This window comes from Paenibacillus radicibacter (assembly GCF_024721995.1).
In the GTDB taxonomy this organism is placed as follows: Bacteria; Bacillota; Bacilli; order Paenibacillales; family NBRC-103111; genus Paenibacillus_AM; species Paenibacillus_AM radicibacter.
Window position 1 is genome coordinate 1 of sequence record NZ_JANQBC010000014.1, and the last position, 115343, is coordinate 115343.

Annotated in this window: 112 protein-coding genes and 7 pseudogenes (1 of these 119 running past the window's edge); 23 read left to right on the plus strand and 96 right to left on the minus strand. The window is 41.4% G+C overall.

Annotated features, from left to right (window positions below):
- Window positions 1-340: 340 nt before the first annotated feature.
- Window positions 341-1813, minus strand: a complete 1473-nt coding sequence (locus NV379_RS22220; RefSeq protein WP_258209533.1) for a serine hydrolase domain-containing protein — start codon at window positions 1811-1813, stop codon at window positions 341-343.
- Between the two features lie 463 nt (window positions 1814-2276).
- Here NV379_RS22220 and NV379_RS22225 point away from each other — a divergent pair, with 463 nt between their 5' ends.
- From NV379_RS22225 to NV379_RS22235, 3 genes are all read left to right on the plus strand, one after another.
- Window positions 2277-2600: a 2Fe-2S iron-sulfur cluster-binding protein gene (locus NV379_RS22225; RefSeq protein WP_258209534.1), complete on the plus strand. Its 324-nt coding sequence runs from the start codon at window positions 2277-2279 to the stop codon at window positions 2598-2600.
- Window positions 2601-2700: 100 nt separating this feature from the next.
- Window positions 2701-2862, plus strand: a complete 162-nt coding sequence (locus NV379_RS22230) for a hypothetical protein (protein WP_258209535.1) — start codon at window positions 2701-2703, stop codon at window positions 2860-2862.
- Window positions 2863-2978: 116 nt separating this feature from the next.
- Window positions 2979-3230, plus strand: a complete 252-nt coding sequence (locus NV379_RS22235; RefSeq protein WP_258209536.1) for a hypothetical protein — start codon at window positions 2979-2981, stop codon at window positions 3228-3230.
- A 113-nt stretch (window positions 3231-3343) separates the two neighbouring features.
- Here NV379_RS22235 and NV379_RS22240 read toward each other — a convergent pair.
- The 10 genes and pseudogenes from NV379_RS22240 to NV379_RS22285 all read right to left on the minus strand — a co-directional run bounded on the left by NV379_RS22240 (window position 3344) and on the right by NV379_RS22285 (window position 11689).
- Window positions 3344-4338, minus strand: a pseudogene (locus tag NV379_RS22240) (tyrosine-type recombinase/integrase).
- Window positions 4339-4692: 354 nt separating this feature from the next.
- Window positions 4693-5430, minus strand: a complete 738-nt coding sequence (locus NV379_RS22245; RefSeq protein ID WP_258209537.1) for a PLD nuclease N-terminal domain-containing protein — start codon at window positions 5428-5430, stop codon at window positions 4693-4695.
- A complete protein-coding gene (locus NV379_RS22250) occupies window positions 5418-5756 on the minus strand; it encodes a hypothetical protein (RefSeq protein WP_258209538.1) in 339 nt (112 codons plus the stop codon). Before NV379_RS22250 ends, NV379_RS22245 begins: the two co-directional genes overlap by 13 nt.
- Window positions 5753-6277: an RNA polymerase sigma factor gene (locus tag NV379_RS22255; protein WP_258209539.1), complete on the minus strand. Its 525-nt coding sequence runs from the start codon at window positions 6275-6277 to the stop codon at window positions 5753-5755. Before NV379_RS22255 ends, NV379_RS22250 begins: the two co-directional genes overlap by 4 nt.
- Window positions 6278-6516: 239 nt before the next feature.
- A pseudogene (locus NV379_RS26230) lies at window positions 6517-6672 on the minus strand (transposase domain-containing protein); the annotation flags it as partial.
- A 323-nt stretch (window positions 6673-6995) separates the two neighbouring features.
- Window positions 6996-7244: a hypothetical protein gene (locus tag NV379_RS22265; RefSeq protein WP_258209540.1), complete on the minus strand. Its 249-nt coding sequence runs from the start codon at window positions 7242-7244 to the stop codon at window positions 6996-6998.
- A 292-nt stretch (window positions 7245-7536) separates the two neighbouring features.
- The gene (locus NV379_RS22270) at window positions 7537-7647 is read right to left on the minus strand and encodes a YjcZ family sporulation protein (protein ID WP_258209541.1); all 111 of its coding nucleotides are present in this window, start codon (window positions 7645-7647) and stop codon (window positions 7537-7539) included.
- Window positions 7648-8144: 497 nt separating this feature from the next.
- A pseudogene (locus tag NV379_RS22275) lies at window positions 8145-8255 on the minus strand (tyrosine recombinase XerS); the annotation flags it as partial.
- A gap of 214 nt (window positions 8256-8469) precedes the next feature.
- Window positions 8470-9732 carry a GTPase HflX gene (gene hflX / locus NV379_RS22280; RefSeq protein ID WP_258209542.1) on the minus strand — a complete coding sequence of 421 codons (1263 nt, stop codon included), beginning with the start codon at window positions 9730-9732 and terminating at the stop codon, window positions 8470-8472.
- A gap of 1069 nt (window positions 9733-10801) precedes the next feature.
- Window positions 10802-11689 carry a LysR family transcriptional regulator gene (locus tag NV379_RS22285; protein ID WP_258209543.1) on the minus strand — a complete coding sequence of 296 codons (888 nt, stop codon included), beginning with the start codon at window positions 11687-11689 and terminating at the stop codon, window positions 10802-10804.
- Window positions 11690-11803: 114 nt separating this feature from the next.
- On the opposite strand from NV379_RS22285, the gene NV379_RS22290 reads away from it, so the two are divergent.
- Window positions 11804-13189, plus strand: coding sequence for an MFS transporter (locus NV379_RS22290; protein WP_258209544.1), 1386 nt, complete (start codon window positions 11804-11806; stop codon window positions 13187-13189).
- 336 nt (window positions 13190-13525) lie between these two features.
- Here the strand turns inward: NV379_RS22290 and NV379_RS22295 are convergent.
- From NV379_RS22295 to hflX (NV379_RS22335), 9 genes and pseudogenes are all read right to left on the minus strand, one after another.
- Window positions 13526-13727: pseudogene (locus NV379_RS22295) on the minus strand (spore photoproduct lyase family protein); the annotation flags it as partial.
- A gap of 904 nt (window positions 13728-14631) precedes the next feature.
- A complete protein-coding gene (locus tag NV379_RS22300) occupies window positions 14632-15678 on the minus strand; it encodes a DUF418 domain-containing protein (protein ID WP_258209545.1) in 1047 nt (348 codons plus the stop codon).
- Between the two features lie 176 nt (window positions 15679-15854).
- Complete coding sequence (locus NV379_RS22305) at window positions 15855-17093, minus strand: HAMP domain-containing sensor histidine kinase (RefSeq protein ID WP_258209546.1); 1239 nt, start codon at window positions 17091-17093, stop codon at window positions 15855-15857.
- 1 nt (window position 17094) lies between these two features.
- Window positions 17095-17790 carry a response regulator transcription factor gene (locus NV379_RS22310; protein WP_258209547.1) on the minus strand — a complete coding sequence of 232 codons (696 nt, stop codon included), beginning with the start codon at window positions 17788-17790 and terminating at the stop codon, window positions 17095-17097.
- Window positions 17791-17878: 88 nt separating this feature from the next.
- Window positions 17879-19861 (minus strand): ABC transporter permease, encoded by a 1983-nt coding sequence (locus tag NV379_RS22315; RefSeq protein ID WP_258209548.1) that lies wholly within the window; start codon window positions 19859-19861, stop codon window positions 17879-17881.
- A gap of 17 nt (window positions 19862-19878) precedes the next feature.
- Complete coding sequence (locus NV379_RS22320) at window positions 19879-20571, minus strand: ABC transporter ATP-binding protein (protein WP_258209549.1); 693 nt, start codon at window positions 20569-20571, stop codon at window positions 19879-19881.
- 40 nt (window positions 20572-20611) lie between these two features.
- Window positions 20612-21331: a lipoprotein BA_5634 family protein gene (locus NV379_RS22325; protein ID WP_258209550.1), complete on the minus strand. Its 720-nt coding sequence runs from the start codon at window positions 21329-21331 to the stop codon at window positions 20612-20614.
- A 279-nt stretch (window positions 21332-21610) separates the two neighbouring features.
- Window positions 21611-22579: a quinone oxidoreductase family protein gene (locus NV379_RS22330; protein WP_258209551.1), complete on the minus strand. Its 969-nt coding sequence runs from the start codon at window positions 22577-22579 to the stop codon at window positions 21611-21613.
- A 36-nt stretch (window positions 22580-22615) separates the two neighbouring features.
- The gene (hflX, locus tag NV379_RS22335; protein ID WP_258209552.1) at window positions 22616-23878 is read right to left on the minus strand and encodes a GTPase HflX; all 1263 of its coding nucleotides are present in this window, start codon (window positions 23876-23878) and stop codon (window positions 22616-22618) included.
- A gap of 731 nt (window positions 23879-24609) precedes the next feature.
- Between hflX (NV379_RS22335) and NV379_RS22340 the strand changes: the two genes are divergently transcribed.
- On the plus strand, window positions 24610-25131 hold the full coding sequence (locus NV379_RS22340) for a CcdC protein domain-containing protein (RefSeq protein ID WP_258209553.1): 522 nt from the start codon (window positions 24610-24612) through the stop codon (window positions 25129-25131).
- A 231-nt stretch (window positions 25132-25362) separates the two neighbouring features.
- Window positions 25363-26577 carry an MFS transporter gene (locus NV379_RS22345; protein ID WP_258209554.1) on the plus strand — a complete coding sequence of 405 codons (1215 nt, stop codon included), beginning with the start codon at window positions 25363-25365 and terminating at the stop codon, window positions 26575-26577.
- Between the two features lie 298 nt (window positions 26578-26875).
- On the opposite strand, the gene NV379_RS22350 is transcribed toward NV379_RS22345, so the two are convergent.
- Window positions 26876-27979: a DNA alkylation repair protein gene (locus NV379_RS22350; RefSeq protein WP_258209555.1), complete on the minus strand. Its 1104-nt coding sequence runs from the start codon at window positions 27977-27979 to the stop codon at window positions 26876-26878.
- A 178-nt stretch (window positions 27980-28157) separates the two neighbouring features.
- Here NV379_RS22350 and NV379_RS22355 point away from each other — a divergent pair, with 178 nt between their 5' ends.
- Window positions 28158-29396 (plus strand): NAD(P)/FAD-dependent oxidoreductase, encoded by a 1239-nt coding sequence (locus NV379_RS22355; protein WP_258209556.1) that lies wholly within the window; start codon window positions 28158-28160, stop codon window positions 29394-29396.
- Window positions 29397-29566: 170 nt separating this feature from the next.
- Here NV379_RS22355 and NV379_RS22360 read toward each other — a convergent pair whose 3' ends face one another.
- The 11 genes from NV379_RS22360 to NV379_RS22410 form a co-directional block, all read right to left on the minus strand.
- Window positions 29567-30157, minus strand: a complete 591-nt coding sequence (locus tag NV379_RS22360) for a hypothetical protein (protein ID WP_258209557.1) — start codon at window positions 30155-30157, stop codon at window positions 29567-29569.
- Window positions 30154-31503: an alpha/beta hydrolase gene (locus NV379_RS22365; RefSeq protein WP_258209558.1), complete on the minus strand. Its 1350-nt coding sequence runs from the start codon at window positions 31501-31503 to the stop codon at window positions 30154-30156. Before NV379_RS22365 ends, NV379_RS22360 begins: the two co-directional genes overlap by 4 nt.
- Before the next feature lie 7 nt (window positions 31504-31510).
- The gene (locus NV379_RS22370) at window positions 31511-32845 is read right to left on the minus strand and encodes an alpha/beta hydrolase (RefSeq protein WP_258209559.1); all 1335 of its coding nucleotides are present in this window, start codon (window positions 32843-32845) and stop codon (window positions 31511-31513) included.
- Between the two features lie 26 nt (window positions 32846-32871).
- A complete protein-coding gene (locus NV379_RS22375; protein WP_258209560.1) occupies window positions 32872-33789 on the minus strand; it encodes a LacI family DNA-binding transcriptional regulator in 918 nt (305 codons plus the stop codon).
- 50 nt (window positions 33790-33839) lie between these two features.
- A complete protein-coding gene (locus NV379_RS22380) occupies window positions 33840-35597 on the minus strand; it encodes a glycoside hydrolase family 13 protein (protein ID WP_258209561.1) in 1758 nt (585 codons plus the stop codon).
- A gap of 36 nt (window positions 35598-35633) precedes the next feature.
- Window positions 35634-36467, minus strand: a complete 834-nt coding sequence (locus NV379_RS22385) for a sugar ABC transporter permease (RefSeq protein WP_258209562.1) — start codon at window positions 36465-36467, stop codon at window positions 35634-35636.
- Window positions 36468-37778 carry a sugar ABC transporter permease gene (locus NV379_RS22390; protein ID WP_373426150.1) on the minus strand — a complete coding sequence of 437 codons (1311 nt, stop codon included), beginning with the start codon at window positions 37776-37778 and terminating at the stop codon, window positions 36468-36470. It abuts the gene before it with no gap.
- 45 nt (window positions 37779-37823) lie between these two features.
- The gene (locus NV379_RS22395) at window positions 37824-39116 is read right to left on the minus strand and encodes a sugar ABC transporter substrate-binding protein (protein WP_258209564.1); all 1293 of its coding nucleotides are present in this window, start codon (window positions 39114-39116) and stop codon (window positions 37824-37826) included.
- Between the two features lie 188 nt (window positions 39117-39304).
- Window positions 39305-40588, minus strand: coding sequence for an iron uptake transporter deferrochelatase/peroxidase subunit (gene efeB / locus NV379_RS22400; protein WP_258209565.1), 1284 nt, complete (start codon window positions 40586-40588; stop codon window positions 39305-39307).
- A gap of 12 nt (window positions 40589-40600) precedes the next feature.
- Window positions 40601-41836, minus strand: a complete 1236-nt coding sequence (locus NV379_RS22405; RefSeq protein WP_258209566.1) for an EfeM/EfeO family lipoprotein — start codon at window positions 41834-41836, stop codon at window positions 40601-40603.
- Window positions 41837-41854: 18 nt separating this feature from the next.
- Window positions 41855-43336 (minus strand): FTR1 family iron permease, encoded by a 1482-nt coding sequence (locus tag NV379_RS22410; protein WP_258209567.1) that lies wholly within the window; start codon window positions 43334-43336, stop codon window positions 41855-41857.
- A 202-nt stretch (window positions 43337-43538) separates the two neighbouring features.
- Here NV379_RS22410 and NV379_RS26235 point away from each other — a divergent pair, with 202 nt between their 5' ends.
- On the plus strand, window positions 43539-44405 hold the full coding sequence (locus tag NV379_RS26235) for an EamA family transporter (protein ID WP_258209568.1): 867 nt from the start codon (window positions 43539-43541) through the stop codon (window positions 44403-44405).
- 129 nt (window positions 44406-44534) lie between these two features.
- Here the strand turns inward: NV379_RS26235 and NV379_RS22420 are convergent, their stop codons facing one another.
- Both NV379_RS22420 and NV379_RS22425 read right to left on the minus strand, forming a co-directional pair.
- The gene (locus NV379_RS22420) at window positions 44535-45083 is read right to left on the minus strand and encodes a DapH/DapD/GlmU-related protein (RefSeq protein ID WP_258209569.1); all 549 of its coding nucleotides are present in this window, start codon (window positions 45081-45083) and stop codon (window positions 44535-44537) included.
- A 200-nt stretch (window positions 45084-45283) separates the two neighbouring features.
- Complete coding sequence (locus NV379_RS22425; protein ID WP_373426151.1) at window positions 45284-47515, minus strand: MMPL family transporter; 2232 nt, start codon at window positions 47513-47515, stop codon at window positions 45284-45286.
- 111 nt (window positions 47516-47626) lie between these two features.
- Between NV379_RS22425 and NV379_RS22430 the strand changes: the two genes are divergently transcribed.
- A complete protein-coding gene (locus tag NV379_RS22430) occupies window positions 47627-48259 on the plus strand; it encodes a TetR/AcrR family transcriptional regulator (RefSeq protein ID WP_258209571.1) in 633 nt (210 codons plus the stop codon).
- 222 nt (window positions 48260-48481) lie between these two features.
- Here NV379_RS22430 and NV379_RS22435 read toward each other — a convergent pair whose 3' ends face one another.
- The 3 genes from NV379_RS22435 to NV379_RS22445 all read right to left on the minus strand — a co-directional run bounded on the left by NV379_RS22435 (window position 48482) and on the right by NV379_RS22445 (window position 50119).
- Complete coding sequence (locus NV379_RS22435) at window positions 48482-48736, minus strand: hypothetical protein (protein WP_258209572.1); 255 nt, start codon at window positions 48734-48736, stop codon at window positions 48482-48484.
- Window positions 48737-48896: 160 nt separating this feature from the next.
- Window positions 48897-49121: a hypothetical protein gene (locus NV379_RS22440; RefSeq protein WP_258209573.1), complete on the minus strand. Its 225-nt coding sequence runs from the start codon at window positions 49119-49121 to the stop codon at window positions 48897-48899.
- A 56-nt stretch (window positions 49122-49177) separates the two neighbouring features.
- Window positions 49178-50119: a site-specific integrase gene (locus NV379_RS22445; protein ID WP_258209574.1), complete on the minus strand. Its 942-nt coding sequence runs from the start codon at window positions 50117-50119 to the stop codon at window positions 49178-49180.
- 356 nt (window positions 50120-50475) lie between these two features.
- On the opposite strand from NV379_RS22445, the gene NV379_RS22450 reads away from it, so the two are divergent.
- A complete protein-coding gene (locus NV379_RS22450) occupies window positions 50476-51321 on the plus strand; it encodes a hypothetical protein (protein WP_258209575.1) in 846 nt (281 codons plus the stop codon).
- 329 nt (window positions 51322-51650) lie between these two features.
- Here the strand turns inward: NV379_RS22450 and NV379_RS22455 are convergent, their stop codons facing one another.
- From NV379_RS22455 to NV379_RS22485, 7 genes are read right to left on the minus strand one after another with little or no spacing between them, the layout of a single operon-like run.
- Window positions 51651-52049 (minus strand): Na+/H+ antiporter subunit G, encoded by a 399-nt coding sequence (locus NV379_RS22455; protein ID WP_258209576.1) that lies wholly within the window; start codon window positions 52047-52049, stop codon window positions 51651-51653.
- The gene (locus NV379_RS22460; protein WP_258209577.1) at window positions 52033-52314 is read right to left on the minus strand and encodes a Na(+)/H(+) antiporter subunit F1; all 282 of its coding nucleotides are present in this window, start codon (window positions 52312-52314) and stop codon (window positions 52033-52035) included. Before NV379_RS22460 ends, NV379_RS22455 begins: the two co-directional genes overlap by 17 nt.
- Window positions 52314-52790: a Na+/H+ antiporter subunit E gene (locus tag NV379_RS22465; RefSeq protein ID WP_258209578.1), complete on the minus strand. Its 477-nt coding sequence runs from the start codon at window positions 52788-52790 to the stop codon at window positions 52314-52316. Before NV379_RS22465 ends, NV379_RS22460 begins: the two co-directional genes overlap by 1 nt.
- Before the next feature lie 14 nt (window positions 52791-52804).
- On the minus strand, window positions 52805-54280 hold the full coding sequence (locus NV379_RS22470) for a Na+/H+ antiporter subunit D (RefSeq protein WP_258209579.1): 1476 nt from the start codon (window positions 54278-54280) through the stop codon (window positions 52805-52807).
- Window positions 54273-54611, minus strand: coding sequence for a Na(+)/H(+) antiporter subunit C (locus NV379_RS22475; protein WP_258209580.1), 339 nt, complete (start codon window positions 54609-54611; stop codon window positions 54273-54275). The genes NV379_RS22470 and NV379_RS22475 overlap by 8 nt, the downstream gene beginning before the upstream one ends.
- Window position 54612: 1 nt before the next feature.
- Complete coding sequence (locus NV379_RS22480) at window positions 54613-55035, minus strand: Na(+)/H(+) antiporter subunit B (RefSeq protein ID WP_258209581.1); 423 nt, start codon at window positions 55033-55035, stop codon at window positions 54613-54615.
- A complete protein-coding gene (locus tag NV379_RS22485) occupies window positions 55022-57427 on the minus strand; it encodes a Na+/H+ antiporter subunit A (RefSeq protein WP_258209689.1) in 2406 nt (801 codons plus the stop codon). The genes NV379_RS22480 and NV379_RS22485 overlap by 14 nt, the downstream gene beginning before the upstream one ends.
- Window positions 57428-57553: 126 nt before the next feature.
- Here NV379_RS22485 and NV379_RS22490 point away from each other — a divergent pair, with 126 nt between their 5' ends.
- The 4 genes from NV379_RS22490 to NV379_RS22505 all read left to right on the plus strand — a co-directional run bounded on the left by NV379_RS22490 (window position 57554) and on the right by NV379_RS22505 (window position 60386).
- Window positions 57554-58255: a universal stress protein gene (locus NV379_RS22490; protein WP_258209582.1), complete on the plus strand. Its 702-nt coding sequence runs from the start codon at window positions 57554-57556 to the stop codon at window positions 58253-58255.
- Window positions 58256-58311: 56 nt separating this feature from the next.
- Window positions 58312-58842 carry a MarR family winged helix-turn-helix transcriptional regulator gene (locus tag NV379_RS22495; protein WP_258209583.1) on the plus strand — a complete coding sequence of 177 codons (531 nt, stop codon included), beginning with the start codon at window positions 58312-58314 and terminating at the stop codon, window positions 58840-58842.
- Between the two features lie 151 nt (window positions 58843-58993).
- A complete protein-coding gene (locus NV379_RS22500) occupies window positions 58994-59473 on the plus strand; it encodes a hypothetical protein (RefSeq protein WP_258209584.1) in 480 nt (159 codons plus the stop codon).
- A 37-nt stretch (window positions 59474-59510) separates the two neighbouring features.
- Window positions 59511-60386: an SDR family oxidoreductase gene (locus tag NV379_RS22505; protein ID WP_258209585.1), complete on the plus strand. Its 876-nt coding sequence runs from the start codon at window positions 59511-59513 to the stop codon at window positions 60384-60386.
- 106 nt (window positions 60387-60492) lie between these two features.
- On the opposite strand, the gene NV379_RS22510 is transcribed toward NV379_RS22505, so the two are convergent.
- The 13 genes from NV379_RS22510 to NV379_RS22570 all read right to left on the minus strand — a co-directional run bounded on the left by NV379_RS22510 (window position 60493) and on the right by NV379_RS22570 (window position 72921).
- On the minus strand, window positions 60493-60981 hold the full coding sequence (locus NV379_RS22510; protein WP_258209586.1) for a pyridoxamine 5'-phosphate oxidase family protein: 489 nt from the start codon (window positions 60979-60981) through the stop codon (window positions 60493-60495).
- A 40-nt stretch (window positions 60982-61021) separates the two neighbouring features.
- Window positions 61022-62050, minus strand: coding sequence for a spore photoproduct lyase (splB, locus tag NV379_RS22515; protein ID WP_258209587.1), 1029 nt, complete (start codon window positions 62048-62050; stop codon window positions 61022-61024).
- A complete protein-coding gene (locus NV379_RS22520) occupies window positions 62047-62301 on the minus strand; it encodes a transcriptional regulator SplA domain-containing protein (protein ID WP_258209588.1) in 255 nt (84 codons plus the stop codon). Before NV379_RS22520 ends, splB begins: the two co-directional genes overlap by 4 nt.
- 109 nt (window positions 62302-62410) lie before the next feature.
- The gene (locus tag NV379_RS22525) at window positions 62411-64747 is read right to left on the minus strand and encodes an HAD-IC family P-type ATPase (protein ID WP_258209589.1); all 2337 of its coding nucleotides are present in this window, start codon (window positions 64745-64747) and stop codon (window positions 62411-62413) included.
- Window positions 64748-64938: 191 nt separating this feature from the next.
- Window positions 64939-65592: a CatB-related O-acetyltransferase gene (locus NV379_RS22530; RefSeq protein ID WP_258209590.1), complete on the minus strand. Its 654-nt coding sequence runs from the start codon at window positions 65590-65592 to the stop codon at window positions 64939-64941.
- Window positions 65593-65902: 310 nt separating this feature from the next.
- Window positions 65903-66973 carry a LolA family protein gene (locus NV379_RS22535; protein WP_258209591.1) on the minus strand — a complete coding sequence of 357 codons (1071 nt, stop codon included), beginning with the start codon at window positions 66971-66973 and terminating at the stop codon, window positions 65903-65905.
- Window positions 66974-66980: 7 nt separating this feature from the next.
- Window positions 66981-68468, minus strand: a complete 1488-nt coding sequence (locus NV379_RS22540) for a sensor histidine kinase (RefSeq protein ID WP_258209592.1) — start codon at window positions 68466-68468, stop codon at window positions 66981-66983.
- On the minus strand, window positions 68465-69178 hold the full coding sequence (locus NV379_RS22545; protein ID WP_258209593.1) for a response regulator transcription factor: 714 nt from the start codon (window positions 69176-69178) through the stop codon (window positions 68465-68467). The genes NV379_RS22540 and NV379_RS22545 overlap by 4 nt, the downstream gene beginning before the upstream one ends.
- Window positions 69179-69339: 161 nt before the next feature.
- A complete protein-coding gene (locus tag NV379_RS22550; protein ID WP_258209594.1) occupies window positions 69340-69756 on the minus strand; it encodes a DUF5360 family protein in 417 nt (138 codons plus the stop codon).
- 5 nt (window positions 69757-69761) lie between these two features.
- Window positions 69762-70145: a DMT family transporter gene (locus tag NV379_RS22555; protein WP_258209595.1), complete on the minus strand. Its 384-nt coding sequence runs from the start codon at window positions 70143-70145 to the stop codon at window positions 69762-69764.
- A gap of 4 nt (window positions 70146-70149) precedes the next feature.
- On the minus strand, window positions 70150-70704 hold the full coding sequence (locus NV379_RS22560; RefSeq protein ID WP_258209596.1) for a TetR/AcrR family transcriptional regulator: 555 nt from the start codon (window positions 70702-70704) through the stop codon (window positions 70150-70152).
- A 207-nt stretch (window positions 70705-70911) separates the two neighbouring features.
- Window positions 70912-71523: a DedA family protein gene (locus tag NV379_RS22565; RefSeq protein ID WP_258209597.1), complete on the minus strand. Its 612-nt coding sequence runs from the start codon at window positions 71521-71523 to the stop codon at window positions 70912-70914.
- A 189-nt stretch (window positions 71524-71712) separates the two neighbouring features.
- Entirely contained in the window at window positions 71713-72921 is a 1209-nt protein-coding gene (locus tag NV379_RS22570; protein ID WP_258209598.1) for an MFS transporter, read from the minus strand.
- A gap of 283 nt (window positions 72922-73204) precedes the next feature.
- Here NV379_RS22570 and NV379_RS22575 point away from each other — a divergent pair, with 283 nt between their 5' ends.
- Window positions 73205-73786 (plus strand): TetR/AcrR family transcriptional regulator, encoded by a 582-nt coding sequence (locus NV379_RS22575; RefSeq protein WP_258209599.1) that lies wholly within the window; start codon window positions 73205-73207, stop codon window positions 73784-73786.
- A gap of 72 nt (window positions 73787-73858) precedes the next feature.
- Here NV379_RS22575 and NV379_RS22580 read toward each other — a convergent pair whose 3' ends face one another.
- From NV379_RS22580 to NV379_RS22605, 6 genes are all read right to left on the minus strand, one after another.
- Window positions 73859-74593, minus strand: coding sequence for a hypothetical protein (locus NV379_RS22580; RefSeq protein ID WP_258209600.1), 735 nt, complete (start codon window positions 74591-74593; stop codon window positions 73859-73861).
- 119 nt (window positions 74594-74712) lie between these two features.
- Entirely contained in the window at window positions 74713-75621 is a 909-nt protein-coding gene (locus NV379_RS22585; protein WP_258209601.1) for a polysaccharide deacetylase family protein, read from the minus strand.
- Window positions 75622-75724: 103 nt separating this feature from the next.
- The gene (locus NV379_RS22590; protein ID WP_258209602.1) at window positions 75725-76936 is read right to left on the minus strand and encodes a sensor histidine kinase; all 1212 of its coding nucleotides are present in this window, start codon (window positions 76934-76936) and stop codon (window positions 75725-75727) included.
- A 17-nt stretch (window positions 76937-76953) separates the two neighbouring features.
- Window positions 76954-77652: a response regulator transcription factor gene (locus tag NV379_RS22595; RefSeq protein ID WP_258209603.1), complete on the minus strand. Its 699-nt coding sequence runs from the start codon at window positions 77650-77652 to the stop codon at window positions 76954-76956.
- A 118-nt stretch (window positions 77653-77770) separates the two neighbouring features.
- Window positions 77771-78934, minus strand: coding sequence for an N-acetylglucosamine-6-phosphate deacetylase (gene nagA, locus NV379_RS22600; protein WP_258209604.1), 1164 nt, complete (start codon window positions 78932-78934; stop codon window positions 77771-77773).
- A 2-nt stretch (window positions 78935-78936) separates the two neighbouring features.
- The gene (locus NV379_RS22605; RefSeq protein ID WP_258209605.1) at window positions 78937-79719 is read right to left on the minus strand and encodes a DeoR/GlpR family DNA-binding transcription regulator; all 783 of its coding nucleotides are present in this window, start codon (window positions 79717-79719) and stop codon (window positions 78937-78939) included.
- A 172-nt stretch (window positions 79720-79891) separates the two neighbouring features.
- On the opposite strand from NV379_RS22605, the gene NV379_RS22610 reads away from it, so the two are divergent.
- Complete coding sequence (locus NV379_RS22610) at window positions 79892-80335, plus strand: DUF6376 family protein (RefSeq protein WP_258209606.1); 444 nt, start codon at window positions 79892-79894, stop codon at window positions 80333-80335.
- Between the two features lie 86 nt (window positions 80336-80421).
- On the opposite strand, the gene NV379_RS22615 is transcribed toward NV379_RS22610, so the two are convergent.
- On the minus strand, window positions 80422-80841 hold the full coding sequence (locus NV379_RS22615; protein WP_258209607.1) for an ester cyclase: 420 nt from the start codon (window positions 80839-80841) through the stop codon (window positions 80422-80424).
- A gap of 162 nt (window positions 80842-81003) precedes the next feature.
- On the opposite strand from NV379_RS22615, the gene NV379_RS22620 reads away from it, so the two are divergent.
- Window positions 81004-81432, plus strand: coding sequence for an SgcJ/EcaC family oxidoreductase (locus NV379_RS22620; protein WP_258209608.1), 429 nt, complete (start codon window positions 81004-81006; stop codon window positions 81430-81432).
- Window positions 81433-81501: 69 nt separating this feature from the next.
- Here the strand turns inward: NV379_RS22620 and NV379_RS22625 are convergent, their stop codons facing one another.
- Complete coding sequence (locus tag NV379_RS22625) at window positions 81502-82416, minus strand: LysR family transcriptional regulator (protein WP_258209690.1); 915 nt, start codon at window positions 82414-82416, stop codon at window positions 81502-81504.
- A 170-nt stretch (window positions 82417-82586) separates the two neighbouring features.
- Here NV379_RS22625 and NV379_RS22630 point away from each other — a divergent pair, with 170 nt between their 5' ends.
- Window positions 82587-83048: a DinB family protein gene (locus tag NV379_RS22630; protein WP_258209609.1), complete on the plus strand. Its 462-nt coding sequence runs from the start codon at window positions 82587-82589 to the stop codon at window positions 83046-83048.
- Window positions 83049-83115: 67 nt separating this feature from the next.
- Here the strand turns inward: NV379_RS22630 and NV379_RS22635 are convergent, their stop codons facing one another.
- From NV379_RS22635 to NV379_RS22675, 8 genes and pseudogenes are all read right to left on the minus strand, one after another.
- On the minus strand, window positions 83116-83667 hold the full coding sequence (locus NV379_RS22635) for a dihydrofolate reductase family protein (RefSeq protein WP_258209610.1): 552 nt from the start codon (window positions 83665-83667) through the stop codon (window positions 83116-83118).
- Window positions 83668-83738: 71 nt separating this feature from the next.
- Window positions 83739-86068, minus strand: a pseudogene (gshAB, locus tag NV379_RS26190) (bifunctional glutamate--cysteine ligase GshA/glutathione synthetase GshB).
- 73 nt (window positions 86069-86141) lie between these two features.
- The gene (locus NV379_RS22650) at window positions 86142-86582 is read right to left on the minus strand and encodes a MarR family winged helix-turn-helix transcriptional regulator (RefSeq protein ID WP_258209692.1); all 441 of its coding nucleotides are present in this window, start codon (window positions 86580-86582) and stop codon (window positions 86142-86144) included.
- A 165-nt stretch (window positions 86583-86747) separates the two neighbouring features.
- Window positions 86748-87572 (minus strand): annotated as a pseudogene (locus NV379_RS22655) (DUF4822 domain-containing protein); the annotation flags it as partial.
- Between the two features lie 9 nt (window positions 87573-87581).
- Window positions 87582-89051, minus strand: a pseudogene (locus NV379_RS22660) (S-layer homology domain-containing protein); the annotation flags it as partial.
- Window positions 89052-89257: 206 nt separating this feature from the next.
- Window positions 89258-90106: an AraC family transcriptional regulator gene (locus NV379_RS22665; RefSeq protein WP_258209612.1), complete on the minus strand. Its 849-nt coding sequence runs from the start codon at window positions 90104-90106 to the stop codon at window positions 89258-89260.
- Window positions 90107-90199: 93 nt separating this feature from the next.
- The gene (locus NV379_RS22670; RefSeq protein ID WP_258209613.1) at window positions 90200-91285 is read right to left on the minus strand and encodes a polysaccharide deacetylase family protein; all 1086 of its coding nucleotides are present in this window, start codon (window positions 91283-91285) and stop codon (window positions 90200-90202) included.
- 30 nt (window positions 91286-91315) lie between these two features.
- Window positions 91316-92554, minus strand: coding sequence for a YbfB/YjiJ family MFS transporter (locus NV379_RS22675; protein ID WP_258209614.1), 1239 nt, complete (start codon window positions 92552-92554; stop codon window positions 91316-91318).
- Between the two features lie 115 nt (window positions 92555-92669).
- On the opposite strand from NV379_RS22675, the gene NV379_RS22680 reads away from it, so the two are divergent.
- Window positions 92670-93575 (plus strand): LysR family transcriptional regulator, encoded by a 906-nt coding sequence (locus NV379_RS22680; RefSeq protein WP_258209615.1) that lies wholly within the window; start codon window positions 92670-92672, stop codon window positions 93573-93575.
- A 72-nt stretch (window positions 93576-93647) separates the two neighbouring features.
- On the opposite strand, the gene NV379_RS22685 is transcribed toward NV379_RS22680, so the two are convergent.
- Window positions 93648-94397: a hypothetical protein gene (locus NV379_RS22685; protein WP_258209616.1), complete on the minus strand. Its 750-nt coding sequence runs from the start codon at window positions 94395-94397 to the stop codon at window positions 93648-93650.
- 211 nt (window positions 94398-94608) lie between these two features.
- The gene (locus NV379_RS22690) at window positions 94609-95082 is read right to left on the minus strand and encodes a hypothetical protein (RefSeq protein ID WP_258209617.1); all 474 of its coding nucleotides are present in this window, start codon (window positions 95080-95082) and stop codon (window positions 94609-94611) included.
- A gap of 200 nt (window positions 95083-95282) precedes the next feature.
- On the opposite strand from NV379_RS22690, the gene NV379_RS22695 reads away from it, so the two are divergent.
- The gene (locus NV379_RS22695; protein ID WP_258209618.1) at window positions 95283-95906 is read left to right on the plus strand and encodes a CGNR zinc finger domain-containing protein; all 624 of its coding nucleotides are present in this window, start codon (window positions 95283-95285) and stop codon (window positions 95904-95906) included.
- A 17-nt stretch (window positions 95907-95923) separates the two neighbouring features.
- Window positions 95924-96529, plus strand: a complete 606-nt coding sequence (locus NV379_RS22700) for a DJ-1/PfpI family protein (protein ID WP_258209693.1) — start codon at window positions 95924-95926, stop codon at window positions 96527-96529.
- A 40-nt stretch (window positions 96530-96569) separates the two neighbouring features.
- On the opposite strand, the gene NV379_RS22705 is transcribed toward NV379_RS22700, so the two are convergent.
- The 10 genes from NV379_RS22705 to NV379_RS22750 all read right to left on the minus strand — a co-directional run bounded on the left by NV379_RS22705 (window position 96570) and on the right by NV379_RS22750 (window position 104664).
- Window positions 96570-97160 (minus strand): undecaprenyl-diphosphatase, encoded by a 591-nt coding sequence (locus NV379_RS22705; RefSeq protein ID WP_258209619.1) that lies wholly within the window; start codon window positions 97158-97160, stop codon window positions 96570-96572.
- 31 nt (window positions 97161-97191) lie between these two features.
- Entirely contained in the window at window positions 97192-97926 is a 735-nt protein-coding gene (locus NV379_RS22710) for an ABC transporter permease (protein ID WP_258209620.1), read from the minus strand.
- Window positions 97919-98839 carry an ABC transporter ATP-binding protein gene (locus NV379_RS22715; protein WP_258209621.1) on the minus strand — a complete coding sequence of 307 codons (921 nt, stop codon included), beginning with the start codon at window positions 98837-98839 and terminating at the stop codon, window positions 97919-97921. Before NV379_RS22715 ends, NV379_RS22710 begins: the two co-directional genes overlap by 8 nt.
- Window positions 98840-98932: 93 nt before the next feature.
- Window positions 98933-99949, minus strand: a complete 1017-nt coding sequence (locus NV379_RS22720; RefSeq protein ID WP_258209622.1) for a sensor histidine kinase — start codon at window positions 99947-99949, stop codon at window positions 98933-98935.
- Complete coding sequence (locus NV379_RS22725; RefSeq protein ID WP_258209623.1) at window positions 99939-100661, minus strand: response regulator transcription factor; 723 nt, start codon at window positions 100659-100661, stop codon at window positions 99939-99941. The genes NV379_RS22720 and NV379_RS22725 overlap by 11 nt, the downstream gene beginning before the upstream one ends.
- A gap of 180 nt (window positions 100662-100841) precedes the next feature.
- Window positions 100842-101609: an ABC transporter permease gene (locus NV379_RS22730; RefSeq protein ID WP_258209624.1), complete on the minus strand. Its 768-nt coding sequence runs from the start codon at window positions 101607-101609 to the stop codon at window positions 100842-100844.
- The gene (locus NV379_RS22735; protein ID WP_308860322.1) at window positions 101610-102380 is read right to left on the minus strand and encodes an ABC transporter ATP-binding protein; all 771 of its coding nucleotides are present in this window, start codon (window positions 102378-102380) and stop codon (window positions 101610-101612) included.
- A 20-nt stretch (window positions 102381-102400) separates the two neighbouring features.
- A complete protein-coding gene (locus tag NV379_RS22740) occupies window positions 102401-103270 on the minus strand; it encodes a pentapeptide repeat-containing protein (RefSeq protein ID WP_258209625.1) in 870 nt (289 codons plus the stop codon).
- Between the two features lie 14 nt (window positions 103271-103284).
- On the minus strand, window positions 103285-103614 hold the full coding sequence (locus tag NV379_RS22745) for a PadR family transcriptional regulator (protein ID WP_258209626.1): 330 nt from the start codon (window positions 103612-103614) through the stop codon (window positions 103285-103287).
- Between the two features lie 195 nt (window positions 103615-103809).
- Window positions 103810-104664, minus strand: coding sequence for an SDR family NAD(P)-dependent oxidoreductase (locus tag NV379_RS22750; RefSeq protein WP_258209627.1), 855 nt, complete (start codon window positions 104662-104664; stop codon window positions 103810-103812).
- An 87-nt stretch (window positions 104665-104751) separates the two neighbouring features.
- On the opposite strand from NV379_RS22750, the gene NV379_RS22755 reads away from it, so the two are divergent.
- Window positions 104752-105129, plus strand: coding sequence for a MerR family transcriptional regulator (locus NV379_RS22755; protein ID WP_258209628.1), 378 nt, complete (start codon window positions 104752-104754; stop codon window positions 105127-105129).
- A gap of 50 nt (window positions 105130-105179) precedes the next feature.
- Here NV379_RS22755 and NV379_RS22760 read toward each other — a convergent pair whose 3' ends face one another.
- The 3 genes from NV379_RS22760 to NV379_RS22770 form a co-directional block, all read right to left on the minus strand.
- Complete coding sequence (locus tag NV379_RS22760) at window positions 105180-105788, minus strand: stage II sporulation protein M (protein WP_258209629.1); 609 nt, start codon at window positions 105786-105788, stop codon at window positions 105180-105182.
- 149 nt (window positions 105789-105937) lie between these two features.
- Window positions 105938-106927, minus strand: a complete 990-nt coding sequence (locus NV379_RS22765) for a serine hydrolase domain-containing protein (RefSeq protein WP_258209630.1) — start codon at window positions 106925-106927, stop codon at window positions 105938-105940.
- Entirely contained in the window at window positions 106924-109329 is a 2406-nt protein-coding gene (locus tag NV379_RS22770; protein WP_258209631.1) for an ATP-binding cassette domain-containing protein, read from the minus strand. Before NV379_RS22770 ends, NV379_RS22765 begins: the two co-directional genes overlap by 4 nt.
- 191 nt (window positions 109330-109520) lie before the next feature.
- Here NV379_RS22770 and NV379_RS22775 point away from each other — a divergent pair, with 191 nt between their 5' ends.
- On the plus strand, window positions 109521-110198 hold the full coding sequence (locus NV379_RS22775; RefSeq protein WP_258209632.1) for a DUF4386 domain-containing protein: 678 nt from the start codon (window positions 109521-109523) through the stop codon (window positions 110196-110198).
- A 53-nt stretch (window positions 110199-110251) separates the two neighbouring features.
- On the opposite strand, the gene NV379_RS22780 is transcribed toward NV379_RS22775, so the two are convergent.
- The 8 genes from NV379_RS22780 to NV379_RS22815 all read right to left on the minus strand — a co-directional run.
- Entirely contained in the window at window positions 110252-110620 is a 369-nt protein-coding gene (locus tag NV379_RS22780; RefSeq protein WP_258209633.1) for a VOC family protein, read from the minus strand.
- A gap of 64 nt (window positions 110621-110684) precedes the next feature.
- Window positions 110685-110966, minus strand: coding sequence for a sigma-70 family RNA polymerase sigma factor family protein (locus NV379_RS22785; RefSeq protein ID WP_258209634.1), 282 nt, complete (start codon window positions 110964-110966; stop codon window positions 110685-110687).
- Window positions 110967-111109: 143 nt separating this feature from the next.
- Window positions 111110-111391, minus strand: a complete 282-nt coding sequence (locus tag NV379_RS22790) for a sigma factor-like helix-turn-helix DNA-binding protein (protein WP_258209635.1) — start codon at window positions 111389-111391, stop codon at window positions 111110-111112.
- Between the two features lie 114 nt (window positions 111392-111505).
- On the minus strand, window positions 111506-111667 hold the full coding sequence (locus NV379_RS22795) for a sigma factor (RefSeq protein ID WP_258209636.1): 162 nt from the start codon (window positions 111665-111667) through the stop codon (window positions 111506-111508).
- 22 nt (window positions 111668-111689) lie between these two features.
- Window positions 111690-112292 carry a class I SAM-dependent methyltransferase gene (locus tag NV379_RS22800; RefSeq protein WP_258209637.1) on the minus strand — a complete coding sequence of 201 codons (603 nt, stop codon included), beginning with the start codon at window positions 112290-112292 and terminating at the stop codon, window positions 111690-111692.
- A gap of 120 nt (window positions 112293-112412) precedes the next feature.
- Window positions 112413-113486, minus strand: coding sequence for a phosphotransferase enzyme family protein (locus NV379_RS22805; RefSeq protein ID WP_258209638.1), 1074 nt, complete (start codon window positions 113484-113486; stop codon window positions 112413-112415).
- Window positions 113487-113945: 459 nt separating this feature from the next.
- Window positions 113946-114572, minus strand: a complete 627-nt coding sequence (locus NV379_RS22810) for an ABC-2 transporter permease (RefSeq protein WP_258209639.1) — start codon at window positions 114570-114572, stop codon at window positions 113946-113948.
- Window positions 114565-115343: the 3' portion of an ABC transporter ATP-binding protein gene (locus NV379_RS22815; protein ID WP_258209640.1), read on the minus strand. The gene runs 88 nt beyond the window's last position; only the last 779 of its 867 coding nucleotides appear in the window; the start codon falls outside the window, past its right edge; it ends in the stop codon at window positions 114565-114567. Before NV379_RS22815 ends, NV379_RS22810 begins: the two co-directional genes overlap by 8 nt.

Below are 115343 nucleotides of genomic sequence, written 5' to 3' on the forward strand. Positions count from 1 at the left end.
GGAACCGATAGCCAATAATATCCTAAAAAATTGTTCTGAAAAGTGGGGTAAACCAAACCTCTCGGCTATGCCAAATTCATTTGCTTCTGCATTAAAGAATATTGCTGTGACAATCATTAAAGCTGCACCAAAAATGTAAAAATAACTAATTAAAGTCACTCCTAAAGGTCTTTTCACTCCTCCACCTCCTGTACTCAGATATTATTTCATTTAATCCTTTATTCCGCAATCCTGTCCGTTAACTGAGAAGGTAGCCGATCCATTGCTGTCGGCTACCTTCTCCTGATGATTTTTGAGCTAAAGTGTTCTCCGTTAGCTTAGTAACTAAAGCGTCCGCCCATTAATTAATCTCAGCAGTTAATTTTACAGCATCGATTCGATTTCCTGCTGGATCGAAATGTATGAATCGCAAATGTCCATCGGGGTCCGTGTGAAATTCAAGTTGTTCCTCAATGTGCGCGGTAACGCATTTTAGTGTATTCGTTTGTTGAGAAACCGGAATTAGCTCGTATTTAAACCATGCCCCTTTATTTTTTTGCATGAACAGATTGAGTCTGTTATCCTCAAAGGTCACGACTACTGTGGAGCTGGGGTCAATTCCGAAATGGTAGAATGTGTCGTAAAACAACCCGACTGCAAACCGTGGCGTATCGATAATAGTCAGTTGATCTAAAGCCTCGGTCAAACGATCTGCTTGCAATGGATCTATATTTCCTTCCGCAGTACTGTATATTCCCGCATACTTTTCAAGTTTATTTGGGGCTATATCTAACGGCTGTATAGCTCCGGGCTTGGCGACTTCTTCTCCCATCACGATCTTGGCTAAACATTGGCTTATTATGTCTATGGGCGTGAGGTTGATATTGCTCAGCACGATAATAGCGATTTCCTCATCGATATAACGATTGAACTCCACATAAAACCCATTCATCGTTCCGTTATGCCAGACACGCTTTCTTGGCTTATTATTAATGGATTGCTCCGTTACAACCCAGCCATAACTCCCGACAGCTGAGGTCATGCTTCCGAATAATTGATCACGCACATGATTTCCAATCAAATCATCCCTATATAACGCCCGATCCCACAGGTAAAGATCATCGATCGTTGAGTACATCACACCTGCTCCCACATGTAGGCACATGTCGACATACTCGGTTGGAATGATTCCTTTGCATATGGAGTACCCTGACGCAAATTGTTTCAGGAGTGTTCTTCCGTCTTCACACCCTGTATTCACTAAATTTAATGGTTTGCAGATGTGTTCAGATATATATCGTTCGTAAGATATCCCCGATGTCTTCTCAATAATGAAACCAAGCAAAATATAAGGCGAACTGGTGTAACTGAATCCTTCTCCTGGGAGAAACTGCAGTTGTTTATCCTTAAACGAACCAATGGTTTGTTCTATAGTAGCATACAGCCTCATCGTTTCTTTCCAATAATTTGGGAAGCTTGGGTAATCAGGTATTCCTGAAGTGTTCGTCAATAAATGGTGGATCGTAATGATGTCGCCATTCGGATAATCTGGTATGTAAATTTTGATAGGATCATCAATACGAAGCTTTCCCTGCTCTTGCAACTGCAACACAGCCATAGCGGTAAACCCTTTTGTAAGAGAGCCGATACGAAACTTGGTTTGTGGGCTGTTGGGTACGTCGTGCTCAAAATTCGCCATACCATATCCCTTTCGCAGCAATATCTTATTCCCTTCAGCTACCAAGACTACCCCGTTGAAATACCCCCGGTTCGCTAGCGCGTCCATGTAATCGTTTAATTTTGCTACTGTGCGTGAGGCATTACTGGTTCTCATTTACTCTCCCCTTTGCTCTCGTGTATAATCTGCAACTGCAGTTGCAGCTTGGCAATTCCCATGCCTTGTTATGTGCGTACGAGCGAAGCAGCGCACGGCCAATTTTAAGCATAGTTTCACAATATCACAGATATAGAAGTACATTTAGGGAGAAAATATTTATAATCAAATTTACCCCTTCCTGATAAAAGAAATCTGCCCGTTAGTATAATGAAAAAAGCAACCTATCGATAATCGGCTGCCTTCTTGTTGCTATTGAATTACCTCGATTTAATCCGATGCCGCTATTGTACGCAACCGTGATGAAGTAGCAAAGCTTGATCTCCTCTTTCATGCCAAAGGTTAACTAGTGACGCGTTCGATTGTTTACAGAGAGCGGTTTTGGATAGTATGATTAGTGATATTGCGCATGACAAGCCATTGATTGCGCAGCTACCAAATTAGGAATGGGGAGAAGTCCAAGATGCCGACGATTCAAATTGAAGGAAGAGACTCCTATGAAGTTGCAGAAGGTACTAAACTTGTGCTTGCCCTGGAGGATAACGGGGTAGACATATTGCACCGCTGCGGCGGCAACACCAAATGCACGACGTGCCGGGTCGAAGTGGTGGATGGAGACGCCGGTCCGGTTGGAGAAGCGGAAGCCTCTCTTCTACAGGCAAAAGGCATTCTGGAATCGAACATCCGCTTATCGTGCCAAATTCGAGTACATAACGATCTTACTGTAAAACCGGTGATGACGGTATCGTCATCCGGCCTGGAGCCAGGCAATCGGCCACAAGACTAACCGATCGCGAACCGGTTTCCGGGCTCGTAACCACGCTGAGGTGCTCAGCGTGGTTTTTTATTGGATGGCCTTGGCCTGTTAACCGAACCAGCCTAGCTTTATGCGAACATGTCGCGGACCTCGTCGTGCAGCGAACGCAGCGGTCGCCCGGCTAGTAGCTCAAAATCCGGCGATACGCTTCCCATATCGGATAAAGACAGCAATCGATACATATCGCTTGACTTCGCCGGAACGGTATAACGTCTGTCATCGCGCCTGTTAAATCTTGTTCTGCTTCTTATGAAAGGTTTTAATCTATTTAACTAGCGTGTCCCGTTAGCGTAATAACGATGGTTAAGTCCCTGCATAGACATGGTCAATACGTAGTTGCTAAGTCTAATGGCATCATTACGAAAGAGTGTAATCATCATATATCTCTTTAAGCTTTTCAGGACTTCGGATGCCACTTACCTGAAGGATGTGCCGACCGGCGGCAACAACGGCTGGCTTCTTGCAGCATCTATCCTGTTCGGTGCTCTGATTGGCCTCGCCAGTGTCGAACGTGATGACAAAGGTAAAACGTATGTAACAACCGGTATTGCTAGCGTTGCCAGTGGCAAAGGAAAACGCCTAGTCAAACTTCGTTATTGAAATCCAGAATAACGGTAATCGGTACACATTCTTGGCTCTTTTCGGCAATCGGTATATATTGTTGAGATTTAATTTTGCAAACAATATATACCGATAAAATAAAAAACCGCCATTTACGCGGATATCAATCGGACCATATTGTTGACACTCGACACCTTATTGTACGCTGAATCTAAACCGGTTGCATAACTACTTCTTTTATTATCAGTGATTAAAGAATTGCAATCTATTTTATTTACTGCTTTCTTCAATTCATCATTAAATATATGAGTATAAATCATTGTAGTTTGGATCGACGAATGTCCCAATTGATCTCTCAATTTTGGAACATCGTTATTCTCTTGATGGTACCTGGTTGCAAATGAATGTCTGAGTGTATACGGATAAAGATGGTTTACCAAATGCATTTACGTATTTCTTTACCATTTTCTCTAGAGATCTTGGAGTGTACCTTCTCTATTTCCCCTTTGGACCAACTTGAGCTGCAATGAATAAAGACTTTTCAGATTTATCGATCTTATACCGGCTTTCACGATTTTTAAATAATCTGTAAGATCGCGCTTCGCTTGTTCGCTAAAGTAGACATATTGTTCTTTATTACCTTTTCGTATAGCACGAATGCAGCACCATATTAATTCACTATGCCGTAATCAGAAGCAATAAACATCCTTAATTGTTCAAACTCATCTTCTCCGCGCAGAATCTTGCTTCTGATTCGATGCGCGATAACTTCCTGGTCTTCTTTAATCTAATTCAATTCAATTTTAGCCAGTACATTACGTTGAATATATGGTAGTAACTCTGACGGTTCAGCTTTGTTCTGCAAATAATTGAACAAGGACTTTAGTGCTGATAATTTTCGTTTAAATGTGAATTTGGAATTGTTCAATCTAACTTCAAGATGTAATAAAAAGTTCTCGATTTGCTGCTTTTTTATTTTTTCTAGTATGTTTAGCGGGACATCCACTCGGTTCCCTATATGGATACCTTCTGCTACTATCCAATCAAAGAAGATTATGTAGTCGTGGCAATAATTGATTAAGGTGGATGACGCAAGTTTTCTGCGTTGAACGTTAGGTGCTGTAGACGTGCAATAGCAGCTTGTCAGGACCTAAACTACTACATATTTTTATAAAGTATCCTGCCGTGGCCAAAGTAATGTAGCGTGATACCTTGGTATGGATATAAGTAGGTTTGCGGATATAACAGTACCTGAAGATGCCAGAAATAAATTTTATGGACGCAGCCCGACGGCTCTGGGTCGTGAATGAAAAGCAAATCGGATAAACCAAGAATTACGAACGCTCCCGGGTATTGGATGCAAGAGGTTGACAGCTTAATGCGGATCATTGTGAAATAGACAATTAGCCCTGAATAATCCCAATTCGTCCAAAAAGCCCTTTATTGGGGAGAAAATAAAGGGCTGCTGACACTTTTTCCACATCTGATACTTTAACTCTAACTAATCATTCCAATTCATGTTCACTTTTCCTTTAGCTGCATCCCCATATAGATGTAGTATAACTCTGCTGTTTTCTGAATAATTACTCAAATCCCAAACATAGTTTGAATCTATATTATTGAGCGAAATGCGTTTTTCTTCTTTGCCATCCACGCTAATGCCCATTTCCAATGTACCCTTTTCAACTTTGGCACTGACGTTCAGAGCGCTTGGAGTTCCATTTTTCATGACTATAGCCCGACTTTTCTCCCCATTAAAGTACCAGAAGGACAACTTCCAAACACCTGGAATCCTCGTTTCAGTCTGAACAATAGAAATATTTTTTGATGAAAACATTCCTGGCTGTACGTAAACACTAGCAACTAAAGTGAAAATCATTAAAATGAATGTCAATACGACACATGTACACGCAAAAATCAATGGCTTTCTGCTATTGTTTTTTGATGTAGTCAATGATCCCCCACCTTGTGCCATGGCAGCACCACAACTTGAGCAATAGGGTTTTCCTTGCTGTGTCTTAGATCCACATGAAGGACATAATGTTTGTTGCTGCTGGCGTCCAATAAGAAAATACAGCAACAGTCCAATAAAGCTGGGGACCAGCACCACAATTAAAGTCCACATCCCTGCTTCAAGCCCGCGTGATTTTGCATCCCGATACGTCCAGATTCCTAAACCGACCATTGCCATTACAACGAGCAGCAAAGCTACTCCAGCCAATCCAATTATGTTCCACATGAATAATCAACATCCTTTCTCGTCCATGCCTTTCGAACGAATCCTGACAGCACGCTAGCGCAAAGGATCAAACCACCTCCAAAAATGATGGCCAAATACGAAATCAATGAGCCGGGCAGAAGAAAACAAATAATTGCAACAAAAGCCAATGTTTGCATACCACTAATCACAGCAAGCAACCACCATGGTATGTTAATACTTGATTCTTGGCTGCGTATCTTATGAATAAGCGCAGCCTGTATAGCCGGATGAGGTGTTTCTTCCGTTAATAACGAACTCCGTATAAGATCGTCCACCTCATCTTCCAAAAAAAGTTTATCCGTCATACTGGATCCCTCTCCAATTCTTTTTTTAGTTTCTGGCGCGCTTGATGTAATCGGCTTTTTACCGTACCTTCTGGAATTAGAAGAGCTTTTGCAATCTCATGTACTGGCAAATCACTCATGTAGTACAATAAAATGGGTATACGCAGTTTTTCCGGCAAATCCTGAACAGCCTTTCTCACTTCCGTATTGCGCTGCTTTTCTTCGAATTCGTGATCCGTAAATATTGAACTGGATATATTGTTTAACTCACCAGAACCATCATCTTGGATGGGAGCAATTCTTTGTCTTCGGACATATTTTTTACGTTCATCATGCCAGATCCTCGCTGCCACTGCCATTAAGAATCCGGCCGGATTATTCGCTTGATCAATTTGTAGAGACAAATTGAGTACACGGAGAAAGGTCTGCTGATACAAATCGTCTGCGTCCGCTTGGCTCCATGTCAACTTTCGGCAGAGAGTGTAAACACGACTACCATACGCATATACCAATCGCTCTACCTCCTGCGGATCAACTGCCATATTCCTCCCCCCCTTCACTTATATATCTGCATAACTAAAGGAACGGTTCGAAAAAAAAGAAAGAAACCTCCAAATTAGTGTTACCCTCTCCGAATTTCCCCCATGAAAAATCCCCTACAAGTAAACTGTTGTGCGTTTTCTTAACACTTGTCTACTCAAAGGGGACAATATCAAATTTATAGGTAAGCGTCAATTAGCCTCCACCTTGTCATTAAGATGAGGGCTAGATAAGCTATGAATTAGGACTTGAACACGCGACAAGTCAGCGGAATCGAGGATGACCAGAGAAGTAACTTGTCCAACGCATCGGAATCTTTCGGATCCGGAAGCTGTGGAAGCTGTTCGAACAGGTACGTCAGGTATTAAAATGAATGTAGCCCATTCTCCTTGGCTGTTCCTCGGGACCGTCAAGCCGAGTTTGACCCAGAGAGCTATTACGCATATCTACTTCAGTGATTAAACGACAGTGTACCTCCCTATAACGACAATCGGATCATATTCTTGGCTCTTATCGATAATCGGTACGTATTGTTGTCACAGAATTTTGACAAAAATTTGTACTGATAAAATAAATAAACCGCGATTTACGCTGATATTAATCGGACCATATTGTTGACTTTCGACAGTTAAGTTAATGTTAATAAATGCTGTCTAGCGCCACAAATGTTCCTACATTAATGACACAATTTTACCGGGTTCACGAACGTGGGACCCCTAGTCATTCACAAGCCCGTGAGATATTTAATTCACCTCGAAAAGACTCTAAACAAGCTACTACAAGTTCTGATTCCACCCACTTTTCTAACTCCTTGTACTTTTTTAGCACGTCCAGCTGCTGTTTAAGATAACGATTTTCTAGTGTAAGCATCTCTATCTCCGAAGTGACCTCAGTACCTTTGCCATAGCAATATTGTTTGCCAACAGGCTGCTCCAACCTATGCCACTCACCATTTTTACACCATCTCATCCAAGTTTCTTTCGTATATGGATTTGCTCCATAACTTCTTTAACGGGAACAACAGCCAATCTCATTCCAATAGCTTTCATCTTTATTTTTTTGGATAACTTACTCTTGTTGCCATGACAAAAACACCTCCAAGATTGTCCCTATATCTCACGACATAATGGATTTCACTTAAAGGTGTTTTGATTTGTCTCACGCTAAGGGTTCAGACCCCTTATAGTACTTACTATTATGGTTTATCTTTTCAACCAAATTGTGCAACCAATAATTACCAAAAGAATAAAAAGAAGTAGTATTACCATCTACATATTGAGCAACTAATAATTACCAAAAGAATAAAAAGAACTAGTATTGAACTTGTGGAATTCCCAAATCCAAATCCTCCCAATCCTCCAACTTCACCCATATAAGACCCCTCCTTCCATCTTTCGAGATATTATATGTCCCAATAAATATTATGATTAGACGAAAGTACTTGGTTATTTGTTTATTTTGTTTAGGCGGAAAAAAGCACCGGTTAGGTGCTTGTCCAACTTGTTTAATTGCCGCGAGATTATCTTGATGTACCCCTAAGCTTAGTTGCTCCACCCTTTAGACTTTGCCTTATTATAGAATAGTACCTAGCCCCTTTTTTCTATTCGTTATTATAAGGCGTTTCCGCGATATTGTGGGTTACATTGAGTCATTTGATGACAATGTAGGAAGTATTGTGCTTTTTTTTGATGACAACAAATTACCTACATAAAAATTAAAAACCCTGATTTGACAGGCTTCTTGAATAGATGTTATGTTGGATCATTTTTGTCGCTGGACAAATGCGTATATATCACTGTCGTTTGGATCGATGAATGCCCTAATTCATTCTTTAATCTTGAGACATTATTTTTTCTAATTGATATCGTTATTTATGTCAAGATCTTCTAAGTTAATACCTGTTTTTTCAGAAAGTCTTAGCCCTGAACCAAGAATTAACGATATAATAGCAGTGACTCACTCTCGATTTAATGTATGATATTTATTAATCTTCTTGATATGTATAACTATTACAATTCCATATTTTTGTGTTGACCGTTTAGTTGCTCCTACTCTTTAATCAAAAACACGACCCTTAGAGTTTAATATCTAGGATCGTGTTTTCATGCCTTCAACTAAAAACTTCTCGACTTTTACCCCGAACTACTCTAAATTGTACCATGATCGGATATTGGCTACGCTGTCCTGATCGATCTTATCGAATGATGTATTCATAGTAACGCTCGTAATCTGTCGCACGGCACTCCAGCACAAGCTTCGTTCCTTCGTTCTCATAGCTGGTATCGCGAATATTCGCATGTTCATTGAAGTAAGATACGAGATTACCTTTGTCATAAGGGATTATCATTTCGCATTCCACATAGTCTTTGAAAATATGCTTCCGTATCACACCGACCAGCTCATCGATGCCAATCCGTGGTCTAGCTGCCAAATAGATACAGTCTTCCTGAACACTCGGGATCGCAAGTTCAATCCGGTCTGATTTGTTATAGGCATAGATCGTCGTTATACCTTGGACGCCGATATCTTTGAGTGTATTGTTCGTAATGTCGATATGCTGCTCATGGTTCGGGTTCGAGTTATCGACAACATGAATGAGCAGATCAGCCTCAGCGACCTCTTCGAGTGTCGAGCGGAACGCCTTCACCAGATGATGGGGCAGCTTACTTACGAATCCAACCGTATCTGTCAGCAGGAACGACTTGTTGTCTGGCAGCGGAATGCTCCGAATCGATGTCTCCAGCGTCGCGAATAGCATATCCTTCTCGAACACTTGCTTCGCAGCCGTTGGATTGAACTTCTCGACGAGTGCATTCATAATGGTGGATTTCCCGGCATTCGTATATCCGACGAGTGAGACGACAGGCACCGCATTCTTCTTCCGTTGCTGACGCTGCGTCTGACGATGCGCCACAAGTGCTTCAAGCTCTTTATTAAGGATATTAATCTTCTCTTCAATCCGGCGGCGATCGAGCTCAAGTTTCGTTTCTCCGACACCTTTATTCTTCGTACCAACACCACCGCCCTGACGGCCAAGTGATTCACGTAGACCAATCAGGCGTGGCAGCATGTATTGGAGTTGTGCCACTTCAACTTGAAGTTGCGCTTCCTTCGTCTTCGCCCGCTGTGCAAAGATATCCAAAATCAGAATCGTACGGTCTATGACCTTACATTGCAGATCTGCTTCCAGGTTCCGAATTTGTGACGGCGACAGCTCATCATTGAAGATGACGATATTCGCCTCGTATGCCTCAAGCGCCGCGATAACCTCTTGAATTTTACCAGTACCGATATAATGCGAAGAAGTAACTTTCTGTAGATTCTGCGTCACGATGCCTGCGACCTCGACCGCACAAGCTTCAGCCAAGTTGCCGAGCTCTTCCATCGAATAGTCAAAATCCGCCTGGTGATTCTGATTGACGCCGACCAATATAGCACGTTGTATAAGTTGTTTCATCTATTAATTCCTCCATTAGTTCACAAATAAAATAAAAAACACAGACTCATCGGCTGTGTTCATCGCTTACGGGAGAGGTTCAACAAAAGAAACCAGTCATATCTCCTGGAATGCGCAAAAAAAGCACACCCCTGGTTCATGACCAGTGCATTTGCTCCTCGGGTAAGGAATATTGTTTTGTCTTACTACCACTTGATTCCCTGTGACAAGGCAGACCAATCCCGTTCGCTCTGCACACAAGCAGAGTCTTTGAGCACTATTCAGTTAGCGACACAAAGCATTGAAACGTAATCTGACTGCGTAAAAATTATTCACAGGAAACCCTCCGTTCATGATTTGGCAGATGACCGAGCGATTTAAGTTCGGTTCTGCGCGTTATCACCGATTGTAGCATAAGCCGAAGTCAGACACAAATTATTTTCTAATAAGCTTGTCCACGAAAAGTTCACATATATCATGTTCTGTATGCATTGTTGACACTCACCCGTTTTAGTCTTGCAAAAGTAAGTTGGGTAATTCCTCTCTATTTTAATGTATGATATTTATAAATCCTTTGTTAGCTTTGTACTTATCACCAAAGTCATTCGCTAAAAACTATCTAAATAATTAAAATTCACTTTCTCTTAGTATTTTACCCTCAATGCGATTAGCTAATGTTTCTTGACTTTCTTTTATTGCATTCAATAAATAATCAACGAGTGTTAGAAAGGAATTAAAAATATGATAACCTTTGAATCGATGATCGATACTGCAAAATCAGTTCTTGCTGAAGTATTGTCTTCACAAACCGCAGAGATGCCACCACAGGCGACAGTACTATTAACAGACCATGGCAATGTACATCTAGCTATCTGACGTGACGTGTTCAGTTCCGACTGTGGTTATGTAAACTTAATAAATACGCTTAAAAACAAAGGAGAAACTAGGATTATTTTGGGTATACTCTTTTCTTAGAAAACGCCGAAAAATCCTTCAGTATCTGCTGAAGAATTGGATCTTATACCGATCCATGTACTGGTTACGCCTGTTTGGGTCCGTCAATAGAATCAGTATTAGTTGTACAGTATGATTAAATTGTCTGTTTGGATATCGCTCCAAAATATTCTACAACTACCTCTCGGAATTCCATAGCAGCGCGCGAAATGTACCGACTCTTGTGCCATAATAAAGCGATTTCCCTTACCAATTCGTGATCCTCTACTTGGAGATAAAGGATATGTTCCTGTGAATTCATTGCCGTGCTTGGTATGAAGGCTATGCCAATTCCGGCTTCAACAAGAGCACTTAGCCTGGCAGGCTCATTTCCCTCATACACATATTGGGGTACAAATCCAACTGATTTACATACAGAGTCCACTAAATCTCGCGTACCGTAGCCTCTCTTTACACCGACAAATGATTCATTTCTTAGTTCTATCAAGGGTATACTTTTTCGGTTTGCTAGGTGATGCCCCTTCGGAACAGCGACAAGGATCGGTTCTATGCACACGATTTGACAATCGATGTCATCCCCTTCTATAGGAGGTGAGGACAAGCAGAAATCGACCTCTCCTCGATGAAGAAGCGCAACCATTTCCTGCGTGGTCAGCATTTGCACATGATATTGGATATTTGGCATCTTTTTCCGAAACTCTCGAAGGATATTAGGCAACGTGCTTGCGGTGGTCACCGCCAATTCAAGTGTGCTATGTTCCAGGTTAGATAGATCCTTCATTTCCTGCTTCCCCTGTTCCAATTCAAACAAAGCCCTTTCCGCACGACGAAGGAATCTGCTCCCGTATTCATTCAATCGCAGCTTCCTCCCTGTTCGATCGAATAGAGGAAACCCTAGATCCTCCTCCAGACGCCCAATCGTTTTGCTTAGCGACGATTGGGTAACGTGCAGACTTCGTGCAGCTTCGGTCACATGTTCCAATCGAGCTACTGCGATAAAATATTGCAATTGAAGAAGTTCCATTTGCTACCCTCCATTCATTCCCTCTAGTCAATGAAATCATAACATGAAATGCGTTGGAGTAAATAACTTAATTCAAGTACGATATCATTAAAACACTTTGGGGGGAACTCAAAAATGAATGCCCGTAGTTGGTGGTTAATGATTTCAGTTGGACTGGGGATACTATTGAACCCATTAAATTCATCGATGGTTTCTGTTGCTATTCCAAGTCTGCAAAATGTGTTCAAACTTGACTTTACAGGTGTTTCCTGGATTATTTTTTCTTTCTACATTGCAAGTAGCGTCGCTCAACCTGTCATGGGAAAGGCTAGCGATTTATTCGGTCGTAGGAAGATATTTCTTACCGGGCTTGTTGTAGTCTTCATTGCATCATTATTAGCTCCATTATCACCAAACTTCGGGTGGCTCATCGTGTTCCGCATTGTGCAATCCATCGGAACAAGCATGATGGTTGGGGTTGGAATGGCCATTGTTCGAATTCATATTACGGAGAAACAAGTGACTGCACTGTCTGTTTTGTCCATTTTTCTATCGGGAGCGGCAGCAATTGGCCCCTTTATTGGCGGGGTTTTGATTCATTGGTGGGATTGGCCTGCTATCTTTTTCGTCAATATTCCGTTTGTGGTGGCTTGCTTTCTATTAGCTTGGAGGACTATTCCTAAGGACGAACCGCCAACATCCGTTGCACGGGGCATGTCCTTTCGTAAATGGTATGATTTGATTGATGCGTCAGGGATCCTGCTCTTCACAGTGGGTCTGGTTGCACTGCTCGTTGGATTACTCTCTGCAAAATCATCTGGGCATATCTCATTAGGAAATGTCATTATCGGGTTGATAGGCCTCGCTCTGCTGGGGGCATTCGTACGACATGAGTTAAAAGCGACGTCACCATTTATTCCTTTACGCATATTCGCCAAATATCCTGCGATGACTTGGGTTAATGTGGAATTCATGCTCGTTAACGTACTTTATTACTCGCTCTTTTTCGGACTTCCGTCCTACTTGCAAATGGTACGTCATGTCAGCGAGTTCCAAACAGGGATTCTCATGCTAAGCTTAGGATTGTGCTCGCTAGTTACTTCTCCAATAGCAGGGCGATGGATCGATAAATCAGGACCCAGACCAGCATTGCTGGTGTCTGCAATTCTGATGACTTTTGGGTCGGTGTGGCTCGTGACATTGAATCAAACTTCACCGGTTATCAGCGTGTGTTTGGCTTTGGCTGCATTCGGTATTAGCAACGGGTTGAACAATGTAGGTATGCAAGCAGCCTTGTTCCAAAGTTCTCCAAAAGTAATAATCGGTGTAGCATCTGGATTATTTAATACATCAAGATACCTGGGAACCATTCTCTCTTCATTGTTGATAGGTATCGTAATGGGAGGTAAGTTCAGCTTCGAGGGATTTCAAGTGCTTGGGATTATCCTCACGGTAATTGCATTGTCATTGGTATTCATGAGTCGGCGGCGCCGGGAGTCAGGGCAATTACAGGAGTCGTAAGTTCACCAAGTTCAAATCTACAAGCCATTGCGTGGTACGAATCATCGTGCATCAAATGTCATTTGTTTGGCGTAAGAAAGATGTTTCCCCTATAGTAGAAGGCTTTATGAAAGTAGTTCGACAGCTTGACACATCAAGATTTCGTTGTCCATAGCTGCCGTTGTTTTATTACTGGGGTCAGTCTAATACTTACTTTACTAAGTCTGACGGTTTGATATTCAAAAAGTCGCGTGAGATCAATGCATCCAGTCTAATACTTTATTTTCTTCAAACAGTAGCTTTTTATAATTATTGAAAAAAATTATCCAATGACTAAGCTGGAATTGGATGAGGATAGAAGAAGATATAATAACCTTGCTCCCAACCTTCATGCAAGAGAACGGCGCTACGATAAATCCAAGTGGATACCCGACCCTTACTACTTTTCCAGCGAATTCATTCTTTTGTTCAACGGCGATGTCCCGGGCTCGAAATTTTTAATTTAATAATCGGCATTTACACTGAATCGAAACCTTGTTTTTCCTTTATGCTTGGCATCAGGATTAAGTTGGAAAAATGCAGTATCCTCACGCACTTGGATTGGCTCTGTGAGCGCCATCGTTATCTTCGCTTTCTGTTTTGAAACCTCGAGTAGTACAAAAGAAGAAAAAACTTGAAGGCTAGATAAATAAAAGCATGCGAATCACAAAGTTGATCCGCATGCTTTTATTTATCTAGCAAGTCTTCATGCATCCCCTTTAGACAACACATTGGAGCCTTGCCTAACGTAAACAAATTAACCTTTTTAACTTCTATTCCACTCGTAAATACTTTAGCATCAGTTACCTCATTATTCTGCCCGATATTCAAGTAAAAGCAACTGCTTTTTATGACTACAACAAACAATAAAACGACAATTGGATCATATTCTTGGCTCTTATCGACAATCGGTACATCGGGCTATATTGTTGACTCTCGACAATTTTGAAGTAAATGTCGGATGTCAACAATGTGTACCGATTTTCATTCCTCTCCTATATTTAAAAATTGTGTTATGGACTTATTGCCTTAACCCATTTAAAGGACCGATAATTTCAATACATCCGTGGTGTCGCCGAAATTAATATGGATGCAGTATTGTATTTGTCCATCCAGGTATCCTGTGTACGGGGATCCCGCTCCTGGTGTTCATAAGAAAATTCTCATTATTAATCATCTGGTTACATCCCCCCTCTCATTTTGCAGTCAAACACCAGATCCGATTGGAAAATAACTGATATTCTCACTTCATTTTACATTGGAAGCTAATGTAATTCTATTGTTTCCACTTCGATGTCGGAGTCAAAAGCGACTATTGGATTTTCTCATCCGCTACTCTCCCCGCCGCCTCCACCGGTTCGGAACCTTAGAGCGATCGCCATTTTATCAGAGGGCTCAGGCTGATAATAATTCAAGCCATCTAGTCAGTTACTAGAAAACCCTTCACTGACTTCCGCTCTCGTATTGTTTAACTTCTTCTTAATTGGCACCATACTCCAGTAAGTGAAGTATCGTAATATCATTTCAACCGGCCCCATATTATAAAACCTCAACCATACTATGCTAAAAATAATTAAAACAGCATGGATTATGATGCATATCACTAATGAATGAATAGGCCCAACACTTATGATAGAGCTAAAGACGATTAGTAACGCACTCTGTGCTAGATAATTCGTTAAAGACATTTGTCCATATAATTTAATTGGGCTTAGTATTATTTTCGCTTTATCCCAATGCAAAGTAAGAATAATAATACTAACTATCATCGAGGAAACTAGGTAATCTGTTAGAATTTCAACGCCTGAATTGGAAATTTCAATTAAGGCTCTTACATAAAATAGAATGACGTAAGTACAAATAACTGCCATTAAAAAATATGAAATATACTTTAATTTACCATAGATATTATCAAAAAATTTAAATTGACCCATCGTATAACCTAACATCATCAGAGAAACCCATCTACATATATCTGTAACAATTTCTAGCCATAATATTTTGTCACCATAATAGGGTTGGAAAAGAGCTGTGATTATAGATAAAATGATGAGCAAAATCGTTACAATTAAGTTAATCCATTTATTCACTTTAAAAAACATAGCTATAAACAGGCCGAGTACAGCATAAAACATTAGCACATCGTGAATCCCTGGTGGTGCATAATATGTATGGATAAGTCCTAGTACAAACAAAAAAACTAATCTACGCAAGTATGGAAGGTATCTTTTGTTTACTTCTTGTTTGGATGATCGATTCATAAAAAAATAGCATCCAAGTCCAAATAAGAAATATAGGATAGGATAAAATTTCCTGTTGAAAATATTATATAGTTCATGTTGCAATCCACTATAGTTATTCAAATAACCCATAACCTGAAAACTATTCACAAGAAGGATCCCAAGTAAGCAAAATCCTCGTAAGTAATCCATGGTATCAATTCTTTTATACGAAATATTTAATGTATTCATCTTGTCAGCCCCTCTGTTCTTCTTTTTATTACCTTAAAGATATACATTATCTTTGGATTAATGAATGACTCCCCACTTACGGTTTGATATCTAATCTTACTAAATAGTAGGGAAAACATAATAAAAAGCAGTACTGGAAATATCATTCCAGAACTGCTGTTCTTTTTCTTCTGCACTTAAAATTTTATAAAGGTAACCGTAAATTTGGTGTAGGTATACCTCTTACTTTCAACTTTAATCAAAGCTTGATGTGCTTCAATAATAGATTTAGCTAGCGCCAAGCCAATTCCTACCGAATCATGCTTCTTAGAGCCTCTTGCTTTGTAAAATCGCTCAAATATATGAGGCAATTCCTCAGCATCAATTCCTTCTCCAAAGTCTTGAATCATCAGTTCCGTATAAATGGGTGTATCTTCGATTGTAATCTTAATCTTCTCACCTTGTGTGGAGTGTTCAATTGCATTCTTAAGCAAGTTCAATATAGCTTCTTGCATCCATAGTTTATCGTGAGCAACGACCACTTCCTTCGGGGCATTCCAGTCAATCGATATATGATGATCCGTAATCATGTTGTCCAAGCGATCTAAAGCATCCTCAATCGTCTCCACCAAATTGGCTGGTTCTTTCTCAAATGAAATGGCTCTTGCATCGATTTTCGCTACCTTCAATAAGTTTTGAATCAAAAGATGCATTCTAGAGATTTGCACATCGTTATTTTGCAACAGTCGAACTTGTTGCTCGCGCGGCAAGCCTTCATTCAACATCATTTCATTGTAAATCGAAATCGTTGAAAGCGGCGTTTTTAATTGATGGGATATATCCTGCAGCATTTGTACCAAAAATTTCTTCTCTTCACGCAAGTCATGCATACTCTTTCGAATAATATCTTTCATGGAACGAAAAGCAATCGCCAATTTGGCTAAATCCCCTTCTTTATTTTCATTGATGACAACCGAGTAATCCCCATCTATTATTTTTTTGGCAGCCAAAGTAAGCTGTTTAATCTTATTGAAGATCATCTTGTGTTGCATGTAGCTAACCAGAAGCAGCATACATCCGAAAAAAGCCAATCCCCAATAAATGAATTGATTATGACTAGAGATATGATTATTTAAAAGGGGAAACAGTTTTAACTCCAGATTTTCAGTTAATCCATACTGCTTTAAGATGTTTCTACCCTTTTCCTGATACTGCATTGAATCAGTAGATTGGCTTGTTAAGACCTTCATAATTCCCGCTTCATTCTCAGGGTTTTGTTCAACCAATCTCGCGGTGATTTCCCCCCAAGTTGTAATGGAATCGCTTTTCAATTGATTGTAGAACAGTTGTTGTGTAACCAATTGATACACTGTAAATAGCGCTAACAGAACGGTTAAGATCGCTATGTAACGTTTTAACTCTGTATTTTTAATCATCTTACTCTCTACTCACATCCTTGCTCCAACGATAACCTAACCCTCTTTCTGTGACGATAAACTGCGGGTTTTTGGGATCATCCTCAACTTTGTCTCGTAGACGCCTAATGTATACAGATAACGTATTTTCATCAAAGAAAACTTCATCTCCTTCCGTAATATGTAGCAGGAGTTCATCTCTTCTCAATGCTTTGTTGGCGTTCATCATGAACATTAGAAGAAGCTTATATTCTAAATTCGTTAATGGAATGCTTTCCTGATTTTTATATACTTTGACTAGGTTCATATCGATTTTTATATGCTCAGATGTTAAGATTCCCGAAGAAGTTTCCAGACGAGCTTGCTTTCTCAATTGCACTTTCACCCTGGACATGAGTTCTTTCACTCGAAAGGGCTTCGTAATATAATCATCCCCCCCGATATCAAGTCCCATGACCACATTAGCTTCTTCATCAAGAGCGGTTAAGAAAATCACGGATGTATGGCTATGTGCTTTGAAATATAGACATAAATCATAGCCATTTCCATCTGGTAGGCCGATATCTAGAATAATTAAATCAAAAGTATGATGATCAAACTGGTGCTTGGCTTCTTTAACACTAGAGGCTTTAACTACCTCAAACCCCTCATTTTTCAATGAAAATTCGATGGCTAGACCTAGAGATCCATCATCTTCAACAAGTAATATGTTACTCAACGTGTGGCCCTCCTTCTCTTCTTTCAATTTCTGTTATTGGTCAACAAATCAGAATGACCTGACTATATACATAGCCAGGCCTACGGTATTATGCTTCCCTGATCACATCAATGATATTATCCTTATGGATTTTGCGTAGTGGGATCAGAACAGATAAATAACTGATGAATAACGCGGCAACAAATGTGATGATACAAGCCGCATAAGGGATCGTCCATTCAACCTTGATGATATTAGAAGCAGCCAAATATATGGTATAAGAAAGTATACAGCCGAAAAAGATCCCTTGTAAACTCCCAGAAAAACCGTAAATCATCGCTTCATAGATAATCATTTTTTTCAAATCTCTTTGTGACATGCCTATGGATTTTAATGCAGCAAGTTCTTTTCGTCTAATTATAATGCTGATCGTAATGGTATTGATGATATTAACACTACCTATCAAAGAAACAACCGCGATAAAACTATATACAAGTACTTTGAAAACAAGCTCTGATTCCTTCTCTTTTTTATTCTTGTCTAAGTGGTTATCGATTGTTATGGAGTGCTTTGTTCCAACGGTTTGCTTGATGTCTGCAACTGTCGTGCTAGATTGATTCACATCTTTCAATTTGATTCGAAAACTATTCTCCAGTTCGGATACCTCGGATACATTTCCAAGTGTCTTCAATTGCTCCATAATCGCTTGATTATCTATGGAAGAAACATGTTGATTTTGTTGTAGATAAATGGTTAGATCCGATTTCGCGGACTCATTGTTCACATATTTGGATGCAAATGCGATATTCATTATGGATGAGAAAGTTATAAACAATACACTGCTTATAATGATCGATAGGATGGTAATGGTATATCGATTTTTGTTTCTTTTTACATTTTTCAAAGCCAAACTCAATGGAAAAGATAAAGGCTTTTTCAGCACGGAGTTCTTTTGTTTTTTGATCGCATCTTTTTTGATGGATAACCTGCTGCTAATTGCTAGCAAAGGAGATATTCTGCCTGCCGAAAAAGCCGGATAATAACTGGATGCTAATACAGCCATTAGAGTAATAAGCGAACTGATTAATATTATCTGCCAATCAATGTGAAAGAACGAGACACTTGCACCATCTTCTAATAATATGAAAAAAATGAACTGAAGAGCTGCCAGAGCTAATATACTGCATACAATTCCAATCGGGATGGCGATAACAGCAAGCACAGCAGCTTCTCTCATCACGATTTGTCGAATTTGCTTGCGTGTAGCGCCGATGCTTCTGAGCAACCCGAACTGCTTCATACGCTCTACGACACTAATTTGGAACGCGTTGTATATGACTAGTGCAGTCGCGACGACAACAATACTGACGACGATGATGAGTATGGCCATAATCGATGAATTCGTCTGTGGCTTCAACACACTGATCAATTCTTCATTGATAACAATATTATCATGATCAGTAAGTGATTTTACTTCATCTATAACCTCACTAAAATTTGCTTTCTGGTTAATTTGGAATAATATCCGGCCTTCTCCAATAGTAAACTCCTGTTTATAAGTTAATAATCGTCCTACTTTACTTTTCAATGTGAATGTAGCATTATCCAGTAAACCAGTCAGTTGATATGTTTTTCCGTCCAATTCAAAAAAGTCGCCGACCTTCAGATCCTTATTTATATAAGGAAGCGTCCATGAATCAATAACTGCCTCACGCTCATTAACAGGTAATTTGCTATCAGATAGACTGTAGGTTAAAAACTCCATAGCTTGGTGATCAGCGAAATTCATTTGTACCGAAACATCTTTAAGTGGAATGGTTTTGCCCTGAGACATCAATCCATACGATTTGATTTGGGGATTGTATCTAATTTTATTCAGTATCGCTTCATTGTAATTGGAAATCCCGACATGAAACGAAACTCCATTATGCTTTATGATGTTTTCTATTTGGGTGCGTTGCGATCCGTTCATAAACAAGCCGATCGTGGAAATTAACGCTACAGAGAGTACAATTCCGACCAAGGTTAAGATGGTTCGCTTGATATTGCCTTTTAAATACCGACTGCTTAGTTGTTTGTAACTGCTGATCAACTTTAATCTCCTCCAGTCTATGACTTAGTCGCAGCTAGCCGTTGATCCGAAATAATGCTACCATCTTCTATCGTGATGATCCGGTCTGATGCCGATGCAATAGCCAGATCATGAGTAATCAATACAATAGTCTGGTTGTATTTTTTGGCTGTTAATCTTAATAAATCCATGACTTCTTTCGTATTTTTCGTATCTAGGTTACCTGTAGGCTCATCGGCAAGTATCAAATGTGGGCGATTAATAAGTGCCCTGCCAATGGAGACCCGTTGCTGTTGGCCGCCAGATAATTCGGAAGGCAAATGTGTCTTCCGTTCATGAAGTCCAAGGGTTCCAATAATCTCATCGAGATACGTCATATCGATCTGTTCATCATCTAATAACGTGGGCAATGCAATATTTTCCTGAACACTCAATACGGGAATCAAATTAAAGAACTGAAAAATAAAACCGACTTTTCTTCTTCTGAATATCGAAAGCTCATCATCCGAATAATCATAAATACTATTTTCCCCGATGAAAACTTGTCCTGATGTTGGTCGATCCAATCCTCCTAATATATGTAGCAGTGTGCTTTTCCCGGAGCCGGAAACACCTACAATGGAGACAAACTCTCCTTTCTGAATCGAAAGGTTAATTCCTTTTAACGCATCTACCTTGTTATTGCCCTCACCATAACTTTTTACTACATTTTCCATTCGTACAACTTCCATACTATCACCCACTTATCAAGTAAAATTCGACCTCTTGCACTTAATCTTGTACATCTACAAAGTTAACTTTGTATTCGCTATCTGGATAGACGCTTCTGATTTTATCTAAAAGCTTGTTTACCTTTTCTTTATTTTTATAATCGAAGCTATCCTTTTGGAAATGAATCAATGCGATATTTGATTCTGCTTCCTTTATTGTGTTGTAAGTTTCGTCGTCAACAATAACAAGGTCCATAGCTGGTCTATACCCAATCCATGCCTGATGTTTCACATACTCTACGGGTACCTTCAGTCCATTCAAATCAATTTGACCATCCTTCATCTGGTAATCACTAAAAGAGTAGAACAGATTATGACCATTAGATAATTCTTTTATACGGGTAACAGGGTCTGTAAGAATAAACGAACTGCCAGCGTCTTTTCGGGCCCTTATAATCCCCTTCTTGACGAATTTCTCAGCTGTAGAACGAGTAATAACGGAATACCTGATATCACGGGTCTCTACTTCTTTACCTAATTCTTTCTGAGCTTCCTCTGACAGTTTCGTTGTTAGTGTTGTTGTAACCAATTTCATTTTGTAGTCAATTGTTTGTTTGGTATCATCTTTATACAACTGCTTAACTGCATTCACATCTTTTTCATTGCCGATCACAACAATTCCATTGGCCGGCTGTGATGGACCTTCTACAAATCGTTTTACCCCAAATCCTATTCCTGCAAAAATAGCGATGACCAACACCAAACCTATAATTTTTCTCATCATAGCTGCTCCTTTAATAAAAATCATTTGATGTTTGGATTATATACAACTTTTCTTTGCAAGTTAATGACTCTTGTCTAACCTTTTGAGCTTTTGGCTTACATTTTAGTAAGAAAGGATGTTCCTAAAAAGAAAGTATCGGGGCTGATATCTAACTTCCTTGTTCTTACAACCTTATACTTCGCTTTCTATCGATGGAAAACTCCACAACCACAACAAACCGCCCAGGCAAATTTCCCCGAACGGCATTGTTGATTTGCTATATCTATTTTCAACTTATTATGGGATAAGCAGAATCTTACCCGTACTCTTGCGGCTCTCGAGTAGTCGATGGGCCTCGATCCCATCCGCGAGTGCGAATGTCTTTGGCTCTTCAAGACGGAGCGCACCGCTGCGAATCGCTGCGAAGAGCGCTTCTGCTCTATGCATGCGATCGGCACGTGACGTCACATGGTTCCACAGATCACCACCAGTGATCGTCTTCGACGTATCCATCAGCATCCGTGGATCTATAAGTGCCGGGTCCCCCCCAGCCATGCCGTAGAAGACGACGTGACCTTTGGTTTGAACCGCAGCGAAGCTATCCATCAGCGTCGATCCGACTGAGTCATAAGCGACGCGAACGCCTGCGACGCCTTGGGACCAGTGTATCGCACTTTGCACCCAGTCGCTATCATACAGCAATACTTCATCCGCACCTGCAGATCGTGCAACCTCACGCTTGGCAGGTGAAGATGTGAGGCCAAGGACGCGAGCACCCTTGCTAACACCGAGCTGCACAAGCAATTGCCCCACACCACCAGCCGCGGCATGAACGAGCATCTCATCGCCATGCTGAACGGCATAGCTGTCATTCACAAGATAGTGCGCTGTCATTCCTTGCAGCAGTACAGAGGCCGCTTGCTCAGCGGTAATATCCGATGGCAGCGGAATCGCTCGCTCAACCGGAACTTGCACAAGCTCAGCATTTGCATAAGGCACATCCGCGAACGCGACGCGATCCCCCGGTTGTAGCGCTGTTACATCCGTTGCGACTCGTTCGACAATGCCCGCCCCTTCGTAACCGAGAATATATGGTGGCTGCCCAGTAAGATGATAATTCCCGCGTCTGCGATAGATATCTGCGAAATTAAGACCAATCGCTTGCATGCGTACGATGACCGTTCCTAGCTCCAAGCGCGGTTCAGCGATCTCTGCATAACGTAGTACCTCAGGACCACCGAACACTTCGAATATTAATGCCCTCATGATGATTTACCTCCTGTTTTACTGACCTATTTAATCTTATCGAATGATGTATTCCTGGTAACGCTCGTAATCTGTCGCACGGCACTCCAGCACAAGCTTCGTTCCATCGTTCTCATAACTAGTATCGCGAATATTCGCATGTTCATTGAAGTAAGATACGAGATTACCTTTGTCATAGGGGATCATCATTTCGCATTCCACATAGTCTGTGAAAATATGCTTCCGAATCACACCGACCAGCTCATCGATCCCAATCCGTGGTTTAGCTGCTAAATAGATGCAATCTCCCTGCACACTCGGGATCGCAAGTTCGATCCGGTCTGATTTGTTATATGCATAGATCGTCGTAATTCCTTGGACGCCGATATCTTTGAGTGTATTGTTCGTAATGTCAATATGCTGCTCATGGTTCGGGTTCGAGTTATCGACAACATGAATGAGCAGATCGGCCTCAGCGACCTCTTCGAGTGTCGAGCGGAACGCATTCACCAGATGATGGGGCAGCTTACTTACGAATCCAACCGTATCTGTCAGCAGAAACGACTTGTTGTCTGGCAGCGGAATGCTCCGAATCGATGTCTCCAGTGTCGCGAATAGCATATCCTTCTCGAACACTTGTTTCGCAGCCGTTGGATTGAACTTCTCGACGAGTGCATTCATAATGGTGGATTTCCCGGCATTCGTATATCCGACGAGTGAGACGACTGGCACCGCATTCTTCTTCCGTTGCTTACGCTGCGTCTGACGATGCGCCACAAGTGCTTCAAGCTCTTTATTAAGGATATTAATCTTCTCTTCAATCCGGCGGCGATCGAGCTCAAGTTTCGTTTCTCCCACACCTTTATTCTTCGTACCAACACCACCGCCCTGACGGCCAAGTGATTCACGTAGACCAATCAGGCGTGGCAGCATGTATTGGAGTTGTGCCACTTCAACTTGAAGTTGCGCTTCCTTTGTCTTCGCCCGCTGTGCAAAGATATCTAAGATCAGAATCGTACGGTCTATGACCTTACATTGGAGATCTGCTTCCAGGTTCCGAATTTGTGACGGCGACAGCTCATCATTGAAGATGACGATATTAGCCTCGTGCGCCTCAAGCGCCGCGATGACCTCTTGAATTTTACCAGTACCGATATAATGCGAAGAAGTAACTTTCTGTAGATTCTGCGTCACCATGCCTGCGACCTCGACCGCACAAGCTTCAGCCAAGTTGCCGAGCTCTTCCATCGAATAGTCAAAATCCGCCTGGTGATTCTGATTGACGCCGACCAATATAGCACGTTGTATAAGTTGTTTCATCTATTAATTCCTCCATTAGTTCACAAATAAAATAAAAAACACAGACTCATCGGCTGTGTTCATCGCTTACGGGTGAGGTTCAACAAAAGAAACCCGTCATATCTCCTGGAATGCGCAAAAAAAAGCACACCCCTGGTTCATGACCAGTGCATTTGCTCCTCGGGTAAGGAATATTGTTTTGTCTTACTACCACTGATTCCCTGTGACAAGGCAGACCAATCCCGTTCGCTCTGCACACAAGCAGAGTCTTTGAGCACTATTCAGTTAGCGACACAAAGCATTGAAACGTAATCTGACTGCGTAAAAATTATTCACAGGAAACCCTCCGTTCATGATTTGGCAGATGACCAAGCGATTTAAGTTCGGTTCTGCGCGTTATCACCGTTTGTAGCATAAGCCGAAGTCAGACACAAATTATTTTCTAATAAGTTTGTCCACGAAAGGTTCACATATATCATGTTCTGTATGCATTGTTGACACTCACCAGTTTTAGTCTTGCAAAAGTAAGTATGAAATGAACAAGGAAAATCTTGAGACCGAAGTCATGATAAATGCCGGTTCTTTTTTTATGGATACAGGACTATTGAAAACAATCATTCACTCGTCTATCCACCTGCAGATTGATTCGCGCGGACAGCAGAATCAATCTGCAGGTGGACGTGGTGCCTCCTTAAGTCCGGTAAGATGAAGACATCCCAAAACGAAACAACAACCAAGGAGGAACTCAATAAATGACAACTAGTACCTGGATTTCCATCATCGCCACTTTTGCAGTAATCGTACTCAGCACTTTCGGACGTAAATCCTTTAACAGCATTCGTCTTCTAATCCCTATCGGCATCCTCGGATACTTCGGCGCCACTTACCTGAAGGATGTGCCGACCGGCGGCAACAATGGCTGGCTTCTTGCAGCATCTATCCTGTTCGGCGCTCTGATCGGCGCCGTGCTGATTGGCCTCGTCAGTGTCGAACGTGATGACAAAGGTAAAACGTATGTGACAACCGGTATTGTTAGCGTTGCCGTAATGGCAATTGTTTTCATTCTGCGTATTTTACTGGTCGAATGGGTAACACATCATCTGGAGAAGGCTTATCTTTATTCTGTTGAGCATCATTTTGACCTGAATTTAATTGGACCGGCATTCGTCCTGATGGCTATAGCCATGGTAGTGGTTCGAATCGGCGGTGTAGTTGTTAAAGTAAAGCGAGTAAAAAATCGGAGCGGGCTCCAGGATCAGCGCGTGTTAAGCTGAGGAATGAAATCCGTTAGTGTATCAGTTAGTTCCGGCACCATGTATGTATCTGTGTACGCTATATCACCATCACTATAGTGGCAAAGCAAAACGCCTAGTTAAACTCCGTTTTCCAAATTTTATATAGTTATGCTTCTCTTCATGTGATAATATTGTTCATTATCTAATCGCTTTCATGACACCTATGTGCGTTGAATGCGCTTACTAACATCTAGAGAAGAGAGTGTGTTCATGGCTACACTATTGTTGTTAATTATTTATTTGGCTTTTATAAGCCTCGGACTGCCTGACTCCCTGTTAGGGGCAGGTTGGCCGGTCATGCAGAAAGATCTTGGCCAATCCCTCGATTCAGCTGGTCTCTTGTACATGATTATTGCAGGAGGAACGATCGTCTCTAGCCTAGCGAATGGTTGGTTGAATAAGTGGCTAGATGCAGGAAAGATCACATTAATAAGTGTATTAATGACGGCTGCTGCTCTGTGGGGTTACTCTATCGCTCCGTCTATGGCGTGGCTTATCGTATGCTCCATCCCACTTGGACTTGGTGCTGGTGCAGTAGATGCAACATTGAATAATGTTGTCGCTAATCATTATAAGGCTCATCATATGAGTTGGCTGCACTGCTTCTGGGGTGTCGGTGCAATGTCAAGCCCTATCATTATGTCCTACTTTATCCTTCAACAAGGTTCATGGAGAGATGGATACTTGAGTGTTGCGATCATCCAATTTGGTCTTACTGCTGTACTTCTGATCTCATTGCCTCTTTGGTCGAAGCTACGACCTACTACGCATGCAGAAGAGAAAGAGAATCATTCAAGCTCACACACTGTAGACTTAGAGAATAGTGTTCCAACGAAGCCACTACAAGTTAAAGGGGTGAAAGTCGGACTACTCTCTTTCTTGTTCTATTGTGGAGTAGAATCAATGATGGGTCTATGGGGCAGTAGTTATCTCGTTAACTCTAAGGGATTATCGGTAGCAACTGCAGCACAATGGGTATCACTCTTCTATGGCGGCCTCACGTTAGGACGATTCCTAAGTGGATTCATAACACTCAAAGTTAGCAATACGATGCTCATTCGCGCAGGTCAATTAACGGCATTGTTTGGAACAATAATACTTGTACTCCCGCTTCCAACACTGTTCTCTTGCCTCGGGTATGTATTAATCGGACTAGGATTAGCTCCTATCTATCCATGCTTACTGCATGAGACACCAGCTCGATATGGGAAGAAGCATTCTCAGTCCATAATGGGTTATCAGATGGCTGTCGCATATACGGGGAGTACATTTCTTCCTCCGTTATTTGGAGTTGTTGCAACACAGTTCTCCACAGGGATCTTCCCGTATGTTGCGCTCTTGTTCGCAGGTGTGATGCTCTTAAGTTCTGAGATGCTAAACAGGATGCTATATAATCATAAGCAAACGATGACGAAACTTAGATGAGGATTAATGCAGTCCAAATCAATGTGAATTGTGGCGTATATACTGCATGATCACCTAATCTTATATTAAAATTATTGAAGAAGCCTGCATTTCAACCGCAGGCTTCTCTTTATGCATCCATATGTTATCTCGTTCACTATGACCTCGTGGATGCGGTCAATTCGTTCAGTTACCCCGCGGTATCCCGGCATCCAAATGATCGTGAAAAGCATGGGAACTAGCAACCCAAAGATAAGTCCTGCAGATCCAAAAAGAGCCATTCCAATGAATGACTCTCCCCCTTCACCTTATATTAAACCTACGCTCTAACATCTATCATCGTCTCTGCTACTTCCGTTCCATTCACAACAAGTACAATCCGATGCGCCCCTGGGTAATGTTTGCGCGTCGTCAAATCAGCCCAGTTATGAGTGCGTTGCCCGTTAAGCACGGAACCACCAGGGACGGTCTTGTCCGATAACAAGAACAATTTGCGGGACGTCTGCCCCTTCGCCTTTACAAAATATACGCCGTATTCGATCCGTACGCGTGCCGGTTCACCCTCTTGCACACGCAAGGCATAGCTCAACTTACACTTCTCACCTATGTTCACCACATCTGGCTCAATTGTAATTTCCGCTGAGGTTGTTCGTGCTGATGCATTCTCCGCGTATCCGAAGATTTGCATGATCTCGGGATCGGCTTTTCGAATCAATGTCCGGCAGGCATGTCGAACAATCCAATCCGTGTCCGGATGTTTACCCTGCCAACGTTTCGCTGTCTCGATAACCACTGTAGGGTGATCCTTCGCGATATCATTCAAATTGTTCGCGACACTCTTACGAACATAGAGTGAAGGATCCGCTTGCAGCTTCTCCAGAATCGGAAGAATTGGAGTTGGATCGCGTTTGAACACCGCTAAGGCAACTCCCCATGGCAATCGAGGACGGCAACCTTCACTTGCTAGACGGCGTACATGTTCATTCGGATGCTCTGCCCAAATCGCCAATTGCCGCATCGCCCGATCGGGATCACGCAAGATGAACGGTCGAATTGCGAATTCAGACGACGATCCACTCGTAAACCGCTCTAGCGCATGCATCGATAACTCCCAATGCTGATCGGCTTGACCATAGACCTCGACGAAATCCGGCAGGAGTAAGTAAGGGAAACCTGTACAGGATCCATCGTCATTTACCGCGAATAACACGTCAAGCTTCTCTTCATAACTAGGCGGTAAATATCGACCAAGCGTCTCCGATATTTTCCGCATTCTTTCTTTTAAGGCCAACTCGTCCCATGAAGCGTCGATAACCTCTGCTATGAAATGTTCCACATCAAATGGATCATATACCGATTTGATCTTCGCCCCAAAACCGTGTAGAAATTTTTCATTATAGACTAATTTTAATGGCTCAGCCATGTATGTCCCCTCCACATCTGACTATTTCTTGTTTCAGTATAACGGATGAAATATGACAACAGGGTGTCAAGATTAGAATGATAAGTACTTTGAGCGAGTTATCTCCTTTCCAAACCAGAAACACGTATTATAAACTTCGAGGTGGGGAAATATGTAATTGGTAAAGGAGAGAATACACATGGATCTAAGAAGCAGTGTTCCTGGATGGCCTGAGCTAACTACTAACAAATCAGCTTATCCAATGCTACAACAACATACTGATTGTGATGTACTTATCGTTGGTGCTGGAATGAGCGGTGCACTGATCTCCTACGAACTTGCTAGTAAGGGCTTTAATACGGTTACCATTGAAAAACGAACCGTTGGAGCTGGCAGCACATGTGCGAATACGGGCCTACTGCAATTTTGCAATGATAAATCACTTACGTCATGTATTCATTCCTTCGGTGTTGAGAAGGCTGTTCGGTTCTATACGCTCTGTAAAGAAGCTGTAAGCAAGCTCATTGCGATTCATGAATCTCTCCCCTTTTCTGCTGATTTGATCCCTAGAAGCAGTCTATACGTTGCGAGTTGCGATGAAGATGTTCAAGCGTTAAGAACGGAGTATGAGGCATTAATGAAATATGGTTTTCATGTCGAATGGCGGGATACGTCGAAGATTCAATCCACTTATGGTTTTAGGAAGCCGGCTGCTATTATTACTCATGGAGATGCTGAAGTAAATCCGTTCGCATTTGTTCATGCACTATTCGAGACTGCAACAAGTAAATATGGTCTTCAGCTATATGAGCACACAAAGGTTAGTCATCGCGAGGAACATAAGGACCATATTACAATCATTACTGATAAAGGTATTCAAATAAATGCAAAGCACATCGTATATGCAATGGGTTATGAAATACAAGAAATGAAGAAAGATAGCAATGCTGTTATTCAGAGCACATTCGCCATTATGACTGAACCGTTATCAACGTCATTACTTGATCAAGTATGGCAAGATCGGAATCTCATCTGGGAGACGGCAAGACCTTACAAATATTTTCGAACAACGAAGGACAACCGTATTATCGCTGGTGGATTCGATATAGGATTGAACATTGAAGCGCAGCGTGAACGAATGTTATCCCATACTGCGACTCGACTTGTAGATGAAATAAAACAGCTGTTCCCTTCTTTAGGAGAAATTAATGCCAAGTATAGCTGGACAGGAGCATTCGGTAGTACTCACGATGGATTGCCAATGATCGGGATGCATCCAAAGTTCCCACGTTCTACATTTATTGAAGGTTATGGAGGAAATGGAACGGTGTATAGTTCGATAGCAACCGATCTGATCCCCGCATTAATTGAGACAGGCTATCATCCAGATGCCCATCTGTTTGAATTTGATCGTCCACGTTACCCAACCAGTACGTAAGTCTTATGTACTTGTCTAGGTGTATGTCCCGCTGCTTCCAGCCAATAATATATAGTTAAAAAGAAAGAAGGCGAGCAAATTACTGCTCAGCCTTCTATTTCAAACGATGATGCTCTACAATTGTCTATTACGCCTAATAGTACGTGTGCTAAACCAAGCAAAATCCTCTTCTATAGCGTGCGGAACTTCATATCCTTACAATCAATATGGAACGTAAATGTTCGCTTTTCACTCTTTCCATTTAACGTAAGTTGAAAAGTTAAGTTTTCAATATTTTTTTCCACCAAACCTTGATGCCTTACCCAGCCATGTATCTCTTTATTGGGCTTGATATTAACCGTACCAAAATCAGGATTTGTAGGCGAGATTTTGACTGTTTCGTATGGCTTCCCTACAACATGATCGTTCGCGCCTACGACCGAGCTGAGCAAATCAGGTGTGATATTCTCATCATCTGTATTGTTTTTAATAGTAATTTCAAAGTCAGTTGTCTTATCCGTAATTCTGATCGCATGTACGATAACTTCAACCTCATTTATTTTTTGTGTAACAGGGATTCTCTGTAATTTCACATTCTGATCGCTAGAAGTTGAATCCTCTTTCTTTGCATCCGTGCGATTTGAGTTCAATTTGATGTTCCCATTGTCAAAATCAACCTGATATCCAATTGCCTCGGTCTCCGTTGTGATGTTCATTGCATAGGCAGATATTCCTGTGAAAAAGATAGTTCCGCAAATGAATCCCATAACTATTTTTTTCATGATTCATTCCTCCTCCAATCTTCGACGTTAATTTCAATTACAGCATCCTCCAATGCCGTATATTTGTGCTTAACTTGTTCTCCTGCTGAATTAACCTCAACCATTCCATCCTGTCTGCTGATTTGGTATATAAATTCAGCATCTAGAGGCACTTGCAGTCGATTGTAGTACGTACCATTGCTCGGATTATATCGTAAAGGAAACCAAGCATAGATATTCATATCGACGGGTGTATGTGGCGGAACATGAACGATCAGGTCTAAGGTCACTAGCTCTTGTTTCTCACTTACAACATGAATCGTAGTAGTAGCTTCCAAGCCCTGGTGTTTAACCGTAACCGAGGTCAGCCCCGTTTTCTTAGGCATGATGGTTCCGTCCGCTAAAATTTCCACTATCTCTTGATCTTCGACATGATAAGTCGCCCGTAATAGAGACATCTTAAAGTCATTCTCAAATTCCAGAATCGGGTTCAGACGACTCTTAGGACCCACAATACCAACCTCTTCACAGGCGTTTAAAGATAATGAGCGTTCTTCTCCCTTATTTCCAAAAAAATGAATGAGTGGTAAAGCTAATCTAGCTGCCCAATCTTTCTCAACATGGGCTGCTCCATGGTCATAGAAATAGATGAGCTGGTTGTCCGCTTCGTATCCTAAATTTACGAGTTCTTCAGTCACTGCTCGAACATGCTTTTCCATGACTAAAGTTCCTTCAGAACTGCCTAGATCTATCCATAGTTGAGATAGGGGCTGTTTCTCTGAGAAAGTATGGTAAAGCCTGATTTGTTCTAATGATATTGAATCTACACAGTAGAAATAAGGGGATATGATGCCAAGCTTACTGAATACATCTGGATGACGTAAACCGATATGATAGGTAACTTGTCCACCTCTAGATGAGCCCATTAAAGCGGTGTGTGCTGAATCTGATTTCGTTCGAAAAACGGAATCGATATAGGACTTTACTTCATCAATAATAAACTTTTCATACAAATGACCTTTGGGCTCAATAGGTACTTTATCATCCTGGTACAGTACCCCTTCCAAATCATGCGTAAATTCGTTAGATCTCTCTAGTCCCATATTCGGAATACCTACAACAATGATTTCTTCCATCTGACGATTATGAATCAATCGATCAATGGTTTGATCTAAATGCCAGGAATACCCATTGAAAGCGGGATGAAATATATTTTGCCCGTCATGCATGTATAATACGGGGTATCCCTTCGTTTGCTCATATTGATAACTAGGAGGAAGATACACATAAATATCTCTCTGATTATCCAAATGTGCCGAGTAAAAGTTCTCAATCCTCAATATACTTGACTTGTATGTCATTCTCATCACCTTTTCACTTCTCGGTTATGATATCTACCCAATGATCGACTTCGTAATTCAGGACCAATCCATCATCTGTTGTAAATTTACGATATGGAATTTCCCTGCCTTGACTGTCTGTTTCATGCATCCCTAAACCACGAGAAATACGGAATTCAAATGAAATTCCTCTTGGCACTTCAAAAGTCCCGCCATATAGTCCTTCTTGAATCATCGGAATTTCTATACCGGCATATAACTTATCTGTCTCTGGCGTACATGCCGGCACTTTCACAGAAAGATTCACGGTGACAGCATCGGAAATATGAGGAACCACTGCGATTGCTAATTGGGCAGTAAGGTTATTATTCATATAGGTCACGATCGTATTCCCGACTTGTAGAGGGATTAATCTTCCGTCCCTTGTTACCTCCAAAATTTCGGGGTCTGCAACTTCATAGGTTGCATTTAAATCCGTCATCATAAATCCGCTATCATAATGAACCACCGCATTTAATGTTTGCTTAAGTCCCTCTATGCCTACAGTTTCAGGACCATGTAAATCAACACGGACCGGCGTACCTATTTCACCGAAAAAATAAATTAAAGGCGCATGAACTCGATCTGCCCAATCTTTTTGTGAATGACCGGAATTGACAGCAAGGTAATACATCAAGTCATTTCCGGGTTGGTAGCCGCTTTCAATCAGGACATCTGCCACATGCCTCACATGTTTCTCCATAACCGTAAATCCTTCAGAATCCCCTACATCCATCCATATTTTAAGATCCTTCTTTTCAGTGTAGACAGCGCTTAGCCATCTATCTTCCATCGTGCTCGGATCTACACTAACGAAGAATGGACATAAGGCACCGATCATACCAAAGGTAGCAGATTGACGAAATCCCATATTATAAGACACGAGCCCACCTGCGGATGATCCCATTAACGCCGTATGATGTTTATCTGTTAGTGTTCGATATTCCTTATCGATATAAGGTTTCACTTCCTCGATGAGAAATTCCTCATATACTTCGCCTTGATTTGTCGTATTAAAAATATTGCGTCCATCCGGATTTGCATGCATATATTCCGATATTCTTGTGTCTTCCACATGAGAAATCGCGACAACGATAATATCTTTCATTTTACCTTGTGAAACCAATGTATCTACTGTGGTATGAATATCCCAAGATTCACCTTTTTGATCTTCAAAAAACATATGCTGACCGTCATGCATATAGAGAACCGGATATCGCTTGGTATCATTTTTCTCATAGCTAACGGGTAAGTAAATAAACATATCTCTTTTATTATTAAGAATACGGGAATAAAAGTTCTTGATGGCGATTAACCGCGATGAATTCACAAGGCATTCTCCCTCAACTAATTTAATTAGGAGTGGGCCGACAAGAAGAAGAATTTCTCATTGTTTACGTAATCCACATCCTGAATGTAACGATCCATCATGTGTACAACTTCTTTATAATCATTCTGATCGAACGTCATTTTCTTCATATCATCTCTCAGAATCTCCGAACAATTGCAAGTGCTGATGGCGACTATATTCTTATGCGTTATGAATACCTCAGTTGCCAAAAATTCGTTCAGGACAATACCAGGACGATCTGGAAATTGAGATAAGAACGTATGCATACTGCCAGCAATGTTATCTTGGACATAAATCTGGTCATCTTCTAAATTTGACTTGTGCTTAATAAATTTAATGAATTCTACATTGTTATAAGAATCCATAATCAAAAATTGGGGGGATTCACCAAGTAATTGCTGAGATAAATGAAAGCTTTGTTCAATGTCTGGAATGACTTTATGGAACAAGGAGTTATCAATATAGCTATCCATGACAAATACAGGAATCCCAAATCCAAAATAATTAGATATGGTCGAAAATCTTGCTTGATCCACGTTAATTAAGAACGCTCCGTCCAAATTTCTTTCCATAATAATCTTATTAGATGGTGTCATACTGTCGATCTGCATAAAGATAACATGGTATCCTAAATCGCTACATAGCTGCTCCAGCTTGAATATGGTTTTCGCATATTTTAAATCCGACCATACGTATTGATTTTCCTCTTTGAATAAGATAATACCGATTAATCCGGATTTCTTAATCTTTAGAGATTGTGCGGTTCGGTTTGTTACGTACTTAAGCTGCTGAGCAATTTTAAGAACTTTAACACGCGTATTATCCGAGATGGTTTGCGTCTTCACATCGTTTAAAATGTAAGATACTGTAGCGATGGATACGTTTGCTTCTTTTGCTATATCTTTAATCGTTGTTTTTTTCATGGATACCCTGCCTCTACTTAAACGTTTAAGGCGATTTAAACATATCCCGATTATTTTGTCAAACCGTTACCATTAGAGGTATTTAATACTAACCAACCGAATTCAGGTAAGCTTACCTTGAGGGTATCACCTTCAAGTTTATAAGCACCATTACCTATTATTTGTTCAGGTGCAGATTCCTGTTGAATTTGGAAATCAACTTGTTCCAATTGATTGCTATTGTTAAAACAAATGTAGATTTGCTCCTGGGCATTCTTTCTTCGTACGACAAGCTGATTATTTTTGACAAAAATAAAATGGAATGAACCGTCTTGTAACACGCGATGTTTCTTTCTAATTGCAATCATTTGCTGATAAAAATCAAATAGCACATGGTTTTGTTTATCTTCTTCCCATACCATAGGTTTTCTGCAATCCGGGTCCGCTCCCCCTGTCATTCCTACCTCATCTCCGTAGTAAATACACGGTGTTCCAAGGAACATGAATTGAAACAAGACGGCCAGCCTTAATTTATTTTCGTCTTGTGCAACCGTAAGCAGCCTAGGCGTATCATGGCTCCCCAGAATATTGAAAGTTGCTTCATTTACTTGCTGTGGATAATTAGCCAAGAGCCAATTGATCTGATTGGAGAACTGTTCGGCATTTATCGTATCCTTCGCAAAAAATTCTATGATCGCATCCGTTGCAGGATAGTTCATGACTGCGTCAAATTGATCGCCTTCCAGCCATGGCATAGCATCATGCCATATCTCACCGAGAATATAAAAATCAGGCTTTAGCGCTTTTAAAGTTTTCCTGAACTCTCTCCAAAAATCGTGGTCAACCTCATTGGCCACATCAAGTCTCCAACCATCAATATCACATTCTTTAATCCAATATTGGGCTACGTCTAGCAAGTATTGTCGCGCCTCTGGGTTAGAAGTATTGAGCTTCGGCATATGTGATTCAAAGGCAAAACAATGATAAGAAGGTCTTGGTTCACGAGTAATTGGAAATTGCTTGATATGGAACCAATCACGATATATTGATGCCTCACCGTTTGTGATCACATCCTGAAAGGGTGCAAAGTGATACCCACTGTGATTAAACACGGCATCCAAGATGACACGAATACCGCGCTCATGAAACGCATGTACCAGTTTCTTTAACAATTCAACATCACCAAAATGCGGATCAACCTTTAAGTAATCTGTTGTATCGTATTTATGATTGGTCTGGGCTTCGAAAATAGGAGTAAAGTAAATGGCATTCACACCTAGAGACTGAATATAATCTATCCGATCGAATACACCTTGCAAATCGCCCCCATAATAGTCATGCGGCCCCGGATTGGTTTCTTCCCAAGGACGTACATCTGCAGGATCATTACTCGTATCACCGTTAGCAAACCTCTCAGGGAAAATCTGATAAAAGACAGATTCCTTTACCCATGCTGGCGGTTTTAACACTTCATTCGTCCAAATAAACGGAAAATCGAAGAACGTTAGCGGATCCTTAGGTTTTTGTTTACTAAAACCTTTTTCCGTGTACCAGTACGTCTCATCACCTGATATCAAGTGAAAGGCATATCGCAGTCGTAAATGTGGAGGTTCGATTTCCACTTGCCAATAATCGAAAAATGCATCACTTGCTATTTTATGAAGAGCTTTCTCACACACGGTGTTATCCCAATCATATTTATCCCCATAGATGGCTTGAACTTCTTCCAGATCATCTTTTTTGGTCCGAAGTCTGATATGAATGAGATTATCATCGTACGCATAACAATAGGAATTTCGAGGTCTGTGATAGATCGCTTCTAATAACATGGCGTACACTCCTTTTAACGATATAGTTTGTAACCATTACCCTTTATCCGCACCCGCTGCTACTCCATGAATTAAATATTTTTGGAAGTACATATACAGAATCGTAATTGGCAATGCAACAAGTACTGCACCCGCAGCAAATAAGGTAAAACTAGAATTCGTCTCATTCGCCACCATATTATATAAACCTTGCGCTAGCGTCATTTTTTCCGATGATCGAAGAACAATTTGCGGCAAAATAAAATCCATGAACGGCGTAATAAAACTATTCAGTGCAACGAATGTAATGGCAGGTAAGGATAAAGGTAGAATAATTTTGAAAAATGCATCCTTATTACTGGCACCGTCAATATAAGCAGCCTCTTCTAAACTTTTGGGAATCGTGTCAAAATGACCCTTCATCACCCATGTCCCCATTGAAATGGAACCGCCCGCATATATCAGAATTAACCCTAGATGCGTGTCCAGCAATTTCGTTTGTAACAGCAGAACAAATAGTGCCATAACCGATAAGAAGCCGGGAAACATCTGCAAGATTAATAACGTTATTAATCCTTGTTGTCTACCTTTGAATCGAAATCTAGAGAAGGCATATGCCGTCATTGCCACAAGTGTAGTGGATATTAACGCGTTTGAAATGGCGATCTTTATTGTATTCTTATACCACAAGCCAAAATCTGTGTTCTTCAATAACTCCACATAATGCGCAATGGTCGGATGATCAGGAAACATCTGACTTACCAATAAGGTATTACCGGGATTAAGTGAAGTTCCAAAAACCCACATGATTGGATATAAGGTGGTAATGAGCAGCACGATAAAAATGATGTAAATGCCAATAACCATCCAGTTGTTTTTTAATTTAGACATTTAGACCAAATCCTCTTCTTGATTTGACTTCATCCGCTTGTAATTCCATAAGGAAAAAATCGCAATGAAAACGAACATAATGATGGACACAGCAGAAGCCATATTAAATTGACTTTGATTCAGTGTCATTTTAAAAATCCAAGAGATTAGAATATCGGTGCTTCCCGCGTAATAAAAGTCAGGATTATTCGGTTTCCCATCTGTGAGTAAATAAATCAAATTAAAATTATTAAAGTTAAAAGCGAATTGCATAATGAAAATAGGTGCGGTAGCCAATAAGACAAGAGGAAGAGTAATCTTGAAAAACTTTTGTGGTCTTGTAGCACCGTCTACCTCAGCAGCTTCATAAAGATCACGCGGCATTGTAGTTAAAATTCCTGACATCAACGCCATTAGAAAAGGAGTTGAGAACCACAAATTAACAATTAAGATGGATACTTTCGCCATCGTTGGATCTGAAAGCCAAGGCACCGGTGAAAAACCAAGCTTCGCAATAAAATCGTTAATGGGGCCGAACGACCCGTTCAATAATACTCGAAACACCAAGATCGATATGAATTGTGGTACCGCCCAAGGCAGAATAAAGATAGTCCGCCAAAATTTTTTGAATCGAATCTTAGGATGATTGATCATCATCGCCAATAATAGACCGCTCAGAAAAACCGTACAGGTCGAGACTGTTGCCCATATCAAATTCCAGATGGAAATACCGAAGAACGTAGATCTCCAAGATTCTTGTGTAAATAAATCATAGAACACTCTAAATCCGATCCAATCCACTAAAGATCGATCCGGAATATGTCCAGGAGCAGAATAGTTGGTAAAGGCAATCAACACATTAAATAGTAAGGGAATCACGGTAACAAACAGTACAAAAAAAGCTGCGGGCAATAATAACAGGTAGGGCAATTTGCGAAATTTCATCGTCTTAATTGAATCTATAAATCGCGGTGCACATTTTCCTTCGTCTCTAAGCGCCCCGTTCTTCCTAGCATCATAAATATTCATGAAATAAAAACCCAAATACACAAGAATGACTACTAATGTGATCAAACCATTAATTAATAGAAAAATAGAATGGTCACCCTGCACGACTTTCCCATTAATAATCTTTGTAGGCACATCTCCTAGCGTGATAAGTCCAACAATACCTTTATAGGCAATCGGATAATAGTTCCAGAAGAACAATTGAGCTAGGATTATATAGATAAGACCCTTCAGATATTGCTTGTTATAAAGTTGGCCTAGTCCTATAAAAACAGCAGAGAAAATCGTGGCTTTTGTCTGATGCTGACGAGAACTTTTTTTCATATGCATACCTGCTGAGACCGCCTTATTGAGATTTGGAGTATCATCCTACTTTTTCGTTTTTATTGCTGTTTTAATTTGATTTACAGCATTATTTAAGACTGTACCCGGGTCTTGATTATCATTCCAAATGGATGAGAGTGCAGCACTTACTGGAACCCAAACATTACCCATTTCCGGAATAGACGGCATTGGTGTTGAATGCTTCGCTTGTTCTAAGAAAGCCCTTGTATTCGGATCTTTGGTAATGATCGGATCGTCCATTAGATCTTTCCTCGGAGGCAATTGAGTTGTCATTTCATAACGCTTCGTTAAACTTTGTTTACTTGTCGTATAACTCGCAAACAATTTTGCAGCTATCGGATACTTCGTGTACGAGTTTACATATAAACCTCTAATGCCTGAAAAACTGACTGGATGCTCACCATTAGGAAGTAGTGGTAATGGAGCTACGCCATAATCTATTTGAGTATTCGACAAGCTTGCAGCAAACCAAGGTCCATTTATGATGGCAGCTGTTCTACCTTCTTGGAAAAATCCGGTAATAATATTGTCATTGATGTCGTTCATATTTAAGGGAAGTACTTTCTTGAAGGATTGTAAGAATTTTGCGCCTTCAATCGACTTCTCATTGTTAAGACCAATATCATTTACATCCGTACCTTGATTGCCAAATATGTATCCCCCGTAACCACCAAGGAATGAATATGACAGATACAACTGACCTACATCCCACATAAAACCATATTTTTTGCTTTTCGGATCGTTATAAGTCTCAGCGAACTTAATAATCTCCTCGTAAGTCTTCGGTGCTTTATCCATCAACTTCTTATTGTAAAAAAGTGCATAGGTATCAATGGCTGTTGGAAACCCGTAAAGGACTCCATTATAGGTAACTCCACTAATAGCTGACGGCATGAAATCACTTTTTACAGAATCGGTAAATATATCATTTTGCAATACAAGTCCTGCCATAACCGCATTCCCTAATTGATCGTGTGGTGAAGCGAATACGTCAGCACCAATTCCAGCTGGTCCATCCGTGGTAAGTTTCTTTACGGTATCTATCGCAGGAACAGGCTCTACTTTGACTTTTATTCCGTATTCCTTTTCAAAACTTTGTGCGACCGCTTTCATAAAATCGAATTCAGGACCTTTAGATTCCCATACAAGTAATTCAGCCCCAGCCTCAGGTTTCATCCCATCTTGTTGTGCGTTTCCTGTTGCTTCATTGCCTTGCACTTGCTGATTGGATGATTGATTATCCGTTCCGCATGCAGTGAGTAATGAAGAGCTGAACAGCGTTAAAATAATTGTGGAAGTCAACAATCGTTTTGACATGGATACTCCCCCTTTATCATGACTTAACTTTCACTTAATTTTTACTTAAACGTTTAAGTTGAATTCACTGATATATTAACTTTTAACTACATCTAAAGTCAATGTTAAATTATGACAAGAGTGATTTTAATCTAACAATATAAAAACGATCTTTAGATTAGTCTAAAGATCGTTCTTCAACATCAACATTAACCAAATAATCCTTCTCCAATATACGAACTCGCATTCTTCACACCGGGTGGCACGACGAAATATCCACCACCTACCGTCTGTGTATACTTCATCAGCTGATCTATTTTTTTTGCATTCGCTAAGCGATTCTGGATCGATTCGAATTGCGTCTTCATATTGCGGTTGAAGCAAATGAACATAAGGCCAGCATTCATGCGTCCAACCTCATCCAGCCCATCCATGAAGTTGTATCCACGTCGAAGAATGCGTTCCCGTTCAGATTGCTCTCCTGTCCGTGGATTCGATAACCGGATGTGCGAATCCAGAGGCGTAACCTTACCTTGCCCATCCTGCTTGAAGTTCGGCTCATCATGCTCACGGATGCCGTCCATTGGCGCGCCTGTAACCTTCTGGCGACCGATGGTCTCCTCCTGCGTTGTATAGGACAGCTGATCCCACGTCTCGATGCGCATCTGGATTCGGCGGACTACCATATAAGTACCGCCAACAAGCCATGAAGGCACATCATTACCATTCAACCATACATTATTATTCATGAATGCCTCGTCATTAAAACGCGGATTATTCGTACCATCCTTAAAGCCGAATAAGTTTCTTGGGGTGCCTTCGGGCTTCGTCCCCGATTGGCCTGTGTGCTGCCAGCGCATATGTGCAATTCCACTCGACGCGATCGACAGATTGCGTATCGCATGGAAACAGACGACGGGATCATCAGCGCATGCCTTCACTACAATATCCCCGTGTGTCAACGGCTCTTTGAGCGCGTCGAGATGGAAGATTGGCATTGACTCGAGTCCCTTTGGCTTCTTGCTAGCCAAGCCCAACTTATCGAATAAGCTGGCACCGAAACCGATCGTAATCGTTAATTTTGCAGGGTCAAGTCCAACTTCTTCACCCGTATCAAGCGGAGGAAACTTAACGTTCTGCGACTGATCACTCGGCGGCTTCCCTGTTGTTATCCTAGCGATCATTTTCGTCCATGTCTTCAGCAGCTCCTTTACGTCTTTTTGATCCTTCGTTAAGAGATCGAATGCTGTGATGTTCAAGAACTGCTGTGCTGGTGTTACAATCCCAGCTTGATGAAAGCCCAAAAAAGGCTCCGTTTCGGGAGCAGTTTTCGAGTTGGTATCGGATGTGGTTACATTTGCTTCGGAATCCGGCGTTGTATCTATCACACCTTGTATTCGTTTTGGCCAATCCATCATATTGCCAATGACGAGACCGGCCGCCCCAGTGACGGCCATCCCAATAAATTTGCGACGACTCAGATCTTTTGTCATGATTCTATCCCCTTATTGTCCTAGCGTTCCTGGCAGTTTGACCAACGGTACAGCCAAAGCTTCTAATTTATTTTTCAAATCCGTCTGCTGGGTCTGACTTAGTTTATCATAAGGAGTAAATACACCATTTGGCGAGAATTCGTCAATTTGTTTCAAGACAGCTTTCAAGTTCTTATCAATTTTCTCCTCTAAAGAAACATCCTTCTTCTTCAATTCGGAACGTAGCAGTTCAAAGATTTTCTCTGCCCCTTCCACGTTCGCACGAACGACAGGTAATGTCGCTTGACTCCAGCGTTCTTCTTCTCCTGTGATCTTGCTTGACTGCGCTTCTTCCATTAATTCACCCACACCAGTTACGAATAAGGTTGGGTCTATCTTCATCGCAGCGATTTCTTCGCGCATTTTCTTGCCATCTGCAAGCAGTCGCTCTGCAAACTTAACGGCGCCCTTCGTCTCTTTTTTCACGAATAACAAATGCTCAAGACGGTGGTAACCTGTGAAATTCTCATCATCTGGGCTTGTAAAATCATCCACACGAGCATCCATCGTACCGTCTAACTCCGCGAACAACTCAATGATAGGCTCAATCCGCTCGTAAGGAAGACGAGATTTCACGTATTGATCCTGGGATTTCTTCAAATCACTGCCTTGAATTTCTTTGAGTAGTGATTCGAGTCCACTGACCAATTCATCCCCCTGGCCTTGCACGTATTTCGCATATTCTTTCGTGGCTGCTTGAATATCAGCAGACGCCTCCAAAGAGTCTTTATTAACCGTTCCTTTACCGGATTTCAGTGTATCACTTAGCGTCTTCAGTGCCGGGAGCAGGGAATCATTTAATGTCGTCAAAACATCAAATTCCAGCTTCGCTTGTTTGCCGCCTGCAATGAGTGTATTTAGATATTTTTCAACATTAACATATTGATCAGGTAACTTGGTCTTGACGTCATTCTCGAACGATAGCCAGTCGGACTCGATTTTTTTCGTCAACTCTTTAACTTTCGCCTCATCTTTGCCTTCAAGCGATGTCTTTAAGTTACCGGATGTAGCGATCATGCTATCTGTACCTGTCTGAGGATCTACCGTAGCAGCTACTGTGTTGCTTGTATTTCCATTGGTTTGTGTTGCTTCAGTAGATGAAGCTTTGGCACTTGCAGCATCGTCCTTCGAACCGCATGCTGTTAACGCAGTAGCAAATAACGAAATACATACGATGAAGGATGCTATTTTTATTTTCTTACTGTTCATATGAATTGACCCTCTCTATTAACCAGAAATCGGCTTTATTATGTTCTTCTTTGTCTGAATGCGTTGATAGACGATGACAATAATAGCGAATACAACAATCATCAATTGTGGAATTGCGCTCTGCCATGAAGGATAAAGTGCAATGAAATGAATGCTCGGCAATGGCGCTTCCGTCGAAGGAATCGTGCTTGCGAGCTGTAAACTATGGATACCCATCCCAGTGAATTTGAGGCACAGATAGAATACAATTAGACTCGATACGATAAAGAATGGACGAATCGGTAGTTTCACACCAACCGTAAGCATCAGGTACGCAACAACCGCCAGCACACCAAAACCGATAAGAATGCCCAGGATCAAATTCTGCATGGAGATTTGGTTCACCATTCCGATCAAGAATAAGACCGTCTCTGTACCTTCACGGAATATTGCCAAAAATGAGAGTACACCGAGCGAGATCATCTGGCCCTTCTCCATTGCCTTACGGCTCTTATTCTGAATATATTGCTGCCAGTCTTTGATGCTCGACTGCCGATGCAGCCAATAACTCATGTAGAGCAGCATAACGGCCGCAATAATCCCCGTCCAGCCATTAATAACGAAGTTATTCTGACCGAATGCGCCAGAAGAAAATACGAATTTGACAACTACAGCGAGAATCAAGCTGAATAACAATCCTGCAGCAATTCCCGTCCAAATCCATTTATTTCCTTGTTTACCTTCCGCACCCGGGCTTCGCTTCACAAATGCGAGGAGAGCTCCAACGACCAGTAGTGCCTCTAATCCTTCGCGAATCGGAATCATCGCCGCATCCATCATGGTATATTCTGTCTTCGAGGCGAGCGGTGTCAAATATGTAATCATACTTGCGACCGTCTTGCCTGCGCCAGTAAGATCGCCCTGCTCTAACATCGCTTGGATGACGACGAGATCTCGTTCGGAATCACTGTATACCGTACCCGATTGAGCGACGACTGCTCCCTCGACACTTAGCCAGGATTGTCTCGCTTTCTTGATCTCACTAAGTGCTGCATTTGCATCAGAGTGATCCGTTGCCCCTTTGGTCTGCTGCAAAATTACAATAAAATCAGATAGCGTAATATCTTGTTGTTCAAAACCTGACCCAGCGGCATAGCCGCTTGATATGTATTTGTTATTTACAGCTTGAAGTTCTGTTAACGCCTTCGCTAAATCATCTCGCTTGCTCTTAATAGCCGCGTAATCGAATTGTCCCATTGCCGCTTCAATATCGGTGTAAGCTGCTGAAGAATCTGGTTTAATGTTGTTCTCAATTTGTAACCAAGTCTTCCGGAACTCTTCAAAACTTGCTTTGGCTTTCTCTAAGTCACCCATCTCAACTTCAGTTGATGCACGCTCTAACACTTTGTTAGCTTCCGCAAGCTGATCTTGGCCTTTGGTTGCGGCCATCGCTGTCATCGGGCTCAACACGAACATAACCATGAAGAGGATCGACAAGGCGAGCCCAAGCACTCTTTTCATACCTTTCGCCTGCCTTTTTCTTTGAATTCACAACAAATTCCGATAATGAGAATCATTATCGTTAGTTTACTGCTGCAAATTTTAGGTGTCAATCATTTATTTTTAAGAGCATGCTTAAATAAAGATTCCCTCATCGACTTTCCAACTCTTTCTTTTTAAAATATAATGAGAATCGTTATCAGTAATAATTGGAGGATCTATTATGTGGGTTATCTATGCTTTCTGTGCAGCGTTATTTGCCGGTCTAACTTCTATTCTTGCTAAAATCGGAATTCAAAATACAGATTCCAACCTAGCAACTGCTCTTCGAACAGGAATTGTCGTCATCTTCGCTTGGATCATTGTATTTGCAGGGAATATTCAGCACACCATTTATGACATTAGCTTTAAGTCTCTTCTCTTTCTCATTTTATCTGGATTAACGACAGGTGCTTCATGGATTTTCTACTTCAGAGCTCTGCAATTAGGAAATGTTAATGTTGTCGTCCCGATTGATAAATCAAGCACGATCATTACGATTCTTTTTGCAATTATCGTGCTAGGTGAATCGGTTACGATATTAAAGATCATCAGCATAGCTGCGATCGGAATCGGAACGTACATGATGATCCAAAAGCAAAAGCAAAACGTAGAACAGTCAGTGAGTAGGAGTACGAATTGGATTTGGTATGCGGGATTATCGGCTTTCTTCGCTGCGATAACGGCTATATTAGGAAAAGTCGGGATTGAGGATGTGAATTCCAATTTAGGAACCGCCATACGAACCATTGTCGTACTCATCATGGCTTGGTTAATTGTATTTATGACAAAGAAACAACATGGAATCAAACAAATTGATAAAAAGGGTTGGACTTTTATTACACTCTCCGGTATAGCAACCGGATTATCTTGGTTGTTTTATTTTCGAGCATTACAAGAAGGACCGGCAAGTATCGTAGTCCCAATCGACAAACTAAGTATTCTCGTAACGATCATATTTGCCTATATTGTATTGAAAGAAAAATTGTCTATTAAAGCATTTGTAGGTCTTATTCTGATTATAGCTGGAACTTTGTTGCTGCTTATATGAGCACCTGTACTAAGGGAACCATAGAGATAACTCCCATTCTTGGCACACTAAAAAAACCTGAAGAAATCCATGATTTCTTCAGGTTTTTATTTCTATTCCACGATTTAATTGAAGTTTGTTCCCTCGTATCTACATCTTCCGGTTTTTATAATAATAAATCTTGTCTTCCTCCGTAATTTCCCGAATCACTTTACATGGATTCCCTACCGCAACCACATTCGATGGAATATCCTTTGTGACAATGCTTCCTGCGCCAATTACACTGTTCTTGCCTACAGTGACGCCAGGATTAATGACTGCACCGCTCCCAATCCATACGTTGTCTTCAATGACAACTGGAAATGCATACATTTGTCCCGTTGCACGCATTTCTGCATCAATGGGATGTCCGGTCGTCGATATTGTAACATTGGGTGCAAATAAGACGCCATTTCCAATCATAACCGTTGTATCGTCCACGATTGTAAGATTGAAATTCACATAGACATCATTACCTATAAACGTATTGGAGCCATATGCGAAGTGAATCGGAGGTTCGATCCAGCAATTAATGCCTAAGCTTCCGAAAAGCTCTTTAGCCAGTTCTTCTCGTTTAGCCACCTCGGACGGCCTTGTTTGGTTAAAGTCGAATACAAGCTCTTTTCCCCTAAGCCGCTCCTCAGGCAAACCTTCTCCCATGTCTGTGAACTATAAACCATTCTTTATATTCTCACACTGTGTCATATTAAACATTCCTTTTAGTCGATATGTATTTTCAGTGCTCTTAATAAAAAAAGTATATCAATATTTGATATATCCTGTTTATGATAAAAGCCCCTTACCGGGGCTTAAAATCACTATTTTTTCAGCGAGTTGATCCCTAATCGCAGTCTATATGATTACAAACTAGCAGACTCTTTGTCTTCTGAATCCGACTTAATTTTCGACAATTTAGCTGGCCAATAAGCTGCCTTACCTAATACCATGGTAATAGCAGGAACTAAGAATGGTCGAACGATGAATGTATCCAAGAGAATGCCAATTGCCGTGATCGTGCCAAATTGGACTAATACTTGAATCGGAAGTGTTGCCAGAACTGCGAAAGTGCCAGCTAAAATTAGTCCTGCAGAAGTAATTACGGAACCTGTCTCTCCTACGCCTTCTGCGATTGCCTGCTTGTGCGGCATCTTATTTCGCTTCTGCCATATTCGTGAAACCATAAATATATTATAATCCTCACCTAAAGCGACCAAGAAAACAAAGGCATATAACGGAATAGCACCTTGAATGGCATCTACACCAAACCCAATGTGAAGGATAAGCCATCCTAAACCTAGCGCTGAGAAATAGGATAGTACAACAGTAGCGATTAGATATATCGTTGCAATTACTGATCTTAAGTATACAAGTAATAGGAAGGCGATCAGTCCGATGACGATCGGCAGAACAAGTGCTGTATCCCTGTCCCCAGCTACCTTCGTATCATACTGTGTTGCAGTCTGACCACTAACCCATACTTTCTCATCTGTATGAGCAATTCCTACTTTCGCCAAGGACTCTTCAGCCACTGCATACAAGTCAGGTATATGATTCATCGCTTCAAGTGAGTATGGATTCATTTTCAATGTAATCTCGTAAGAGGTTATGTTGTTATTCTGGATTCCCTGCTCAGCACTCGATACCTTGCTCACGAAAGCTAGAGAAGCTAGTTCCTCACGCAATGCGTTAGGCTTTCCTTCCGAATCTACAATCACCCGAACAGGAGCTAACTCCCCTTCACTAAATTTACTACCAATCATTTTGAATCCTTCCCGAGACTCCATTGTCGAAGGGAACGAAGAGAGAATATCATACGTGAAATGAATTTGCGAAGAATAGGCGGCTAATCCACCTAACAAGGTTAGTGTAATCGTAATGATTGTCCATGGACGTGTGATAACCAGCTTACCAATGCGATTAGAAGCAACTTTGCGTGATGTCCGAAGCGGTTTCTTTTTCTTATTAGCCAGATCTGCTAGCATCTGTGGTGTACGGGGGACAAAAGGATAGAAAGAAACTCGACCGAAGATAGCAAGTAAAGCAGGTACTAAGGTGACGCTCGAAATCCCCATAATGAATATGGATAAGCTGAATGGCACAGCAAAACGATGGTAAGCACCGTATTCGGCTACAAGTAACACAAGCAGCGATAATACGACGGTAAACCCACTCATTGCAATAGCCCCAGAAGAACCTTTCAATGCACGAATCAGTGCCACACGTTTATCTTCGATTTCATGCAGTAGATGTCTGTAATGTGAAATTAGGAATAGACAATAATCTGTCCCTGCACCAAAGAGTAAAACCGTCATGATTGAGATGGCTTGTGCATCAACCGTAATCCAACCTTGTTTGGCCATGAATCCTAATATGGGGCTTGTAGCACCATAAGCGAATCCTACAGCGATAATGGGAATCAAAGCAAGGATAGGTGATTTATAAATCAGTAACAAAATAATTAACACAAGCAACACGGTTGCGATGAGAAGCGATACATCTGCCTTACTAAAGAGTCCCGTCGCGTCAATAGATATCCCTACCGGACCCGTTACCCTAGCCAATAATGAGGATTCTCCTTCTTTAACTAGAAATGGATTGTTGCCAAATTCTGCTGTTGCTTGCTCCTTGAGGAGGGTCACGCCTTCTTTTAGTTGATCAGCATCTGCCATTTTATCAAACAACACAGGTACTACGATAGTAGACTTATCATCAGACAGTAGTGACTGAAGCGCGGGTGCAGGAAATTTATGAAGGGGAATGACTGAGGTCTGATAAGGGACAGGAGCTGATTCCCACCGCTTTGTTAATTGTTGTATATGTACTTGATCCTCTTGCGTTAGTCCTACTAAGCGTTGCCACACTAGAAGTGCTGGAACGTCTGCTCCACTCGGGAATTCACGTTCGGCAATCATTTGTGCTTGAACAGAGGGCTTGGAATTCGACAAGTTAGGCGCATTGTTCTCCTCCATCGAATTGACGGCTGGCCAAAGTGCGCTCAATACTCCAACAACGATAATCCATAATGATAATGTGATCCATTTACCTCTTGGACCAGATACCCATCCTATAAAATTATTTATGCTCACTTTCACGCCTCCGTAAATTATCAGTTTTTTTATGTTATATAATTATATATACCGGTTGGTTAATTATTGCAAGTGAAATATGTTATTATTTTATTACTTAACCACTCAGGAGGCTTTATGGATAAATTGCATGCTCAACGTGCACCAGGCAGACCGAAACAGAATGAACAAAATATCCCCCTACAAGAAATTATTTTGCGTCAAGCTGCCTTTTTATTTATGGAAAACGGTTACGAACCCGTCACTTTGCAACAGATCGCTAAAATTTGTAAAGTGACAAAAGCAAGTATCTACTATTACTTTGAGAATAAAGCTGAATTATTTACTGCTTCAGTTGTCTTCATGATACAACTCGCCCATCAAAGCACCTTACGCTATCTCGAAGAAAAAGATGATTTACGGACGCGGCTTGAGCAAATTGCAAAGGCGAAGATGATGCACGCACATGTCGATATGGAGACGATGTTACGTGAGGCTAATCCACATTTGTCCGAAGAGCAATTTGGTCGAATTCGGAAGGCAGAAATTGATATTCACATCTCGCTGGCAAAACATTTTCAATTTGCGATGGATCAGGGTAGTCTACGCTCAGGCGATGCCATGTTCTTAGCCCATGCCTTCTCTGCGCTAGTTATGTTAGGCAGCCGCAAACATGTCATTGAACATAATACACCTCAAGAAGATCTGCCACAGACGGTTGTCGATTTATTCTGGGATGGCATTGCCACACAACCACAACATCGGAAGTAAGTATAAGCTACTCCCATAAAAATAAAAGAAGGCGAGCAAAGTTGCTCTGCCTTCAATTTCTAACGACGATGCTCTAGAAGGTCTATTACGCCTAATACTACGTGTGCTTAACCGAAACCAACAATGGTATTTGCAATCACATTGTTTGAACCGCGATATTTTTGCATTGGTTATCCCGCTCCCGTTATGGCTAGACTAGGCAAGTTGCTGGATCATAAACTGTTATATACTCACTTCATTCATGCGATTTAAAGCTAATTCATTAGTGGGCATTTCAATTTCGAATACATCATGATCATTAGCTATTCCATGTCGTAAGTATCCCACACAAATTAAATTATCGTCCTCATTAAATACACAACTCATCCTCTGATGATTGAAATCTTTATTGTACTTAAAAAGTATCCATGCTTTGTGACTTAAATTTTTAACTGCATCCTCTAATTCAGTGCAATATGGACGAACCTGTAATGACATCCTTATGTCCTCCCTGAAGGCTGTTTTTTGCAATCATAGCAAAAGAAACAGTTATAAATATATTTAAAAATAATTCAAAATAATTTTCACCAGCATTTTTGCACGAACATGAAAAAAATCCCCCTTTGGGGGATTTCATAATTTTCAAACCTTGGTAATACTACTTATTCTTCTGCTTTGCGACTTGCAAACCGCCGTTGATAAGCATGATAATCCCAAGTACTGCTAGAATAATCCGAACTAAGGATGGACTGATTGAAAACACCGTTTCACCCTGCCAGTGCAATCCAAACAACTTTTCATCCAGCCCCACAATCGACATTACTGGCTTAAGAAACAAACTCAGTGCTATTAATACTAACCCCGAGAAAATCTTGTTATTCATTGATTCAAAACCTCTTTTCCAATAAGGGATTATTAGATAGATATCCTGAGCGAAACCTATAGACCAAGCCCACTCGCTGCATTATCTATAAACAATGACCCCATTCGAATATACTTACGCACCATTGCATCTGAACGATGTCTTGTTTGATTCATAATTTGCCGTTCAGTCTTTCCTTTCATGGCAGCTGTGGTTGCAAATCCAGATCTGAGACTATGACCTGAGAATTGTTTCTCATCTAAGCCGATCTCTGCAACGTATCTTTTCACAACAATTGCAATAGCCTTATCCGTTAATCGATTATCTAATACTTGGTTATGACGATTTACTCTTCTAAACACCGGACCGGAAGTAATATTAGCTTCACGTAACCAATGTAAATAGGATCTCACCGGACAAGTCTCCTCACTTGAACCGTAAGGTATACCAATCATACTCCCCTTTCCGTCCTGATCCGTCTTAGAACTCTTGATACGGATCTTTAAACCCTCATTTTCAAGCGTAATGTCTTCAACATCTAGATCTACAAGTTCGCTTCTTCTAAAAGCACCACTAAATCCAATTAATAAGATAGCTCGATCTCGATAGCCCAATGGTTTATCCGGAATTATTTCTAAGATTTGTTTCAAGTAATCGATAACTAACGGCTGCTTCCCTATCTCCTCTGAACCGTGCATCCGCTTAATACCTGCCCACACGGATTTGATTTTGATTGTTGTGGGAGATGAATGGCCTGCCATTGCATGCGCCTTAGAAATTGAACTTATTCGTCTTTGGATCGTACTAGCCTTATATCCTTCAAAAGCCAAACTAGATAAATATAAAGCATATGTCTCATCATTCGTTGGTAATGAGGGTAATTGGTATTCTTCACACCAGTTACTAAAGTGATTCCAATCAAAATGATAGGATTTCTTCGTGTTTGCAGATTTTGAATTCGCTACATATGTATTTGCTTGCTCAAGAAGTACATTCAAAGTATCTTCTATGCTGATCATTTCATTTTTATTAGAATTGACGAGTTCGATCTTCCTCACCCCATGATAATTGTAGTTGAATCTATTAAAATTGTAAAAATATTACTTTCATGTGGTCCTCCCTCTTTTTTTGAGTCTCCTCCCCCTCTTTTTTCAAAATTGAAATTTGAAAACCTAACTTCCGATACGTTTATATTATCGGAAGTTAGAATCTCTCCATATTATATCACCGTCATCACATCTCGATCTACTATTTTCTGACTAGAATTTATGCTATACTTAACATTATTAACTTTAAGACTATGGTTAACCGGTTAACCATAAGAAACATAAGCAATTAACCGGTTAACTCAATAAAAATAAAGGGGTTTGGGACGATGGCTATAAAAGGTATAAAAATGAGCGATGAATCACTGGAGATCGTAAATAAGCGAATTGAAGCGTCAGGAATGGATGCTGGAGAGTGGTTGGAGTCACTGATGGCGATAGAGTCAATTAAAGAGATCAAAAAGCATAATACACCGATAGAAAGCGACTTAGAGGACTTCGAAAAACATATGAACCGTGTTTATCATATTCTGATTCGTTTGTATCAGCGTGGCGCTGATGCGCTTGAGGAAGTAAAGGAACAATCACTTGAAGAGCAAGCGCGCGGGGAAGCTAAAGCGGAAGCGATCAAAACAGAACTCTCGACAGTTCAAAAGCATTTGAAGCAAAAAGAGGAAGAACTCGCTGCATCGCAACTTTCGAACACCGAAATGCGTGTGAAGCTGGAGCAACTGGAGAAGACGACCAAAGCGGTTGAAGAATTATATCGTCTTACGATGGAAAAGATGGAGATGCTTCAAGGTAAACTGGATAAACTCCAAGATGCTGAAAAAGTGGTGGTTGAGACTAAAGAGCAAATGCAGGAGATGAATCAAGCGCATGCCTATGAAATAGCGCAGAAAAAAGAGGGAGAAACAAAACTTGTGCAATCGCTTAATGATATGCAGAAGGAGCTCGATCGCCGGCAGAAGCAATTCGATGAAGAGTTGAACAGCATGAAAAGCAATCACGTTAGAGAGATGGAGGTTTTGCGGAAAGACTTAGAGATGAAGGCTAAAGAGACGTTACTGGAAGTTAAAGAGGAATCCCAATCGAAGATCAATCAGATCAACGAGCAGAATGCTTCTAAAATGGCAGAGTTAGTCAATATGATGCAAGGGAAAGCCAAGGACTAGCTTAAAGCAAAAAAATGCATATAGTTAAGTGCTACTTTGTCATTACAAAGTGTAAAAAGGCTCTGTTTTCCCCTATTGGGTTACACAGAGCCTTTTTACTGCACTTATTGCTTAGTTACGATATAAGATATGTTAATAAACTTCCAAAGGTATAGTAAGAGTTGCTAGATTAGACGCATCATTTTCATAGATTCATAGAAACACAAAAAAGGTACTCCCATGATATTTAATGAGAAATACCCTAAATTGTTTAATTCAATTCCACAGAATGATTGATGTTAGTTCCTTCCGTATTATGACCCATTAGTCGATTTCGGTTATATACTTGTTCATTTCGTCAGATAATTAACGAATTCGGCCTTATCTTCTGGCTCCACGACTCCATTCTCTATATAATAGTCTTTCAATTCATCTTGAACGCTCTGCTCGGTTAACGGCACCTTGTGGCGGTATGCGGCACGCGAGATTACATGGGCGGCTACGGGAGCTGTCAAAAATACAAAGAAGATACCCAAAATGAGGCGAATGCTGAAAAAGCCTTCGGAAATTAAGAAATACAGCAATGTTCCAACGAGTACGCACAGCACGCCAAGAGTAGAACTTTTAGATGCAGCATGAGATCTAGTGTACACATCGGGTAACCGCACAATCCCAATCGCGCTGATCAAGCCAAAAATAGCTCCAATGAGAATAAGGACAGCCCCGACTATTTCACCGCCTACGTTCAATAACAACACCTCTTTCAATAAATCTGGCAAAGGCAACCGTTCCAATAAATGAAAGGATCCCGATCAGCAGTATAAGATCAAAGAAGGCATGCGTGTCCAACAGAACCGAGAACACGGCAGTACTGGCGATCAGATTAATACCAATGGAATCCAACGCTTGAACACGGTCTGCACTAGAAGGTCCTATAATAATCCGATATAAATTAGCTAGTATAGCCAGTACCAGAATACATAATGCAACGACCAACACCGTCTCAAATATCATTATCTCGTCACATCCTTTATCGCTTTTTCAAAAACAGATTTTGATTTTAATACAGAATCCATGGATTCTGGCATGTTCAGACCATGAATGTACATCTCCTTTGAATTAGGGGTTACCTCCATCACCACGGAGCCTGGTGTTAAGCAGATTAATAAGGATAGGAGCGTGATTTCCAAATCCCCCTCCAAATCCGTTTCTACCTTGAAAATACCTGGCTTAACATCGATTTTAGGACGGAGTACATGCTTCACGACCATCATCGCGGATATATTCAGTTCATGGATAAACAGAATAAACAGCTTGCCCATTGCGATTAGCGTAAATATATAAAACCGTGTATTAAAGAACCGGCGGATGCACAGTAAAATAAACAGACCAACAAAGTAACCACTTATAAAGCTTAAAATGCTCATTTCCTCTTGCAGAAACATCCATAAGTAGGCAATGAATATGTTGAGTAGTACCTGAACGGGCATGGCTGTTCCCTCCTTTATTCAAAAACGGCCTGAATATATAAACTTGGATTCAACAATTCCTCCGCAGCTTGGGTTACATAACCTGTAATTGCTTCAGCGCCGATTCCCATAGCAATACTAGCCACCGTGAGTAGAGCGATCGGAAACAATAAGCCTTTCGTCGTCCCCTTCTCCTCTTCTACACTTAGAATCGTTTCACCCCAAAATGCGTTCATAAACAATTTGATCATCGAGTACAGAATGAACAAGCTGGTCAGCAGCCCAATTCCTCCAAGCCAATAATGACCGGCCTCAAAGACGCCTTTCGTCGTAAATACTTTGCCAAGAAAGCCGCTTAACGGAGGAATGCCAACCATAGACAAAGCCGCGATAAAGAACATCCAACCTAACTGGGGATGATGACGAATCAAGCCGCTAATTTTCTTCAAATCACTTGTTCCTGTGAGATGAACAATCGTTCCCCCAATCAAAAAAACAAGCCCCTTAATTAGGATGTCGTGAATCAAATAATAAATAGATCCCGCTATGCCAGTGGTCGTTAAAGAGACGAGTCCTGCCATAATAAATCCGACACTTATGACCACATTATAGGTTAGTATTTTTCTCAAATCCCAAAAACCAATCGCACCGAGTCCGCCAAAAATCATCGAAAAAGCAGCTAATATCCCGATAACCAGATGAGTGATCTGCGGTTCATGGTAAAAAATAAGCGTAAACATTCTAAAAATGGCGTATATCCCCACCTTAGTGAGTAACGCAGCGAAAATAGCAGCGATTGCTGTTGGTGGGACGCTGTATGAACCCGGCAGCCAGAAATAGAGCAATAATCCGGCTTTCATGGCGAACACGATCAAGAACAATAATGCGACGGTCGTAATTAACCCATCCTGACCAATCTCTGCGATCCGGAGCGATAAATGGGCGAGGTTCAATGTGCCCGTCATCGAATATAAATAAGCTATCCCGATCAAGAAGAACGCCGATGCAATAATATTCATAAAAATATATTTCAGCGACTCGCGAAGCTGCCTCTGGGCACCTCCCATTGAAATTAGTACATAGGAAGAAACGAGAAACAATTCAAAAAAGACATATAAGTTGAACAAATCCCCTGTCAAGAACGAACCATTGACACCCGTAATCAAAAATAAAAATAGAGGGTAGAAATAAAGTTTCTCTTGTTTTCGGCCTATCGATGAAAAGGCATAGATGACACAGCATACCGAGACAATCGAGGTAGCCATGAGCAGCAAAGCACTGAACATATCGCCCACGAAACTAATACCGAAAGGCGCTTCCCAACCGCCCAACTGGATGGTTAGAATACCGCTGTCTTTAATTTGGTTCATCAATAGAACTGAAATGACACCGGTGACTAACAATGCAGCTAGACTAAGAATCCGTTGAAGACTTATATTTTTCTGAAATACAATAAGGACCATACCAGTCAACAGAGGAATGATAACTGGCGCGATCAACAAATTATTCATGCTCATTCCCCCTTAATTGCTCCATGTCATCCGTCCCGAAGTTTCGATAGGCGCGGTAACATAAAACGAGTACTAGTGCTGTCACGGCAAAATTAATGACGATCGCAGTTAAAACCAGTGCTTGGGGAATAGCATCCGTAAAGCCCGGAGCCGTTTCCCCAAGCAATGGGGCAGTCCCCATCTTCAATCCACCGGAAGTTATGATCAACAAATTGACTGCATGGCCAACAATCGAGACTCCGAGCACAATGCGCAGCATTTGCTTCGATAAAATTAAGTAGGTTCCAACGGAGATTAAGATACCGACCAATATGACCATTAATGTCTCCATATTAACGATCCTCACTAATGCTTAGAATAATATTGACTGCGGTGCCAATGACAGCTAGAGCGACTCCAGTATCAAAAATCAAAGCAGATGCGAGCTCAGTATCTCCAAAGATCGGCAAATCAAAATGACCGTAGGTCTGCGTTAAAAAAGATTTACCAAATACCACACCCATCGTTCCGGTTCCAATCGCAATTAACACACCGATCGCCGAAAGCTTCTTGAAATCAACTCGTATATTTTCCCTTACCTTCTCGACTCCAAAGGAAAGATACAGCAGGACAACAGCTGATGCCGTGCTTAGCCCTCCAATGAATCCCCCTCCCGGATGATGGTGACCGTTCATAAATAAATAGATCGAAAAGGTCGATATGATTACGGCAGCTACTTGGGTTACACTTTTCAATATCACATCATTCGTTTTCATATTGTTCCCTCCTTTTGGAGCGTTGATGAACCAATATATATACACCTAACCCTGCAATGGCGAACACGGATATTTCCAACATCGTATCGAAACCGCGGAAGTCCACTAATATTGCATTGACAATATTTTTGGCGCCTGCCAGCTCATAAGCATTTTCAAAAAACGATGTAATGGGTTCAAACAATTTATGTCCATTCGCGGACAACGCAAGCAAGGTTACCGTCAATCCCATCGCGATCGATATGATCAGGTTCATCAGCTTGAAAGGAATGCGTTCAATCCCTTTCTTCAGCTTAGGCAAATGGTAAAAGCATAGCAGGAACAGCAGTGTGCTCACTGTCTCCACCACCATTTGCGTCAATGCCAAGTCAGGTGCCCTGAAGATCACAAAGAACATAGAAACCATATAGCCTAACGCACCTAGTGCAACAATAGCCATGATTCGGTTACTGGCAAATAAAACTGTACATGCGGCGATTACCATCGCAAGCACAAGTCCGACATCAAAAATACTGATAGCTGCATGATTGGAAAAATCGAACCGGATACCATAAAGCAACAGAAGCGAGCTTACCAATACAATGACAAAGAATGAAAAAATGTAGATCAGATAATGTCTCAAGGAACCTGTCATATACTTGTTGGTTAGAGATGCCGAGAGCCTCTCCGTACCTGTTAATGCCTGATTGTACCAATGATTCAAAGTTAATCCTTGCGGATAATTACGCATAACCTGAATCCATTTTTTCGATGTTGTGAATAGAAGAAAACCGACAACAATTACCCCAAACGTCATCAACAGCTCCAAGTTAATCCCGTGCCATGCACTGATTTTCAGGTCATATGAAGACGCCTGCATCGTTGGTAAAACTGCAGTTAATGCTGGGCTCAGAATATACTTACCCAATACATTGGGGAAGAAGAAAATGAGTATCACAAGTATTGCCAAAATGACTGGCGAAATCAGCATTCCCCAAGGTGCTTCGTGCACTTTTCGTGTCAATTTTTCAGGACGATATTGTCCTCCAAACGTTTTGAAAATAAAAATCATGCAATAGATAAAAGTAAATATACTGGCTACCCAAGCAATGATCGGGAACAGGATACCTATGCTGCCCAGACCGAAAATACCAGCTTTTGACACATCATTCACCGCTGCAAAAAACATTTCCTTGCTTAAAAATCCGTTAAACGGCGGTAATCCCGCCATAGATAAACCGCCAATCAAAGCGATCGTGAACGTAATCGGCATAACTTGCATCAAACCACCTAAATAGCGAATATCCCGCCTGCCTGTCTCATGGTCTATAATACCGACAACCATAAACAAACTGCCTTTAAAGGTCGAGTGATTAAACAGATGGAACAAGGCGGCAAATCCAGCTACTGTAAAGATCGTGCCACTCTCACCAGGTCCATAATAGACGGCCAAAGAACCAACCCCAAGCAAGCACATGATTAATCCCAATTGACTAATTGTAGAATAAGCTAACATCGCCTTTAGATCGGTTTGTTTAAGCGCCGTCAAAGAACCATACAGCAACGTAATGATACCAATCCCGGCCACAAGCCAGAACCATACCGAACTCCCCCCGAAAATCGGAGTCATACGCGCCACTACATAAATACCAGCCTTGACCATTGTAGCCGAGTGAAGGTAACTACTCACCGGAGTTGGTGCCTCCATCGCGTCCGGTAACCAAATACCAAATGGAAATTGTGCCGATTTCGTAAATGCACCAAGCAAGATACATAGCATTGCAGGAATAAACAATACATGGCTTTGTATGACTTCCAAGCTCGCAATCATTTCCCGGATGCTGTAAGTATTCGCCATCATAATCAGAATAATAAACCCGGCTAGCATGCCGAATCCGCCAAGGACAGTAATCAATAGCGCCTTTAGGGCACCTTGGCGAGAGCTCTTACGCTCGTACCAATAGGAGATTAATAAGAAGGAAGAAACGCTGGTTAACTCCCAATATCCATACAGGACTAGGAGGTTATCCGAGAGTACTACCCCCAGCATTGCGCCCATGAACATGAGCAAATAAATATAGAAGTTATGGAGAGCCTCTCGAGCTTTAGACATATAGAATATGGAATACATAATGACTAAGCTGCCTACACCACTGATAAGAGTACCAAATAACAGGCTGAGTCCATCCACATAGAAGACAATATTCACATCAAGGGATGGAATCCAAGACAATGTGTATTTGTAGGTGCCACCAGCGGCTACACTAGGTATATACTGTGACAAATAGATAAAAATAGATAAGGGTACAAGTAAAACGAACCATCCTGTATGAACCCGGTGCTTGAAATACTTAAATAGGAAAGGAACAAGTATTGCACTCATAAATGGAAGAAAAATATAGGCATAGAACATAATCAAGCTTAAACCTCCTATTTCATGACTTCTGCTTCAGTAACTAGATGTTGACACTTGTTGGTACACAGCTTTAGTCTTACATAGTTTATCGAATCCTAAACAAACCTTGAGGTGAATTTTAAAATGATTAACGTATGTAATGAGAACATTCAATATAATGAGAGCATTCTTGTTTGCGTATTTTATGGTCCCAATAGCGAAAGACTAATCAAACGAGGCTGTGCAATCGCTAATATTATGAAAGCTCCGCTATATATATTGACCATTGATCCAAAACCATTCGATGCATTAGATGCCGAGAAGTTATTGTTCATCGAACAATGGAAAGATTATGCCCATTCTCACGCTACAGCTCAATTTATTATGAAGGATAATGAAAGCCGCCCTGTCTATAAGGTAATTGCAGAAGTAGCTAGAGAAAACAACATTACACAGATCATTCTTGGTCAGACGGCACACAGCCGTTGGGAACAAATTACAAAGGGGTCTATCATTAATTCTTTGGTGCGCGAGATTCCCTTTGTCGATCTGCATATCGTTTCCGTTGCCCGTTATATTCGGGATGAAGAAGGCAATTATCAAAAGGGAGTTCGTGCTTATTTGATCAAAGACGGCAAACAGTATCAGTTAAGTTTCAGTCACGGAAAAGAAACAGAATTTGAAGGGATTTTCTTTAAAGAAGTTGATACAGATTTCGACAACGGCATTTTCCGTTTTATAAGAGATGCTTCAACACTACATGTTCTTGTTAATGAAGGGATTGTCACTGAACTAACAAATGTAGATATGAATACAGTATTGGGTCTGACCGACGCTTTTAAATAAAAAGTTAATTGATAAATAGAGTTGACAACTATATAGTTAGGTACCATACTATATCTATGACCAATTTATTTCATGATTCAGCTGACATGCAACTTATCCCTACCCTTGCACAGACGAAGCGTCAGATTGAGCGTTACGGACTCGACGTTGACGCGCAAGCTGTGCTCGTTGCCGCAAGATTGATGACCGCAGGCGCTAAACTAGGAAATGCCGCGGACATCCACTTCGCCCGATTCGGATTATCGACAGGACGATATCGGCTGCTAGCAGACCTCGAAGATAATGAAGGTGAAGAGCTGCCCTCGCAGCTTGCGGAGAATCTCGGCGTAACACGCGCCACTGTAACAGGTTTAATTGACATTCTAGAGCGAGATGGTCTTGTATCTCGACGATCCAGTTCCATTGACGGCCGTCAGAAATCCGTCCTCTTAACAGAGCTCGGTGCAAAAAAGCTGCGCGACATGGCTTCAGAGCACTTTGCCAGACTTGAAACGATGGTCGGCTCGCTCACCATTGAGGAGCGCACCTTGTTCCTCGACTTGTTAGGACGTGTGACTCGGGGCATATCGGCGCTGACAGACGAATGAAAGGACACCGGGCTAGTCCAGCTAGCCCATATATTCCACCTTATAATTAGGTGCCTAACCACTTAAAGTTTAGGTAGTTTTTTTAAAAACTGATAGTTAGGCGGCTAATTACATACTCTACGAAGCATATTGGGAAAGAAAGGTGTTGCGTATGCACAACAGAAATAACCCTACCCCGGTAGTGAAAATTTATGGTGAACAGTCCAGCAAGACGTGGAAGCAATCCTTCATCTTATGGCGCGAATTGATTCCTGCGTATCTCGGCCCTACCATTATGGCTGGGATTGGAGGATTTATCACCGCTGATAAAGTGCTACAAATCCGGGCACTCACAACAATTGGAGGATCTTCATTGCTAATTGCATTATTCATGGGCCTTTGGCTTCTTTCCCGCCGTCCCCGTAAACAGTGGTTCGTGCGTGCACCCCGCCTTCTCGTTACCTTGGCGTTTACTATCAGTGGTGCTTTGTTCGGACTGCTGACGGCTTGGGGATTAGAAACTTTGCTGCCCTTCTTTCTACCAAACAACCACTACCTCTGGTTAAGCAAGGTCCAGTTTGATTTCCCGTTATCCAGTGCGATCGCTTGTGCGACGATGTCGTGGCGGTGGAGAGGTACTCTCTCGAAATAATAAAATTCATTCACTTTAGTTAAGGAGCGAATTTCATATGATCGTAATTTTAGGAGCAACAGGAACGATTGGTAACACACTTGTAAGACGACTTTCAGCCCTTGGACTACCCACCCGAGCATTAAGTCGGGAGCCAGACAAGCTTCGAGCCCGACTCTCTGACTTGGATATGACAAATATTGAAATCCGCACAGCAGATGCGTATGACTCGGAATCGATGCTTCGTGCCTTGCAGGGTGCCGAGCAACTATTCCTTGCGTTGTCCAACTGCCCTGATCAAGTTGCTCTCGAGACTTCTATTATCCAAATAGCCGTTCAAGCCGGCATCAAGCATATCTTCAAAATCTCAAGTCCCATCTATGATCCTCGTTCGCCTGTCACTGTTGCGAGTTGGCATGGCGAAATCGAGCTTGTGCTAGCAGAGTCCGGTTTGACCTATACCATCCTGCGTCCTTATGCATTTATGCAGAATCTACTGAGGCTAACACCAACGATTTCTACCCAAGATACGTTCTTCGGCTGCATAGGTGACGCGCCATGCAACTTTGTTGACTCCCGTGATATTGCCGATGTTGCTGCCGCAGCACTGACGGATCCCGAAGTAGCTGGCCGTATCTATACGTTGACAGGCGCTCGAACGTTCACCTATCCTGAGATTGCCGAACATTTGTCGTCTCTACTTCAACGTCCGATTCAATTCATTCATTTACCACCTGAAATACTTCGTTCTGATCTAATCGAACACGGGCATATGCCATCTTGGCTTGCGGACCATGTCGTTGAAATTCAAACGATGTCGGCCGTGATCAATGAGCAACCGACGGATACCGTTGAACGTATATTAGGTCGAGAACCGCGGAGGCTGGAAGCTTTTCTTCAAGAACATATCGGCTATTTTCAACCACGACTATAAAATGTTTGATATCTTATAAGCAATCCTATAGAGCATGAAAAGAGCCATTCAGCAGAATGGCTCTTTTATCTTTTTATCCCTATATAATCAGCGCAAACTTTAATCTTTAATTCAACTCCACGATACGATTCATATCCGTTCCTTCCGTATTATGACCCATGAGTCTATTGAATAAGAACTTAGCCATCTTGAACATGTTGCCGGAATCCCAGTACTCGGCAGTGTCCGTTTTAACTTTGATGAGAACGAGGTTCGGATCATCGTATGTGGTTTCCAGTAGTTGCTCGTAAGCGAGGTTCCATAACTCTTTCACCCTCTCGGAACTTTCCACGAGCTCCGCTTCACCGCGAATCGAGACATAAGAATTACCCACATAGGCTACGTTAACTTGCTTGTTGTGCACCAATTCATGAAATTTACCCGTATCTTTCTTGGTCAGGAACCACAGGTTACCGTCGGAATCGACATCTTGGGTCTTCATGGGGCGCGAAACTAAACCATCTTCCGATACCGTCGTGAGCATCGCGATGTCAATCCCTTTAATCAATTCCTTAACCTTCTCTATCGCTTCTTGCTTATCAGAGGTTGGATTCATTGTCTTATTCACTCTTTCGATTTGTATTTTTGCTAATTTATTATGTGAAATACTCTAGTTTTGCTTCTGGAAAGAACTTTTCCATATAAGTTTGAAGATTACTTTTAATATCCGCTTCTTCTTCTTTTTGATAGATGTATTTGCCTATTCCGTATTTCCCCCATTTGTATCTTCTTCTATCTTCATCCAATTCCAACTTCGTCATCGGATAATTCTTTTCAATCACTTTTTTGGCTGGTTTCGTAAAACGATGCTGGATAAACTCAAACGTCAGATCTTTCTTCGCCTCAGGCGGCAATTCAGCTGCTAATCTTTCAAACATCTGATAATAGCCTTCCTCCCAACCTTCATGCAGGTAGATCGGAGCTACGATAAATCCAAGTGGATATCCCGCTCTTGCAACTTTTCCAGCAGCTTCAATTCTTTTGCTTAACGGCGATGTCCCTGGCTCGAAATTTTTGATCACATAATCAGCATTGACACTGAATCGAAATCTTGTTTTTCCGTTATGCTTGGCATCGAGCAAGTGATCCACATGATGAAATTTGGTAACAAATCGTAGCTTTCCGTACTCCGATTTTCCAAAATGCTCAATTGCCCGTTTAAGTGAATGGGTCAAATGATCAATCCCTACAATGTCTGAAGTACATGAAGCTTCGAATCTTGTAATTTCCGGAGCACGTTCTTCCATGTATTTATCCGCAGCTTCAAGGATTTCTTCTACGTTTACATATGTACGGATATAGGGCTTGCTTCCCATCGTCGTTTGTAAATAGCAGTAATGACAATGTCCCATACAACCTGTTGCAAAAGGAATCGCATATTCCGCGGAAGGCTTCGATGTATCGAATTTAAGCGTTTTTCTGATCCCAACAACGAGCGTCGATTTGGCAACCCGATATTGTTGAAATTCATTGTCACCTGGAAGATTTCTAATTTGATTATGGGAAGTTGTGAATCGAATTTCCATATCCATTTTCTCGAATTTTTCTTTTAGCTCAATGCCTAATTGATAGTTCAATGCATCAGGTTCAAAGTACACAAGCTTAGGCGTAAATGGCTCAATCATTCGAGAACCCCATCTGAAAAACTTCCATAGTAGTAATCGTATGCTTCGTCTGCCTCTTCTTTTGACGAATAAATAGCCATGTCGTTAGTTAAAGGGTAATAGTTTTCATAAACAAATATAGCAAGTTCATTCGAATTTTCGGGATGATTCACAACAGCAGCTGCCTGTATGTTCGCTACATCTTGGGTATGTGGATTTCTATAGAAAATATAGACGACATCTCCTGCTTTGTGCGAGTGTTCATAATACATGGAGTCACCTTCTTCTTCATGTTAAAAAGCGGTTTAGTGTTAACATGAATTCTTTCCTTGCGTGCACAAATATATTCTTCACTTATATGAAACCTACTATATAGACCAATTAAGTTCGTCCCCCCACTAACCTGACAAGTCGCTGGGCAAGTGACATCAAAGGCCAGCATAACAAGACGAGTCCAACGGCAATTATGGTGTAAGGACGAGAATGTATGGCTAATATGAAAATATTACGACCGAGCGGCGCTAAGAATACAACTACGAAAAGTCCAATCATTGTCATAACAAGCGCGATCTTAGCCGCATTTAGGGGTCTTGCAACCCGGGTTAATACAACTAAGCTAGACCCACCAAGGACAATAACCGCAAGTGTACGGGCTTCAAGATTAGCTAAACCGTTATATTTGGCATACAAGAACATGGCAGTAGTCATACTCGCAAGAATAATTCCATATGGTATTGCATGTCGTAGTACCCTTCGCAAAAAACCGTGGTTTACTCGCTCCTGATTCGGGAATAACGCTAAGAAGAATGCTGGAATACCAATGTTGACACTGCCAATGAGCGTCACATGGATCGGTAAGATCGGATAGGGCATTAGGATACAAGTGAAGATAAGCGCTAGCGTCAGCGCATAGATAGTCTTCGTCACGAAGAGAACGGACACTTTCTCTAAGTTGTTGATTATTTTACGGCCTTCTGCTACAACTCGAGGTAATACGCTGAAATCCGATGTTAGCAGGACGAGCTGCGATACCGCCTTCGCCGCATCTGAACCGTTCGCCATCGCGATCCCGCAATCCGCTTCTTTGAGAGCAAGCACATCATTAACACCATCCCCCGTCATAGCAACAGTGTGCCCTTTTGACTGTAGACCCTGAACAAGTAATTTCTTCTGATGCGGGGAGACCCTACCGAAGACGGTATAATTCTCCGTTGCAAGGCCGAGTGCTACAGGATCTTCAGGCAAAGTTCTTGCATCAATATATCGCTCTGCACCTTGCACCCCTGCTCGAGTCGCAACTGCAGATACCGTAACCGGATTATCCCCGGAAATGATCTTAATCGTAACCCCTTCTTCTGCAAAATAACGCAGCGCTTCCGGTGCCTCCTCGCGAATGCGATCAGCAATTAACAACATCGCAACCATACGCGGCTGACTAATCTCATCTTGGGCAAACACCATCTCATCAACTTGCGCAAGCACAAGTACCCGTCTGCCTTGAGCAGCTTCCCGCTCTACAACATCTTGAACCTGCTCATATTTCTCTTGCAATACCATCTCAGGAGCACCTAACACCCAAGCACCTTCTGATGCAAAAGCAGCTCCGCTCCATTTTTTATCCGAGGAAAAAGGTACTTTGTGCGTCACTTCAAGCTCAGACACTACCGGATAACGATCCAATATGGCCTGCTGCGTCGGATTCATACTCGGCAGTGCATGAACGATGCCTGTAAGTACTTTCTCTACATGTGCGACTGGATCTTGCGAGATTGGTAGCACATCTACCAGTTCAAGATTACCCTCTGTAATCGTCCCCGTCTTATCCAGACAGAGTACATCCACGCGTGCAAGCACCTCAGTAGCTGGAAGCTCTTGCACCAAGGTATCGTACTTCGCAAGTCTTGCAATCGCCACAACAAAAGTCGCACTTGTGAGTAGAACTAAACCTTCAGGCACCATGCTTACAATCCCCGACACAGTTGCAACTACAGCTGATTGCCACGATTCATTAGCGAACCACAACTGCGTAAGAACAAGCATGATTCCAACCGGAAAAACCAACCACATAATGACTCTAAACAGTCGATTGACCGCACCTTGCAGCTCAGAATTGATTCGCTTGAACTTTTTCGCTTCATTCGCAAGTTTCGCCGCATAAGTATTTACTCCTACTTTCGTCACCTTCGCATAGCCGCTACCCGCTACTACGAAACTGCCAGCTAGGATCTCAGTCCCACTCGGCTTACCAACAGAATCTGCTTCACCTGTAAGCATCGATTCATCCACCTCGAGCATACCGCCTTCGAGTACCTCGCCATCGGCCGCAATTCGGTCACCAGATTTTAGAATCATGATATCATCTATGACGAGTTCTTCTGGAGTAATTGCTTGATCTCGACTGCTGCGCAGCACATGAACTTTACTTACATGAAGAACTGACAACTTCTCTAATGTGGATTTTGCTCGAAGTTCCTGAAACAAGCCAATCAAAGTATTGGAGATAACAACCCCCACAAACAGCGTATTTTTCGGTGAACCGGCAATGAATACCGCTGTCGCAAGAATCACATTCAAGAAATTGAACGTCGTAATTAGATGGGTGCGAAAAATTTGCCCCACAGTCCGAGAAGGTGCTTTTGGCAGCTTATTTACTTGCCCTTGCTCAATGCGGATACGTACTTCATCGTCTGTCAGTCCCGTTCTCATGGTGTCAATCATCCTCCGGATACAGATGAACTGCTTTCACTTTGTATGTATTTTCAGATTAAAACGGTTTAATGTTAATATGAATTTTTTCCTTACGTGAACAAATATATTCTTTATCTATGCGACCTCACAATTAAAACGCGAGACAAAACTTGAATCATAGTTTTGTCTCGCGTTTTTAAGTTAGCGTATTTATAGATTATTTACTTTACCTCATTGTTATAAAAATCATATAACTGATCAATAGATGAACTGGACAATAGAGGAATCGCTCTCTCAATCATTTCTCTATCCCAATCAAACCAACGCATTTCCATCAGTTTATTAATTTCTGAATCGGTGAAACGCTTCTTAATTTCTTTTGCGGGATTACCACCAACTATTGTATAGGGTGGAACGTCTTTAGAGACTACAGATCCTGCGGCAACGATTGCACCTTCACCAATTGTAACGCCAGGCATGATGATCGCATTCATACCAATCCAGGCATCGCTTTTAATGATGGTATCACCCTTTGGTTCGTATGATTGTTCTATCTGCTCGGCAAATGGATAAACGGTAATCCATTCAGGATGGTGGTTATGATTGCCTCCCATTAGAATGACAACGCCACTTGCAATACAAACATAATTTCCAATAATTAGTTTGTCTAGGTGCCAACCAAACTGTTCAATAGGGTTGAACAATTCCTGGGATCTAGCATCACCCCATAAATACCTTACACAACCATCTTCAAAATTGTGATTTCCATAATACCCCGAGTAATAGGAGTACTCCCCTACTTCAATGAGTGGATTTGTCACTATATCTTTCAAATACTTGATTTCAGACCAATGATTAAATAATGGATGATTCATAACGATATACCTCGCTTCTAAGTATTGTAGATTCTACGGCTTACTTAGAAGCGTAATACGACAGCGACATTTTTAATCTTTTTCAACCGACGAGTCATGTTGTTCAGCCTCTCTCTTATTGTGACGGATTGCCAAGCCATGGGCTATTCCCATATTAACATAATTGAAAAGTTAACTGAAACATGACATAGACTCGCCTTTCTTTACATAGCTACTTTCTAGCACCCAATGATACTATTACACGTCGAAAAAAAACAAAGACAGCCAATTCCAAGACTTGGCTGTCTTCCCATCTCTATCTCTTCATTCACTATTTACTCGTGCTTAATACCATCTTTTCAATCAAAGCCATCGCCTGTTCCTTCGTTACATCTGGATCCTGGATCATCAGACTGTAACGCAGTCCTTGTTCATCCCATGTGAACGCACGAATTTGTTCCATATATTCGCCCTTTGTACCACGAATTTTAATTTCCTCGGCATCTAAAGTTCCGCTGCCTTCTGGCGTTGGAAAGATAGTCATTTCATAGTAAGGTGTATTGTCTTTCTCGTAATAAGCCGTTACTTCATTGCGATTCAAATCACCCTTAAGCTCTGTTAGTTCCAGCTTTACTAATTTCAAATCATGATCTACTGGCAATAGAAAAGGTTTGCCAAGCGCAGCTTCAGCTTCCGAAGTTGTTACGGCTTTAACCGCTGGCATCAGATCACTGATCGGTGTCTTTTTCACATGTTCAGGTAGGTTCAGTACGAATGTATCTGCAGCAAATGTTGGTGAGAATTGAATATCTGTATATTCAAATTCCACACGTGCTGTACCATTATAGGAAATAGATTTGAGAATGAACCATGTTTTTTGATCAATCCAAAGATCCATGTTTCCCATTAACGTCTTCTCCTTACTTTCCCTTACCTTGATATGATAGGTATCTTTTCCAAGTATCTTCTCTTCATTAACGACCTCGAAATTGTGCGTAGTCTTCATTTTATCCAGCATCGATACGAGCTGTTCGCGCTGCGAAAGTGCAGTTGGCAGAACATCCTCACCCACTTCTATGATCAATGCTGTTTCTTTAGCTTTATCATAAGAAATAATCTGTTTCCCGTCATTGACCGTAATCGTCTGATTTCCATTCGTCGTCATTTCTGATTTTTTCTTATGATTTGACGAATCCACCCACTCACTAAACGTTGCATCCTCTGTGAGCTTATCTTTGTCAAAGAAACGAAAAGTTCCTTTTCCCGTATAGGATTCCACTTGCTTCCCCTTCTCTAGCGCCTTGGTCACAATATCGGTTGAAGACGCTCCAATCTGCTCTGAACACCCTGTCATGAATAATCCTGCTGCTAAACTTCCGATTAATAGTACTTGTCTCATCATTACCTTCTCATCCTCTTTTCTCTGTATCTGTCTTCTCAGGCAGCCATACGGCTACCAATGTGCCATAACCGGGAGCAGACCACAGTCGGATATCACCTTGGTGCTGATCCATTACGATCTTCGCTATGCTAAGCCCAAGTCCGGCATAACCTGCTTTTGATTTTGTACGTGCTGCATCAATCTGATAGAAAGGTTCGAACACTCTCGACTGATCCTGCTTATCAATCGCTTTCCCTTGATTCTGGACAATAAGAATTACTCCATCCGTGTGCCAGTTCATCATTTCATTACGTAGTGATGGGAATATCCACTCTGGCATCTGATATTCATTCGAAAATGCCCCTAGCCAAATCCTATCTCCAGGCTGTGTATAGCGAATAGCGTTACTCATCACATTATCAACCACACGGGTCAATTGGGCGACATTCACACGGAACACACCCGTTACACTGCTTTCCTCAGCGAGATGTATGTGCTTCTTCGCACACAGCTCATCGTAACCACCACTTAACAACATATCGAACAATTCTTCGCCATCTGCTTCAATAAGCTCCATCTGATGATTCGACGATCGCAAGACAGCATACATCGTGAGATCATCCAACATATGTTTCATGTAAGTAATCTTATCGAGTATGAGCGACGAATACTCTCTTTTCTCTTGATCATTAATCCTTCTCTGATCCGTAAGCAGCTCAGCGTATGCACTTATGGCAGTGAGTGGTGTTTTCAAATCATGCGATAAAGCTGCAACGATAAACTCTTTCTCCTGCTGTTCCGTTTTTACTTGTAACCTCGCTGCTTCGATCTCTTCACGCATGACTCTAAAATGATTGATCAACTGCCCTACTTCATCATTCGCACGATGCCGAATCGGTTCTACAGGCTGATTGTGAGCAAAAGCAGTCATCTGGTTCATAAGTTGTCTTATCGGTCGATTCAATTTACGATTTAATAATGTAACAACACTTCCATACAAAATGGCGAAGAATAATCCAAGTAGGCTAACAAGCCATGCCGTTCGATGTTCGACGCCCTGTATCCATTGCTCTCGGGCAATCGTAATCTCGTAAATCCCAATCATCTTCGAACCATCAAATACAGGCTTTTTCACGATATAACTGCTATAGTTTTTCTGCAAATCATACATACGACTGTATAACCTCTCCTTATTTTCTCGATTAAAGGTAGGTGTCAAAGAATCCTTTAATGAAGTAAAGAGCAACAGTCCATCCGAGCGATAAAGATTAATTTTGACCGTATTGCTAGTTAACTGGGTAAGGGGCTCATACTGCTTCTGAGACTGAAATTCATATAGGGAGATGTTCTGAAGCACCTTTTCCATATTGGCGATTCGCTGGGAAACTGACATATACTCGAGCAGATCCTGTTTCTGGTCATACTGGCTTAGCTGCATATAGAGTGTATATATTGCTGCAAGAGGGAGAATCATCACAACCACGAAAGCAGTCAGCATCCAATGTTTGACTTTCATTGCAGTTGTTCCCCAATAAATCGATACCCGCTTCCCCACACAGTTTGAATGAATTTAGCCTCCCGCTTTGTATCCATTAACTTGGATCGCAAACTTTTCACATGTACCGTTACCGTGTTGTTTCCATCCGAATCCACTTGCTGCCACACATGTTCATACAACTCCTTTTTGGAAAAGGTTGTGAACGGATGACGTGCCATAAGTAGCACGAGTGCCATTTCCTTAGCCGTCAGCATCAATTCTTGCCCTTCAAGAAAAACTCGCTGTTTCTTAAAGTCAATTGAGAGCTGGTATGTATAGAATGTACACTCCGATTCTTGAGCAGCGCTGTCCTGATATCTGTGAAATCGCCGCAAATGTGATTCCACTCGTGCGTTCAATTCCGCCAAACTAAACGGCTTTGTCACATAATCGTCTGCTCCTAGATCCAAGCCGCGCACCTTATGTACATCTTCTTGATAGGCGCTAATAATAAGCATGGGCACATCGCTGATCAGGCGAATATTTTTACATAACGTAAATCCATCCATTTCTGGCAGCATCAGATCAACAAGTACGATATCATATGGATCTCGATTGAAATCTTCCCAGCCTTCTACACCGGTAGAAGACCAGGTGACGGTATAGCCTCTTCTTCTTAAATCATCGCGTACGATACAAGCGATTTCCGGATCGTCTTCCACCAAAAGTACATGAGCTGCTTGTTTCATTGTGTGTTCCCTCTCCCTGTGTCTATTATAAAATCGTTAATGAACGTTCCTCATAATTTTAGAAATACTTTATAAATGCAAAAAAGCTAAAAGAAATGACTCCTCATTCAAGCAGGCGCCATTTCTTAGCCATTGAAAAACTAGAGTCATTATTATCGTAACTATCTCGTCCTATTATATAGCAGACTTGAAGCAACTTTGCGAACCAATCCAGGAATAAAGAACAACGGATAAAGCAGCAGGAACAGATTAGGAATCCACCACGTAAGGTCACAATCCCCTTTGATAACCCAGAATGAAATGGCCTGTAGTCCCGAACAGGAAGTAAGAACTAGTGAAATCAGTACTAGTGGTAGCCAACTTGCATTGGACTTTCGATAATAATAAAGACTCATTAACCCTGTTACGGATATCAGGACATCAAGTGGAAAGAAAGACCAGTTCCAGGTAACAAGCAGCTTGTTATTGTAATCCTGGTACGCATAACTTGGTGGAATCAAATGAAAGTATGTAACAAACCAATATAAAAGAAACGCTATATCCGTAAATAAAAGTAATCCCCTTAGTTTACCGCTCATTTTAATCACTCCTTTTGCCCGGTTGTATGGATCGAGTGCTCTTGCTGGTTTGTGTTCTTCTCTTTTCCATGACTACCACCACCTAGATTCATGCCCACAACACCTATGATGATCAACAGCATGGAAACGAGTTTCAAAGTTGTCAACTGTTCTCCAAACAGTACCCAGCCAACGCCTACCACAAAGGCAGTTCCCATCCCAGACCAAATGGCATACGCAACACTTACTGGTATTCCTTTCAATGCTAGGTTCAATAAGGACAGACTGAGTAGGTAAAAGACGATTAGAAGAATTGATGGTACCAACTTCGTAAATCCCATCGATAGCTTCATAAATGTAGTACCTGCAACCTCCGCTGCTATAGCAAGCATTAACAATAACCAAGGCATACCATCACCTCATCTTTATCCCATTTATCATGATCTCCACCATTTCATACAAGGCTTCTCTAAGAGTTAATCCGATCTGATCTACAGAGGCTTGCTCCATCAACCGGTTCAACCCACCAATATATAACTGAATAAAAAGTGCCCTATTGAACGTCCCCAGCAGCCCCTCAGCCTGAGCCTCTGCAACGATTTGGTCTACTCCGTCCCATTGCTCTTCCATAAAGGTATTCAGGTATTCCCATACCTCGGAATAATAACGCTGCAACTCGTACAGACGCTTGATATCAAAAAACTGAAAATCCTGCGGAAGCAGTACGAGCAAAGCTTTTAATTTATCCATTGTGGTCAATGTCTGATCATGAATAATAATCTGCTCCCGCTCTTTGATTTCATCAATCGCCTGCTGTACCAAATCACGAATTAGTTCTTCCTTAGAGGAAAAACACTCGTAGATGGTTTTCGTGCTTACACCGCATTGCCTGGCAATATCCGCCATTGTGAAGCGAAATCCTGATTTGAAAATTTCCTGTTTTGCGTGTAGCATGATTTTTTGCCTCAAGTTTGAATTCAACTCCAATCTGTAAAACCAATAAAATATTATATTTTTTATATTTTCCTGATTGTATATTACTCTTATTTTTTTGTCAATTATAAGTCCATCCCAACATAAGCAGTTTATTGATTCAACTATCCTGCTCGTTACTTCAATAAACAAGAGGAGCTGCATCGCTGCAAACTCCTCCTCTATCGTGTCGCATTAGGTTAATTAAGACTTTTTTCTTTTTCGAATAAATAATAATACTAAAATCAGCAGACACCCTAGTGCGATAAGGGCATATACAATGTTTGAGTAAACATCCATATAGGCAACAATTTTGTCCCACGAAGACCCTACAGCTGCACCAATAATAACGAGGACAGTATTCCATATCAATGAACCGAGAGTCGTAAAGAGAATGAATACCCCAAAGTTCATACGGGTACTACCTGCCGGAATGGAGATGAGGCTGCGTAGCAATGGAATCAACCGACAGAAAAATACGGTCCAAACACCATGTTTTGAAAACCAAGAATATGCCTTACGTACATCGGAACTAGTTAGTCTTAGAATCTTTCCCCATCTACCAATGATACGTTCCATTCTAGCTTCATCAATCAAATAACCGATGTAGTACAATACGATTGCCCCGAGTACAGACCCAAGTGTTGAAGAGATTACAACTCCAGTAATACTAAGATTAGAGTGAGTCGTCATAAATCCACCAAATGTTAGAATGACTTCCGATGGAATCGGTGGGAACAAATTTTCAATTGCGATTAATAGAAAGACCCCAATATATCCATAATCATTCATTATACCTGAAATCCAGTTTTCCAATGTAACATCCCTCTTATTTCACAAAATTAAGATACATGCTTGTGCAACTTTTAATCTAGCATAGCATCTAGTGGTTGAATATTTGCTCAGTACCCCTTTCCTCATTACTACCTCACTATTTTAACGGATTTACAAAGCCAACTCCAGTCACTTGGTCAGTCACTATGTTAAAGGGATTTATTACAATAGTTAATTGGTTAGTTTTGGTTTGGTCATAGCCCAAAATAGCAGCGCTAAAGCGCTAACAGAAGCCCCAAGTATACATACGCCTTCCCAACCATAATGCGCATAGATATGAGTTGAAGCAATCGAGCCGCTCGCACTTCCGATCGAATAGAACACCATGTAACCGGCAGTGAGTCGACTTCGTGCCTCTGCACGTAACGGTAGGATCATGGTTTGGTTCGTCACATGTACAGCCTGAACGGCCAAGTCAAGTAGAATAATGCCAATGACTAATGCAAATAGTGATTGTTCTGTATAGCTGATGAACAACCAAGAGATCAACAACAATATCAAAGCAATACCCGTCGTTCTCTGTCCGTAACCTCGATCAGCCAGCTTCCCTGCTCTTGCTGCAGCTAACGCTCCGGCTACGCCTGCAAGACCGAACGCTCCGATTGCACTATGCGACAGAGATAATGGCGGTGTACTAAGCGGTAATACGAGGGAAGTCCATAGTATGCTGAAATCGGCGAAAATCAACAGAGCTAGAATGGAACGGATACGTAACATGCGTTCTTGATAAAATAGCACGAACACCGATCCGAGCAGCTTCGGATAGGACAGTGATTTCACCTCGTGTTTAATAGGAGGAAGTACCTTATAGAACATAGCAACCATAACAAGTAACAATGCAGCTGAGACCAGATATACGGATCGCCAACCCGCAAGATCTGTTAATATCCCTGCTATGAATCGCGCAAGAAGTATGCCGATAACAATTCCGCTTGTTACCATGCCTACAACACGTCCTCGCTCGGCTGGGGCAGCCATCGTTGCCGCGAATGCCACAAGTGTCTGCGTCACAACAGCAAGCAAGCCCACCAAAGCCATGCCCGCAAATAATAGGTTACTTGAAGTGGCCGTTCCAACTATGACCAAGGCAGTAATGGATAATAACATCTGACCCATAATCAAGCGGCGCTGGTTCAGTATATCTCCAAGCGGTACCAATAACAGCAAGCCTAATCCATAAAAAATCTGCGTGACCGTAATAACAATTCCAATGAAGGAGTAGTCAATACCGAACTCAAGCGACAGTTGATCCAGCAGCGGTTGTGCGAAGTAGACATTGGCAACTGACATCCCACAGGCTGCCGCAAATAATAATGTTACATAGCGAGGCATGGACGCACGGACAGTTGTATCAGAAGTGATTTGTGGTTCCTCATTCATTTTCCCACCTACTCTCGTCATATTGATTCATAATAACGTACTGTTCGGTACGTTATTTATTTCCACAATATATCCCACAATTATGCAGGATGTCAATACATATATGTTTGATTTAAAGTAAATTATCCATTAAAGGCTAGCCTCTCATTAGGAAGTATACCTAATCTATTTTGACAAAATTAAGAGCTAATAATATACTGTTAAGTATGTTATTCCGGGTATTAAGCATGCTCAATTCATGCTGCAATGAACAAAAATTAAAGATGATTGAGGGGTATTCATTATGGCAAGAACCCGTGAATTTGATGAAAATATAGCATTGGATGCAGCGATGAAGCTTTTTTGGGAGAAGGGGTATGAAGCTACTTCATTAAGCGATTTAACCGCTAGAATGGGTATTCAACGTCCCAGCATATATTCCGCCTTTGGAGACAAGAAAGAATTGTTCGAAGCCACGCTCCGTAAATATACGATGTCCCATGCTTCCGATATGCGAGCTCAACTTCAAAGCCATTCTTCTGTAAAAAAGGCCTTTTTAGCTTTATTTGAGGGTGTGGTTGCTGAGGAATATGCAGTAGATCGAAGTCGGGGGTGTTTTTGCATTAATACCATGGTCGAACTTGCACCTCATGACGAGAAATTTGAAATTCTGACGAGGGAGCATCAAATGTACTTAGCTGTCATTTTTCAAGAAGCGATTGAGCGTGGAGTAAATTCAGGTGAACTTGATGCCCATACAGATCCAAAGGCTTTATCACAGGCACTCGTTCTATCGTTAATAGGGCTTTCTGTCATGGTGAAGTCTCGTCCGCAGCGATCCTTTTTAGACAATGCGATATCAGTGACACTCTCATTGGTAAAATAAGAGCATCAACGAACAAGAGGAGCTGCATCACTGCAAGCTCCTCCCCTCTCTTGTGCTATTACCTTAATTACTTCATTTCATGGATTCAGCAATTTTTATTAAATCGTTAACTGAAAATTTCCTCTTCAAATATTTCTTATTTCCGATTGTTACCGTATAATGCATCCTGTCTTTCTGAAATCTTATTTCGTAACCTAAATCGAACTTTGTTCGATATAGAATTTTCGTTCCATCTTTCAAAGTATAAACTTGATCTTCGTACCTTCTATACCTCTCCAACTCCACAGTTGCAGGATATATACTTATCTGAAGAAAACCGTTTATTAACTCATTCCGATACCTTAGTAACAACCCCTCATGTTCATATTCAATGTATCCAAAAAAATTAGTGATTTTAAACGGAAATTCTGTGGGTACCAACAATTTTCGTTGATACCGATTTTGATAATCTTTGATTAGCTTTAATTCGTCCATTAAAGGATTGGCACCATCATAAACCGTTCTTATTTTTGTGATTTTATTGTCTTGAACCGTCAGTTCCCAAATAAGCCCGAGTCGTTCACCGTCTATTTCCTTATCCCAGAAATGTGCCAGAAGAACCTTTATATTATCTATTGGTGAATTGACTAATTGACAACTCTTTATCGGACTATTTTCTCTAATTTCAGGTAGTTTGACTCCATTCGCCAGAAACGTTTGTGCTAAAATAATATCTTTCTTCCAGATTGCTTGTGCAAATTTTAATGAAACATCAGGATTATCTCGTGCCCCTGCAACTCCAGTGGAGATGATAAAACCTCCAAGCATCACGAGAAATAAACTTAATCTTTTTATAAGCATTCTTATCACCCATGGTTACTTTATCCTTATCTATGGGTACGTATGTAGCGGGTACATTCCCATTATACACCTCTACATGTCATCATCTATTGAACCGCTTTAAACTGATCAAGCTGATCAATGACTGATTTCGGAGTAAAATCTGACCTTCCAGCGTTCACTCGAAATGCTTTTTTATTGTTGCTTGTATTCAATCCTGAGTCTACTGTAAAAGATAGTTCGATACCAAGCTCGCTCAGCATGTCTAACAAATCGTCATTGTAATTCCCGTAAGGAAAGGCAAAGGCCCCATACGTATTGCCAAGCTCCATTTTCAAAATTGCTTCTGCTTGAGCGAGATCCGCCTTCACACGCTGTTTATATTCATCGACCGTTTCCGGTCTTCCTTCTTGTTTCAGATACAACCGCCCGACTGTCAAAGGCTCTTCTTTCTTGCCTTCCACATCCACCTTGCCAAAGGAATGCAGGTTATACGAATGGTTCATAAAATCCATGCCGGATTGCTTCATTTCTCGCATCTGATCCCAGGTTAACTTAGGAAACCCAGGCTGAGTTGGATTGCTGATTTTTGATGCGATAACGAAATTAACCGCAGGAAAACCATACTTTTTTAAGCACGGATAAGCGAATTCGTAGAACGACTCATAACCGTCATCAAAAGTGATCAGGACTGCGTTGTTCGGTACTGACTCCCCGTGTAACATGAAGTTTCTGTACTGATCCATCCCAATCGCGTGAAAACCGTTCTCTTTAAGTAAACGCATCTGTTCATCGAACTGCTTGACAGATATGTCATCCCCTTTCGTCGGATTATTCACAATGTGGTGATACATTAATACAGCTACGCGATCCGAATAATAAGCGGATTTTGAAGAGGGCAGTGTCGCCTCCGTCGTAATTCCGCTTCTGTCTGGCATGTAGTTCGTTACGAATAAACGTCCCACACTAATAATTAGAAGCGATACACACACAGTGATCATGAATTTCTTGGTCATTACTTATATACCTCCCATACTTGAAGAACCAAGTATAGAAGATACTTCTTACCGATAAAGCTGCTTAATTCTTATCAATTCCTTAAAACTCGCTAAATAAACATTAAGCTTTCAGAAGCCTAGTCTCAAATAACGTGGCTGAAGCATCGCTGCGCGCCGCGATTTTCCCGCCATGTACTTCAATAATGCTCTTGGTGATCGCAAGCCCCAGTCCTGTGCCTCCTGTCAGTTTCGACCTGGAACTTTCCACCCTATAAAATCGATCGAAAATAAACGGTAAGTCTCTCTCTGGGATCGGATCACCATAATTAATGACAGAAACAACAAGTTCCTCATCTTCCTGGTGCAAGTCAATATCGACGTATTTTCCTGATTGTCCATATTGAATCGCATTTGTAATTAAATTCTCATAGGCCCGTACGAGTAAATCCCCATCCGCAATAACTGTACAACCGTCTTGTGGCGTATTCACCCTGATCATCATGCCTGCTCCCTCCGCAATAGGCACCAATTCCTCAGCAACCTGCCTTAGGAATCCTGACATGTCGAGTCTACTAACCTTTAATGGCATACCATTATTGATTCGTGTGTATTCGAATAAATTATCGATAAGCCCTCTAAGGGTCAAGGCTTTTTCATAAGCGATGTTCACGTAATAACGCAGTTCCACCTCGTCTTGATATCTGTTATCCTCAATCACTTCTAGAAATCCAAGAACGGAAGTGAGTGGCGTCCTCAAATCGTGGGAAACACCTGTGATTAGATCATTTTTTGTTTTCTCGGCGATGCGTTCCTCTTGAATCGAATGATGAAGCTTCTTGCTCATTTTGTTGATGCTAGAAGCGACCTCATCGAGCTTACTATCTCCATGCACCGGAATTTCGTTCTCGAAACGCCCCTGCGCGATTTCCGTTAAACCATGCGTAATTTCTTCTAAATATCGATTCCAATGGCCGCTCATTTGGTTAATGCTCTGTGCGATTTCCCCTAATTCGTCTTTCCCTCTCAACGGAATCTTATAGCCAATACGCCCACTTGCGATCGATTGAACACCGTGATTGATTTTCTTCATATCCCTCACCAAACCTCCGCTCAACCAAAAAAATGAGCCTAAAAACAAAAAAACACCTGCAACGATCATTATAGGTTTCGAACCAATGTTATTTATCGTCCAAGTAATGGGCGTGACGTGATAATCCGCAAGAAACTCTGTCAATAGATACAGGATAAGCTCAATTACAGCCGCTATGGCTATACTACCCAAAAGAATCAGCAACAACTTCCACCGCACCGTAAATAACCATTCCTGCCGCATCGATCTCACACCTCGCCTTAATTTGATTCAATTTTATAACCAATTCCCCATACGGTCTTAATGATTTTGGGATCTCGGGGATTCTTTTCAATTTTCTCGCGCAGCTTACGAACATGAACCATAACACTGTTCTTCGAGTCCATGAAAGGCTCGTTCCAGACTTCTTCGTAAATACGATCCATGCTGAGTACTGTTCCCCTATTAACTGCCAACATCTGAAGTAAATTGAATTCGCGAGGTGTCAGCTTGATCATTTGTTGGTCCACCGTCACGCTATGCGAAGCAATGTTAATGACGATGTCTTCGATCTGAATCTCGTTAGCATTCGCTGCTGCTCCCCCGTTGAACTGATTCACCCTTCGAAGCTGCGATTTGACGCGGGCCAGTAGCTCCAGCGGGCTGAATGGTTTGGTCACATAATCGTCGGCACCTACGCTGAGCCCCGATATTTTATCGATATCCTGACCTTTTGCCGACAGCATAATAATCGGAATATGATTGTTTTCTCTTATTTTAATGCACGCCTCTAAACCGTCCATTTTCGGCATCATCACGTCAAGAATAATCAGATCAACATGTTCAGTTTGAAGCAGATGCAAGGCCTGAATTCCGTCGGAAGCTTGTAAAAGCTTATAGCCTTCATTTTTCAAATAAATACTCATTAACTTGATGATTTCCGCTTCATCGTCCACCATTAATATTGTCGTTACAGCCATAGTTCTTCTCCTGCTCACTTTCCTGATACCCAATTAGATGCAAAATAATAACTTGTGGTAAATATAAGACGCTAGACTAAACTTGACTTACAGTTTAGTCTAGCGTTTTTACAGAAGCCTATTCATGGGAAACAGAATTAGATCTGGATCCCCCAATCATCGTCCATTGTACTTCATACTCCTTATTAAGGAGGACAAGATCCGCATCGCAGCCGATTTCAATTTTTCCTTTGACCGATAAACCTAGTATTCGAGCTGGCGATGTCGATGCCATTTGTACAGCATCTGTGAAGGATATTCCATTCTCTACTGTTAATTGTAAAGCTTCATTCATCCTCACGGTGCTCGAAGCCAAAGTTCCATCTGCTAGACGTGCAATCCCCTCGGATACCGTGACATTGTGGCCACCAAAGAGGTATTCACCATCGCCAAGCCCCATCGCTTGAAGCGCATCTGTAATGAGTACAATTCCTTCCGGTCCTTTGATACGATGCATCAGGCGGATGATTGCAGGATGAAGATGAACTTGGTCGACAATCGCTTGCAGACTTACATGCTGTTCCTCAAATGCTGCAACAATCAGACCGGGGTCTCGATGATGAATCGGTCTCATACCGTTAAAGCAATGTGTCACATGACTTGCGCCAGCGTTGAATGCTTCCTTCGCTTCCTCATACGTGGCGTCGGAGTGTGCAACCGCAATGACAACCCCTTGTTCCTTTAAGTAGGAAATGAGTTCTAATCCCCCTGGTAATTCTGGAGCTATCGTTACCATCTTTATAAGCGATCCCGCTTCTTGGAAAATAAGCTTCATTTCATCGAGATTAGGATGGCGAAGATACTTCTCATTCTGCATCCCTTTACGCTTCGGATTTAGGTATGGCCCTTCCAAGTGAATGCCGGCAATCTTCGCGCCATGCTCACGGCCGATCACTGCTTTCACGCTGCGTATCATGCTGAGTAAATCATCCATCGTTGAACTTACGGATGTCGCTAAAAATGAGGTGCATCCGGTTGCAGCACATGCGAGGGATACTTCTTGAATACTAACTTCTGTTCCATCCATCATATCGAAGCCATTGGCACCGTGGATATGAACATCTATCATTCCAGGAATGAGCCACATCCCATTACCATCTATCCGTTCGTATCGCTCATCAAATTGCGGAGCTGCCTGCGTCTCAATTCGCTCGATCTTCCCATCAGTTACCCATACTGTTGCGGAATGTAGGATTTGATCTGGAAGCACTAAGTTAACATGTTGAATGATTTTGTTGTTCATCTCTACTCAGCTCCGTTCTCAGAATTATTTGTAATGCATTCGAAAAGTGTAATATTTTTCTGATCGAATACTTCTCTCATTTCGTTAGAAATGGGTTGATCTGTCACAATGATATCCACGTAATCTATATCTAACTTAAACCTTGATTTTGCCGCGAATTTCGAATGATCCACAACAAGGATAACTTGATCCGACTGCTTGGCCATTTCCTTCTTCACTCGAACATCTTCTTCATAGGGATAATAGAGTCCGTCTGGCTGAATAGAAGTTGCCCCAATATACGCCTTATCTGCTCGAATTTCACTAATTTTATCGATAATAGAAGGACCATATAATAGACGGTTCTGGGTATGCAGATAGCCACCAAGTACATAAATGCTCAAATCATCTCGTTTGGAGAGAATGGCTACATTATCAATTGAATGTGTGACAGCGGTAATCTGCTTCGCCTGAATATGTTCCGCGACAAATTGAACCGTAGTCGATACGTCCAGGAATACCGTCTCATGATCGTGAATTAGCTTAGCTGCGAACTTTCCAATATGATTCTTACTGGTGGATTCCTCTATAAGTCGATCCTGATAGGAAGAGAGCACCTTCTGAAGTTCTGGAAGTGCTACCCCTCCATGTGTCCGAACAACAACACCTTCTTGAACCAATCTAACAATATCCCTTCGCGCCGTATCTCTAGATACTTGAAAAATCGAGCATATCTCTCCGACGCTCATGGATTGATGTTGTTTTAAGTAATCAAGAATTTTCAATAATCTTGCCTCTTGAGACACATCGATGCACTCCTTAGTTAAGTATTCTGATTATGTATTTAAGTATATATAAGTAATTCATTAAATTCAATACGTATTTATAAGCATATCGTTCGACAGTTACAAAAATGAAACCAATTGCCTTCTCAATCAGTATGAATATTAAGCTATGTATATAAAGGGGGCTATTTACATGAAATTTCGCATCATCATCTTGATGCTTGTTGCAAGTCTAATGTCTGGTTGCTCGTTATTTGAAAGTGCGAGTCAATCTTTGAACTATGTGACAGAGGCGACGACTTATGTCAAAGATGTTTCAACCTTCGCAGAGAAACTGCCGACGTTGGCACAAGATACAGTGACCAATTCGGCTGCACTTGACCAAATCACTTCTTCATTTACCCAGATGAAGCAAGACATTACTGAATTTAATCAACTGGATGCGCCTGCCTTCGCACAAGACGTGCATGACAAGCTAATTCAGTACAACGAGACATTCCTCAAAGAGATCAATACTTATATCTCTGATCTCTCTAGCGGCTCGATTAACTTGGAGACGATTGCGCAATCTGAGATGATGAAGACGATGAACGGGATTACGGGTTTGTTGAACCAGGTTCAGCAGCTTGGTCAGTGATTATCCCAATAGAACAATCGAAAAGCACAAAAAGGCATAAGCTTAAAGAGCATCTCTTTAAGCTTATGCCTTTGATGATTCACCGACTATTCTTTGTTCTGCTCAAGCTGAATACGAATTCCTTCACGGTCAATCTGTATCCAATACTCTACGATTTTCTCATCTTCAACACGATAGACTGCACTAGCAATCTCTACAACAGGTTTATTCGTAGGTGAATAACCGTCTACTTCTCCAATATGGACTCCAGATTGTTTCCAACGAACATAAACTCGATCACCTTGCACGATTAATTCCTCTATTTCTAAACTGAAATTTCCGTAAATTTGGATCATTTCACGAACATGATCCGCGTAATTACCTGGTGTCCTATCAACAGTAACCTCATTCTCGGAAGTAATCTGATGTGCCAATACCCGATCCGCCATTAATTGGAGTGCCACATCCGGTTCTTGTCCGGAACGAACCTTCTCAAAAAACTTCCTCACTACTTCTTCTGTTGTCATGGTGAACTCTCCCCTCGCTATATACTCAAAGGCATGTCGTTATGTCTAATAATATATTTCATTATATCTAAAATCAATTGTAAGATGGTTTTGCAAGTAGCACTGGCATGTCAAAGTAACAACCTATTTCCTAACAAATGAACGAATCAGGAGGGATTAATAATGACCAATAACGATGATGTTCTGGGTGAAGAGAGCCATAATATTAAACAAATCATTGCGGAGATGGAAGCAGCACATAATCAGCATGATGCTGATGCGCTTGATCGTCACTTTACCTCAGATGCTACATGGGTCAATGTAATGGGTTTACGATTATCAGGATGGAAGCAAATTAATGAAGTACACAAGGCTGTTTATGCAGGGCCACTAAAGGACTCCTATGCTCGCTATGAAGTTGTGAACATTAATTTTGTTCGGTCCGATGTAGCGATTACACACATTAGGCAATATTCAACTACTTCTGATGGCAAAATAATCGAAGAAGGTCAAGGCAGCTTGGCTGTCTATGTGATGGTTAAGGAGAACCATACGTGGATGGTTGCAGCTGGTCAAAATACACTGGTCCAAGAACCATCACATTCCAATTAAAATCAACATGGTATCAAAAACAGCCGATCGCAATAATCGGCTGTAACTTTTGAACCCTAATAAAATCTATCACGAACCAATCGATCGCGTATTACGTGCCATGACAGTTTCTATAAAGGACTGTAGTTCACTGATGAACACTTTAGCTGCTTGCCCCATGAACTTGTCTGTCCGATGTATGATACATATGTCTTGGCTTGGTGTAGGATTTCGCAGCGAAACTACAGCTATATTGTCACGATCTAAATAATCTAAGAGCAACTTAGGCAGAATCGATGCCCCTACCCCCTGCTCAATTAGCGATAATAAGGTAGATAATGTCGAGGTTACGATTGGATTGTTAAGACTCATTCCTTTTTTCTGACAGCAGTGCTGAATGATCTTCGTAATCTGATGCTCGGAGCCGAACATGACCATCTTCAATTGCTCCAACTGTTCAAATGGAATCGACATAATCTTTGCAAAAGGATGATCCTTATGGATTGCCAAAGCAAATTCTTCATGAAATAACGGAATGACTGCAATACGCTCGTCTGGATGTGACGGTGTTGTCGTAACGCCTAAGTCCCTTGTGCCATTCACGACTTGTTCATACACATCCATCGTCTCAGTAACACTAATCGATAGTTTCGGATAAGAACGATGGAAATCAATAAGTAAAGCATCGAATAGCAAATCCCCATCACCTGGCAAAATGCCAATATCTAGCCTCCCCCCTTCCATCTGCTGTAAATCCGTAATGGCCCCTTTCATGTAGTCAATGCGCTCAAAGATCAAGCGACTCTGTTCCAACATGATCTTACCTGCATCTGTGAGTGCAATCCGCCTGCCGATCCGATCAAATAACGGTGTCCCAATCTCATTTTCCAAAAACTTGATCTGTTGGCTCAAATTCGATTGCGTTGTGCAGAGATTCTCAGCTGCCCGTGAAAAATGCATTTCCTTACATACAGCCATGAAGTATTCAAGCTGTCTAAGTTCCAACTCTTCTCCACCTTCCTTAAACCCATTACATCCTCTGTATTTATCATTAGTAAAACTGATCATTATCATCGGAATCTCGTGATTGTTGCACTTTCGATATGGAGGTAAACTTTGGATATGAAAGGGAAACACAAACAAATAAACAAACAGATTTTAGGAGGCGTTGTCAAATGACACAATCAATTATCCATACAGGAAAAGTTTTACGTCAACTTGTAGTGGGTCAAATTCAAGGGCTTACAGAATCTCAGTTAGACGTAGTAGCACAAGGCTTCAACAATTCGATTCGCTGGAACGTCGGTCATATCATTTATTGGATGGATCGATACGCTTCTTTATCCTTCGGGACACCTTCCCAAATTCCTGCACAATATACAACATTCTTTAACTCTGGTACGAAACCTTCTGATTGGACACAAACACCACCTACTAAGGAAGAATTGTCTGGACTATTAATCGCTCAGCTATCTAAACTCTCTGAGCTATCTCCAGAGCTACTTGATCAACAACTCCAAGAACCGTACGCACTTGGGCCATTCCAATTCGTGACTGCGGGTGAGCTGATGAACTTTGCTCTGCATCACGAAGCCATTCATTTAGGTGTTATTACAAGTCAAATGAAATTCATCTAAGTATGAGAGTAAACCAAACAGCCGGTCGGATGATCGGCTGTTACTTTTATTAAAGGATACGTTCCGTTTATGGATAAATGATGTTATAGGTCGATTTTATAACTCCACACTCATAGCATTTCGAATCGATAAGCTCCAATTTCAAATGGGGTCTTGCGTCACCAAATAGCGGCACGCCTGAGCCAACTAGGATTGGGTTCACTTTCAACACCAATTGATCAATGAGTTTTCGCTCGATAAGCGAACCTGCTAATTGTCCTCCCCCGCAGAGCCACAATGTACCATCGGTTTCTTTTTTCAAGTTCTCGATATAATCCACCGCATCTCCTCTAACCAATTCGACCTCTGTGTTGGATTCAAACTCCATGGTGTTTGAGAAAATATAGTGCTTTAATCCTTTATATCCGGGTTCTCCCGGTTTTGCACCGAATTGAAATCCAAACTCGTAGGTTTTCCCGCCCATTAACACCGCTGCGTAATGCTGAATGTTAGATAAATAGTCGGGTACATGATCACCATCAAAGAGGAATAATGTCCGATCAAGTTTGCCATCGATCATTCCTTGATCCGCAATAAAATTATCTAATGATACTGCAACATGATAAACCAATGAAGCCATATAAGTCCCCCTTATGATCTGTATGAGCACTACTCTATCACCCATATTTTAACATTCAGATACTTCTCCGTCTAATTAAATAGTAAATCCAGTATCTTTTCATTCGCCATTCTGTTCTTACCTTTGTAGGGGTAGCAATGAATATGGATGGCTGGGTTAAAGTTAATTTCTATGATACTGTAGTTGTTGTCCGTTGCTTCTTCCTGTGTATGATCGATCATCATATCTACTCCGCATATTGTAGCTCCTGCAGCTTTAGCAGCTCGGATGGCAAGCTCCTTATAACTGATCGGGATATCATCCGTATAATCTATACTATCTCCACCCGTACTGATATTGGAGTTTTCTCTAAGATAAATGATCTCATTATGCTTAGGAATATCACTCCATTTCATCGAATGATTGTTCAAGAACATCGCTTCTGCTTCCCCTAATTGAATTTTCTCAAGAGGAGTTGTATAACCGGGGCCTCTTAGAGGATCTTTATTCTTATCATGAACCAACTGCTCAATTGTATGAACCTCATCCCCGACTACGTTAGCAGGTACACGATGAAGTATCCCGACAACTTCATCCCCCATAACGAGGAATCGATATTCCTTTCCAGTCATGAACTCTTCTATAAGAACGGTTTTATCATGCATAAAAGCCATTTCAAAAGCTCTAAGCATATCTTCCTTAGTAAACTCGCGATTAAAAATCGTAATACCTAATCCAAAATTCGTTGATTTCGGTTTAATCACAATTGCCTTCCAACGATAGTTCTCATAACTTGATTTAGCCTCATCTATACTGTGGAATACCTCCCCAGACGGCACTCGAATACCATGTTGATCCAGGACTTCTTTGGTAACAATCTTATTCTCCATAATGAGTACTGTACTGTAGTTATCTAGGGAAGTTTTCGTTGCTTGCTTCACATATTCTTGGTGATTACCTTTCGTTAGAAGCACGAAATTCTCTTCTCGATCCACGAAGGAGAACTTAATGCCTCGCTTAGCAGTGCTTTTAACAGTAATTGAGTCGAAAGCTCTAAATCTTCATATCCAGCAAAGCGATATCCAGCATGAACACTCTCTTGAGCATATTCTTTGGCTTTTTCCAAGTGGTATTTTCGATAGGAAGATGCTTGTATATGGGATTTTATAATAGAAGAAGTACTTAATGCCGCATTCAAAATCATTTGCCGCTGACTATCTATAATGTCTTGGAATTCTTGAGAGTTAGAAAACAAGAGATCCACCATCTCCTGCATCTGATCGATGCAACGGATAGCAACATCTTTCATTGGGACACACTTCTCTTGATCCTTAAGACAAGCATCGATACCATTCATAATTAACTGATCATGATCCAAGTTCGCAACATGTTGATCTTCTTGTTCAAATGGTTCATCTACTTTAAGTAGCATGAGTAGTACAAATAAATGGATGAACTTCATCGTTTCTTTACTGATCCCAATTTTATTAAGGGGGTTCAGGTCAAGAAACCGCAGTTCCAAATAAGCGATTCCATCCTCAAGTAATTCCTTCAAAGGGTCAATCCCTTTTGCGGTTTTGATACGAACCGGACAGTAAAATTCCTTTACATTTAGTAATTGATTTCTATTTATCAATTCAGCTATGTCATGAACGTAGTCTTGCACGGAATGAAAGGAGCCCATGTAAGGCTTCGCGTTTCGATACCCACACATGCTATTACGAAGCGAATTCATTTTCGGAAAATAGTAGCTCATGTTGTCATCCATATGACTTGATGACACACATCGCTCGATATAGGTCTTATCAAACACTGGACTAGCTCCCGTTAGGTAGATTAAGATCCAGCGGTATTTTAGAAAATTACGAGCAACTCTTAAATATAAAGCATCTTTAAATGCTTGATAGTTCTCGCCTCGACCTTCAAACTTATATAATTTCCTTAGCAGTTTCTCGTCAAACGAGAAGTTGTAATGAATACCGCTGAGCAGCTGTCTTTTGCGACCATACTTGTCTGCTAATTCAATTCGATAATCATCTGCAATGGAATCGCTCATTCGCGCAATGGGAATTTCATCTTCGCTTGGGAGTTCAGGTGGATTACTACTTGGCCATAAATACTCCCCTTGCTCGATTAATTCCAATGATACGATATCATGTAGGGCTTCTAAGAAAGAATGAGTCTCTTCAATGGAATTGAGGGTCGTTGTAATCATCTCAATTTGGCTTTCGGAGAAATCCGTTTGAATATAAGGGTGATCTATTTTGCTGCCGAATGCTTTGGGATGAGAGGTTAATGCTAGTCTCCCTCCTTCATCCACCCGTACATTCTCCTTTTCCAAGCCGAATTGACCTCTCAGGAGTTCTTCATTCATTGAATTCCTGATTAAGTACTGTATAAGTTCATGATTTAGCAATATCATCTATAGGACCATCCTTTAAACTTGTTTCTATAATACTTGTAATTTGCAACTATTAACCAAAATTAAAAACATGCTATTGAGAACAACATGTTTTAGATTTAGCCATGGATTCATTCAAAAGCTTAATGGAGCGAATGACCGTTTCACGTTCAAACTCGTTCATATGTGAAAATACTTCGGTCAGAAATGCATTCATCTTATGATCCACTTGTGACGCAATTTGTTTACCCTCAGCAGTTAGCGATAGTACGTAAACCCGTCGATCATTAGGATCTGATACCTTTCGAACAAGATTCATCGTAATTAATGTTTGAATCTGGCGACTGAAAGTTGTTATTTCCGTACCTAATATCTCTGCAATTTGTTGCATACTCGGGTTATGCTGCTTATCAATTTCATAGAGAATGTGACTCTGAATGGGGGTGATATCTAATCCCCCAGTGCTACAACAGACTTTATTAAGTAAACCGAATCTACGGGTCATAATTTGGAACATTTCGCGTAAATTTTCGATCCTTCTCACCTCTTTATTATTTACAGTCTAGTTATACATTAATTATTTGCATTTTGCAAATAGTAGACATCTCCTGCCGTTTTTATTAAACAGCACATACCATACATCGTAAAAAAGAGAATGGTTTTCACCATCCCCTTAGCTAGGCTAGTATCTTCATTATTTTTAAAAACTAAAATTCGGGCTATGATTTCCTTTGTAAGGTTCATGTTCAACGAATACCGTTATGTCCTTGCCATCTTTGTCTTTACCCATTCTTTTATACGTAAATCTATTGTTATTAAGCTCTGTAAGTTCAAGCGTTGCACCATACTTATTCGTCCCAATGGAAACGTGAACTCTAATTTTATTCTCATGTATAATATCGAAGAAACCATAATCACCACGACTTACGCCTGTTTCTTTATTGAAGAATTCGTATTTATTCGTCTTGTCATCGAATTTAGCTACACTAATAAACATCGTATTATACTGCGTTACATCATTGCCTGCCTCATCTAACACTTTAGTACCGTTCCAAAGTGTGCTGCCCAAGATATTATCTCCATCTACGTCTTTCACAATTGTTCCGGTCACTGCGTTCAATTGCTTGTCCGAATCGGTAAACGAAAGTGCTTTGTCCTTATATGGAACATGCTCAACGAATACTTCTACATCGTTACCCTTCGCATCTTTACCCATTCTTTTATACGTAAAAATATTGCTATTTAGTTCTGTCATGACCACGACAGCTTGATATTTCATTGATTCTGAGATCAGAATTCTCTTCTCGCCATCATTCGTAATAAAGAATGTTCCTTTATCTCCACGAGTTTGACCTGTCTTCTTATCGAAGAATTCATATCTTCCTGTATTTGCATCATATTTTGCAAGACCAATGAAGCCCGCATTCTCTTTGGTTAGATCGTTATGATCTTTGTCGTATACGACTGTTCCTTGCCAATTTGTGCTACCTAGTATGTTAGCCATTTCTTGACCTTTTGTTAATTGGCGTCCCGCCGTGAATGATACGTTAGTACCCGAAGCCCACGCATCAACAGGTGTAACTGTATATGTCATTCCTTCAACTAATTTGCTATTCGGCGCAAGATCGAACACACCTACAGCACCTTTACGGCTGGAATATTTGTATGTTGCGGTTAATTTGTCACCACTCGCTGCAGTCAGTGTCACGCTGCGGCCTGAGAACAACTCGTCGCCTGGATCTTGTGCTAATGTCACGTTAATCGATGTCTCGCTGATCGCTTGCGCTGCGGTTACTTGAAGCGCTTCGAACGATTTCGCTACGAACGTCGGATTTGCAATAGTTGCCCAGTCGGATGTCACGGTATATTTCACGCCAGGAGTCAAGACTTGTCCCTCTGGAAGACGGAATTTCGGCTCTTGCTTTCCATCGGTTGATTGTGTGAACGGCACATATTTCGCGATGATTGGTTGACCGCCTTCAGGTGTAATCGTTACTTGTCTCGCTTGCATAGAAGGGATAACCTGGTATGTCTTTTCACTTGCTTGTTCTTGATCGTTCAATACAAAAGCATTCGCACCACGACCACCACTATAAGCCGAAATGATATATCCGTAATCCACCACGCCATTTGCTTTCAACGATTCGACTTCAAAAGTATCATTTGTTACTTGACTAGCGCTTGTCATATCCAATTTCGTTGCATTGCCTACAAAAGATCCTGATGACTGACCCTTATAAGCCAAGTTGTAAGTTGTTCCTGCTTTTTGCACAGAAGTCGGAACGATGTACGTCGCAATTGATCCTGTTTTCAAACGTGGCATGTTCGTAATCGTAAGTCCATCATTGAAAGTGAAATCTTCTTTGGCTTTTGCGAAAACTTCATCAGCAGCATTTAGCGGCTTGTCAAAAGTCACGATCAATGTAATCGCATTCAAGGAACGCACGCTTGTTATCTTTGCATCACTCGTTGGGATTGCTTGACGTGCAGTTGATAGTTGGTAAGCAACTTCACCACGGGTAGCTTGGCTGTCTGCTGTGAAGAAAGAACTCATCCAGTGGTTTACGGATAATACATCACGCTTCAGCGCCTTCGATACTATCTGAAGAAGTTCAGCATCCGTCACGTTACGGCTTGGATTGAATTGTCCATTCTGCGCATCCATGATGCCTAAACCAACGATTTCACTAGACGCGTTTGCATACCACGCATTCGTATTCACATCTGTTAAAGTTGCTTTATTCTTAACTGTTCCTTCAAGGTTAAATGTCTTCATAATCATCTGCGCTAGTTCTGCTCGTGTAATCAACTTGTCCTGTCCCATCGAGTGGTCTGGATACCCTTGCATAATCCCAGCTGTACTTAATGTCTGAATAGCAGATTGAATATCTTGATCGGTTAATGCGGCTTGGGCGTGAACTACATTATAAGGAATGCTTGTAGCACCTAGTGTGGCTGCTAGCATTAATGCTGCAACTTTTTTAGATTTAAGTATTTTAATCATATTTGTTTCCTCCTCATATCTGTTGTTGTGATTAGCTATACCTGTATGATAGAGGATAGAAATTAACGCCCAAGAAACGAATTATTAACAAATTCTAAACTGACCCTTAATTTTTTCGAAACATTCGTAAGTAACCGCTTCGTGCGAACAAAAAAGACTCGCAGGTAATTGCCTACGAGCCGATTAATCCACTACTTAATAGAGAGTTACTTCTTCTTTACAGGTATCCAAATCTCCGCTGATTGATACCCTGCCATTCCATAATACATTTCGAAGCTGGGTCCCTCAACCTGTTCGAATTCAGATGTGGGGAACCACTCCGTATATATCCGTTCCCATAGCTTTTGCAAATCACATTGAGGCTCCGGAAATATAGCCCATGTTAGCGCTGGGACAGATAGTTTTGTAAATCGATCAGGAATTTCGAGACCCTTTGGTAAGTAATAACTTACCATGTACTTGAAAGATTCTTTAGTGTGATCGTATAAGGTGGCGTGCAACATGGTATCACCAAAACGTCCCAGTAATTCGTTCATAAGACCAACACTACCATCTTCATCACATTGTGTACGAAACTCAGGGACTTCAGAAAATGCTATTTTCCTATTTGAATTTATAAGACCATAGACTCCAAACATCTCAAACGACTTTCTTTGTTCGATTCGATAATTCATTTCGATATCTCCTTTTATTGAAATATGAAAGGACATTCGAGGATAGGCTTTGAGAGAAACACCCTTATCGCGTGCAGATATCGGCATGATCCCATGAAGATTCTTAAATGCCCGTGAAAAAGCTTCTGGCGAATCATATCCATATTTCATCGCTACATCAATAACTCTTACCTCTGTTGTCTGCAGCTCAAATGCCGCTAATGTCAACCGTCGACGTCGAATGTACTCCGATAACGATACGCCAGTAATAAATGGAAACATTCGTTGAAAATGATAAGTAGAGCAACAAGCTCTCTGGGCTATTTCATCATATGAGATATGATCCACTAGATTTGTTTCGATATATTCCATGGCACTATTCATTCTGTCCAACCAATCCATCGTTTTCCCTCCTTTCAAGATCTAATGTATCGCATTCAAAAGATGCATACCTTGCATTTACTGCACGAAAAAGTCAGCATGTTGATGATAATATTATCCTTCTTTCAAAACAATCTCCGATTCCAAGCCCATCTGTTCACAGAGCTTGTGTATTCGCCGCATATCCATGCTGCTGGTAATCCATTTGCATCCTAAGTTTGATGCCTCCTGAGAAGCCCATTGCAGGATATATACCAAGGCATCCGCATGGGATTCTTTCGTAGCGAAGTCCTCCAGCACCAGCACATCGCCTTGTACCGATACTCTCACGTATGCCCAATGCTGCTCCGCAAAACTGCGCGCGAATAAACGTGATTCTCCATCCAGCTGATTCTGCTTGGAGAGTACTTGGAGCCATTTACTATAGGCATCGAATCCTGTCGGAGCCTTAAGATTCCCCCATTCAAGTGAATCAGCAGCCAGCTTCCTCAGTTCATCTTCCTTATCGACGTTCTTCCACTGCTCACTATTGAAAGAATCTTGAAGCGTTGGTTTGAAGCGAACTTGCCAACTACGTTTAGCTGCTTTGAATCCATCGGCATGCAGCAGTTGGGATACTGTAACCATGGCAAGACCTTTCGCATGAGCATGTTGAACGAGTGTTTTAACGGCTTGTGGCGTTTCTTTGGCAATTTCATTAGCATGAAACATAAATATCGCTCCATTGACAAGCTTCGGTATCACCCTTTCCACAAGCTGCGCACATGGTGGTCCCGACCAGTCTACAGTATCCTTGCCCTCGACGTTCAGATAGTTCCATTCCTGAAGCCACTGCAAGTTCTCCTCCCGATAAGAGGCATAAGGAAAACGAATAATGGACGGAACCGGTCTTCCTGTTGCCTCTTGGTATGCTAGCTCCGCCAGTTTCAGTTCTTCGAAGAATACGGATTTGCTCACATCTGCCATTCTACGATGATGATAGGTATGGGTTGTGAGCTCATGTCCTCTGGCTAGCATTTCTCTTGCTTTTGCCGGATAACGATCGAACCACTCTCCCGTTAAAAAAAACGTCCCACGTGCGCCTCCCTGTTCCAAGGCATCCAGCCATGCGTCAATAGGAGTCCGCATAGGACCATCATCAAATGTAAAAGCACAGTGAGCAACCGCTGAGTTTCCGCGAGAAATTACTAAATTTGTCATCAATTCTTCTCTCCCATTCCTATCTACTATTCAACCACTAATAGGTAAATCACGAATTTCAAGCTTTCGTTGCTGCCGTCCATACAATCCAGCGAGCGCAGCGGAAATTGCCATAAAGATTGCGCTGGATGCTACTCCCAATTGCAATCCGTACTGTTCGACCACCACGCCTCCAACGATAGGACCCATAATCTGTCCATAGGCAAAAAAAGCAGTGGCTATGCTAAGGCATGCTGCATATGCATGTTGAGGGACATGGCGACGAAGGAGCGCAGTCGTCATCAAGGGCGGGGTAATAAAGGAAACCAGTCCAATCAGGGTAGCTCCAAGCACAATAAAGAATATATTATTGGTAATTACTCCACTCACTCCGATCGTCCCTAAGGTTAATCCTAACGCAAGCGTATACCCACTTGGCCATCGATCAATCGCTTTGCCACCGATCCATCCGTTAAATAAACCCGCAAATCCGATTCCAGACCATATAAATCCAGCATAGAGGGACGGAATTCCTTTGATCACCAAATAGGGAATCAAGTACGTGAAATAAATGATATATCCTGAGCCGAAGAAGAAATAAGAAGCGATTAAGAACAAGAGTCTCTTTGGGCTAAGCAGGAGACGATACACTTTTTCGCTTTCTTTGTCCCTTTGCTTCGATTTGATCTGTGAGGATATTTGCTCGGTTCCTGTTTTTCTGGTGACGACCTCGAAACCGATCGCCACAATTACACCAAATACGCCCATAATCACCCAAGCATACCGCCATCCCTGCATGTGCGAAGGATTTATGGTAAAGGGAGCGAATACACCCGTCACTAGAATCCCGGCTGATCCGCCTAGCCATATAAGACCTGACGCCACTCCCTGTTCCTTCGGACGAACGGCATCCATTGCAATGGACAGAACTAATACAGTAGCGATGGCAGATAACAACCCAATGACGAACCGCCAAAACCCAAGATCAGTGAAATTCTCACTAAATGCCGAGCCGATCAATGTTAATCCGAGAAGTAAGCATGTCACCCGATTTAGGATAGGTTTGTATTCTGGAAACCTCGAGATCAAGGGAGATAGACACAATGTCCCAACCAAATAACCGATAAAGTTGACAGTGCCGAGTATACCGAGCTGTCCATAGCTCCCCCCGATCCCTCTCTGTATCCCAGGCAAGAACATCCCGTAAGAGAGTCGGGAAAATCCGAGTATAACGACGAACAACAACGATGCCCATAGCGTAATCCAATTAAACGCGGATCTAGTACCCATCTCTCCCATCTCCCCCCAAATATGAAGTTGATCCTATTGTAAAATGGAAGGATATTTTTGTAAAATTGAATAATATGAATAATTTATTCAGATTTCTTAAACAAAGGTGATGTTAATGGATCTTGTAGCTTTAAAAACCTTCGAGGCTTGCGTGCGTCATGGTCATTTTCTTAAAGCCGCTGAAGAGCTCCAGTATGCTCCCTCTACGGTTACTCTTCAGATTCAACGTCTCGAAGCTGATCTAGGCGTTACTTTATTCGTGCGCCATAGAAAACGTGTGATCGTAACCGAAGCGGGTCGATGGCTCCATCATGAGGCTTCGACTTTACTTAAGTCGATTGGAAACATGAGACAGACTGTCTCAGAAATTGCTGCTGGAGACAACGGCTTGGTACGGTTTGCCGCTATCGAACCTATTGCTAGCCAGCAGTTAGCGACTATAATTGCTAACTTTTGCATGACAAAGCCAAAAGTGGAGTTATCGATGGAGGTAAGCGGTAGCCGATCAATTGCGGAGCGGGTTCGCTCAGGTGATTTAGATTTCGGCGTGTGCTCCACACCTCCCTCTAAGCTTTTACTGGAGTTTGAGCCGCTGATCGAGGAAAGATTAGGGATCATGTTGAACATCAATCACCCACTTGCAAGTCGAGATAGCATCACATTAAGTGATCTCGTGGGATTAACCCTTCTAGTTAAAGAACCTACTTGTATCTATCGAGAGCTTTGGGAAACGACAATTTATGGGGGTGAGCAAAACCTGTTCTCTTATATGGAAATTGGAAGTTTCTTTGTCATTCAACAAATGGTTAAGGCTGAGTTCGGAATTGGGATTGTTCCGTTGTACCATGGTCTGGAACAGGAAGCCACTGTGGTTATAAGACCTATAACTAATTTGAATCCTGTCGTTACTGTAGGAATTGCATATAAAGATAAGAATCTTATGGGCATGGCTGCATTCATGTTGATGGAAGCAATGAAGAGCTTATGTGAAACAAACCTACACTTCCAAGAGAATGATTAAGAAATTCTGATTTCGCGTCATTTCAAAAGAATAAGCAGGCTGTGTCAGCCTGCTTGTTAATAAGTCCTAATCCTATCCTGTATATTTAATATTTACTGTTTGGCCTAAGTTCGCGATTACAGTCCAACCTGCCGGTATAGGGAAACCAGCAAGGACATTCACAACCGTACCCAAGGGAGCCCCAATTAAGTTCTTAATCCAAACCGCAGTATCCGTCTTATTAATGACTGCCCACCCGGTTGGAAGCGGTGAAATCGGTAAGATTGTCAGGGTCTCTCCGTATGCTATTCCGATCACGTACTTAATAGTCATCGTAGAACCTATCGTATTGACAATCACCCAGCCATTAGGTAATGGAGTACCAACTAATACGGTGACTTGTGCACCCGTTGGGGCTCCATTTAGATTTTGGATCCACACAGCACTATCTGTTCTGTTTGTCATCGCCCATCCAGCAGGAAGAGGTGAAATGGGCACGACCGTATATATTACCCCGTAACTAGCTCCGTTCGCATTTTTAAGTGTAATGGAAGAAGGTGTCTGGTTAATAACGACCCAACCACTCGGAACTGCACTACCAAGCTCCGCGACTACTTGTTCGCCTGTTGCTCCACCGATCAAGCACTTAGCCGTAATATTATCGCCGTTCTTGAGTGAGATAATCCATCCAGCAGGCAGTGTTGTACCAACCGGCACAACAGTTGTCACTCCATAACTAGAGCAGTTGAATGTTGCATTACTTGTGGCAGCACTTGCTACAGATGAGAATGCACCAACGTTTAAGCCTAACGAAAAGCTAAGTAAGAGTGCAAGTATGACCATTCTTGATAGTCCCTTTTTAAGCATTGTTCCATCATTCCCTTCTATTAATTGGTTTAGGAGATTGAATATCACTAGTCTATTCCAATATTTGCCACTAGTCAATCAAATGAAATCACCCGACTTCTTAGTAGAGTCGGGTGATTTTTTTAATAACATAGAGTTATTCTTCAGCATGACATCGTTTCTCCCGGCTGAGATCAGTTAAAGTCGATCAGGAGGATGGCTTTACACTTTTTATCATTTGTTTAATAGCTCCCAGATGATAGGCAGAATGAGCCAGAGACGATAATACTTCATTGGCAAGTAGTTCATTCCAGTCAATAACGTCAATTGATTCCAATAGCGTTAAGTATTCATTTCGCAATCCTTCCTGGATTCGATTCCATTCCTGCTCATCTACCGAATGAATACCCCAACTCTTTCTCCAGTCCATTTCCGGTTGTTTCCCTTGTCTTATGATCTCATTGGTTCCCCACATGTGATAACGGATGTGATCAATATGCGCAGCCAATGTTGTTCCATGAACAGCTATTGAAGCTTGATCGTAAGACATCCCCTCTAGTACACCGAAAATGCCAGAATTCGGCTTGGAATCCGTGAACCAACTTCCTTTTACAGGAACTGGTGGGCCTTCGAATGTTTCCTTTACCATCGTTTTAACCGAGTTTCTTAATATTTCACTCATGTTTAATACCTCCAATAGAATTTAGGTGATTTCATATCGCATGATGGGTCGTTTCGGATGGTGGCGATGATCTTCTTCCAAGATACATATAACCCTCTAAAGTTGTTTTGATGGTTATATTATCCAGAGATTGATTCTAACTGTCAATACCTTTTATAATGGTTATAGAAAATACATGCGGTAAGACAAGGGGAAGTCATATGTCGGATATAAATAAAGAGGTAAATAAGCCTGATTTACTCGGCGGACGTTTGTGTTTGGATTTTGCCAATACAGTAGGTTGGCACGATAGCATTGAGGAATCCAAGGAGTCGCTAACGAGTTACGAGAAACTGGTAAACTGGAGTTTGCATGCCAATATTCTTAATAAGACGCAATCACTTTCACTACTCAAAAAAGCAGAAAATCAACCTTCTCAGGCAAAAGAAGTTCTTGAGCAAGCCATTGAGCTGCGGGAATCGATTTACCAAATTCTTAGTCTAGTATTAAATAATAAAACACCAGACTCTAAAGATCTCTCTGTACTCAATTCTGCCTTAGGTAATGTTTATGGGAAGATGCGAGTCGTACATGGAGAGAATAAATTTTCATTGGAATTTATGAATGATGAAGATGCTTTAGACGTAATGCTTCCACCGATTGTTCAATCTGCTATAGACATTCTCACTTCTGAAAAAGAACTTAGTAGAGTGAAAAAATGCGAAGGAGATCCGTGTGGTTGGCTGTTTTTGGATACAAGCCGCAATCGCAGCAGGCGTTGGTGTTCGATGGCGGATTGTGGGAATCGTGCAAAAGCAAAGCGATTTTATCATAATAAAAAATGATGGACGGTGTTCCAATTATGAAAATCCAAATCGTATTGTTTGACGGCTTCGGAGAACTTGGCTCACTCGCCCCTTTTGAGGTACTCAAAAGAGCAATTGATGAAGGTGCACCTTTTATAGTTGAACTCGTATCAAGTGAACCCAAACAAGAGATCACCACTTCATATGGAGTTACAGTTAAATTAAATGATTGCTTACGAATGGATAATCGCCCAGATCTGTTAATTGTACCTGGTGGTGGTTGGAATCATAAAGCTGAACATGGTGCACGTAAGCAAGCAGAGCTTGGAACACTGACTGAACTGATTCGAGAGATGCATAATGAAGGAACGATCATAGCGGGTGTTTGTACAGGAGGTATGCTACTCGCAGCCTCGGGTATATTGAGTGGTCGTAAGGCGACAATGCATCGTTTGGCACAGAATGAAATCATTGAATACGGGGCAGAATTCCTTCCTTACAGAATTGTTGATCATGGGGATGTTATCACTGCAAGAGGAGTTACTTCGGGACTTGATTTGGGACTTTGGATCACGGAAAGGTTCGCCAATGCGAATATTGCAGCTGCCGTTGAATACAGAATGGAATACGAAAAGCGAGGTGTGGTTTGGATTGAGGAGTAATAGTGTGGCGATGAACTCAGTTCATCGCCACACTATTATTTTAACGTCTTGATTTTTGGCGTCTTGGCAAAATGCGCTGTTCCAACTTCTCATATGAAGCCAGCAGTCTCTTGATGAATCTGAGATCAGGTATGAACCAATAACATATTAAGGCTGAGATGATGCCGACAATTGCACCTACTAAGATATCAACTGGATAATGAACCCCAACCCACACACGTGAGATTGCAACACAGGTTGCTAGGACAAGCCAGAACCATCCATTTCTCTTCCGTACAAGCCAGAAAGAGGTACAAATAGAGAAGAACAAGATCGTATGATCACTTGGAAAAGAGTTGTTAATTGCATGGTCAATCAGTTTACTCACATCCGGTAGTTCGGCAAAGGGTTGATGATGCTCATGCAACTTACCCAACAATTTACCAATCACTTCAGCTAAGACAAATGCAAGTCCAGCCTGAATCACCATCATTCGATATCGTTTAATGCCAGTAAACCAATAAAATAGCATTGCCAAAGCAAGAAAATAGATCGTGTATTCCGCTATAAAGACAACAATAGGATTTAGGAAGTCAAGTTGCTTCCCCCAATCGTTAATTAATCGAAAAATATCTGTGTTCAATTGAGACATACTTTAAAAACCCCTGACTTTTATATTTAGCTTAATCGATATCCATTTTTTTAAAATAAACAATCGTTGCTACGAGCCCAATCACAGTTGCAGCAAGAATCGCTGCATACGAATAAAACGGTGGATAAGCAGGAACATAGCTGCTCTCTGCGATCACATGCGCAGCCGACCAAGGAAATACGGCTTTATAATCCCGGTTAGTAATTGCTACATTCCCCATCGTAATCACAGCTGTGAAAATAATGGTAGGTACATAATTTTTGAAAAGAAAAGCGACAAACATCGTCGGTGTTGATAATAAGAAAAGCAGACTTCCTCCAATTAGAAACTCTTTCAGCGATTGCAGGATGACACCGATCGACATTCCTTCATATTGTGCCAAAAGACCGAGAATTAATATCAACACCCACGATGTAAAGGTCAATATCATGATCCACAAAAATAACAGCACCAGCTTACTAAAGATAATTCCTATTCTAGACACGGGAATGGTTAGTAGATTTTTCATTGTATCTTCCGTAAATTCACGGATAAACAGATAAGCGGTAATGACTCCATATAACAGTGTTCCGATAAGCAGAGTCACATACAGATTGGTATCTGACCATACATCACTGAACAGCACGGGTTTCCCGGGGTTCTTGGCCATGTTGTCCAAATAACCGATAAAAACCATAATTGGGGCTGCTACCGCACCAATCAAACTGATCATGAACATCTTAGCCCGTCTCAGCTTCAGAAGCTCGGTGTACACCAAATTAACCAATCTTATCGCCCCCAATCATTCGGACGAAATAATCTTCCAATTTGTCTTCGCTCAGCGCAATTCTCGTAACTTCAATCTGATGATCGACTAACATCTTGTTGATTTTACCTTGCTGACCTATATGCGAGTAGACACGAATAATCCCTTCATCACGAACCTCATAGTCGGTTATGGCCAAATGCTGTTCAAGAAGCATCACTGCCCGATTATCATTCGAGACCTGAAACTCCAGAAATTTGCGATTTCGCTGCCGAAGCTCAGTAAATGAGACCTCCTCAAGCAGTTTACCTAGATGAATGATCCCAATATGATCAGCCAACAATTCAACCTCGGATAAAATATGACTTGAGACTAGAATCGTAATTTTTCGTTCTTCGGCAAGCGATTTGATCATATTTCGAATTTCTTTGATACCAATGGGATCCAAACCATTTGTAGGCTCATCAAGTATCAACAACTCCGGGTGATGAAGGATGGCGCGGGCAATCCCTAGCCGCTGCTTCATGCCTAAAGAAAATTTTTCAACTTTCTTGGATGGTTCGCCTTGCAGACCGACGATTTCAAGTGCTTCATCAATCGCATTCTTCGTGTGAACACCCACAAGACTTGCATTAATCATTAAATTTTCTCTAGCAGTCAGATTTTCATAAAAACCTGAAAACTCGACAATAGAGCCTACTCGCCTTAAGATCTCTCGCTGTTTGTCATATAGATGCTCCCCAAACATTTCGATTGTCCCGCTAGTTGGTTTAATCAAACCAAGCAGCATACGAATAGTCGTCGTTTTACCAGCACCATTTTGACCGAGAAAGCCGTAGATTTGGCCTTGTTTTACAGTCATATTCAGGTCATTCACTGCAATTTGTCCACCATATTTTTTAGTAAGTCGTGTTGTTTGTATGATTGCGGTCATCATCTACACCTCCTTGAAGCCCTTCCTTATAGGCTATAGCTCAATGATAAATAGACGATTTTAAATGCTACTTAACCATTTCTTAATTAATTCTTAATTTTGAATCGGAAGGGTAAAGGTAAAAGTAGTCTTATGTCCCGGCTGGCTTTCAGCCCATATGGTCCCACCGTTTTTCTCGACAAGCACCTTCGTGATAGCCAGTCCCAGACCGCTTCCTCCGTACATCGGGTTACGAGAGCTCTCCGACCTATACATTCGTTCGAATACTTTCGTCAATTCTTCTTGTGGGATGCCCTGCCCCTTATCCCATATCTTCAGATGATACGCATCAGCTTGCTGCGTTAATTCAACACCTAATTCATTGCCCTGCTGTCCATGTTGCACCGCATTTTTCACAATATTATTTAGAATTCGCTGCACGCTAAGGCGATCCGCAGTAACCGAACACTTTTTCTCCGGAATGGACACGATCAGTTTCATGTTTGCTTGCTTCAAAGCAGGCATAATTTCAATCAGTGATTCCCTGGTCATCTCCGCTAAATCAAGTGTCTCTGGTCGCAGCGTTACCTCATCTGCATCAAGCTTAGCTAAATCGAATATTTCATCAATCAATTGTTTTAATGCTCTGGATTTTCGCGATATGATATCGAGATACTCCAGCTTTTCTTCACGAGTTGTAGCGATGTCATCATTTAAGGCATCCACGTACCCAATAATAGAAGTAAGTGGGGTTCTAATGTCATGAGATATATTAGAAAGCAGGCTTTTTCTTGCCACCTCGGATTTGATCGTCTGAACTTGAATTTTATCCAATTGGTTGATTAATTCATTGATTGTGAAAATAAACTCATTAACGACAGAGTCGTCATTCACGAGCAATCGGACGTTTACATTACCTTGACTCACTCTTCTTAGCAACTTGGTCATGCTCACTAGCTTTATTTTAAAACGAATATGCCTGAGAAAAAGTAACAATGTAATGACAACCAGAATAATAAATAAAGCCCCGCGCAGGAAATCTAGGGGCTGGTTTGTTGATTCTATCACGATAAGACCAGTTAGTATCAATAATTGCATGCCGATAAGTATAGTCGCATGATCACGTTTCATCTTTTTCACCTGCAAATTTATATCCAATCCCCCACACAGTCTGAATCCATTTTGGATTAGAAGGATCAACTTCAATCTTTGTTCTGAGCTTACGAATATGGACCATCACCGTATTATCATCCTCCAAATAGTTACTACCCCAAACCTGACGGAAGATTTGCGTCTTCGTAAATACTTGCTCTGGATGCGTGGCAAAAAACTTCAAAAGTTCAAATTCTTTGGCGGTCAGTGCAACCACTTTCCCGTCGATCATCGCTGCATACTGTTTCAGATCGATCGTCAAACCTTTATAACGGATAAGCATTGCTTCCGCCTCAGCGCCAGCATCTGCTTCACTACCTAGCACCAAAAACCGCCGTAATTGAGCTTTAACTCTCGCGACTAATTCGTTAATGCTAAACGGTTTGGTCATATAATCATCGGCTCCGATACCAAGCCCTAATATCTTGTCGATCTCTTGATCCTTAGCTGTCAAGATCAGAATCGGGATGTTCGTTAAGTTGCGTAATCTTCTGCATACTTCAATACCGTCTACTTTGGGCATCATCAGATCTAGCAGGATTAAATCGTATTTGTGACTCTCGAACAGACGAAGCGCTTCTTCCCCATCTACTGCTGTATCAATCTGATACAATTCTCGCTCCAAATACTTTTTGACCAAATCGCGAATTTCTTTTTCATCATCAGCTACAAGTACGCGAATTTTCCCCATACTCTCATCGACTCCATAAAATATATATTTTGTTGGACTCCATCCCTTTGATTATTTTACATAATTACTGTAGCTTTCGCGAATTTTTGAAAACTACTTAGGATGAAAAACAAAAAAAGCCGCTTTTTCCGCGACTTCCTAAGCCCATCTGATAACTTGTTAACTAAACATCATTTCTTTTTATACTCGCTTTTTATACGCTCTCATTGCAAAGAAATAAGCCAACAGCATGATCCCAACACACCAAGCTAGTGCAATCCATATCTCGTTTCCAGGTGACTCGCCAGACAACAATGCACGGGTAGCTTCTACGATTGAGGTCACGGGTTGATTTTCAGCAAAAACACGAACGACGGTCGGCATGGACTCGGTTGGTACGAATGCGGAACTAATAAAGGGTAGGAAGATAATCGGATAGGAGAAGGCGCTTGCACCATCAACAGTTTTGGCAGATAGTCCTGCAATGGCTGCAACCCAAGTTAATGCGAGTGTAAATAGTACGAGTATGCCTGCTACAGCAAGCCAAGGTAGTACGCCAGCGGAGGAGCGAAAACCCATCAAGAGTGCGACTAGAATAATGACGACTAAGGATATAGCATTAGATACGAGTGAGGTTAATACGTGCCCCCATAGCAAGGCAGAACGTGAAATCGGCATTGTCTGAAAGCGTTCGATTATACCCTTCTGGACGTCATTAAACAACCGGTAAGCGGTATAGGATACTCCGCTAGCAATCGCCATCAGGAGAATTCCAGGTAGCAAATAATTCACATAATTATCCGTTCCAGTCTGTATGGCACCGCCAAATACATAGACGAACAGCAGCATCATCATGATTGGCATGATTGTAACCGTGATGATCGTATCCATACTACGGAAAATGTGACGCATGGAACGTCCCAGCATTACGCTAATATCGATGAAAAAATGTTTCTTTGTCGATTCCATTTACTTTCCCTCCTTTTTGCCAACGATTGCGAGGAAAATCTCCTCTAGTGTCGGTTGTTTCTCAACATACTCTACCTTTGCAGATGGGAGCATCTTCTTGAGTTCTGAAAGTGTGCCGCTCGTGATAATCCTGCCTTCATGCAGAATAGCAATTCGGTCAGCAAGATGCTCAGCTTCCTCCAAATACTGTGTAGTGAGAAATACGGTCGTTCCGCCTTCGGCAAATTCTTTGACAACCTTCCAAACCTCAATTCTTGCCTCAGGATCAAGTCCCGTTGTGGGTTCATCTAGGAAAATGATCTTCGGTTCCCCTACTAAACTCAGAGCAATATCAAGTCTACGGCGCATTCCCCCTGAGTAAGTAGATACTTTACGGTTTGCTGCATCAGTTAATCCGAAGCGTTTAAGCATGTCATCTGCAATCTGACGAGGATTCTTGAGGTATCTAAGCTTGGCAATCATCACCAGATTTTCCCGCCCAGTCAAAATTTCATCCACGGCGGCAAATTGTCCAGTTAAGCTGATTACTTGACGCACTTGATCGGGGTTAGACGAAACGTTGTATTCATTAATGACTGCACTTCCACTGTCAGGTTGGAGTAACGTTGTCAAGATTTTGACAACCGTTGTCTTGCCCGCCCCATTAGAACCAAGGAGTGCGAAGATACTCCCCTTTTCCACTTCAAAATCAACACCCTTGAGCACTTGATGCTGCTTGTAAGATTTCACCAGTCCTTTTACCTGAATGGACTTCGATTGCAAAGTTTGCATCGGATCCCCTCCTCTTCAAATTAAATGACGGTAACTTTCGATAAATCGACGACATACAGACCTTTCAGTCCAGCATAGGTCAACTTATCCATCGTTGCACCATCAAAGCTAACGGTTTTAAATTCGCGGTAAGACTTGTTTGTCACGGAAAAAGGTAGACGGAATGACACGTTCTTGAGTGTCGCTCCTCGGAACGAAACGTCATTCAACGCGGACTTGTCAAACTTAACTCCAGTAAAGCTCATACCGTCTAAATGCATGCCTCGAAGGTCACATACGCTGAAGTTCACACCGTTAAAGTGGCAATTTATAAAGATTGTCTTTCTTAGATCGGTCTTCGTTATCGTGACATCGATCAATTTTATGTCTTTGAATTTCACTCCGTCTAGCCCTGACATATTGAAGTGGGTACGAACCAGAATTGATTTATTAAAGTTAGCATTCGTAAGATCAAGCGTGGACAAGTTGCAGTCTGTCAGATTTGCACCGTCAAACTTAGCTTCACACGCATCACTCGTCGCAAACAAACTGCCGGTTAGGTCTGCCCCCGTAAAGTCAGCTCCGCGGAGCGCGCTCGATTTGAATTTACCTTTGTGCATTGTAACACCTGCGAAGTCACTCTTTTGCAGATCGATCGCACTGAGGTTTATCTGAACTTGTCGTTCAAGTGATCGGGAAAGGTTCGAAACCTCCAGAATCGTCTCCTCAATGTCACCAATACTATCAATCGTCATCTTAAACGCTGTATCATCATCTTTACCTTCAGCTCTTAGTTCACTGTATCTTTCCTGTAAATCGGAGAGCAGGTCAGCCTTCAATTCGGTTACGCTTTTCACCCCGTCATATGGCGTGAAAACGCCGTTCAAATAGTTCGTTAATTTCTGATTCATCACATCAATCCCCCTTATAATAGATCTTCTAACACGCGCTTAGCGTAATTCCAATTGCTTTTGTTCCGGTCGTAAGTTTCCTTTCCCTTTAATGTGATCCTAAAATATTTGCGTCGTCCGCCCTGTGATTCATCGCCCCAATACCACTCGATATCGCCGTCTGCTTCAAGTCGACGGAAGCTGGAGTACATCGTTGCTTCCTTTAATTCATACTCGCCGCCTGATCGCTCGGCAATCAGCTTAACAATCTCGTATCCATAACGATCAGCCTCGGACAAGAGCCGTAATATCATCGTATCTGTATGTCCTCTCAGCAGGTCGGATGTGATTTTGTTCTCGCTCATTCAACCACCTCCATATTTGCATAATAAGATATATTACTGTGACTGTCAATGTACTCTTTTAATTATAATACCCCGCATGAAATAAAATGTGCATATATAACAAAAAAAACCGCTCTTAGAGCGATTTTCTAATGATTAGGCAATCGAGACCACCTTATATTACGAAGTGGTCTCATTCAGAATCTAACGAATATTTTATTCAAAGTAAACTGTTGACTTCGTTAGCTTTTCATATTGTGAATCCGAATCCGCGAGCTGTTTGGCCCCTTCTTGCGCTATCTGCCAAGCACTAGTCCCCATTAATAGATGTAGTGGAGGGTCAGTCATCTCCGTTAATTGCCGTATGACTTCCGCTATCTTAGCAGGATCGCTTAGAATGCCCACTCGCTCTCCCGAAACCAGAGCATTCATTCTTCTTAAGCCAGTTACAACTGGATCAATGATCGGAGTATAAGGCTCACTTATATGAGGAATATCCATAGACGAGCCTGCCCAATCTGTCGCAATGCCACCGGGTTCAACAGTCGTGACCCTGATCCCAAATGTTGCAACTTCTTTCGCCAAAACTTCCGTAAAACCATTTACAGCGAATTTGGAACTTTGGTAAGCACCAAGACCAGCACTTCCGAATCGTCCACCAATGGAAGAGATATTAATAATGGAACCTCTACCTTGCTCTCGCATAGTCGGCAGAACTGCTTTCGTCATATAGACTACGCCGAAGAAATTCGTATTCACTTGATTTTGAAAATCATAGATATCTGTATCTTCAATTGAAGCAACATTAGCATACCCCGCATTATTAACCAGCACATCTATTCTGCCAAAATGACTCAAGCCTTTGGTTACGACTGCCTTCACTTCGTCAACATCCGTAACATCCAGCTTTAACGTCAAAATACGATCTCCGTGTGCAGCCGAAAGTCCTTCTAATGATGCCAGATTACGTGCGGTTGCAATAACGTAATCCTCTTGTTGTAAAGACGCTAATACAATCTCGCGGCCTAATCCTCGTGAACTTCCGGTAATAAGCCAAACTTTATTTTTCATCTCATTCACCTCTCATCATTTTGTTATGATGAAGTATAATGAATTCGAGTAACTCGAAGTCAATAACATTTTGAAAGGTGAGCATTCATGTCCTATTCTGTCAAGGAAGTCGCTGAGATGTTTCATATTTCCCCTCATACGGTGCGCTATTATACGGATCAGAACCTAATTCCTAGCATAATACGGGATCAAAATGGCCGTAGGGTCTTTGATGATACTTCACTCGGCTGGCTGCGAACGATTATTGCCTTTCGAACTGCAGGAATGTCGATTGATATGATCCGTTATTATCTGGATCTGTATCACCAAGGCGAGGAGACGATCCCTGCTAGGTACCAATTGCTAGTGGAGCAGCAACAACTCACCCAGCACAAGCTTGACGACCTTACGCATCAGCTTAAAGTTATTAACGAGAAAGTTCAGTCTTACACCGGCTGGATTCATCCTACCGGCAGTTCAAGTTGACCTATTTACTTCTGAAGAAGTTTCTTCCCGTTCGCTTTTGCCGATCCGATCTAAGTAAAATTGTGAAGTATGGCAGATGTCACAAAAGCTTCAATCACTGCCGCGATGAGAATGAGTGGAAAGACAACGAGGATAAACGAACGCAGACATTGCTTCATCACTTGTAATAGCGGGCGGTTGAGCTTACGTTTATTGAAGAGTTGGCGAATAATACTAAGGCTCATATAAATCCCGATGGCACTAGCAAGTGCAAAGGCTGGAATCTCGAGCAGGCCATGCGGCAGAATGCCATACACAATAATTTTCCAAGCAGATACCCCTAAAGATTGAGCAAACGGAATAACGAAGCTAATCGAGGCAATGGTTGCGACCGTAGTGAAAGCAGGTAATATAACAATCGGAATCAGTCCCAACAAAAACGAACTTACCGCAGCCCGTAGATTGTGCAAGAATATATGGGTGAATCCGGAATCCACCATCTGTGGGGAATCCACACCAAGCCTATCTTGTAAGAACTGCATCACATTTTCTGGATTAGAACGAAATAACTGTTCCGCTCCCCATAGCATAATAAAGAATACTATCATACTCACGATTAACACCCATACAAATGCTTTGCGATAATCTCTTTTAAAATATAGCCATTCATCTCGGTACATTCTTCATACGCCTCCATTGCAAACTGATAACTAAAAAGAGAGTAAGAGCTTGTAGATAGCTCTTACTCTCTTTAGTAATTTCCTATTTTCATGCGATATACAACACCCTTGTTTTCGGAATCTTTTATAGATATTTCATCAAGGAGTTTCTACAAAATAGCTTTTCTCAATATATTTTCATGAATATCTTTATACAATTTGCTTGAAGGTGTTGGAGTAGCTTGAATAACAGTTACAAAACTCTTATCTGGAATGATATTAACCTCCTGCCCTCCATACCCTCGACATCCGTATCCATCCTTTAAAAGCAACCATAGAAACCCATATCCACAAACACCTGATGATGGGCCGAACGGAGCATTTGTATTGGAAGAATGAACCGCTTGCATGACATAATCCAAGGAAACGATCTGGTTTCCGTTGTACTTGCCTTTATCTAGAAGCAGCATCCCGATCTTGGCAAGATCTCTTGCGGATAGATCGGACTCTTCCTCCCCTTTCATGACCGTATAGGAAAAACCACATGGACTTTGTGGCCATCTCCCGCTTGTGATACCGAGTGGCTGATACAAATACTCTTGGGTGATGTCATAAGCCGTTACCCCACAAGCTCTTCCGATTACCGCAGATAAGAGCATGACATCCCATTCCTTGTATTGAAAATGCATCCCAGGGACGCCTTTCATTTCGATATCTGCAATATGCGCCATCCAATCGCTTGTTCTCATCATTTGAACGAGCATCGGACAATGATAATGAACCCCACTATTCCAATAGATACCTGACGTCATGCTCAGTAGATGACGAATCGTGATAAGCTTGTGGTAGGGATGAGTATTTTGTGCGAATTCCTTCAGATAGTTCCCGATCGGTTCATCCAAGCTTTTGATTATCCCCTTGTCGAGGCATATGCCTGTCGTAATGGAAAGAATACTTTTCCAAATGGATTTGATATTGTTTCTGCTAGTCTCGTTAAACTTATTGTAGTATTTTTCAAAAACAATCTTGCCATTTTTCACGATTAGAACACTATTAACAAGGCGATACCGCTTTTGCTTGATATAATCATCTACTTGGTCTAGAATGCTGCAATCCATTCCTTCTTTTTCAGGAGTAGAAATCATCCATTCATAGCTCATATTAGCACCTGCTTCAGATATTTTCCGATAATCGAATCCTTGTTGGACGATAACTCCTGCGGAGTACCTTGTGCAAGGACATACCCTCCATCACTACCGCCGCCTGGCCCCATTTCGATAATGAAATCACAGTTTGCGAGTACATAGGGATCATGTTCCGTGACGATCATTGTATTCCCAGCATCAACAAGCTGATGCATGAGCTCAATCAAACGATCCGTGTCGTAGAAGGAAAGACCCGTTGTCGGTTCATCCAGAATATAGACATTTCCACTACCTTTTTGTTTGCAAAGTTCTTTCGCAAGCTTGATCCTTTGCGCTTCGCCACCTGATATTGTTGGAGTCTTTTGTCCAAGTGTAATGTATCCCATTCCGACGCGCATAAGTGTGTCAAGGATGTTGGATATTGTTTTATCATAAGATTCCGATTCTTCACGTCCGAAAAAATCCGCCGCTTCCGTCACACTCATCGCCAAGATGTCTTTAATGTTCTTCCCTTCGATCTTCACGCTTAACGCTTCTTCCACATAGCCTGTTCCACCGCACATCTCACAATCCACTTCGATCGAGTTCCCGAATCCGATATAAAAGTTCTTAAACCCTTCTCCTTTACATGCTCTACATCCACCCTGGGAGTTCACCGTGAACAGGCCAGCTGCATAGCCGTTCTCAAGTGCCTCAGGTCTTTTTGCAAAAATCGTGCGAACCCGCTCCATGATTCCCGTATAAGTAGCCGGACAAGACGTTCTACTTCTGCCGATCTGCTTCTGATCCACTACAATGCACTTTTTAATATGTTCCGTGCCTGTTACAGATACATCATCAATCATAGACGAGATCTCATCGTCATCCACTTCATGAACTAGCTTGTTCTTCAATAATTGCTTCAGCTTAGGTACCAACGTATCGTGAATTAAGCTGGATTTCCCGCTACCCGAAACCCCTGCAATACCTACCATCACACCAAGTGGAATCGATACGGAGACATCTCGCAAATTGTGCAGATTCGCATGCTCGATCGTTAGCATTTTTTGATTACTAATCGTCCGATCATTAGGTTTAAGATTTACTACTTTAGCGCCAGCAAGATAAGGTGCGGTTCTAGAGTTATTGCATAACATAAATTCATCTAGACTACCTTGGAATATTCGCTCACCTCCGTAAATACCAGCATCAGGACCTATGTCTATTATGTAATCGGCAGCACGCATAAAGTTTTCGTCATGCTCTACAGCTACAACCGTATTACCGCGTTTCACAAGGTTTTGTATGATTTGGATTAGATTTTGCTTTTCCACTTCATGAAGCCCGATTGTTGGTTCGTCAAAAATAAAGATGATCGAATCCATCTCTGCGATAATAAACGAGGCGAGGAAGAGTCGCTGAATTTCACCACCTGAGAGTGATGGCACTTGACGGGAAAGCGCAAGATGGTGCAATCCAACATCTATCATACACTTTAGCTTCATGATGATCTCATCAATGAGATTCTTACCAGGTAATTCGCCTCTATGATGAATAAAGAAGTTCAATAGTTCGTCTATGTACATATTCTCTAAATCTGTAATCTTTCTGCCTAAAATCGTCGTATGAAGGGCTTGTTCACCAAGACCCGAGCCTTTGCATTTGGGACAAGTTACATGGATCGCTTTGACTCCAAAAATATCGATTTCTTTATCCGCACCATTGTGCCGGATGTACTTACTGGTCACATGTTTCTGCATATCCTGAAAAAATACGACAGCCCCAACAAACCCGCTTCTTCGACAACCATATTTGAACAACACCAATAAATCATCCGATAATGTACCGATTGTATGATTCACATCTATTTGATGCAGTTCGCAGAACTTTTTAAAATTCACTCGATACAATCTGTGCTTCATCAAAAAACCATTAAAAAAGCTTTTAATCGGAACATCGAGCTTGATAATGGCGTCCTCGTTAATCTCATTGTATCGACCGGTTCCCAAGCATTTCACGCACATGCCTTTAGGGGAATTTTTCTGAAAAAACTCCATCGAAAGCGGCAAGCCATCATCGTGCATCGGCTGGCGATAACCGTAGGCTGAGTAGAGAACAGCTAATAAATGCCCAACCTTCGAACGTGTTCCTACTGTACTTCTCGGATTGGATTGACGGATCACCCGCTGCTCTACCGCAACAGTAGGAGATAGACCTGTAATCGTGTCAAACTTAGGGGTCGTTTCAACCATGTACTGTTCCCCTGAAAATTGAAGGTATCTACGCTTGCCCTCTTCATATAAAGTATCGAAAGCTAGGCTTGATTTACCACTACCCGATACACCGGTAATGACAGTCAGCTTATTTCGCGGAATCCGCACTTCGATGTCTTTCAGGTTATGGATCCGTGCACCTTTTATTTCAATAAATTCATTCATGTTACCCTCCACGCGGCAATTAAAGTAATTATCCACCCAATAAGTTCGAACTCTACAATCACTGTATTTGCTCCTACCATTCTGCATTTTCTTACCAAATTCCTTCAACTGATGTACTGTATCCCAACTTCTACTTATAAACTGAATAGTAACAGCAATTATCGTTGAAACGGATTATAAGGAGGTTCATTATGCCAAGTACATCTACACATTCAACTAGAAAGTCTGCCGTCATTATTGGTGTGTTATTCCTGGTTGGGCTCGTGACAGGGATATTTAGTGTTGTTCCTGTTATAGATGGAACTGATTATCTTGCCAAATCTTCTACAGATGTAAATCAAGTCCTAATCGGAGGGTCTTCCCAGTTATTAATGATTGCTGCCTATGTTGGTATTCCGATTATGCTGTATCCGATTTTAAGTCCGTCTCGTAAAGGATTAGCGCTTGGATCCGCTGCGTTCGGTATCATTTCGGGTGTATTCATTATGATTGGTGTAATCATTCTTCTGTTGTTATTGAAATTAAGCGAGGATTTTGCAAAAGTCGGGTCTCTCAATGGTTCGTATTTTGAAATCTTAGGCGGATTATTGCGTGAAGGTCGTGATTTGATCAATCATGTGGCGACGACACTAACATTTGTTGTGGCGATGTTCTTGTTTAACTTCATCTTTTTTCAAGTAAAAATAGTCCCTCGATGGTTATCTCTACTAGGTCTTATTGGGTCAATACTATCTATCGCAGCTAGCCTATTCTTCATGCTTCGTCTGATCGGTCTGGATTCAACTTACATGGTATTGAATTTTCCAATAGCGATTCAGCAATTGATTCTGGCGATATGGCTCATTCTTAGAGGATTTAACCGCACATAATCCGATAGCGCAAGTTAAAAGGCCATCCTACTTAGGACGGCCCTTTTTTTTGCTTATAAATGTTGAAGACCGATGCGGTTGCCTTCGCTATCCACAAACATCCCCAAATACCCCGCGTGCTTACCCGCATAGGTTTTCTCCATTACCACTTGTCCACCCGCTTCAGGAACTCTTGAAAGGATAGTTGCTAAGTCCGGCTTACCGTCAATGTAGATTGTGACGCCATCCATTGATGGTTTATGAAGAGGTCCTTTTACTAACGCTCCGCCATTGGTTTGTTCTTGAACCGGGAAAAACGCGTACTCAGAATCGCCCATAGGCATCATATGCATCTCAACTTGGAGTATTTCTTCATAAAAAGCTTTAGCCCGCTCCATATTCGATACAGGAATCTCCATCCAAATAAACAATCGATCCAACATTATTAAATCTCCGCCTTTCGATTTATAGTCATTCATACGTATAGACGAATGAGCAGTAAGTAAATCATCGGTTATTCGTAAAATCAATAATCGAATCCAGTAATTTATTTGTATCTAGTCGTGGCGGCAAGCCAAATCGATCGAATAAATCAGGGTCAGCGAATTGATGAATATGCGCAATCTTCCCATTTTGTATCTCAAGAAGATGAATCGACCATGGAATTAATGCTGTATCATGTTCAGACGGCACATACTGTGCATAAGCTGGAGAATTGCCATTGGCGCGAACAGGAATCAATCGAGAACCAGCACAATGACTGCGAGTTAGTTGATAAAATGATGCCATATTCATTTTGCCACATAACCACAACGTATAAGGTGGCATCGACAAACTGGCATTCTCGTGGAATAACGTTAGTAATGCATCAATATCGTAGTTTTCAAATGCTTCAACGTAGCGTTTAAGAAGTCTTTCGTCTGCTTCTTCGTCTAGTTCACGAAGTGTACGGACCTAAGATGCGCTAGTGCCATTGTAGCCCTCGAGCGCTGCAACGCACTATTAACGGCAACTGTTGTCATATCCAATGCCTCGGCTGTTTGCTTGGCGGACCAACGAAACACATCATGAAGAATGAGGACGGCACGTTGTCTAGGCGGCAGAGTTTGCAGCATAGCAAGAAACGATAAACGAATCGATTCTTTACTAATCACAATATCTGCGGGATCGCAAGCTATATCGGGAGTAGGCCATATCCATGAGGTTCTAGGCAAGTTATCCTTTGGTTCAATAATATTAGTTGCAGGATCAGACAAATTCATTGGCAGTGCCCGACGCTTGGCGTGTCTGAGCTTGTCTAAACAAACATTCGTGGCAATGCGATATATCTAGGACTTATGTGAAGTATCTTGCCGAATCTGATTCCGGTTCTGCCAGGCACGGAGCATTGTATCTTGTACCGCATCCTCCGCATCAGCAATGGAACCCATCATTCTGTAACAGAATCCGATAAGTTCGTAACGTAACTCCTCAGCTATGTCCCACTCCACTAGTCTTCCCCTGCCCTATAGGTTATTTTTGAGTATCGAGAATAAACATAGATGCATCTTGTCCCATGAATATTTGAGTTCCATGATAGAAGGTCTTAGAACATATGTTCTTATACCCTATTTTAGCCATTATACCAGCTAATTCTTCTTGATGGAATCCGTTATGAACCAAATCAGACACGACATTCTCATTCTTATCAAAATCAACGATGAGTAATTGTCCTCCCTCATTCAGAACTTCATATAATCTAGTAAGGACAAATTCAACATCAGGGATATGAAGGAGTACCTGTGCCATAAAGATATAATCCGCCTTTAATTCGGATAGACCCTCTTTTTCAAAATCAAAACAACATGTATCTGCATTCTGAATATCAGCATCAGAAATTTTCTGTTTAATTTGATGAATCATGTTAGGTGAAGAATCTAGAAAGAGCATAGACGCAAATTCGTTGACCAAGTTCAGTCCAACAAGACCCGTTCCACACCCAAAATCTATAGCGCTTTTATTACCCGCGTCGATTACATATTCCCGAATAGCATCAGCTGATACCTGAGCAATATGCACCCGCCCCGGTGAGTCATAACTACTTGCGATCATATCAAACTTATCTGTATTCGCCATTATTACCTCCTTAAGTCGTCTTTAAATCTCTCTTAATGAAATATTGTATCATGTTTCTTCTTAAAAAAGGACAAGGCTGCCGAAGCATGTTGCAATCGGCAGCCTTGATTATGTGAATGACTAGATTTTACGCACTTCGTACTCAAATGGTTCTTCAACGGAGTAAATCTCATCGAAAAATCCAAAGTACGGGATATCGTCTTCCATGCATTTGATCAGATACGAAAGTTCCTCATCGCACTCAAGCTCTTCACCATTGTCTCGCATAATTTCAAATAATGCTAAGATATTTTCCATGAGATTGGCTTGAATAAACAAAGGCAACTTATCTAACATCGAATCATCGACTTGGGTCTCAGACCTGTATCCATCAAGAACAATTTCAAAATAATTATCCATACGTTCTATACGTTTATCAGCGTCTGGATGATGTCTACACCAACCAAATCCATTTCCCCAGACAGAAGCCAAGTCAAACATATACCAACCGAAACATGAATTATCGAAATCATATATGGTGATTTGACCGGTATCAAAATCAATCGAGTAATTCCCATCATTATAGTCAAAATGGATCATACCGTATGTCTCGCGATCCTTATCCAAACCTTCTAAGGTTTGAAGTAGCCCTTTAAGCTTCTCCTTCAGCAAAGGTAAGGAATCAGGTATGAGTTCATCGATAAGATCAGCATTGATTTTATCAAGAAAGCTATACCGTGGCTGTTTAGGTGCATATCCTTTTGACACCTTGTGCATTTTCCCCAGGGTTTTACCGCAGTTATAGAAGTACTCGGTAAGTGGAACCCCTTCACGGTAGCGATAGTTATTCTCCACAAACCTTTTACCCTTAGCCTTTTTGAATAGGCAGATGTAATAGGTGTGACCTTTATAAGTGATCTCTTCAAGTAAGTTTCCTTTTGTAGAATTCACTACATCCGAGACACTTGCTCCATGTTCGAATAAATATCGAATATACTCAACCTCACCTAAGAAGTCTTCTCGCGTTCTGTCTTTTATAAATGCGATTCTGAGTATTAACGCATCAGTGCTCTTTTTCTCAAAAGTATAAACAAGATTTCGTCCACCTTCATGTGGCTTAATCTGCGTTGTTTCATAACCTTCCAGCTCGTATAAGACGTTTACGATTGGAATAAGAATGGAATCACTGATTTTTACAACTTCGTTATAATTCAAATAGAATGTCCCCTTTGGGTATTAACCCTTGTTAATACCTCTGTTATTTTTGTTTGCTTCACTATTACTGCTGAACAATTTGCCTTGCGCATGACGTTTCACGTTCAAATCTCCTCCTTTTTGGTAAATTTTCAATTGTTAATCATATTAACAACATCTATACTGTACAATATATTTTCATAATTTACTACAATTTTCCTTCATTTCATTCAAACTCTTTTTCGATTCTATTCAAAAAAACCATCAGTTTGAGTGATAAAATAAAAATGATCGATATCTTAATCGGTCATTTTCATCATTTGGAGTTCTGTTGTCCCCGGATATTATCAAAACAGTATGTCAAGTTATTATAGAATCCGTATTCTCCTTCCCTATCTGCTTTCAAACAGTTCATACCAAAAAGCGATCATACCCCTACGTTTAAATGGGAATATAATCGCTTTTTTTATGAGTAAGACCCTATAGGTCCTTCTTTTTAAACAAGTACACCGTCAAGTGATAAGATGCGATAAATACAGCTAGGATACCGATGCACACAATAAGAAATGTTCGAACGTTGCTGCTACTATTGTCACCCATCATGTTAATTAGCATAGCAGCAGGATTAGCCAGAAGGATCATGGAGACTAAGAACACCGCATTAATCACTCCCGCTCCCTTCTTACTCAGCGCATAGAACAGCGGCATGTAGATCGAGATTAAGACAAGCACCATACCAATTGCTAATAGAACACCCCAGATTGTAACTTCAGGCTTGTTAAGCTGCGGGATAGCAAGACTACAAATCCAGTGAATAATGATTGAAGCAAGGAAACCGAATAGAGTATACAGAACTGCTGTTAAGTATTTGGCACGTACGATATGTTTACGACTAATTGGCAGCGTGATAAGGAACTTGTAGTTATTGTTCTTGATATCCACCATGGTTGCAAGCATGATAGAACCGAATGCCGTATAGATTCCTATAAAATAAAGGGACATATCCATCTTCGGTATGAAAACGATACTAAATACAACCAAATATAGCAGAACCATCCATTGTGAACTTTTTAGAGCAATGAAGTCTTTATGTAGTAAGTTAACCATGGACTCGCTCCCCCTTCGCGGTGAAGTACATGATGTCTTCTAAGGTTGGTTTATCGAATAACGCATAACTACCAAACAAATGCTCCGCATCTTGTTTATTATCAATTAAGCCCTCAAACCCAATCGCCGTTTCACGAATCCCGACAAAATATTTGCGAATATCAGCATCGAGCAGTTGATGGTCACCTTTCACAATCACGTACTTATCCAGTACGTCTTCTTGTGTGTCATTAAACACGATCTTCCCGCGATTGACGAACGCAATATAGTCTGCAATTCGATCCAAATCCGTTGTAATATGAGTGGAAAATAGGATTGTATTTCTTTCGTCAAGCATCACATCTGCAAGTAGATCAAGCAATTCTCTTCTAAAGATAGGATCTAATCCAGACGTAGGTTCATCCATGATTAGCAGCTCAGTTTCATAGGATAAAGCTACTGCCAGAGCAAACTTAACCTTCATCCCCTTAGATAAATCTCCGATCTTCTTTTTCGGGGACAATTCAAATTGATTGAGATAGTTGTTAAATTTCTTGTCATTCCACTTCTTATAAAAAGGCCCGATCATCTTCTTCATTTCCTCAATCGTAAGGTGATCATAATAAAAACAATCATCGGACACAATGCCGATACGCTGCTTAATATCAATCTCATGCTTCGGCATGTTACTACCTAGTATTCTGATTGTTCCTGAGTCTGGTTGGACCATGCCAAGCATCATCTTGATTAACGTACTTTTACCAACACCATTCGGACCAATAAGTCCTGTAA

Excerpts from the sequence above, each read along its gene's own strand:
- efeB (WP_258209565.1), bottom strand. The coding sequence starts at position 40,588 with ATGACAAAAGATCTGAGTCGTCGCAAATTTATTGGGATGGCCGTCACT.
- NV379_RS22740 (WP_258209625.1), bottom strand. The coding sequence starts at position 103,270 with ATGAATCAGAAATTAACGAACTATTTGAACGGCGTTTTCACGCCATAT.
- NV379_RS22440 (WP_258209573.1), bottom strand. The coding sequence starts at position 49,121 with ATGAATAACAAGATTTTCTCGGGGTTAGTATTAATAGCACTGAGTTTG.
- NV379_RS22465 (WP_258209578.1), bottom strand. The coding sequence starts at position 52,790 with ATGCCCGTTCAGGTACTACTCAACATATTCATTGCCTACTTATGGATG.
- NV379_RS22405 (WP_258209566.1), bottom strand. The coding sequence starts at position 41,836 with ATGAACAGTAAGAAAATAAAAATAGCATCCTTCATCGTATGTATTTCG.
- NV379_RS22470 (WP_258209579.1), bottom strand. The coding sequence starts at position 54,280 with ATGAATAATTTGTTGATCGCGCCAGTTATCATTCCTCTGTTGACTGGT.
- NV379_RS22290 (WP_258209544.1), top strand. The coding sequence starts at position 11,804 with ATGAATGCCCGTAGTTGGTGGTTAATGATTTCAGTTGGACTGGGGATA.
- NV379_RS22450 (WP_258209575.1), top strand. The coding sequence starts at position 50,476 with ATGGCTATAAAAGGTATAAAAATGAGCGATGAATCACTGGAGATCGTA.
- NV379_RS22475 (WP_258209580.1), bottom strand. The coding sequence starts at position 54,611 with ATGGAGACATTAATGGTCATATTGGTCGGTATCTTAATCTCCGTTGGA.
- NV379_RS22635 (WP_258209610.1), bottom strand. The coding sequence starts at position 83,667 with ATGGCTTCATTGGTTTATCATGTTGCAGTATCATTAGATAATTTTATT.
- NV379_RS22720 (WP_258209622.1), bottom strand. The coding sequence starts at position 99,949 with ATGAAACGTGATCATGCGACTATACTTATCGGCATGCAATTATTGATA.
- NV379_RS22245 (WP_258209537.1), bottom strand. The coding sequence starts at position 5,430 with ATGTGGAACATAATTGGATTGGCTGGAGTAGCTTTGCTGCTCGTTGTA.
- NV379_RS22765 (WP_258209630.1), bottom strand. The coding sequence starts at position 106,927 with ATGAGCTATGAATGGATGATTTCTACTCCTGAAAAAGAAGGAATGGAT.
- NV379_RS22610 (WP_258209606.1), top strand. The coding sequence starts at position 79,892 with ATGAAATTTCGCATCATCATCTTGATGCTTGTTGCAAGTCTAATGTCT.
- NV379_RS22485 (WP_258209689.1), bottom strand. The coding sequence starts at position 57,427 with ATGTTCTATGCCTATATTTTTCTTCCATTTATGAGTGCAATACTTGTT.
- NV379_RS22750 (WP_258209627.1), bottom strand. The coding sequence starts at position 104,664 with ATGAAAAATAAAGTTTGGCTTATTACCGGAAGTTCACGAGGATTAGGC.
- splB (WP_258209587.1), bottom strand. The coding sequence starts at position 62,050 with ATGATTGAGCCATTTACGCCTAAGCTTGTGTACTTTGAACCTGATGCA.
- NV379_RS22800 (WP_258209637.1), bottom strand. The coding sequence starts at position 112,292 with ATGGCGAATACAGATAAGTTTGATATGATCGCAAGTAGTTATGACTCA.
- NV379_RS22570 (WP_258209598.1), bottom strand. The coding sequence starts at position 72,921 with ATGAATGAGGAACCACAAATCACTTCTGATACAACTGTCCGTGCGTCC.
- NV379_RS22395 (WP_258209564.1), bottom strand. The coding sequence starts at position 39,116 with ATGTCAAAACGATTGTTGACTTCCACAATTATTTTAACGCTGTTCAGC.
- NV379_RS22250 (WP_258209538.1), bottom strand. The coding sequence starts at position 5,756 with ATGACGGATAAACTTTTTTTGGAAGATGAGGTGGACGATCTTATACGG.
- NV379_RS22330 (WP_258209551.1), bottom strand. The coding sequence starts at position 22,579 with ATGAGGGCATTAATATTCGAAGTGTTCGGTGGTCCTGAGGTACTACGT.
- NV379_RS22235 (WP_258209536.1), top strand. The coding sequence starts at position 2,979 with ATGGCATCATTACGAAAGAGTGTAATCATCATATATCTCTTTAAGCTT.
- NV379_RS22305 (WP_258209546.1), bottom strand. The coding sequence starts at position 17,093 with ATGATTAAAAATACAGAGTTAAAACGTTACATAGCGATCTTAACCGTT.
- NV379_RS26235 (WP_258209568.1), top strand. The coding sequence starts at position 43,539 with ATGTGGGTTATCTATGCTTTCTGTGCAGCGTTATTTGCCGGTCTAACT.
- NV379_RS22545 (WP_258209593.1), bottom strand. The coding sequence starts at position 69,178 with ATGAAACAAGCAGCTCATGTACTTTTGGTGGAAGACGATCCGGAAATC.
- nagA (WP_258209604.1), bottom strand. The coding sequence starts at position 78,934 with ATGAACAACAAAATCATTCAACATGTTAACTTAGTGCTTCCAGATCAA.
- NV379_RS22390 (WP_373426150.1), bottom strand. The coding sequence starts at position 37,778 with ATGAAAAAAAGTTCTCGTCAGCATCAGACAAAAGCCACGATTTTCTCT.
- NV379_RS22340 (WP_258209553.1), top strand. The coding sequence starts at position 24,610 with ATGACAACTAGTACCTGGATTTCCATCATCGCCACTTTTGCAGTAATC.
- NV379_RS22810 (WP_258209639.1), bottom strand. The coding sequence starts at position 114,572 with ATGGTTAACTTACTACATAAAGACTTCATTGCTCTAAAAAGTTCACAA.
- NV379_RS22285 (WP_258209543.1), bottom strand. The coding sequence starts at position 11,689 with ATGGAACTTCTTCAATTGCAATATTTTATCGCAGTAGCTCGATTGGAA.
- NV379_RS22410 (WP_258209567.1), bottom strand. The coding sequence starts at position 43,336 with ATGAAAAGAGTGCTTGGGCTCGCCTTGTCGATCCTCTTCATGGTTATG.
- NV379_RS22585 (WP_258209601.1), bottom strand. The coding sequence starts at position 75,621 with ATGACCAAGAAATTCATGATCACTGTGTGTGTATCGCTTCTAATTATT.
- NV379_RS22550 (WP_258209594.1), bottom strand. The coding sequence starts at position 69,756 with ATGAGCGGTAAACTAAGGGGATTACTTTTATTTACGGATATAGCGTTT.
- NV379_RS22675 (WP_258209614.1), bottom strand. The coding sequence starts at position 92,554 with ATGGGTACTAGATCCGCGTTTAATTGGATTACGCTATGGGCATCGTTG.
- NV379_RS22730 (WP_258209624.1), bottom strand. The coding sequence starts at position 101,609 with ATGGAATCGACAAAGAAACATTTTTTCATCGATATTAGCGTAATGCTG.
- NV379_RS22575 (WP_258209599.1), top strand. The coding sequence starts at position 73,205 with ATGGCAAGAACCCGTGAATTTGATGAAAATATAGCATTGGATGCAGCG.
- NV379_RS22735 (WP_308860322.1), bottom strand. The coding sequence starts at position 102,380 with ATGCAAACTTTGCAATCGAAGTCCATTCAGGTAAAAGGACTGGTGAAA.
- NV379_RS22230 (WP_258209535.1), top strand. The coding sequence starts at position 2,701 with ATGCGAACATGTCGCGGACCTCGTCGTGCAGCGAACGCAGCGGTCGCC.
- NV379_RS22780 (WP_258209633.1), bottom strand. The coding sequence starts at position 110,620 with ATGTTGGATCGATTGTTTATTTGGATGGAGATTCCTGTATCGAATATG.
- NV379_RS22265 (WP_258209540.1), bottom strand. The coding sequence starts at position 7,244 with ATGAGATGGTGTAAAAATGGTGAGTGGCATAGGTTGGAGCAGCCTGTT.
- NV379_RS22590 (WP_258209602.1), bottom strand. The coding sequence starts at position 76,936 with ATGCGGCAGGAATGGTTATTTACGGTGCGGTGGAAGTTGTTGCTGATT.
- NV379_RS22685 (WP_258209616.1), bottom strand. The coding sequence starts at position 94,397 with ATGGTCATACTTGCACTCTTACTTAGCTTTTCGTTAGGCTTAAACGTT.
- NV379_RS22695 (WP_258209618.1), top strand. The coding sequence starts at position 95,283 with ATGTCGGATATAAATAAAGAGGTAAATAAGCCTGATTTACTCGGCGGA.
- NV379_RS22620 (WP_258209608.1), top strand. The coding sequence starts at position 81,004 with ATGACCAATAACGATGATGTTCTGGGTGAAGAGAGCCATAATATTAAA.
- NV379_RS22725 (WP_258209623.1), bottom strand. The coding sequence starts at position 100,661 with ATGGGGAAAATTCGCGTACTTGTAGCTGATGATGAAAAAGAAATTCGC.
- NV379_RS22700 (WP_258209693.1), top strand. The coding sequence starts at position 95,924 with ATGAAAATCCAAATCGTATTGTTTGACGGCTTCGGAGAACTTGGCTCA.
- NV379_RS22325 (WP_258209550.1), bottom strand. The coding sequence starts at position 21,331 with ATGAGAAAAATTATAGGTTTGGTGTTGGTCATCGCTATTTTTGCAGGA.
- NV379_RS22690 (WP_258209617.1), bottom strand. The coding sequence starts at position 95,082 with ATGAGTGAAATATTAAGAAACTCGGTTAAAACGATGGTAAAGGAAACA.
- NV379_RS22760 (WP_258209629.1), bottom strand. The coding sequence starts at position 105,788 with ATGTACCGAGATGAATGGCTATATTTTAAAAGAGATTATCGCAAAGCA.
- NV379_RS22480 (WP_258209581.1), bottom strand. The coding sequence starts at position 55,035 with ATGAAAACGAATGATGTGATATTGAAAAGTGTAACCCAAGTAGCTGCC.
- NV379_RS22505 (WP_258209585.1), top strand. The coding sequence starts at position 59,511 with ATGATCGTAATTTTAGGAGCAACAGGAACGATTGGTAACACACTTGTA.
- NV379_RS22665 (WP_258209612.1), bottom strand. The coding sequence starts at position 90,106 with ATGGATTGGTTGGACAGAATGAATAGTGCCATGGAATATATCGAAACA.
- NV379_RS22680 (WP_258209615.1), top strand. The coding sequence starts at position 92,670 with ATGGATCTTGTAGCTTTAAAAACCTTCGAGGCTTGCGTGCGTCATGGT.
- NV379_RS22445 (WP_258209574.1), bottom strand. The coding sequence starts at position 50,119 with ATGATCAGCATAGAAGATACTTTGAATGTACTTCTTGAGCAAGCAAAT.
- NV379_RS22745 (WP_258209626.1), bottom strand. The coding sequence starts at position 103,614 with ATGAGCGAGAACAAAATCACATCCGACCTGCTGAGAGGACATACAGAT.
- NV379_RS22430 (WP_258209571.1), top strand. The coding sequence starts at position 47,627 with ATGGATAAATTGCATGCTCAACGTGCACCAGGCAGACCGAAACAGAAT.
- NV379_RS22670 (WP_258209613.1), bottom strand. The coding sequence starts at position 91,285 with ATGACAAATTTAGTAATTTCTCGCGGAAACTCAGCGGTTGCTCACTGT.
- NV379_RS22225 (WP_258209534.1), top strand. The coding sequence starts at position 2,277 with ATGCCGACGATTCAAATTGAAGGAAGAGACTCCTATGAAGTTGCAGAA.
- NV379_RS22495 (WP_258209583.1), top strand. The coding sequence starts at position 58,312 with ATGACCAATTTATTTCATGATTCAGCTGACATGCAACTTATCCCTACC.
- NV379_RS22530 (WP_258209590.1), bottom strand. The coding sequence starts at position 65,592 with ATGAATCATCCATTATTTAATCATTGGTCTGAAATCAAGTATTTGAAA.
- NV379_RS22360 (WP_258209557.1), bottom strand. The coding sequence starts at position 30,157 with ATGAAAAAAATAGTTATGGGATTCATTTGCGGAACTATCTTTTTCACA.
- NV379_RS22540 (WP_258209592.1), bottom strand. The coding sequence starts at position 68,468 with ATGAAAGTCAAACATTGGATGCTGACTGCTTTCGTGGTTGTGATGATT.
- NV379_RS22630 (WP_258209609.1), top strand. The coding sequence starts at position 82,587 with ATGACACAATCAATTATCCATACAGGAAAAGTTTTACGTCAACTTGTA.
- NV379_RS22350 (WP_258209555.1), bottom strand. The coding sequence starts at position 27,979 with ATGGCTGAGCCATTAAAATTAGTCTATAATGAAAAATTTCTACACGGT.
- NV379_RS22580 (WP_258209600.1), bottom strand. The coding sequence starts at position 74,593 with ATGCTTGGAGGTTTTATCATCTCCACTGGAGTTGCAGGGGCACGAGAT.
- NV379_RS22770 (WP_258209631.1), bottom strand. The coding sequence starts at position 109,329 with ATGAATGAATTTATTGAAATAAAAGGTGCACGGATCCATAACCTGAAA.
- NV379_RS22555 (WP_258209595.1), bottom strand. The coding sequence starts at position 70,145 with ATGCCTTGGTTATTGTTAATGCTTGCTATAGCAGCGGAGGTTGCAGGT.
- NV379_RS22715 (WP_258209621.1), bottom strand. The coding sequence starts at position 98,839 with ATGACCGCAATCATACAAACAACACGACTTACTAAAAAATATGGTGGA.
- NV379_RS22320 (WP_258209549.1), bottom strand. The coding sequence starts at position 20,571 with ATGGAAGTTGTACGAATGGAAAATGTAGTAAAAAGTTATGGTGAGGGC.
- NV379_RS22270 (WP_258209541.1), bottom strand. The coding sequence starts at position 7,647 with ATGGGTGAAGTTGGAGGATTGGGAGGATTTGGATTTGGGAATTCCACA.
- NV379_RS22755 (WP_258209628.1), top strand. The coding sequence starts at position 104,752 with ATGTCCTATTCTGTCAAGGAAGTCGCTGAGATGTTTCATATTTCCCCT.
- NV379_RS22535 (WP_258209591.1), bottom strand. The coding sequence starts at position 66,973 with ATGATGAGACAAGTACTATTAATCGGAAGTTTAGCAGCAGGATTATTC.
- NV379_RS22460 (WP_258209577.1), bottom strand. The coding sequence starts at position 52,314 with ATGATATTTGAGACGGTGTTGGTCGTTGCATTATGTATTCTGGTACTG.
- NV379_RS22385 (WP_258209562.1), bottom strand. The coding sequence starts at position 36,467 with ATGTCTAAATTAAAAAACAACTGGATGGTTATTGGCATTTACATCATT.
- NV379_RS22490 (WP_258209582.1), top strand. The coding sequence starts at position 57,554 with ATGATTAACGTATGTAATGAGAACATTCAATATAATGAGAGCATTCTT.
- NV379_RS22255 (WP_258209539.1), bottom strand. The coding sequence starts at position 6,277 with ATGGCAGTTGATCCGCAGGAGGTAGAGCGATTGGTATATGCGTATGGT.
- NV379_RS22510 (WP_258209586.1), bottom strand. The coding sequence starts at position 60,981 with ATGAATCCAACCTCTGATAAGCAAGAAGCGATAGAGAAGGTTAAGGAA.
- hflX (WP_258209542.1), bottom strand. The coding sequence starts at position 9,732 with ATGAAACAACTTATACAACGTGCTATATTGGTCGGCGTCAATCAGAAT.
- NV379_RS22705 (WP_258209619.1), bottom strand. The coding sequence starts at position 97,160 with ATGTCTCAATTGAACACAGATATTTTTCGATTAATTAACGATTGGGGG.
- NV379_RS22375 (WP_258209560.1), bottom strand. The coding sequence starts at position 33,789 with ATGAAAAAAACAACGATTAAAGATATAGCAAAAGAAGCAAACGTATCC.
- NV379_RS22785 (WP_258209634.1), bottom strand. The coding sequence starts at position 110,966 with ATGGCATCATTTTATCAACTAACTCGCAGTCATTGTGCTGGTTCTCGA.
- NV379_RS22775 (WP_258209632.1), top strand. The coding sequence starts at position 109,521 with ATGCCAAGTACATCTACACATTCAACTAGAAAGTCTGCCGTCATTATT.
- NV379_RS22520 (WP_258209588.1), bottom strand. The coding sequence starts at position 62,301 with ATGTATTATGAACACTCGCACAAAGCAGGAGATGTCGTCTATATTTTC.
- hflX (WP_258209552.1), bottom strand. The coding sequence starts at position 23,878 with ATGAAACAACTTATACAACGTGCTATATTGGTCGGCGTCAATCAGAAT.
- NV379_RS22595 (WP_258209603.1), bottom strand. The coding sequence starts at position 77,652 with ATGGCTGTAACGACAATATTAATGGTGGACGATGAAGCGGAAATCATC.
- NV379_RS22355 (WP_258209556.1), top strand. The coding sequence starts at position 28,158 with ATGGATCTAAGAAGCAGTGTTCCTGGATGGCCTGAGCTAACTACTAAC.
- NV379_RS22615 (WP_258209607.1), bottom strand. The coding sequence starts at position 80,841 with ATGACAACAGAAGAAGTAGTGAGGAAGTTTTTTGAGAAGGTTCGTTCC.
- NV379_RS22435 (WP_258209572.1), bottom strand. The coding sequence starts at position 48,736 with ATGTCATTACAGGTTCGTCCATATTGCACTGAATTAGAGGATGCAGTT.
- NV379_RS22300 (WP_258209545.1), bottom strand. The coding sequence starts at position 15,678 with ATGAATACATTAAATATTTCGTATAAAAGAATTGATACCATGGATTAC.
- NV379_RS22220 (WP_258209533.1), bottom strand. The coding sequence starts at position 1,813 with ATGAGAACCAGTAATGCCTCACGCACAGTAGCAAAATTAAACGATTAC.
- NV379_RS22380 (WP_258209561.1), bottom strand. The coding sequence starts at position 35,597 with ATGTTATTAGAAGCGATCTATCACAGACCTCGAAATTCCTATTGTTAT.
- NV379_RS22420 (WP_258209569.1), bottom strand. The coding sequence starts at position 45,083 with ATGGGAGAAGGTTTGCCTGAGGAGCGGCTTAGGGGAAAAGAGCTTGTA.
- NV379_RS22365 (WP_258209558.1), bottom strand. The coding sequence starts at position 31,503 with ATGAGAATGACATACAAGTCAAGTATATTGAGGATTGAGAACTTTTAC.
- NV379_RS22525 (WP_258209589.1), bottom strand. The coding sequence starts at position 64,747 with ATGATTGACACCATGAGAACGGGACTGACAGACGATGAAGTACGTATC.
- NV379_RS22345 (WP_258209554.1), top strand. The coding sequence starts at position 25,363 with ATGGCTACACTATTGTTGTTAATTATTTATTTGGCTTTTATAAGCCTC.
- NV379_RS22500 (WP_258209584.1), top strand. The coding sequence starts at position 58,994 with ATGCACAACAGAAATAACCCTACCCCGGTAGTGAAAATTTATGGTGAA.